A 115343-nucleotide genomic window follows, 5' to 3' on the forward strand; every position below is an offset into this window, starting at 1 on the left:
TTAATGATTTTCAGATTAAACAATTATTGATTTCTATATATCGAGATCTTTTTAAATATCCTCATATTGAGTTTATTAGAAGGAAAAACGGAAACACTTTAGATGAGGTGTTTATTAAGACAGAATATAAAAAAATACTAGATAACACTCGTTTTGTAAGCGTAGGGAATCCTGCAGAAAGTAGTGCGCATTTAATGTATAATTTTAGGAATGAAAATAAAATACCGAAATCTCTTTTTATACATGAAACCCAAATAGCAAGCTGTCCGAAACAAGTCGAAAATTTTGTATTTTTAGATGATATATGTGGTAGTGGAAATCAAATGGTAGACTATACTAAAGCTGTTATCCCTATTATTAAAAGAGAATTTCCAAAGGCAAAAATCTATTACTTTTTATTACTAGGAACTAGAGAAGGAAAAGATTTTATTAGAACTCATACTAGTATTGATATTGTAGATTCTGTATTAGAGTTAGATAATTCTTTTAAAACATTTCATTCTAATTCTCGAGTATTCAAAAATATTCCATCAGAAATTGATATTACTAAAATACATACCTTTACAGGAAGAGATGGAAAGAGATTAATGAGTTCTATATTTTTAAGACTAAATCCGTTGATGAATGCTGCTGACCTTGAATCTGTATCTGATAGAGATAAATTCGGTTACAAAGACGGACAATATTTGATAGCTTTTAATCATAATACTCCAGATAATACCTTACCAGTATTATGGTATAATGAAGATACAATTACTTGGAATTCAATTTTTAAAAGAGCACATAAGATTTATTAGCCATGAAAACACAAACAAATCCTTTTAACATTACAAAAGCTGTTGATTACAGTGATGAAGAACTAGATCGATTTTGGGTTGATTTTCCTATGGAAACAGGTTTTAAAGGAATTATTAAGCCGACATCAGATATGCCAATGATAATTTTGGGAAGTAAAGGTAGTGGTAAAACACATATTATGAAACATTTTTCATTTACTTCTCAAAACTTAAGATGGAAAAATGACATTCTTAATGGCCTAAAAATGGATGGGTATTTAGGAACTTATTTAAGATGCTCAGGGCTTAATGGGTTTAAATTTAAAGATAAAGGAGAGCAGGTTACAGAAGATTGGCAAACAATTTTTTCCTATTATTTGGAATTGTGGTTAAGTCAATTGCTTTTAAAAAATGTAATAAAAATTTTAGAAGAGGGAAGTTTAATTATTTCAAATGAACATATAATTTCATTAGAAATAATGCAGTTGCTGGATATTACAGAAGAATCACAAAATATAAAGAATCTTAGTCATTTGGTAAGATATTTTAGCGAACTGCAAAAAAATATTGATTATGCAATTAATAATAAATCATTTACTCAAAAAAAAGTTTCTGAATCAATTGAAATCCTAGCAAGTCCAGGTAGTTTGATTTTTGGAATACCAGAAGTTTTAAACAGAGAAATTAAAGAATTTCAAGATATCAAATTTCTTTATTTACTTGATGAATATGAGAATTTTACTGAAGATCAACAAAAATATTTTAATACCTTAATTAGAGAAAGAAAAAATCCCACATGCTTTAAAATAGGTGCTCGTCGATATGGGATGAGAACTCATGAAACACTTAGTGCAGGAGAAGGGATAAAGGCAGGTTCAGAGTTTGAGATATTTGATATAGATACTATTTTTAGAGAAAATAAAACAGGATATAATCAATTTATAAATGATATTTGTTTGAAAAGACTTGATTTGGCAGGAATCAAAATTGCTAAAAATGAGATGTCTGACTACTTTGAAACATTTAATATTGATGAATTCTTAAAAAAAATACAGACGGGAGACAAAGGACATTTTTTGGCTTTAGGAAAAAAATTAAATTTATCTAAATATAAATTCATAAGGGCTCGCATATTAGCTAATTTGGAATTTAATGAGAACATATTGTTGGAGAGAATTAATATAATGTTGTTTTATCGAGAATGGAAAAAAGGAGCTGATTTACTTTCTGCTTCTGAAAATATTTCGATTGCTTGTTCAAAATATTGGCTTCATAAAGTTGAAAATGAGCATTATAGAATAATTCAAAAATTTAAATATGATATTTTAGATGTATTAGCAAGAGAAAATGGAGAGAAAATACGTTCCGTTATTGGGTTTGATAATATTGTGAAAATTTCAAACGGAATTCCAAGACATGTTTTAATTATTATGAAACATATTTTTAAATGGAATGAATATTTTGAGATGAAAACATTTAAATCTAAAGACTTAAAAATTTCAGCTCAATCACAATTAAATGCGATAAAAGATACTACAAAGTGGTTTGTTGAAGATGCAAGAATTCCAGGAGATGATGGATCAATTGCTAAGGACTCAATAGAAAGACTATGTGATTATTTACGTGAATTAAGATTTTCCGATATTCCTCCAGAATGTTCGATTTCTACTTTTTCTCTTAAATCAAAACTTATTCCTGCTGAAATTTCTAGAATAATTAATTTCTTGGAGCAATATAGTTATATAATAGAAGTAGGTGAACGTCGCGATAAAAACACCAATAGTAGATACAGTACCTATCAAATAAATGGATTATTAGCTGTTGAGTGGGAATTGTCAATAAGCAGACGTGGAATAGTTGATTTAAATTCAAAAGAGCTACAAACAATATTCGCTCCTGACAGTGATAATGAATTCAAATCAATGATTCAGAGTGAAAAGAATAAATATAATGCACCATTTGCAGACAATACTAATACTAGTGCATCACCGACTTTATTTGATAAATTTTAATAATGAAATATTCTTATTTATATAAATCTAAACTTGAAGACATTACTCCATCGTTAGTTTCAAGAACATTTAATCATGATTTATTTATTTCGGCTTACAATGAATCTGAAAGAGTAAATTTTGTATTCGATAATGTTAGTAGTAAAGATAAGCATTGGATAATTTTTCCAGAGTATGAATTTAGTCCGTCTGAGATAAAAAAATTAGGGGGATTAATATTTGATTATTCTAATGAAAAAAACCTTGATGAATCAGGAATTATAATTGATTACTATAATAATGGTGCAAAAAACTTTTTTGAGCAAAAGAAACGTGTTTGTATTGATATTACAGGATTTATACGCCCTCATTTAGTTTTCTTGATCCGTCTTTTGGAAAAAGAAAAAGTAGAAAATATTGAGTTTATTTATTCGGAACCATCTAATTATGTAAAAAAAGAAAATACGGTTTTTTCAGATGATTTTATTGAGATTAGAGGAGTGATAGGTTGCTTAAACAGTCATGATCCTGATACTAATAATGATATTTTGATTATTGGTTCAGGATATGATCACCAAATGATATCTAGAATTGCAAAAGCTAAACCAGAAGCGAAAAAAATACAAGTACTTGGTTTCCCATCTTTGAAAGCTGACATGTTTCAAGAGAATGTTTTGAAAGTTTATCAATCTGAAGAGGATGTTTCTTCGGGTGATTTTTCAATTGATGATGAAAATGTTATTCTTGCTCCTGCAAATGATCCATTTGTTACAGCTCAATTGATAAGTGATTATATTAAAAAAGAGGAGAAAAAGAAACCTATTACAAATATTTATTTATGTCCATTATCTACAAAAGCGCAAACTTTAGGTATGGCTTTGTATTACGTTTGTGAGTGTCTAGGTAAACCTGCAAGTATTCTTTTTCCTTTTTCAAAGAAATATTCAAGAGAAACGACACAAGGAATATCTAATATTTTAATTTATGAGGTTCAATTTAGTTAATCTTTAAACTATAAGTAGAAATGGGAATATGCTTAAGCTTTAATTACTTCCCTTTCAACAACTTCTCCAAATACTCAACCTTATCTTTTTCAGCCTGAACCAAACGCTCATAAAGTTCCACAACTTTGTCAAGAGGATTAAAATTACAGTTATAATTAAGTCCAGCATTCACAATGCCATTATCTTGATATGTATTTCCAATAATATTTAAAACCGCTTCTTCAGAGAAATTTTTAATTCCTTCAACAGTTACGCCTAATATTTCGGCAATTGCCTGAAGTTTTTCATCATCAATTGTTTCGCTGTTTTCAATAGCAGAAACAGTCTGCTGGCTCGTGCCTAAAGCCTGCGCCAAAGCTTCCTGCTTCATATCGCGAAGTTCACGAATACGGCTTATTTTTCGCCCTATATGATTTGGTTTTGTTAGTGTGCTCATAATTCAAAGATATTTAAAATTCCTGAAAAAAGTATTGGTGCTGTAAAATACAAGTTGTTTTTGTGTGATACAATTTGCTGCGATTTCAGGACAAAACAAAAATACAATTTTTCGCACAACGAATAATTAAAATCTAAAATTATAAAAACAATCAGCGTTGGGCAAAAAGCAAAACGCACACTTAATCGTTTTTATAAGTACTTCACGGTCAAAGTAATGCATAAATATCACAAAATCAGTAGCTTTATATAGTGTTTTACGGAGTATCAACTTAAATTTAATTACTTATGAAAACATATTTACTACATTTTGCAGCTTTTGCCAGTTTGTTTTCCATAAGTGGTTTTGCTCAGCAAACCAATTATATGGTAGCAAATGCAGACTCTCGAAGAGCGCCTTTTAAATTTGACAGCAAACCAACAGATGATCGTGTTATAGAATCGTATTTGGTTGTAGAAGTAATCAATATGCCTTTCGGGAGAAGGACTACCAAATACGAAGTTTCAAAACTGGATATGGTGTATACAAATGATCTCGGCCCAAATAATACCAGAACGGTAACTCCAATCTATAAAAAACCAAAAGTAAGAACAGCGAGCACAATTTTACCGTCAAAATCAATGGCAGATGCAACAACTAAAACCATTAAACCAGTCGAAGTTGAGGTTACAGCTCCGGCTTATAGTGAGAAGTTTGTAAAAATAGATATTCTCGACACTTACGCCAATGTTTTAGACAAAGGGTACGAATCTATAGATATGCTTAAAAAAGTCGCTGACAAGTACTATTTTGAAAGTAATTTTGAAGATGCCGTTAAATATTACACGGAGTTATTTACTCTCGAAGCAAATTTAGACACCATTTATTATTTTAGATACGCGCAATGTTTAAAAGCTACAAATGAAAAAGAAAAAGGCGAAGAAATGATGAAATTGTTTGAAAGTAAGAATTTAAATTGATAGCAACGAAGTAATAAAACTCAGTTTTGTCATTTCGACGGAGGAGAAATCTCCGCGAGAAGCTCCATACAGTATGTCGCCAATCTTTGCAGAGTTACTTGCGGAGATTTCTCCTCCGTCGAAATGACAAACTTTTAGTAGAAATTGTTTGAGAGCAAAAACCTCAATCATAAAATAGGCAAGGAATAAACCATAAAGAACTTAATAAGTTTTATAAACATAGCCCACGATTTCAACCGCGGAAATGCAATTTTTGGGTAATACATTTTTTATAATTTGTATCGCGTTTCCCGTGGTTGAAACCACGGGCTATGTTTGAAATATGATTGAATTGAGAGGGAAATGATGAAATTGTTTCAGGGTAAAAATTTTAATATAATGAAACTTAAAAATAAGCAAGAAGTTAAATCAATAAAGGTTTGTACAATATAGTAAACATAGCCTGCGGTTTCAACCGTAGGAACGCAATGTTTGGCAATGTATTTATTGTGATCTGTATAACGTTTCCCGTGGTTGAAACCACGTGCTATATTTGAAATTCGATTGAATGTAGGCTCAGTTTTGTCATTTCGACTGAAAGGAGAAATCGCACTAGTAATTCGACATGCAAAATCGCCAATCTTTGTAGAGCTTCGAGTGCGATTTCTCCTTTCAGTCGAAATGACAAACTTTGAGTAGAAAAAGCTTATAAACAAAAAAAGACGATCATTTGATCGTCTTTTTTTAAGCTCCCCCTCTTGGGCTCGAACCAAGGACCCTCTGATTAACAGTCAGATGCTCTAACCAACTGAGCTAAGGAGGAATCACCTTAAAGGTAAATATGTTTGCTAAAAAAAGTTGCTCCCCCTCTTGGGCTCGAACCAAGGACCCTCTGATTAACAGTCAGATGCTCTAACCAACTGAGCTAAGGAGGAAGTTGTTGCTCTTTTTAGCGAGTGCAAATATAATTGAATTTTTAGTTTCTCAAAAATATTTTAACTCTTTTTCTCAAAATATTTTTTTACTTGATAATTGCCTTATAAATGTCGTTTCCGTTTGCGAACAAAAGCAGTGCTATAAGTAGTACAAAGCCAACCATTTGGGCGTTTTCAAGGAATTTATCGCTCGGTTTTTTACCGCTGATAATTTCATATAATAAAAACATCACATGTCCGCCATCAAGTGCCGGAATTGGCAATAAATTCATAACTCCAAGCATAATTGACAATAAAGCCGTGATTGACCAGAACGTTTCCCAGCTCCAAAAACTCGGAAAAATGTTGTAAATCGCTGCAAAACCACCCACTTGTTTGTAAGCTTTTGTTTCAGGATTAAAGATCATTTTCAATTGTTTTCCGTAACCTACTAACTGATCTTTTCCTTTTTGAATTCCAACCGGAATAGATTCAAAGAAACTATATTCTCTCGTGCTTACTTTATAATAACCTAATTTTTCTAAAGATTTAATGTCTAGACCACCTCTATAAACCCCCAATGTTCCATTTGGAGAAACCTTTAGATTTAAAGTAGTTTCTTTTAAGTCACGTAAAACAACAGCAGGAATTGTTTTTCCTTTGTTAGCTTCTAAAACAGCTTTTGCTTCATCAAAATATTTGATTTTTTTTCCGTTAAGAGAAAGAATCAAATCTTTTTGTTTTAAGTTTTGATTAGGAGAATTTTCATCAACTTTTCCAATTGCAAAAGGAGTACGGATATTTATAAGTAATCCTTTTTCATATTTAGATAGCTGGTCAACAAAATCAGTTGGCATTTTAACTGTAAGCTGTTGCCCATTTCTTTCGATCAAAACTTGTTTTGCCATAATGACATTTATATTCATGTCGCTGTCAAAATTTTCTACTTTTTTTCCGTCAATCGAAATGATTTTATCTCCTGTTTTAAATCCTGCTTTTATCATAACTGGATTGTCAATTGCAACTCCATCTTTTAAATCAGCATTTGCAATATATGTATCGCCGTAAGCAAAAGCCATTCCTATATATATAATAAACGCCAGGATAAAGTTTACCGTAACACCGCCAAGCATAATAATTAAACGCTGCCAAGCCGGTTTAGAACGAAATTCCCACGGCTGCGGCGGAAGCGCCATTTGCTCCTTGTCCATACTCTCGTCGATCATACCAGAGATTTTTACATAACCTCCAAGCGGTAACCATCCAATTCCGTATTCTGTTTCGCCAATTTTCTTTTTTAACAGCGAATATTTAACATCAAAAAATAAGTAAAATTTTTCAACTCTCGTTTTAAACAATTTGGCAGGAATAAAGTGCCCTAATTCGTGAAGAATAATAAGTAAAGATAAACTCAATAGAAATTGAGAGAGTTTGATAACTATATCCATTTTGTATTTTTAGTTCGTATTTAACGCACAAAAGTAGCGTTTCTATTTTAATTTGAAAGCGCAATATAATACATAAGGTTTTAAATGTTTGTTAATTAATGACCTTACTTTTAAATTAAGCAAAACTTATCTTATGTCTGTATAATATTAGTAACTCATTCGTGAGGAATGTTACAAATACCCTATTTTAATATTTTAAAAACTTTTAGGAGCAATGCCTTAGAAGCTTCCGTTTTAATTTCATCATTATTGAAAAAGAACTCAATTCATAAAAAGTTAACATAACCTGTTGAAGATTCTTAAAGTAATAAATGATTTATTAATTTTTTATACTGTAAACTATGTTTTTTATTAAGCAAATCGAAAGAATTAAAAGGATGCATAAATTAATTATTGCTGAAAAAACAGGTACTCCAAGTGTTTTTGCAAAAAAGCTAAGTTTGAGCAGAAGCCAACTTTATAATGAGTTGGATATGATTAAAGAATTAGACGCTCCATTAAAATATTGTAAAAAGAGAGAAAGCTATTATTATGAAACCTCTTTTGAATTGATAGTAAACTTTTCGCTAAAAACTATTAAAGACGACGAATTAAAAGAAATTTTTGGAGGTTCAAACTTCCGTCCAATTTTATTAGACGGAACTCTGATAAGTTTGCTATAACGAAAACGTTCTCGAGAAAATGATTTTGTTGAATTTATTAATTAACCATTTAAATTTTGAAATTATGGAATTAGCATTAGTGAATTTCGAAGAATTGAATTTAGTTGAGCTTAATGCTCAGGAAGTACAAGAAGTTGAAGGAGGAGGATTGTTAATCTTTCCAATTACAGGTTTCATTTGTGGATACTTGTATGAGAGATATATGGCATAAATTTTTAACTTAAAAACAAAGAAATATGAATTTAGAAGAATTAAGCTTAGTAGAGCTTACTTTAGATGAAAATCTGGAAGTAGAAGGGGGGATTATTGCACCAATGCTAGCTTTGGCTGGCGCAGCTTTCTACTTTGGCTGGGACTTAGGAAGAGAATACGCACGTAATCATTAAAATTAATCAAATGAAGCAAGAGTTAAAAAAAGAACTCTTGCTTCATTAAATAAAACTATTTTATGAAAACTATTTTATTTAAAATTGAAAAATTTGCAAGAGAGAAAAGAAATGAATTCATTACCGCCATATTAATAATAGCAGCTATTGGTTTTTATTTGGGTTTTGTTTTCGGAAGATGTTATTATTAATTAATCTCAATTGAAAAATTAAAAATCCCGCAAGAATTATTAGCAATTGAAATGAAAGAGATCTCTATTGATTCAAAAAAAGTGCAATTTTATGGGATAGTAATAAGCATTCCTATTATTTTATTTTTTCTATTGATTTTATACTTGACATGGAATGAACTTTTTGTTCAGAACTTGAAAGATATAAAAGCATCATTTCAGATTTTCGATAACAAAAAAGTAAATACTATTTTAATTTTATTAATTCCTAATTTAATTATTTTCATTGCAATAGTTGTACATGAATTTATACATGGTTTTTTATGGCACTTTTTTCAAAAAAAGGATGGAAATCAGTAAAATTTGGTTTTATAAAAAAGTACTTGATGCCCTTTGCAAATTGTACTGAACCTTTACAATCAAAAAAGATGTTAGTTATTGCACTTGCACCCTTTTTCATATTAGGATTATTACCTTCAATTTACGGATTTCTCTATAATAATTTCATTTTTTTATTTATAGGCTTTTCTATGACTTTGGGAGCGATAGGAGACTTTATTTATTCCTATCTAATATTTAAATTAGGATTAAATCATAAAATTTTAGATCATAAAAGTAAGGTTGGTTTTATGATTATTGATTAAATAAATAAAATGATAGAACAACAAAGTAGAATATCCGTCCATAAAGGAAGTAGAGAACAAGCAATAATTTTAAAAGCATTGCTGGAAAGTTTCTCTATAATGGTTTTTGAAGATTCATCATTAATGTCTGTTTTTAATCCATGGGGAGTTTTGATTGGAGATGTTAATTCCGTAAAACTAAAGGTTAAAGATGAAGACTATATTAAAGCAAAAAAAATAATCGATGATTTTAATGCTGGTTTTTACTCGATGTAATGAACATTTAACTCAAATTAAGAACCTTTAAATAATTCAATTTTTTATGGATTCAAAATTCTTAAAATACATTAGACTAATAATATTCATATCTATAACCCTTTATTTATTGGGTCATTCCGTTGGCTATCTTTTTAAATAATTTATGTTTTAACGTCAAATAATGAATTTCAGTTCAGATCCAATTAATACTCTCGAAAATCTTATTGCAAAAAATAAAACAAAGAGTTTTTCAATCTATTTGATTATAATTATTGCCATTCTGATTTTTTTTGGATTATTACCTGTAATCAAAATAGACATTAGTAGTCAGAGCCGTGGAATAATTCGAAGTAAAACAGACAATGTTCCTATTACAACAATTGTTAGCGGAAAAGTTAATTGGATAGCTTTAAAGAATAATTCTTTTGTAAAAAAAGGCGATACACTTTTAAAAATTTCTAAAGAAAATCTTGAAAATGATAAAAAAACTCAGGATACCTTATCTGTTTCTATTGTTGAATTATTAAAAGATATTTCAAATCTTTTGCAAAATAACACCACATATTTACTGACTTCTACAGCACGTGAAGATCTATTCAAATTCCAATCTGCAAAAAATGAACTGCAAAGCAAAATAGCACAAGCGCAAATAAACTATGATCGCAATAAGATCTTGTATGATAAAGATATTATTGCAAAGGCAGATTTTGAAAAGTTTGATTATGAATTACGCTTAACAAAACAGGCGCTTCAAAGTTTAATTAGTCAACAAAAATCTACATGGGAAAACCAAAAAAGGGATTTAGAAGAGCGACTAAAAAATATCAATGGAACGGTTTCTAAAATTAATATTGAAGGGAATAATTATTTTGTTTTGGCTCCGATTTCCGGAACGATAGAAAACTTTTCAGGAATTCAAAAAGGTTCTTTTATAAATGTTTCTCAATCTATCGCAACTATTTCTTCTGCAGATCATCTTGTTGTAGAATGTAATGTTTCGCCAAGTGACATTGGTTTGATAAAGAAAAATCAAAAAGTAAAATTTCAGTTAGATGCCTTCAACTACAATCAATGGGGTTTGTTAGAAGGAAAAGTAATTGATATTGATCATAATATAACAATGCAAAGCGATCAGGCTTTTTTTAAAATTCGTTGTGCTTTAGATTCGCAAACCTTACAACTAAAATCAGGTTACAAAACCAGTGTTTCAAAAGGCATGACCTTAACTACAAGATTCATAATTACCCGCAGAAGTTTATTCGATTTGTTATTTGATAAAATTGACGATTGGTTAAACCCAAAACAAATATCAAATAAAAAATAAATGGCTTCAATAAATATAAAACAACATGATATTAAAGATTGTGGTGCTGCTTGTTTGGCTTCTATCGGAAATCATTTCAGAGTTAATCTGCCCATAGCAAGAATACGACAGTATGCCAATACAGATAAACGTGGTACAAATGTCTTGGGAATTGTTGAAGCGGCTGAGAAAATGGGTTTTACTGCCAAAGGCGTAAAAGGAGGTTTAGATTCTTTAGATAAAATTCCGCTTCCTGCTATTGCACATATTATTACAAAAGAGCAATTGCATCATTATGTTGTAGTTTATAAAGTAGAAAAATCTAAAATTACGGTGATGGATCCGGGTTTTGGTAAAACGGGAGTATATACTTTTGAAGATTTCCAAAAAATATGGTCAGGAGTATTAATACTTTTTGCTCCAAATGCGGATTTTAAAACTCTCAATGAGAAAACTTCTCCTATAAAGCGATTTTGGAATTTACTTCAGCCACACAAAACGATTTTAAGTCAAGCCTTGGTTGGGGCTGTATTGCATACGGTTTTAGGATTGGCAATGTCGATTTACATACAAAAAATTACAGATTATGTTTTGGTTGATGGAAATAGAAATCTGCTCAATTTGTTAAGCATTTTTATGATGGCTATTGTTTTACTTCAGGCATATATTGGTTCACAGAAAAGCATCTTTGTGATGAAAACGGGACAGTTAATCGATGCTAAATTAATTCTTGGCTATTATAAACATTTATTGCATTTGCCTCAGCGTTTTTTTGATACGATGCAAATAGGAGAAATCACATCAAGAATAAATGATGCCGTAAAAATTCGTTCTTTTATAAATGAAGTGGCAATAGAAATGATTGTCAATGTTTTTATTGTTATTTTTTCATTTATATTAATGTTTACCTATTACTGGAAATTGGCATTAGTTATTATTCTTGTAATTCCTTTTTATGCATTGATATATTTTCTTCTAAATAAATTCAACAAAAAAGTTGAACGGAACATTATGGAGAATGCTGCTGACTTGCAAACCCAATTAGTAGAAAGTATCACTCATATTAGAACTGTAAAAGAATTTGGAATTGAAGAGTTTTCAAACTTGAAAACCGAAAATAAATTCGTAAAATTGTTGTTTTCTACTTATAAATCTGGTCTAAATGGAATTTTTGCCACAACTTCAACACAGTTTCTGGCTTCTCTATTTACCATAATTTTAATGTGGATTGGATCTGATTATGTAATAGACAGAGCTATTACTCCGGGAGAATTGTTTTCATTTTATGCTTTAATTGCATATTTCACTTCTCCTGTTGCTTCGTTGATTAATATGAATAAAACAGCACAAAATGCCCTGATTGCAGCAGACAGGCTTTTTGAAATCATGGATTTAGAAAGAGAAGAAACAGAAAACAAAATTGAATTGCAAAAGGAAAATTTAGGAGATGTAAAGTTTGAAAATGTTTCTTTTCGTTATGGTTCTCGTGTAGAGGTTTTTAAAAACTTTAATGCAGTATTCAAAAAGAATGAAATGACTGCCATAGTTGGAGAAAGCGGCAGCGGAAAGACAACATTAATTTCATTACTCCAAAATTTGTATCCAATAAAAGAAGGCAAAATTTATATTGGAGAATATGATATTCAATTTATTCATTATCAAAGTTTACGGAAAGTCGTTGGAGTTATTCCGCAGCAACTTAATTTGTTTTCTGGAAATATTATTGAAAATATCGCTTTGGGGGATTCGTTTCCAAATATTCAACGAGTTTTAGATTTATCGAAACAGTTAGGGATAACTGATTTTTTAGAAAAGTTCCCAAATGGTTTTGAAACACAGATTGGTGAAAACGGAGCTATGCTTTCTGGAGGACAAAAACAAAGAATTGCAATAGCAAGGGCATTATATAAAAATCCTGAAATTTTATTAATGGATGAAGCAACATCATCATTAGATACTAGTTCTGAAAAAATTGTAAAAGAAGTGATAGATAGTTTTAAATCACAAGGAAAAACTATAATCGTTATTGCACACCGATTAAGTACAATTGCAAACGCCGATACAATCTTAGTGATGAAAAATGGAGCAATTGTTGAATCTGGAAATCATTTGGACTTATTAGAACAAAAATCAGAATATTATAATTTGTGGAATAAACAGAATTTACTTTAAATGTTTGTTAATTAATAAACATTTCAATTTCTCGTTTTAACAAGATACAGTAACTTTACTTTTTAAACGGCTGTCAATATCTATTGGTAGTCCAAAACCATTAAAAGTTACAAACATGGCTTCACAATTATTTTCTCCCCTAACTTTAAAAAACATCACCTTAAAAAATAGAATTGTTATTTCGCCAATGTGCCAATATTCGGCAGTTGACGGGTTTGCAAACGACTGGCATCTGGTTCATTTAGGAAGCCGTGCAAGCGGAGGCGCCGGATTAATTATTCAGGAAGCCACAGCTGTTTCTCCCGAAGCAAGAATTTCTCCTGCCGATTTAGGAATCTGGAAAGACGAACATATCGAAAAACTAAAACAAATCAACGAATTTATAGTTTCTCAAAATGCTGTTCCCGGAATTCAACTGGCGCATGCCGGAAGAAAAGCAAGTGTTTCTTCTCCGTGGGAAGGAAATAAAAAATTAGATTTCGCTCAAGGCGGATGGCAGACAGTTTCTGCAAGTGCAATTCCGTATCACGACGGAGAACCTTTTCTTCCCGAAGCTTTAGACAAAGACGGAATCCAAAAAGTAATTTCTGATTTTAAAAACGCAACAAAAAGAGTTGTCAAAGCCGGATATAAAGTTTTAGAAATTCATGCCGCACACGGTTATTTACTGCATCAGTTTTTATCGCCTTTAACGAATGTAAGAACCGATGAATATGGAGGAAGCTTTGAAAACAGAATCCGTTTTACACTCGAAATTGTAGAAGCTGTTCAAACCGAATGGCCTTCAGATTTACCTTTAATCGTAAGAATTTCAGCAACAGACTGGGCAGAAAACGGATGGAATCCTGAAGAATCGGTACAGCTTTCAAAAATATTAAAAGAAAAAGGAGTAGATTTAATCGATGTTTCGTCTGGCGGATTGGTTTCGCATCAAAAAATTGCGATTGGTCCGGGTTATCAGGTTTCTTTCGCAGAAAAAGTGAAAAAAGAAGCCAATATTTTGACAGGAGCAGTTGGTTTAATCACCGAAGCCAAACAAGCCGAAGAAATTTTGAAAAACAATCAGGCCGATTTAATTTTGTTTGCCAGAGAATCTTTAAGAAATCCAAATTTACCGTTAGATTTCGCCAAAGAATTAGACAGCGATATTCAATGGCCAAAACAATACGAACGAGCAAAGCTTTAAATTTTTATTAGCCACAGATTGTACAGATTAAAGTGATTTTTTTAGTTTTGGTTGCCACGAATTTCACGAATTATCACGAATTTTAAAGCTTTTCTATACGCACCGATTTGTGTAAATTAGTGAAATTCGCGGCAAAAAAGAAAAATCCTTTTTAATCACATTAATCTGTGGCAAAAAAACATACAAAATGAAAAAAATAAAAACAGCACTATTATCATACGGAATGTCGGGAAAGGTTTTTCACGCACCTTTTTTAGATATCCATCCGGGTTTTGAATTATTAGGATCTTGGGAAAGAAGCAAAAAACTAATTCAGGAAGATTATCCATACGTAAAAAGTTATCCTTCAATCGACGATTTATTAGCCGATGATGTTGACTTGGTAATTGTAAACACACCAGTAGGAACGCATTATGAATATGCTAAAAAAGTACTTCTGGCAGGAAAACATGCCGTTGTTGAAAAAGCTTTCACAACAACTGTAGCCGAGGCTGAAGAATTAGCCAAAATCGCTCACGAAAAAGGATTAAAATTAGCCGTTTTTCAAAACAGAAGATGGGACAGTGATTTTAAAACCATTCAAAAAATAATCAATGAAGGTGTTCTGGGAGATTTAGTAGAAGCCGAATTTCACTTCGACAGATACAATCCGTTATTAAGCCCAAAAGCCCATAAAGAAACTGCCAATGACGGAGCCGGAGTTTTAAAAGATTTAGGTCCGCATATTATAGATCAGGCTATTTGTTTATTCGGCTCGCCAAAATCGGTTTTTGGTGATGTGAGAATCACAAGAGAAAACTCTTTAGTTGATGACTGGTTCGATTTATTATTGATTTATGATGATTTTAGAGTACGATTAAAAGCAGGTTTCTTTGTTAGAGAAGCAAATCCCGCGTATACCATTCACGGGAAAAAAGGCTCTTTTTTAAAACCTCGCGGAGACATTCAGGAAGACGAATTAAAAATTGGTAAAAAACCAAACTTAGAATCTTGGGGAAAAGAACCGGATGATTTAAAAGGAATTCTACACACAGAAATTGACGGAAAAGTAATCCGCGAAAAAGTACTGACAATTCAAGGAAATTATTTCACTTTTTTTGATGGCGTTTTTAATTCCATAACAAACAATGTTGCAGAACCAGTTACCGCTCAAGACGGCGTAAAAGTAATGCAGATCATCGAAGCTGCAATTGCCAGCAGTGCGCAGCGTACTGTAATTAATTTATAGTCCACGGGTTTTACGGATTAAACGGGTTTACGCGGAGTTTAATTTTTATAATTTGAATACAAACATATATCGTAGAGACGCACAGCATGAACTGCCCCCAAAAAGTTAGACACTATTTGGGGGCATTTTTTATGCGTGAAAATAAAATAACATCTGTGTAAACCCGTTTAATCCGTAAAATCCGTGGGCAAATTCGTAGAAATCTGTGGGCAAAACCCCGCTATTTATAAACAATAACGTTGTAAATAATTCAACAATTTGTACCTTTAAGTAAATACAAAGGTTTTTTGTACATTTATAATATAATCCCAAAACGCATACATTTTGATAAATTTTAATCCATTACAACTTTTTCAGACTAAAGGAAAAATCAAGAAAGTTTTTAGAGAAGCAAAAGCATCTTATCTAAACAGAATTCGTTTTGCCGTTGGAATGTTTTATTTCGGAATGGGATTAAGTTTTGCAACCTGGGCGAGTCGAATTCCGGATATCAAAACAGCCCTTCATTTAACCGAAGGCGATTTAGGTTCTATACTTTTCTCCCTGCCAATGGGACAATTAATTATCATGCCTTTTTCGGGAAAAATGGTCACCAAATTCGGGAGCCATCGTATTTTAGTTTTTTCCCTAATAATGTATGTTTTGTGTTTGGCCAATTTAGGTTTAGCTACAACAGGTTTGCAGTTATTGGTAGGATTATTTTTATTTGGCTTATTCGGAAATTTAGCCAACATAGCCGTAAATACACAAGGTGTTTATACCGAAGTACTTTTCAAAAAAACAATCATGTCCTCTTTTCACGGAATGTGGAGTTTCGCCGGATTTACAGGTGCATTGGTTGGTTTAGGAATGTTGGCTTTAAACTTAACGCCATTACATCATTTCCTGATTGTTGGCGGTGTTGTGTTATTAATGGTAGCTTTTAATTTTAAATTTTTAATTCGTGCCAAAGAAAAAATCAAACATAATACAGAGAAAAGAAAAATCTTTGTAAAACCAGACAGCGCCTTAATTTGGCTTGGTGTAATTGGTTTTTGCAGCATGGCGAGCGAAGGTGTAATGTTTGACTGGAGCGGAGTTTATTTTAAAGATGTAGTAAAAGCACCGGGGCCATTAGTAATTTTAGGATATACTTCTTTTATGATTATGATGGCCGGCGGAAGATTTTTAGGTGACGGATTAATCAATAAATTTGGCCGCGAGCGTGTCATGCAGATAAGCGGCGTTATGATTTCTGCCGGACTTTTTACAGCAGTTTTCCTTCCCTATATTGTTCCGTGTACCATTGCTTTTATGGCAGTTGGTTTAGGAGTTGCTACTATTGTTCCAACCGTTTATAGTATGGCTGGAAAAAATCCAACAGTTCCGCCGGGAGAAGCTTTAACAATAGTTTCGAGCGTAAGCTTTTTAGGCTTTTTAATGGGACCTCCGGTAATTGGTCATATCGCTCAAAACTTCGGATTAGAGTTTTCTTTTGCCTTTATTGGAGTTTTTGGTGTTTTAATTGCCTTTATGGTTTCTAAAATTAGAACAACCACTTAATTTTTATTGCCCACAGATTTAATGGATTAGGGTGATTGCGCCGTGTTTTTTTAACTTCTTTATGAAATAAATTATTTTTGTAAGAATTTATTTCTTTTTTAATTGTTTTTATATCTACATTTGATCCCAGAGTTTGTTTGTCTTACAAGCAAGACTCTTTCCAAAAACCAATTTATCTTTTGAATAGGATTAATATCCGAAAACAATTTTCAAAGTAAATTGGAATTTTAATGGTAAAAAAATACGCGCTCTTTTTTGTTTTATTGTCTTTTAGTTTTGCCTTTGCACAGGAAACAGTTTTTAGAGGAATTGTTGTCGATGCCAAAACGCAAAATCCTCTGGAGAATGTTGTAGTAAGTATTCAAAATTCTTCTATCACAAAACTTACTTCTAAAAGAGGCAAATTTGAATTGAGTTCTCCTATAGAAGGAGAACAGCTTCTTTTAATTCACAGTCAGGACTGCAAAGATTTACTACTCAAAATTCATTCTAATTTTGGTCAGATTATATATCTCGGAGTATTGCAATTAGAAGATATTTATTCTGATGAAGTTCCGGCTGCACTAATCACATTATTAGAAAGTGATTTGTCTGATGATAATAGTTCATCCGAAATGACTTCGGGACTTTTACAATCTTCTAAAGATGCTTTTATGCAGGCATCCGCATTTAATTGGGGTCAAGCCCGATTCAGGATTCGTGGTTTAGACAGCGAAAACGGAACCATGATGCTCAACGGAATGACCATGAATAAAATATACGACGGCAGACCGCAATGGAACAATTGGGGTGGACTAAATAATGTGCTTCGTAATCAGGAATTTTCGGTTGGAACGGCTGCTTCAAATTATACTTTTGGCGGTGTTTTAGGAACACAGCAAATTTTTACACGGGCTTCTTTATATCGAAAAGGAGCACAGTTAACCTTTTCCGGGAGTAACACAACCTACAGTTTGCGTGGGATTGGAACTTATGCTTCAGGAATGGATATTGACGGCTGGGCTTATGTAGTTTCTGCAGGAAAAAGATGGGCAGATGAAGGTTATTTTGAAGGAACAAATTTCAATGCCGATTCTTTTTTTATTAGCGTTGAGAAGAAATTCAATAATAAACATTCACTCAATTTCACCGGATTTTACACACCCAATTCCCGCGGAAAAAATTCTCCAAATACTAATGAAGTAACCAGTTTAATGGGTGAAAAATACAATTCGTATTGGGGATTTCAGAATAACAAAAAGCGAAATGCAAGAGTAAAAAATGTTGAAGAACCGCTATTCATGCTGAATCATTATTTTAAAATTGATGAAAAAACAAACCTGAATTCGAGTGTAATGTATCAATTTGGGAAAGTTGGAAACAGCAATATTGATTATCAAAATGGCGACAGTCCAGATCCGGTTTATTATAGAAAAATGCCAAGTTATTTCAGTTCGCTTTATGCAAAAGACAAAGGTGAATTTTCGGGAGCATTTACGCCGGATTATGAAAATGCCGAAAAAAGCAGACTCACCTTTCTGGCAAATTCACAAATTGATTGGAATGCCCTGTATTCTGCAAATCAAAAAGCAGGTGAAAATGGTTATGAACCTGCAAAAAGCCATTATGTTTTATATGAAGACAGAACTGACGACAAAACTTTTGCAGTCAATTCAAATTTAAACACGCAGTTAACTCCAAATATTTCTTTTGATGGAGGAGTTACTTATCAGAATTTAAAATCACATAATTTTCAATATTTACTAGATCTTCTTGGCGGGAAATATTTTGAAGATATTGACCCTTTTTACAAAGGCGATCTTTCGCAGTCTGATTTGCAAAATCCAAACAGACAAGTTGTAAAAGGAGATATTTATGGATACAACTATAATTTTTTAGCCAATACAATCAATGCTTTTGCACAGTTTAAATTCTCATACAATAAAACCGAATTTTATTTGGCACAATCCTATTCAGTTTCTAATTATCAAAGAGAAGGATTGTACCAAAACGGAATTTACCCAACCACTTCTTTAGGGAAAAGTGAAAAAATAAATTTCGAAAACTTTGGTTTCAAAGGCGGTTTCACCTATAAAATTTCAGGAAAACAATGGCTGTTTTTTAATGGAGCGCATTTAACCAGAGCGCCTTCACTTCGAAACACATTTTCAAATTCAAGATTAAATAATAATATAGTTGATGGAATTGAAAGTGAAAATATTACAAGTGCCGAAGCTAATTATGTTTATCGTGCACCAAACTTGAAATTACGTTTAACAGCTTTTTATACGCTAATAAAAAACACATCCAAAACTTCTTTTTTCTATGCCGAAGGAATCTTTGATAACGGAGCCGGTTATGACACGACAGATGCTTTTGTGAGTCAGACTTTAACTCAGCTGGATAAGAAAAATACAGGAGCAGAATTGAGTTTTGAATATCAGATTTCCTCAACTTTTAAAACAACTTTATCAGCGGCTTACGGAAATTATATTTACAACAGCAATCCAAATGTATCGATTACAAACGATGCAAACGCAGCAAAAGACGGGGCGCAGACTACTTTTGATTTTGGTAAAGCCTATCTTAAAAATTACAAACAAGCAGGAACGCCTCAAAATGCACTTTCATTAGGTTTGGAATACCGAGATCCTAAATATTGGTGGATTGGAGCCAATATTAATTATTTAACTGATAACTATATTGATGTTTCACCCATTTCTAGGACATCACAATTTTACATTAATCCCGCAAATGGATTTCCTTTTCCCGAAGCAACATCTGAAAGAGGAAATGAATTATTACAACAAGAAAAATTTGATCCCATAACCTTATTAAATATCAACGGAGGAAAATCCTGGCGAGTTCATAAAAAGTATATCGGACTATTTGCCAGTGTTAATAATGCATTGGGTTTAGTTTATAAAACTGGAGGTTTTGAACAGGCCAGAAATGCGAATTTTAGAGCCCTGAATCAGGATGTATCCAGCGGAACACCATCATTTGGTCCAAAATATTATTACGGTTACGGAAGAACTTATTTTTTAAATCTCACAATCGGTTTATAACTGAAATTACTTATCATGAAAAACATAATTTTAAATACATTTTTAGCTTCATCATTATTATTTATCTGCAGCTGCAGTACAGAAATAGCAAACCCAAAGTTAGAGTGTACTCAACCTGATTTTAAGGTAAACAAAACGGTCGAAAAAGTTTATGAACTTTCAAGTAATACGGCTAAGCAATATCTATATGATGATATTATAGAAGCCTATGTTGTTTCGAGTGACGAAGGCGGAAATTTTTTTAAATCTATTTCACTCCAGACAAAAGCCACTGAAAAAATTCCTGCAATAGGTTTTAGTATCCCAATTGATGCGTCAAACACTTACATTGATTATCGACTTGGGAATAAAGTATATGTAAAACTTAAAAATCAATTTACAGATTTGTATTATGGAGGATTACGGATTGGCAGTTTATATGTCAACAACGCCGGGGATCCAACAATTGGCAGGATTTCTCAAAATGAATATAAAAACGTTTTAAACGCTTCGTGTACGATTATTGATGAAAATGAGCTGGTTGAATCACTTTCTATAGAACAGGCATTATCAGATAGTAAATTAAATACATTGATTGAACTTAATGATGTTGAATTTACAGAAGCTGCATTGGGACGTCATTATTTTGAAGAATCGAATAATATTGGAGGATCAACAAACTGGAACCTGCGTGATAAAACCGGAAATCAAATTATTTTTAGAACAAGTAGTTATGCAAAATTTGCAGATCATTTTGTGCCGGAAGAAAGCGGGAAAGTTAGAGGAATTTTAACCAAGTTTGGTACAGATTATCAATTAATGGTTCGTTCAGAAGAAGATGTGGTTATGAACGGAAAAAGAAGCGTTCCATTTTTTGCAGAGGATTTTCAATCGGTTAAAAACAATGTCAATTTTGCACTTCCAGGCTGGAGTAACATTGTAGAAAAAGCAACAAAATTATGGAAAAGCATGGTGTATGCAGGAAATGGTTATGCAGAATTTAATACCACAAGTACAACAGCGGCCGAAAATATTGCCTGGCTGGTTTCTCCCAAAATTAATTTGACAGGTTATAAAAATGCGGTTTTTTCTTTTAGAAGCGCACAGCATGATTTAAAAGTCGATTCGCCATTAAATACATTAGAAGTTTATGTCTCCACAAACTTTGACGGCTCAAGTGTGACCAAGGCAAAATGGACAAAATTAGAAGCGAAAGTTCCTACACTTTCAACTCCTACTCGTGAGTTTATAAGTTCTGGCGGAATAGATTTATCTGCCTATACAGGAAATATAAATATTGCCTTTAGGTACGTGGGTTCAGGAAAAGATAAAACATTAAATGGCGCATTTATGGTAGATGATGTGAAGATTTTTGGTGAGAAATAAGAATTGTATTTGTGTAAGTTGTTGATTTGTAATTTTCTAAAATTGATTTTCTGTTTTTTTAAATTTTAAATTGCCAAATTTTGGCAGAATTTTGTATTTTGGTCATCCCAAATCAATACAAAAACAAAATGAAAACCTACTTTATTGCCATCCTGATGATGGTGTTTCCATTCTTGATGCAGAGTCAGGAAAACGTTAGATTGAAGCAGATCAATATTGTAAAAACAAATTACCAAAATTCTAAAGACGGTGAAATTGTAAATAAAACAATGGTCTTTAAAGAAGGTAAACTTCAAACCATTACAACTTCAGACGTTATTCAGAACTTTTTTTACAACAAAAAGGGCTTATTGGATATGTCTGTTAAAGATAAAGTGGGAAGCGACTGGAAAGAAGTTATCAATTACACTTATGATGCTGATAACAACATTACAAAATTTGTAAAAAAATATCAGGAAGGACCGGATTATATTACAAAAGTTGTCTCTTTTGTTTATGAAGGTGCAAGAGTAAAAGTAACGACTAAAAAAAGTACAAATCACCAAAATTTAGTTGAAGATATTGAATATATCATTGAAAACGGTACTATCGTTAGACGTACATCACGCGATAGAAACAAAGCAATTATCGGAAAAATCGAATACGTTTATGTAAACGATAACGTATCGAAACATAAAGGATTAGTTGGAGATAAAATCTCTAAAACGTATACTTACGATGATAAAAAATCGGTAGATCAGTTAATCGTTCAAAGTCTTTTTGGAGATAATTATAAAGTAATTGTACCAATGATTTCATACCATGAAGACGAATTTACTTTTGAGTCGATTTCATACAATAACGAAATGAACTTTAGCCCTTCGTCTACAGCTTTAGTTGCAGTAAGTCGAAAATACAAATACAACAAATTAAACTTTCCAATTTCATGTTCTCAAATTGAAGAAAACGGAATTGTAAAAACAGAGAAAACTTTTATCTACGAATAAAAAGTTTTCGAATCTTTTTTAAGCCATTTAAAAATCAAGTTTTATTAAAGAAATACTTTTGTAAAACATGATTTTTAGATGGTTTATCATTTTAAATAATATTTAAAAACGCAATTCTATAATTGTAGTAGTATACAAATGATTAAATTTGTAGCTTATTTTAAGATATGTTAGAGAAAGAAGTTATAAATTTTGAGAAAACAGCCATTGTTGGTATCATAACTCAAAATCAAAGTGAGGAAAAACTTAATGAATATTTAGACGAATTAGAGTTTTTAACTTTTACCGCAGGTGGTGAAGTTATTAAACGCTTTTCGCAAAAAATGGAACGTCCGAATCCTAAGACTTTTGTGGGTACGGGTAAAATAGATGAAATCAATCTTTTTGTAAAAGAAAACGGAATATCGACTTTAATTTTTGATGATGAATTATCGCCATCACAACAAAAAAATATTTCCCGAATTATAGATTGTAAAATCCTTGACAGAACCAATTTGATTTTGGATATTTTTGCGCAAAGAGCTGAAACTTCGTACGCAAGAACTCAGGTGGAATTAGCACAGTGTATTTATTTACTGCCAAGACTTTCTGGTTTATGGACACACCTTGAGCGTCAAAAAGGGGGAATTGGTATGCGTGGTCCAGGTGAAACGGAGATCGAAACAGACAGACGTATTGTACGTGATAGAATTTCATTATTGAAAGATAAAATCAAGACAATCGACAAACAAATGAGTATTCAACGAAGCAATCGCGGCGCAATGGTTCGTGTGGCGCTTGTTGGATATACAAACGTTGGAAAGTCGACTTTGATGAATGCTATCGGAAAAAGTGATGTTTTTGTTGAGAATAAATTATTCGCAACATTAGATACAACAGTTCGAAAAGTGGTGATTAAAAACCTTCCATTTTTACTTTCAGATACAGTTGGTTTCATTCGAAAACTGCCAACTCAATTAGTAGATTCTTTCAAGAGTACACTTGATGAGGTTCGTGAAGCCGATTTACTTTTGCACGTTGTTGATATTTCGCATCCTGACTTTGAAGATCATATTGAATCTGTAAATCAGACTTTGCAGGAAATTAAAAGCAACGATAAACCAACTATTATGGTTTTCAATAAAATCGATGCATACAAACATCTAACAATTGACGAAGATGATTTAATTACCGAAAGAACCAGAAAACACTGGACTCTTGAAGAATGGAAACAAACATGGATGAGTAATGTAGGAGAAGATAACGCCTTGTTTATTTCGGCAACTCAAAAAGAAAATTTCGAAGAATTTAGAGAAACGGTTTATGAAGCTGTTCGTCAGATTCACATAACAAGATTTCCATATAATAAGTTTTTATATCCTGATTATAAGGACGCAGTTGAAAAGGAAGAAGAATAAAAATAGAAACGGCTTTTGAAATAAATCAAAAGCCGTTTTTTTATATAATGAATAAACAGGAAGGTTATAAAACTTTATTAAATATCTCTAAAATAAGATTTAGTAAAAATTGATATTTCATATCTTTGTTTAAATGAGTAAGAATTTATACATAATTTCAGGATGCAATGGAGCTGGTAAAACTACGGCTTCTTTTACAATACTTCCTGAAATTTTAAACTGTAAAGAATTTGTAAATGCAGATGAAATTGCTAAAGGTCTCTCTCCATTTCAACCTGAAAAAGTAGCTTTTGAGGCTGGTAGAATAATGCTTCATAGAATAAATGAATTATTAGATACTAATACAATATTTGCTTTTGAAACCACACTAGCGACTAAAAGTTATAAATCTAAAGTTGCGTTAGCGCAAAAAAAAGGTTATAAAGTGATTCTTTTATTTTTCTGGTTACAGGATGTTGAGCTTGCGATTGAAAGAGTAAAAACTAGAGTTACAGAAGGTGGACATAATATAGAAACAGCTGTTATTAAGCGAAGATACATTAATGGAATATTAAACTTATTTAATATATATTTGCCAATAGCTGATGAAGTTATGATCTTTGATAATTCATTTGGGAAACCTGAATTATTGGCAGAAAAAATGCTTGAAAGTGAGATTGATATAATCAATGAAATTAAGTACGATAAACTAAAAGGAATTTATAATGAAAACATATAAAAGATCGGCAACTCAAACTAAAATTTTAGATGCGATGGATTTGGTTTATGATAAATTAATTGAGTTCAAAAAGAAATCAAATACTGAATTGGTGATTATGAAAGACGATAAAATCGTTCGAATAAAACCAAAATCATTTAACAAGTAAATAAAAATAGAAACGGCTTTTGAAATAAATCAAAAGCCGTTTTTTATTGTATTATATTTTATAAGAATCTTTTCGCTGTGTTGCGGATTATTAAAATCCAAAATTAACTCCTAAACCAAATACTTCTCTGGTTTGAAGACCTTGAAAAGCATTATCGTCATAAATAGCCTGGAATGCCAGATTTGCTGATAAGAATTTATTAACCTTCATTATAATATTCAAAGAATAATTGATATCTACGTTTTGAGGATCTTCCAGATAATTAGAATAAAGATTCAGTGTGTTTTCTGCAGTAACGTTAGTCATAATGGCTAATTTGTAATAAACAGAAGCATAAAAACCTAACTCGTAACGCATGGTTTTGCCTTCGTCAACTCCAAAATAATCGCCATCTACATAAGGCAGACCAGTAAATCTATCAATTCCACTAGTATAAGCGTTGTCTACAAAAGTGAATTTTGAAGTTAGAGGAGCAAAGTTTATTTTTAAGTTTTCATCTTTAGACCAGTAAATACCAGGTCCAGTAGTAAGATACCCAGGCGACATAAATTTAGTCTGCTCGGTTCTAATTTCTTTTCCGTTGGCATCCTGACCGTAAATATAACCGGTTGTAAATTGAGTTCTAAAGTTTAAAAAGAAAGAGTAATACCATTCACCAAAAGCTCTTTTACCAACAATTGAATTAAATTCTAAACGGTCATCAGTCTTTTTTCCGAAATCGGTGTTTTTAGTTTGTAAAAGCCCGTATGAAGCAAGGATTTTATTGTCCCAGGTTACATCGTCTTTTTTATAATTGAAGTCATAGTTTATTCCTAAAGTCCCAGAGAAACTATCTTCACCACCTGCGATCCAATTGTTAAAACTAGATTGGTTTAATAAAAGAGACACTGTTCCTTTTGCTTTCCATCCTTCGTCTTCAATTGTATCGTTTATTTTTTTAACCGCTTTTTCGGTATTCTGAATTAATTCTTTTTCTGAATTTTGGGCCTGAACAAAAGTAAAGTTCGCTAAGATAAATAGTAATAACGTCAGCTTTCTCATAGTTGTTTAGTTTAAGTGTATATTAACAAATATACTAAAAACCAACTGAAGGTTAAGGGAATATTACTTTAAAATGAAGGTTATTTCTTAGATTCTTTGTATAAAGGCACAGCAGAACATGCTTCGCCATACATAATACTGCGGGCAAAAGGCTGTAAATAAGTTGTAGCTAAAATATAAGCACGCATAGGAACCGGTTTTTTAGAACATCCTTTTACAATTACAGGTTTATTTTGGTACGCAGAATAATCAATCTTACTTAAGATTTCTTCGTATAAACTTGAATCTAGATCCTCGATGGTTCCGTTTACTACTTTTTTAGCAAAAGGAGCTAAATGAACGCTCACTAAAATTAGTGCCCAAGCGGGAACTATTGCATCTGTACTGCAATGTACAGCGACATATTGATCTTGGTATTGTGACCAATCATGATTTTTAAGATGCTCTCTAAAGTCTTTTTCTTTCAATAGAAATCCTTCCAAAAGCCATTGCGAAATGTCAATTTGCACACGCATTCCTTTTGGATAATAATCCTCCAAATCAAAAACTTCTAAAGCACTATTGGCAACTTTATTGATAATTTCTTCCATTCTTTTTAGTTTTCAGTCGCAGTCTCAGTCGCAGTTAAAAACTGAAACTGAAACTGTAAACTGTATACATTTTAAGTGTTTTTTTTAGTCACATTTAATACTGAAAACTGCGACTGAAAACTGAACACTTTTTTAAAGCATTCCTAATTCTAATTTTGCTTCTTCGCTCATTAAATCTTTGCTCCAAGGCGGATCAAAAGTAATCTCTACTTCAACATCTTTAATGTGTTCGATTGTTTTTACTTTTTCTTCAACTTCTCTTGGTAAGCTTTCTGCAACCGGGCAGTTTGGAGATGTTAATGTCATCAGGATTTTTACTTCGTAATCTGTATTTACCATTACGTCATAAATTAATCCTAACTCATAAATATCTACAGGGATCTCAGGATCGTAAATTCCTTTTAAAACTTTTACGATTGATTCTCCTAATTCGTTTGTGTCTATTTCTTGTTCCATTTTGTTATTTGTTTTTTCGCCACGAATTTCACAAATTTCCCGAATTTAAAAATTAGTGTTAATTCGTGAAATTCGTGGCAGAAAGAAATTTAATTTTTATTTTTTGCATCAAAAGCCAAAGCGTACATTTTGATGTTTTTTATCATCGAAACCAAACCGTTTGCACGAGTTGCAGATAAATGTTCTTTTAATCCAATTTCGTCTATAAATTCAGTGTCAGCATTTATAATGTCTTCTGCTTTTTGATTAGAAAAAGCGCGAATTAAAATTGCAATTATTCCTTTAGTCAAAATAGCGTCACTATCTGCGGTGAAAACAATTTTATCATCGTTTTGTTCGCCTTGAAGCCAGACTTTTGACTGACAGCCTTTGATTAAATTCTCGTCGGTTTTGTATTCTTCTTTAATTAACGGAAGACTTTTTCCCAGTTCGATAATGTATTCATAACGCTGCATCCAGTCGTCGAACATTGAAAATTCGTCTATTATTTCGTTTTGTATCTCTTTAATTGTCATAATTATTCTTTAGCAAAATCAACCAGTAAATTTACCAGTTTTTCAATTTCCTTTGGAGGAAAACCGTTGTCGAAACCTGCAGTTTCGTATGTTTTTTGATCTTGAGTTATTTTTAAATTTCCAATCGCGGCACCGTCATAAAAACGTTTTTCAGTTGGTGCTTTTAATGTCGAAAGTTTGTTTAAATCTACTTTTGAAAATTCAGCAACAATTTTATTCCATTTCGCATCATCAATTTTAGTTTCAATCGGCTGTTGATCTCTGCCGTTTGTAACATAAACAGTCTGGTTTTGAACCACAATCTTTTTGAAATACCCTCTTGACATTGCAGAATATTCAATTTGAGTTGTAGCCATGTTTGTCTTTTTTTGACTGCAGCAGCCGGTAGCAATAAAAACCGTTAAAAGCAATAAAGATAGTATTCTCATAAAAATAGATGTTAGCTTAGCATTGTTTGTGCCTTTTTAACGGCGTCGACCATTTGGTCAATTTCTTCTTTTGTATTATAGAATGAAAAAGAAGCACGAATCGTTCCCGGAATGCAAAAGAAATTCATAATTGGCTGTGCACAATGATGTCCGGTTCTAACTGCAATTCCTAATTTATCGATAATAGAACCAATATCGTATGGATGAATTCCATCAATATTAAACGAGATTACAGAAGCTTTATTTTTTCCTGTTCCGTAGATTCTTAAACCTTCAATTTCAGATAAACGTTTTGTAGCATAATCTAAAAGTTCAGTTTCATATTCGTGGATATTTTCAAAACCAACACTGTTTAAATAATCAATTGCAGTTCCTAAAACAATTCCGCCGGCAATATTTGGTGTTCCGGCTTCAAATTTATGTGGAAGATCTGCGTAAGTTGTTTTTTCGAAAGTAACTTCTTTAATCATTTCACCACCACCTTGATAAGGAGGAAGTTTGTTCAGCCATTCTTCTTTTCCGTACAAAATTCCGGTTCCGGTTGGACCACACATTTTATGACCTGAAAAAGCATAAAAATCACAATTTAATTCCTGAACATCTGGTTTTAAATGCGGAACTGCCTGCGCGCCGTCAATTAAAACTGCAGCGCCAACAGCGTGTGCTTTATCAATGATATATTTTATCGGATTAATAATTCCGAGTGCGTTTGAAATATGATTAACCGTAACCACTTTTGTTTTTTCTGAAAGAAGAGCATCAAATTCTTCCAGAATTAATTCTCCGTTTTGATTAATCGGAATAACTTTTAAAGTTGCTCCCGTTCTTTCGCATAACATCTGCCACGGCACAATATTACTGTGATGCTCTAATGAAGAAACAAGTACTTCGTCACCTGGTTTTAAAATAGAAGCAAAACCATTTGTAACTAAGTTGATTCCGTGCGTAGTTCCCGAAGTAAAAAGAACTTCGTGAGCATGTTTTGCATTGATATGATCTTTTACCTTGCCACGAGAAATCTCGTAAGCATCAGTAGCTAACTGGCTTAAAGTGTGAACGCCGCGGTGAATATTGGCATTAATTTCCTGATAATATTTTACTTCTGCATCGATCACAATTTGTGGTTTTTGCGAAGTAGCTCCGTTGTCGAAATATACTAAGGGTTTTCCGTTTACAGTTTGTGAAAGTATCGGAAAATCAGCTCTTATTTTTTGAATATCTAGCATGTCTTATTTAGAAAAAATCTATTTACAAAAGTACTAAAACTAAATTTGTTTATACAGCAATTCTATAATTTCCTTTTATGGTGTCATTGTTACAAGGCGTTAATGCTGATTCTGTAAAAATAGATTCGGTTTTCTGAATTATCCGAATCAGATTTATAATTTGACTTCTAAAATCGTGAACATAAATTATTTATATTGCAATAAAAATACTGACATCATCATGAAAAAATTTCTTAAAGTACTTTTGCTTCTAGTCGTTCTTGGGTTTTTGTATTTCGGGTTTACAACTTATCCAAAACTGGATTTAATTTCTGGCTTCTCTGCCAAAAGTGTCGCTTCAGGACATTTTATTGATAATCGTTCGCTGGATTTAATTCAAAAAACAGACAATGATATCAATTTGGTTGATTTGGCTAAAAATTCAATTGATGATGCTGGAAAATTTGCTATTTCAAATGTTTATGGTTTAAAGGAACGAAAAGCAATTTATCGTGAAGGTTTAGGAGCAGTTTTGATAAATGATGATTTTGATGTTTCAAAACCATATTTGCTTCCAAAGAGAACAAAATTGGTAAATAATCTTCCTTTTCCTTACGGAAATAATGAACCAAAAGATTCTGCTTTCGCGAATGTTGATTATACAAAATTAAAAAATGCAGTTGAAAATGCTTTTGATAAAAATGGCGGAAGAACAAAAAGAACCCGCGCCGTTGTCGTTTTATACAAAGACAAATTAATTGCTGAAAAATACGATACAGGTTTCAATAAAGACAGTAAAATTTTAGGATGGTCGATGACCAAAAGTATCACAAGTTCGGCTTTTGGAGTTTTGGCCAAACAAGGAAAAATAGATATTTATAAACCAGCGCCAATTAAAGAATGGCAAAATGATGAACGTAAAAATATTACGGTTAACGATTTGCTTCATATGAATTCTGGTTTAGAATGGGAAGAAAACTACAGCACAATCTGCGACGCAACTCAAATGCTTTTCCAATCTGAAGATATGGGAAAAGTGCAAATGGACAAACCAGCGAAATTTAAGCCAAACACGCATTGGTATTATTCATCCGGAACAACCAATTTATTATCCCGAATTTTAAGAAGCCAATTTAAAACACAACAAGAATATCTTGATTTTTGGTACAGCGCCGTAATCGACAAAATTGGAATGAACTCGATGATTGTCGAACAAGATATGTCGGGAACTTTCGTAGGTTCATCTTACGGATGGGCAACACCAAGAGACTGGTCAAAATTTGGATTGTTGTATTTGCATAAAGGAAACTGGAACGGAGAACAAATTTTAGATGAAAGCTGGGTAAAATATACGGCAACACCAACTAATACTTCTGAAGGAAAATATGGAGCACAATTTTGGTTAAACGCGGGAGGAAAATTCCCAGACGTTCCTCGTGATATGTTTTATTGCAGTGGATATCAAGGTCAAATGGTGGCGATTATTCCATCTCTGGATATGGTAATTGTGAGAATGGGAGTGAGAGAAGGAGATAAAAGTTTTGATTTTAATGGGTTTTTGAAGGGGATAATTGATAGTGTGAAGAAATAGGTTGTCTTTCCTGCAAGGTTTCCAAAACCTTGTAGGTATTATGTTTATGTTTCTATACCTACAAGGTTTTGGAAACCTTGCAGGAGTAGCAAATAAAAAAACCGATAAACTTTTTAAAGCTTATCGGTTTTCATTTTTATTAAATAGAATTTTTTACAAATCAAATCCTAAATTCACGCCCAGTTTCATGGCAATGATTTTAGTAATTCTTTGTTTTAATTCTGGTATTTTAATGCTTTCGATTACTGCATTTGAGAATGCATACATCAATAAAGCTTTAGCTTCTTTTTGTGGAATACCACGAGACTGCATGTAAAACATTGCTGTTTCATCAAGCTGTCCAACTGTACAACCGTGCGAACATTTTACGTCATCAGCAAAAATCTCTAATTGTGGTTTCGCATTGATAGTTGCTTTATCGCTCAATAAAATGTTGTTGCTTTTTTGAAAGGCATTTGTTTTTTGAGCTTCTTTATTTACTAAAATTTTTCCGTTGAAAACTCCTGTCGAACGATCAGAGAAAATTCCTTTATAATCCTGGAAGCTCTCGCAGTTTGGTTGTGCGTGGTTTACTAAAGTATAATGATCAACATGTTGTTTATCATTTAGAATTGAAATTCCGTTTAACGTACTTGTCAATCTTTCTCCAAAGTGGTAAAAGTTTAAGTTGTTACGAGTTAAATTTCCTCCAAATGAAAAAGTGTGTACGTAAGCATGACTTTCTTGTTGTTGAGAAACATAAGTATTGTCAACTAAGTTTGCTTCGCTATTATCGTTTTGGATTTTGTAATAATCAACAATCGCACGTTTTTGAGCAAAAATCTCAGTAACAGAGTTTGTTAAAACAGGATTTTCATTCAAACTTTGGTGACGCTCGATAATTTGAACATGTGAATTTTCACCCACAATAACCAAATTTCTTGGCTGAACCATTAATGCAGCTTCGTTTCCAGTTGAGAAATACATAATCTCAATTGGTTTGTCGGCTACTTTTTTCTTCGGAATATTGATAAAAGCTCCTTCCATTGCAAATGCAGTATTTAATGACGTTAAACTGTCATCTTTACTTGCAATTTGATTAAAGTATGTATCAATAACCATTTTATATTTTGGTTTGGTCAATGCTGATGACATTAAGCAAACATCAATTCCGTCGTGCGTTGTAGAAGACAAATGCGAACTAAAAACACCATCAACAAATACTAATTTATAAGTATCTATTTCGTGTAAAAAGTATTTTTTTACCTGATTAAATTCGATTGCATTTTCTTCCTTTGGAAAAACCGTAAAGTCATTTTTTAAGATGGCATTTAGCGATGTATATTTCCAAGCTTCTTCTTTTTTGGTTGGGAAACCTTTATTTTCGAAGTTTTTTAAAGCATTTGTGCGTATGTCATGTAAATCTGAATGTACATCGACACGCTCTTCAAAAGCCATAAAAGACGATACTAATTTTTCTTTTAAATCCATTGTTCTTTTTTAGTCTTAAAGTCGAATGTCTTAAAGTCTTAAAGTCTGAAACTTGTGTGGTTCTTACTTTTGATCTTTAAACTTTACGACTAGATTCCAAATATTTTATGAAACCACTTAATAATTTCGATATTTCAGTTACCGAATTTAAAAGCATTTCAAATTCTTCTTTTATAATATATTCTAAATCAAAAGCTAAATATAATTGAGATCTAACTTCTCCTGCAGATGCTTTGGCTACATATAAAAAATAAACAAACTCTTTATCTGTATTTCTTTCAAAGCCTTCTGCTATATTTGATGATATAGAAAGTGATGCGCGTCTTATTTGTCTAACGAAATCAAAGTCTTTTTTAAAATTAGAATTTTCAGTTGCCAGATATATTTTCTTGTTGAAGATTCTAGATTTCTGCCAGGAATTTATTTCTTCGAAAGAATTAAATTTACCCATAATTTTCTTTTGACTTTATGACTTTTGACTTTAAGACTATTTTTTAGTTCTCTGCCTTGATCCAGTCGTATCCTTTTTCTTCTAATTCGTAAGCTAATTCTTTTCCACCAGATTTTACGATTTTTCCGTTGTAAAGAACGTGAACGAAATCAGGAACGATATAATCTAATAAACGTTGGTAGTGTGTGATCACAATAATTGCGTTTTTGTCGCTTTTTAATTTGTTTACACCATTTGCAACGATTCTTAAAGCGTCGATATCAAGACCAGAATCTGTTTCATCAAGGATGGCTAATTTTGGCTCTAACATTGCCATTTGAAAAATTTCGTTTCTTTTTTTCTCTCCTCCAGAAAAACCTTCGTTTAAAGAACGAGATAAAAATTTACGGTCAATTTCTAATAATTCAGATTTTTCACGAATTACTTTCAACATTTCGTTTGCCGGCATTTCTTCTTGTCCGTTTGCTTTACGAGTTTCGTTGATTGCAGTTTTCATGAAGTTAGTAACGCTAACTCCAGGAATTTCTACAGGATATTGAAACGAAAGAAAAACACCTTTATGTGCTCTCTCTTCAGGAGCTAAATCAGCAAGATCTTCTCCGTCAAGAATAACTTCTCCGTCTGTAACTTCATAGTTTTCGTTTCCTGCAATAACTGCAGAAAGTGTACTTTTTCCAGAACCGTTTGGTCCCATGATAGCGTGTACTTCGCCAGCTTTAACTTCTATATTAATTCCTTTCAGGATTTCTTTATCACCAATTGAGGCGTGAAGGTTTTTTATTGATAACATTGTTTTTTTTATTTTATATAAATGTCAATTCTATTTTTGTTTGTTGGTTTAGGATGTTGGCATTAAAATGGGCGTGTCCTAAATATTCCATGCCTAAATAATCGGCAGTTTTTTTAAACGGAATGTAGAAACTTTCTTCGATTTCATTATCGTGTGAATTTGATATCACACCAATTTTCTTTCCTCTAAGTTTTCTTCCGGTTTCTTTTTCAATTCGGATTAAATCTGAAAACCGATCAAAAAAGACCTTCATGATTCCGCTCATATTATACCAATAAATGGGCGTTGCAAAAATGAAAGTGTCATGATTTTCGATAATTCTTTTAATCAAAGGCAAAAAATCATCTTCAATATTTTTGCTTTCGTAATCATAATACGAAATAGTATAATCACTTAGATTTACTACATCAATATTGTATTCTTTTGCAATTTCATCTACAATTCTTGTTGTATTTCCGTTTTTTCTGGAAGAACCTAAAATGATGACTTTTTTATTTTCCATCTTCCAATTATCCTACAGAACCTTCTAAAGAAATCTCTAATAATTTTTGAGCTTCAACAGCAAATTCCATTGGAAGTTTGTTCAATACATCTTTACTGAAACCGTTTACAATTAAGGCAATCGCTTTTTCAGTTGGGATACCTCTTTGGTTGCAATAGAAAACCTGATCTTCTCCAATTTTACTTGTCGTTGCTTCGTGCTCAATTTTAGCAGACGGATTTTTACTTTCGATATAAGGGAAAGTATGTGCTCCACAATTGTTCCCCATTAAAAGAGAATCACATTGAGAAAAGTTTCTTGCATTCTCAGCTCTTGGACTAATTTGCACTAAACCACGGTAACTGTTTTGTGATTTACCAGCCGAGATACCTTTAGAAATAATAGTCGATTTAGTGTTTTTACCTAAATGGATCATTTTAGTTCCTGTATCAGCTTGTTGGTAATTATTGGTAACGGCGATTGAATAAAATTCTCCTACCGAATTATCTCCTTTAAGTACGCAAGAAGGATATTTCCAAGTTACGGCAGAACCAGTTTCAACCTGTGTCCAAGAAATTTTAGCGTTTGTTTCGCATAGACCTCTTTTGGTTACGAAGTTGTAAACTCCACCTTTTCCTTCTTTGTTTCCAGGAAACCAGTTTTGAACTGTAGAATATTTAATTTCAGCATCGTCAAGAGCGATTAATTCAACTACAGCAGCGTGTAATTGGTTTTCGTCACGACTAGGAGCTGTACATCCTTCAAGGTAAGAAACATAACTTCCAGCATCAGCAATAACAAGAGTTCTTTCGAATTGTCCTGTTCCTGCCTGATTGATTCTGAAATAAGTTGAAAGTTCCATTGGGCAACGAACGCCTTTTGGAATATAACAGAAACTTCCGTCAGAGAAAACCGCTGAGTTTAATGCTGCGTAGAAGTTATCTTTTTGAGGTACAACTGTTCCTAAATATTTTTTTACTAATTCTGGATGTTCTTTAATAGCCTCAGAAATTGGACAGAAAATAATTCCTTTTTCGGCCAATGTTTTCTTGAAAGTTGTTGCTACAGAAACAGAATCGACAACAATATCCATAGCGACATTGTTCATCATTTTTTGCTCATCAACAGAAATTCCAAGTTTTTTGTACATCTCTAAAAGTTCCGGATCAACATCATCCAGAGTTTTGTTAGGATCTACTTGTTTTGGAGCTGAATAATAAGAAATTGCCTGAAAATCTGGTTTTTCGTAACGTACGTTTGCCCATTCTGGCTCAATCATTTCTTTCCACGCGCGAAAAGCCTCGATGCGCCATTCGGTCATCCATTCAGGTTCTTCTTTTTTTAGCGAAATAGCTCTTACAATTTCTTCGTTTAAGCCAATAGGGAAAGTTTCAGATTCTATATTAGTATAAAATCCGTATTCATATTCTTTGGTTTCGAGTTCGATTTTTAAATCGTCTTCTGTGTATTTGCTCATTATTTTTTATTGTCTAATAGTTTTAAAGTCCAAAGTTTGAAGTCAATTTAGTCTTTATGACTTTACGACTTTCGGCTTTTGACTAAAGAGAGAATGATTCGCCGCAGCCACAAGTTCTGCTTGCATTTGGATTATTGAAAACGAATCCTTTTCCGTTTAATCCGCCAGAGAATTCTAAAATTGTTCCGGCTAAATATAGAAATGATTTTTTTTCAACTGCAATTTGTATATCATTGTCTACGAATATTTTGTCATCTTCGCCCTTTGTTTTGTCAAACTTTAAGTCATAAGACAAACCAGAGCATCCACCACTTTTTACGCCTACTCTTACGTAGTCGCTTGCGGCGTCAAAACCATCATCTGTCATCAAATCGATGATTTTCTTTTTGGCTGTATCAGAAACCTTTATCATTGTTTATGGTATTTGTTTTTAAAAGATCATTTTAATCTGCATTTAAATAGTAATCAATTTATTACATAAAATTTAAATGCCAATTTCAACGTTCAAATGAAATTGTCTGCAAAGATACGACTTAAAAACCTTTTTCCATAACGGTTCACATTATTATAACAAATGTTAAAATAGAGAGAAGTTATTTTTGCCTAAAAGTCCTTTGTTGAGTGACTTTTAGTTTACAAAGAATTTTGTTTTTGAACGAAAAGTCAGATGATTCTGTAAAATACTGGTTTACTGCGCTTTAAGTTATTGTAAATAAGCTAAAAAACCGTATTTCTACTTGTTTAGTCGAATAAAATAATGGTATTTTTGCAATAAATTGTGATGAATGATGAAGAAAAACCACACAAACGAATGGATCAGGGCACTTTTAGCAATATTCTTTATTTTTGGAATAGGTGCTACTTTTTATATATTTAGTAAAGAACTAAAAGATGAGGCAGACAAGGAGGAAGCAAGCAATAAAAAAATTAAACTTGTCAATAACAATAAGGAGTACATTGCTCAAAAAAGTATTCTTGATTCTTTAAATGTTTTGAAATTAGAATATGATGTCGCAATTTTAGAAAAAACGGCCCTTTCGCAGCAATTGGCATTTGAAAAGAAGAATGTCGAAAATTTAATGGAAATTATAAAAGCATCTGAGAATCCTTCAAATACTCAAATTCAAATTTTTAGAAAACAGCTTTCAGATATGCAGACAGCATTAGCCTTTAAAATTGCAGAAATAAAAAGTCTTAAATCTCAAAATAAAAGCCTGCTTACTGAAATTGAATCTCAGAATGTTGTTATGTACAAACAAAAGGCAGAAAATGATACTTTAATTTTAAAGCAGAAAAAGTTAGAATCAACCATAAAAGATGCTTCAAAAATAGTTCTAAATAATTTTAAAGTGATTGCGCTTCGTGAAAAAAAATCGGGAAAAGAGCAGGAAACAGACAAAGCAAAAAGTACTAATAAACTAAAAGTAAGTTTTTCGGTTAACGGAAATGCGGTTGCTAAAACAGGAAAAAGAGTATTTTATATTCAGGTTCTGGACCAAAAAAATACTGTTTTGGGCGAAAATAAATTAATAGAATTTGGCAACGATAAAGCTTTAGTTTACAGTTTTATTGTAGCAGCAGATTTTCAGGGAAAGGCTTTAAATCTATATGGAATTTTAAATTCTGACGAAAATCCGTTTAAAAAAGGAACATACTTTGTCAACTTCTTCGACAAACAAGAAATAATGGGAAGCGCTTCAATTACTTTGGAATAAAAGTATTTTTTTAGACCACTGATTTAACTGATCTAACAGGTTTACACAGAATCATTTAATTAGCTGCGTAGCTAAAAATAAAAACACAATGGAAATCCGTTACATCGGTTAAATCGGTGGGCAATGTATATTTGTGAGAGAAACATTATTTTGAGAATGCCTAGCAAAAGGAATTTGGATTTCCTAGCTTTGTTTTCTTATTAGAAATTTAAGCTCATGAAACTTTACCCTATAGAATCCGGAAATTTTAAATTGGATGGCGGCGCTATGTTTGGCGTTGTTCCAAAAACTATTTGGAATAAAACCAATCCGGCGGACGAAAATAACCTTATTGATATCGCGGCGCGCTGTTTACTTATTGAAGATGGAAACCGCCTGATTTTGATTGATACCGGAATGGGAGACAAACAATCGGAGAAATTCTTTGGTTATTATTCACTTTGGGGATCACATTCTATTGATAAATCATTGGCAAAATATGGTTTTCACCGAGATGATATTACCGATGTTTTTATGACACATTTACATTTTGATCATTGCGGCGGAAGTATTCAATGGAATTCTGAAAAGACTTTTTATGAACCGGCTTTTAAAAATGCAAAATTCTGGACAAATGAAAATCACTGGAATTGGGCAACAAAACCAAATGCAAGGGAAAAAGCATCTTTCTTAACAGAAAATATTATCCCAATGCAGGAAAGCGGGCAATTGAATTTTATTGAAAGACCAGAAAGTGATTTTGGTTTCTCTAAAGAATTAGGTTTCGGAATTTTCTATGCAGATGGCCATACCGAAAAACAAATGATTCCGCATATTCAATATCAGGATAAAACAATAGTTTTTTGTGCTGATTTATTGGCAACGGCGGGACATCTTCCGCTTCCGTATGTTATGGGTTACGACACAAGACCTTTATTAACAATGCCGGAAAAAGCTAAATTTTTAAATGCTGCAGCAGATAATAATTATTATTTGTTTTTGGAACACGATGCTCACAATCAAATTATAACAGTCGAACATACAGAAAAAGGCGTGAGACTAAAAGAGGTTTTTACTTGCGAGGATATCTTCTAAAAAACATAAAAAAATCCCATTTTCAACTTAATGAAAATGGGATTTTTTAATTGAACTAAATTGTATTGTTTATTCCAGGATTATTTTTTTTGCAGAAGCGGCATCGCCATTTATTAAGTATACATAATACACACCTCTAGGCAAACCAGATAAGTTTATGGTATTATTGTTTTCGCCATTGCTGAAAGTGAACGATTTTACTAACTGGCCTAATGAATTGTAAACGTTTGCTTTTTCTAAAATAATGTTGTTAATGTGAACCTCACCTTTAGTCGGATTTGGATAAACTAAAGCTTTATCGAAAACAGATTCTTCGATTCCTAATGAGGAACAATTTGAAGAATAAACTGCTGTCACATCTTTTTTATCTAACCAATTTGTATTTGAATAATTTTCATCATCTACGTTAATACAAGTTAGAGTATTGTTTGTGAAATTAGAATAAGTCATATCAAAATTTTTGTTATTCCCATTTTTCAAATTCAAATATCGCAAATTATTATATTGACAATCAAATTTGTTTAACATAACATTTTTAGTTAAATCTAAAAAAGATAGTTTATTATTATTACAATTAAAAGTCTCTAATGCCACGTATCTATTCACGTCTAAATTTTCTAGATTATTATTACTGCAAGTAAAAGTCACTAACGAGTTTTTACTCACATTTAAAGTTCTCAGTAAATTGTTATCACAGTTTAAAGTGGTTAAAGCTGGATTATTAGTTATGTTTAAAGTCGTCAATTTATTATAGGAACAATTTAAATTTGTTAAAGCAGTATTAAAAAACACATTTAGATCTTGAGAATCGTTAGAAATAGAATTATTACTTACATTTAGATAAGTTAGGTCTAAAAGGTAATATACATTGAGTGCTTTTAATCGATTTGTGTTACAATCTAAATAAGTCAAGAATGTATTTTTGTAAAGATTCAAACCTTCCAGATCATTTTTGGGACAAAACAAAGTAGTTAAAACAGTATTTTCCGTTAAATCAATATTGGAGATTTTATTTGAACCGCAATCTAAGTAAGTTAAAGATGTAAAGTCTTCAATTCCTGTTAAATTTGTAATATTGCTCGAAGACACATCTAATGATTTTAGTGAAGCTATATTGGTTGTAATTACTTTTCCATTTTTACCATCAGTATCAATTCCCATATCTATCAATTTTTGCTCAAAAGCTGGATCAGGGACAAGAGTATAAGGAGTATTTTCACCACTGCAGTTTGAGTTGTAAAAAGCTTTTGGATCTTTATTAGGTCCCCAACTCGAAGTGCTGAAAGCGTCAACATTAATGCATGTCAAATTTGGATTGTCGATAAAGTTACGTTTACTCAATCTAAGGTTATTACCATTTTTTACATTCAGGTTAAACAGATTGTTAGAGTTGCAATAAAAAGTAGTTAGAGAACCATTATTTGAAACATCAAGATTCAATAACTTATTATTGGAGCAATCAAAGTAAGTTAACTTAATATTCTTCGAAACATCTAACTGTACCAATCGATTATTAGAACAATCAAGATAATTAAAATCAGGATTATGAGGAATTTCTAAACTAGTCAAAGCATTATAACTACAAGTTAGTTGAGTCAGCTTTAAATTATTTTTTAGGTTTAAATCTCTTATTTTTAGGCTATGGCAACTTAGGATTTTTAAATTAATATTTTTAGAAACATCAAGAAAATCTATTGTATAATTATATGAACAATTTAATGTCGTTAAAGCAATATTTTTTGAAATATCTATTGAAGACAACTTATTTTTACTACAATCTAAGGAAGTTAATTCAGTAAAATCCTCAATTCCTGTAAGATCTGTGATGTTTTTAGAAGATAAATCAAGAGTTTTCAGGGAAGAAATGTTTGCTGTTAGTACTTTTCCAGAAAAATTACCTGAATCTAGTCCGAGATTTATTAGTTCTAGTCGAAATCTTGGATCAGGAATAGCGGTGTACCGCCCATCACAAGCTAAGGCATAAGTAGCTCCAGATTCTTTGTTTCCCGTCCAATTTTTATTTGAATAGACTATGTCATCTACAGTGATACATTTCAAATCTTTATTTCCAGAAAAGCTTAAATGATAAATAGAATTCCAGTAAAAAGCGTTATTATTTCCATTTTTTACATTTACACTTGTTAGGGAGTTGTCTGTACAATATAAAGATGTCAAAGCTATGTTTTTTGAAGCATCCAGACTTGTTAGTAAATTCGCTGAACAATCTAAAGTGACTAAAGCAATGTTTTTTGAAATATCAAGACTTGTTAGTGAGTTCTTGTCGAAAAGTAGCGTGATTAAGGCAGTATTTTTTGACACATCCAGACTTGTTAATTTATTAGATGTACATTGTAAATTGGTCAAGGCTAATTTTTCAGAAACATCGAGATTTGTTAGTTTATTATTATTGCAAATAATAGTAGTTAAAGCTGAGTTTTTAGAAATATCCAAGTTTGTCAGCAAGTTGTTTTGGCAATTTAAAGTAAGTAAAGCAGTATTTTTAGTCAGATCTAAAGTTGTCAATTGTTGGCCTTGACAATTTAGTAATGTTAATGCTGTGAAATCTTGGATTCCCGTCAAATCTTTAACTAAACCAACCCCATTACTATTAGCAGTAATGTTTAAAGAAGTTAATGTAGAAATATTAGCGGTTAGCACTTTCCCGTCTGTTGGGCCAGAGTCGTGACCAAGAGCAATCAAGTTTTTTTCAAAACTCAAATCTGGAATAAGAGTATATTGCTCGGTTCCTTTAGCATAGATCTGTACATGATCTATAGTGGCATTAAACCCGATATTATCAAGAGTATTTAAAGAAATACTCAAATCGTAAGATAAATTTTGATCTGGTGTAAAAGTAGTTTCAACAGCTGTCCAGTTGTTGTTTGCGGCAAAATAACTGCTAGAAAGAGTTGTCGCACTTCCGTTTTTGCTAATGTTTAATACAATTGGGTGAGAGCCGTTATAATTGCTGCTTAAATATTTGTATTTAAATTTTACTACATAGGTAACTCCTTCATTTAAAGGAACTTGTGTTGTAATTTTCGGAGTCAAGGCACTATTTGTAAAAGATAGCGTTGCGCTGTTAAATCCTTCCCAATAATCTGCCGTATTTTGAGCAACATTGTTTTGAGTTGTCCAATCGGACAATGCTGTTTTGCTCGTCCACTTTTCGAATCCTCCGTTTGGGACTAAATTTGTCTGTGCATAAATAGAAAAATTTGCTAAAAATAGCAATAAGAGTAGTTTTGTTTTCATAGGCTGATTAATTATTGGAATACAAGGGTATAAAATATTAACGAGATTTCTTTACGTCTTTCCGTAAAAACACTATATTTCTTAATGAAATAAAATCCCATTTTCAACTTAATGAAAATGGGATTTTTTAGTATAATGGAAGTATTATTTTATTCGATGATTACTTTTTTAGCCGAAGCTGCATCTTGATTGATTAAATACACGTAGTAAACTCCTTTTGGCAAACCGCTTAAATTGATTGAATGATTTACATCGGCAGAATTTAAAGTAAATGACTTAACTAATTGCCCTAATGAATTGTAAACATTCGCTTTTTCTAAGCTTACATTTTTAATATTCAATTGGCCTTTTGTCGGATTTGGATAAATTGCCGCTTTGTTAAATACAGAATCTTCAAGTCCTAATGTACAAGTTTCAGAATAAACGGTGGTGCTTTCCTTAATCTTAGACCAATTTGCATTTGCGTATGCAGCATTGTCAACTTTTATACAACCAAGTTTGCTATTTTGCAAGAAGCTTGTATAAAGACCAGCAGCAGCTTTTTTACCATTTTCTGAAGGCAGAACAAAGTTTTCATTATTGCCATTTTGAACATTCAAGGACGTCAATGGGTTTAGTACTAAATAAATGATAGTTAAATTTGGGTTTTTAGATAAATCCAAAGTTGTTAACTGATTTGATGAGGAATTTAAAGTTTTTAGTAAAACATTATTACTTAGATCCAAAGTCGTTATTTTATTGTTGCTACAATCTAAATATGTAAGTAAAGTAAATTTTTCAATTCCTGTTAAATCAAAAATATTACTGTTAGAAAGATCTAAATTAGTAATTGAAATGATGTTTAACGTTTCAATTTTTCCATTAAAACCATCCGTATCAATCTTCAAATCAATTAGTTTTTTCTCGAAATTCGAATCAGGAATTAAAGTATAAGCAGCACAATTTGTGTTGTAAGCCGCTGATGAGTCTTTAAGATTTGACCAATTATCTGTTGAAAAAATGGCATCATCAACCTGAATGCAGGTTAAGTTTGGATTAACTCTAAAATTTGATTGTGAGAAAGAACGATTATTTCCATTTTTCAAATTCAGAAATTCTAATTGATTTCCTGAACAATCTAAAGTAATTAAGGCAGGATTTTTAGAAATATCCAAGTTTTTCAAATCATTTTTATAACAAATTAAAGAGGTAAGTGATGTGCATTTTGAGACATCTATAACTGCTAATTTATTTCCTCTACAGTCTACGGTTTGAAGTTTGGTATTTTTTGACAAATCTAAATTTCTTAAAACGTTCGAACTGCAATCTAAAGTTGTCAGGAAAATGTTCTTGGAAAGATCTAAATATGATAGCTGGGTTGAATTACAATCTAATGAAATTAAAGCGGTATTTGCTGTAAAATCTATTTGATTCAAAGCATAATTGTTTTTGATTGTCAGCGATGTCAATTTGATGTTTTTAGAAAGGTCAATTGTGCTCAATTTATTTGATGAACAATTCAAAGATTCTAAATTTGTAAAATCTTGAATACCGGTTAGGTCAGAAATAGAACTAGAAGAAACATTTAATGAAATTAGGCTATCTATACTTGAAGTAAGTACTTTTCCATTTATTCCATCAGTATCAATTCCTAAATTAATTAGTTTTTTTTCAAAATTAACATCAGGGATTAATGTATAAGCTTTCTCACAAGGAATTTCGCTGTAAACTGCAGTATTATCTTTGCTTGTTTTCCAGTTATAACTTGAAAATATGGCATTATCAACAAGTATGCAAGTTAAATTTGGGTTTAACGTAAAATTAGTATCGTATAAAGAAATGTTGTTTCCATTTTTTAAATTTAGATTTTCAAGCTTATTAGAGTTGCAATATAAAGTACCAAATTCTTTATTTTTGGTTATATCCAAATCTTTTAACTGATTGTTATCACAGCGTAAATGTTTCAAAGCTGTATTGTTAGAAATATCTAAACTTGTTAATTGATTTTGACTGCAAAGAAGCTCGGTTAGTAAAGTATTTTTTGAAACATCCAGATTTGTCAATTGGTTTTTCCCACAGTAAAGAGAAGTTAATAACAGGTTTTTAGAAACATCTAGGCTTGTTAGATTGTTGTCTTCACAATTTAAAGATTCAAGATTTTTAAAATCCTGTATACCAGTTAAGTCAGAAATAGAACTCGAAAAAATATGTAAAAAAGTAATTGATGCAATACTTTTGGTTAGTACTTTTCCATTTTTCCCATCAGTATCAATCTCATTTTTTATTAGTATATCTTCAAAATTAGAATCAGGAATCAAGGTAAAAGCAGTATCACAAAAAGTGTCAGAATAAGTTGCTTGTGTGTCTTTGCTCCATGAGGTATAATTAGCATACGAGTACGCAGCATTATCCACCAGAATGCAATAAAGATTAGGATTATATGCAAAGTAAGCTCTCAATAAACTTTTATTACTTCCGTTTTTTGCATTTACAGATTCCAGATCATTAGTGTTGCATTCTAGAATTGTCAGAGCGCTATTTTTAGTAACATCTAAGTTTTTTAATTTATTATTAGAACAGATTAATTGTTTTAAGTTAAGATTCTCAGAGACATTTAGTATCTCAATTTTGTTAAACTTGCACAGAAACCATGTTAATGAGTAATTTTTTGAAATATCAAGGCTTGTAAGTTGATTTGTTGAACAGTCTAAATTAACCAAAGCAGTGTTTTGACTAACATCTAAGGCTGTTAATTGATTTTGAGAGCAATTTAGATAAGTTAATAGACTATTTTTTGATACATTTAAATTTGTTATCTTATTTCTGTCACAAGATAAAATCTGTAACGTCGCATTTGAAGAAAAATCAAGATTTGTAAAAAGATTAGAATAGCAAGTTACATTTGTTAAACCTGTGTTTTTTGAAAGATCAATATTTGTCAGCTTATTCATTGGCATGCTCAATTCTTTTAAATTGGTGTTTTTTGACAAATCTAAAGTTGTTAGATTATTGCCTCCACAATTTAAAATTTCTAAATCTTTAAAACTTTGAATTCCTGTTAAATCAGCTATTGAGCTACTTGCCACATTTAAAGAAGTTACACCTAAGACACTTGATATGGCGATTTGACCATTTTTGCCATCTTTATCAATACCTAGTCTAATTAATTTGTCTTCAAAATAAGCATCAGGAATTAAAATTGAACAAGTAACTTCATTATAACTAGCAATATCCTCTTTTGCACTAGCCCAATTTGTATCAGAATAAGAAGCGTTGTCGACTAAAATACAAGTCAGTTTTGGATTGTTTTTGAAATCGGGTTCGATTAAAAGATTGTTTTTCCCATTTTTCAAATTCAGATATTCAAGTTTATTCCTACTACAATTTAAATTGATAAGAGTAGTATTTTTTGAAAAATCCAAAAATGCGAATTGATTTGCTCCACAATCTAAAGTTGTTAAGGCAGTATTTTTAGAAATATCTAGTGTTTTTAATTGATTTCCATTAAAATTAAAACTAACTAGTTTTGTGTTTTTTGATACATCAATCGTAAGAAGTTGATTGCTTGCACAATTGAAGTTAACAAGATTAATGTTGTTAGAAATATTTATAGAAGATAAATTATTATTGCTTACAATTAAATCTGTTAATAAAGTGTTTTTAGAAAGATTTAGTATCGTTAAAGCATTTTTATCGGCATCTAAATATGTCAGATCATAATTTTGTGAAAGATTTAAGCTGGTTATTCTGTTTTCGAAACATATTAGCTCTTTTAGCGAGGTAAAATTTTCAATTCCCCTTAAATCTGTGATTGAACTTGCAGATACATCCAAAGTAGTTATTGCGCTAATGTTTGCGGTTAACACTTTTCCATCGATATTGCCGGAATCAATTCCAAGAGCAATTAATTTAGATTCAAATTTATTATCAGGAATTAAAGTATAAACATCACAAGTTGAATGGTTAAAGCTTGCCGAAGCATCTTTTTTAGTTGCCCAGTTTGTGTCAGAATAGGCTTTATTATCTACTAAAATACAGCTTAAAGATGGATTTGTTCTTAAATCAAGAGTGGTTAAAATGTCATTATTGTTATTTTTTAAATTTAAACTCGTCAGGTTATTATTTGAACAGTTTAAACTTTTTAAAGAAGAATTTAAGCTAAAATCTAATTGTGTTATCTGATTAAAAGCACTCGAAAAATTAGCCAATGCTAAATTTTTTGACGTATCAAGCCCTGTCAATTGGTTAGAATCAACTTTTAGATCAGTCAGAGCAGTATTATTTTTAATATTTAGATTTGTTAATTTATTTGATGACACATCTACATTAAACAACTTTAAATTTTTAGAAAGATCTATATTTGTTAATTGATTAGATGGACAATATAAAATTTTTAAATTAACAAAACCTTCAATTCCTGTTAAATCGGTAATAAAGCTAGACGCTATATTAAGTTGTGCAACTCTGGAAATATTAAATGTAAGTACTTTTCCGTTTTTTCCATCTTTGTCAAAGCCCTCAGCAATTAGTTTATCTTCAAAATTTGGATCTGGAATCAAAGTATAACCATAACAATTATTACTGAAAACAGAGGTTGCATCTTTTAAACTTAACCAATAACGATCAGAATATTCTGGATCATCTACCTGAACACATTTAAGACCATCATTTCTTTTAATATTGAAAACAGTAAAATTGATATTATTACCGTTTTTTAAATTTAAGGAATTCAGAGAACCATCATTACATTTGAACGAGGTTAATTTTGGGCAATTTGAAATGTCTAGACTTTTGATGCCTGAACCGGAACAATCTAAACTAAGCAATTCCGTGTTTTTAGAAAGATCTAAAACGGTTAATGCACCGTTTGAACAGCTTAAGCTTTTCAATTTTGTATTATTCCTTACATCTAAAGTTGTTATTGGATTAAAAGTGCTGTAAAAATCGATTAATAAAACATTTTTAGAAATATCTATACTTGCAAGTTTATTAAAACCGCAATAAAAGGTTTTTAACGCGGTATTGTTTGTAACATCTAAACTAACCAATTCATTTCTTTGAATATCTAACAAATCTAATTTAATATTCTTTGAGAGATCAATTGTTGTTAATTTGTTATTGGAAAGACCCAAAAAAGTCAAAGCTGTTAATTTTGTAATATCTAATGTCGTAATATAATTATCACTGCATATAAGTTTTTCTAAACTAACAAAGTCTTGAATTCCAGTTAAATCATTGATTGAACTGCCTCCTACATCTAAAACAGTTAATTTGGAAATTTTAGATGTAAGAACTCGTCCGTCAATGACACCAGAATCTATTCCTGATGCAATTAATTTTTTTTCAAAATTAATATCAGGAATTGAAGTGTATTGTGCATAAATTGAAAAATTGATTAAAAAAAATAGTAAAAGTAGTTTTGTTTTCATTGGCAGAGCTAAATGTTTTGACGGCACAATAATACGATAATCATTTCAGATTTTATTACGGGAAGCCGTATTAAAAAAAATATTGAATGAGTAATAAATATCTTATCAGAAGGAAATTAATTTTTTTTAAAAACAGACATAATTTCATAACACAGTGTTAACAGTTAGCTTTTTGTAACAAAAAAGCATAATTTAGACCCCACTTTTAACTTTTACAATTATATTCTAGATACATGAGTCATATAAAACCTCTCAAATTATCTGCTTTTGCATTACTTGTTTTAGCAGGTTGCAGCGCGACTTTACAAGCGCAAGTTTCAACTTCTAAAGAATTTATTACAGCGCCTTTATCAGTTGTAAAAAAAGCTCCGGTCAGCGAAAATGAATTAAAAAGATGGAGTCATCTTGATTTAATAAAAGATTCTATTCCGGGAATGAGTGTTGATAAGGCTTACGCCGAATTACTTCAGGGTAAAACAGGAAAAAAAGTTATTGTAGGAATTGTAGATTCTGGTGTTGATATTGAGCACGAAGATCTTAAAGGAATGATTTGGACTAATCCAAAAGAAATTCCAGGAAACGGAATCGACGATGATAAAAACGGATTCATTGATGATGTTCACGGATGGAACTTCCTTGGAAATGCTGTTGCCGAAAATCTTGAAATGACCCGTATCATTAAAAAGAAAGACGACGGTTCTGCAGAATACAAACAAGCTTTAGAACAATATACTAAAAAATATGAAGAAGCTTTAAAAGACAAAGAACAAGTAGATTTTTTATTGGATGTTCATGCAACAATCAAAAAAGAGCTTAATAAAACAACATATAAAGTTGAAGATTTAGCAGCAATTACTTCTACAGATCCAAAAGTAGCAAGAAGTAAAATGATCATGACTCAAATTTTCACAAACGCAGGACCAACTTTTGATCCTGAAGCTGATTTTGAAGAATACAGAGAACAAGTTTACGATCAGTTGAACTACAATTTAAATAAAGAGTTTGACGGAAGAAAAGTGGTAGGCGATAATCCTGAAGATATTAAAAACAACCATTATGGAAATAATATTGTTTTTGGTCCGGATAAAGAAAAAGCACTTCACGGAACTCACGTTGCCGGAATCATTGCACAAGTTCGCGGTAATAATCTAGGCGGCGACGGAGTAGCAAACAATGTTGAAATCTTAACAGTTAGAGCAGTTCCAGACGGAGACGAATATGATAAAGATATCGCTCTTGCAATTCGTTATGCCGTTGATAATGGTGCAAAAGTAATTAACGGAAGTTTCGGAAAAAGCTTTTCTCCGCACAAACAATGGGTTTACGATGCTATTAAATATGCAGCAAAAAAAGACGTTTTAATTGTTCACGCAGCAGGTAACGATGGTTACAATATTGACGAAACAAAAAACATTAATTATCCAAACGATTCTCAGGACAATATCAAGGAATTTGCTGATAACGTAATCACAATTGGAGCAATTAACAAACAATATGGAGAAACTGTTGTGGCAGGGTTTTCAAACTTCGGAAAAATAAATGTAGACGTTTTTGCTCCGGGTGAAGAAATCTATGCAACAGTTCCAAACAACAAATACAAATACTTGCAGGGAACTTCAATGGCATCTCCAAATGCAGCAGGTGTTGCAGCATTGATTCGTTCTTATTATCCAAAACTAAAAGCTTCTCAGGTTAAGAAAATTTTAATGGATTCTGGAGTTGCTCTTCCAGCAAAAGTGGTTCTTGGCGCAAGCGAAAATCCAAATGAAAAACCAGTTGCAGTTTCTTCTGCAGAATCATCAAAAACAGCAAAAATGGTAAATGCTTACAACGCTTTATTAATGGCTGAAAAAATGTCGAAGAAATAAACAATATATAGAATACTAATCCAATGGAAGAGCCGCAGCTCTTCCATTTTCATTATTAAATTAACATGCGAAAAATTATTTTACTTTCTTTTTTGAGCTTAGGTTTAAACGCTTCTTTTGCCCAAAGTACCCCATATTGGCAGCAACATGCCGACTATAAAATGGAGGTTTCAATGGATGTAAAAAACTATCAGTATAAAGGGAAACAAGAATTGGTTTATACCAATAATTCTCCTGATACATTAAGAAAAGTGTTTTATCATTTATTCCCAAATGCTTTTCAGCCGGGAAGTGAAATGGACGCTCGTCTTCATTTTATCAAAGATCCTGACGGAAGAATGGTAAATAAAGTTAAAACTGCCGATGGAAAAGAAGTAAAACAAAGTCGTATTGAATCTTTGAAACCTAATGAGATAGGATATTTAAAAATTTCTGATTTCAAACAAGACGGAATTTCAGCGCAGACAAGAGTTTCAGGAACTATTTTAGAAGTGATTTTGCCTAAACCAATTTTGCCAAATTCAAAAACTACTTTTACTTTAGGTTTTGATGGTCAGGTTCCGGTACAAATTCGTCGTTCAGGAAGAAATAATTCTGAAGGAGTTGAACTTTCAATGTCACAATGGTACCCAAAATTAGCCGAATTTGATTTTGAAGGATGGCACGCAGATCCATACATCGCAAGAGAATTTCACGGTGTTTGGGGTAATTTTGATGTAAAAATTACAATCGACAAAGACTATACAATTGGAGGTTCTGGATATTTACAAGACAAAAACACAATTGGTCACGGTTATGAAGATGCTGATGTAACAGTTGTTTATCCGAAAAAAGCAAAAACATTAACATGGCATTTTATTGCGCCAAACGTTCACGATTTTACCTGGGCAGCTGATAAAGAATATACACATGATATTGTAAAAGGGCCAAACGGTGTTAATTTGCATTTCTTCTACAAAAACAATGAAAAAACAACTGCAAACTGGAAACAGTTAGAACCATTAATGGTAAAAGTAATGGATTATTACAACCATAGAGTTGGAGCATATCCATACAAACAATACTCTTTTATTCAGGGCGGTGACGGCGGAATGGAATATGCAATGTGTACTTTGATGTTAGGAAACGGAACTCTTGAAGGAATTCTTGGAACTGCAACACACGAATTAGGGCACTCTTGGTTCCAGCATATTTTAGCTTCAAACGAATCAAAACACCCTTGGATGGACGAAGGATTTACAACTTACATCGAAGACAGTGCTTTGAATGAATTAAAAGGAGATAAAAAAGAAGCAAATCCGTTTAAAGGAACTTATGCTGCTTATTACAGTTTAGTTAATTCTGGAAAAGAACAGCCACAGACAACACATGGAGATCGTTACGATGAAAATCGTCCATACAGTATTTCATCTTATGTAAAAGGATGTATCTTTTTAGCACAATTAGAATATGTAATTGGGAAAGAAAGCCTGGACGCTACTTTAAAAAGATATTTCAATGATTTTAAATTCAAACATCCAACTCCAAACGATATCAAAAGAACTGCAGAAAGAGTTTCTGGAGCAGAATTAGATTGGTATTTAATCGATTGGGCACAAACTGCTAATACAATTGATTACGGAATTAAAGACGTTGCTGATAATTCAGGAAAAACAACAATTTCTTTAGAAAGAATTGGAAGAATGCCAATGCCAATCGATTTAAAAGTAGATTATACAGACGGAACTTCTGAAAACTTCTACATTCCGTTAAGAATGATGAATTTCATTAAACCGAATCCAAATCCAAACGAAAAAAGAACAGTTTTAGAAGATTGGGCTTGGGCAATGTCAAACTACAGTTTTACAATTGACAAGAACAAAACAGCAATCAAAAAAATCACAATTGATCCAAGCGGATTAATGGCTGATGTAAAACCTGCAAATAATGTTTTTGAAGTGAAATAATTTACTTTATAAAATAATAAAAGCCCTTAAAATTAATTTTTTAAGGGCTTCTTTATTTAATTCAAACCATGTGTTAAACGGAAACAAAACAGAATCAATAATATTTGAAACATAAAAGCTTCAGAATATTTTTTACTCAATACTTGTATGAAAAATTGTATTTTTGTTATTGCGAATAAAATACAGATCATAAAGAAACTCTTTAAAATTGTTTCTTACCGAAACAATGTGTTTTTTACCAAAAACTATTTTGCAAAAAGAATTTTAAATATCTTTGAATTATGAGCACACTAACAAAACCAAATCATATAGGGCGAAAAATAAGCCGTATTCGTGAACTTCGCGATATGAAGCAGGAAGCTTTGGCACAAGCTTTAGGCACGAGCCAGCAGACTGTTTCAGCTATTGAAAACAGCGAAACAATTGATGATGAAAAACTTCAGGCAATTGCCGAAATATTAGGCGTAACTGTTGAAGGAATTAAAAATTTCTCTGAAGAAGCGGTTTTAAATATTATTGGAAATACATTAAATGACGGAAGTGTTATTAATGGAAATGCATATCACTGCAATTTTAATCCTCTTGATAAAGTTGTGGAACTTTATGAGCGTTTGGTTCAGTCTGAAAAAGAAAAAGTTGAATATTTAGAGAAATTATTGAAGGGAAAATAATTCACGAAATTAAAATCAGAAGAGGATATGTTTTTGCATATCCTCTTTTTTTTCAAATTTATACTGTTTTTACTTCCGAAATAATATCAGATTGCTTTTTCTTAAACGGAAACATCTTTCTGTAACTTAAAACTCTCCACAACCATTCAACTGGGCCATAATTAAATTTTGAAAGCCACCATTTGCTTATAAACAATTGAATTGTAAAAACAAAAATCGCTAAGAAAAAGTAAAACCAATATGGCAGCGTATTATAAATTTTGAAACCAATTCCAGAGAAAAGAAAACATGCAATAATATTTTGCACTAAATAATTGGTCAGCGTCATTTTACCGCTCACTCTAAAATAACTGAAAATTGTTTTCAGTTTTCCGTTAGTATACAGCAAACAAATTCCAGACGCGATACATATCATTGTATTTATTATGATCCAAAAAACGGGATGAAAAACAGGGAAAGTTACTTTCTGCTTAATTGCAATTTCAAAAAGAACACCTGCAATTATTGCTAAAATCAATGTTATCAAAAAAGTTCTTTTTAATAGTTTTTTAAATTCAGGCAAACGATTAAAAAAGTTAATTTTTTGAGCGTAAAAACCCAAAAGCATAAGCGCAAACATTACAACATGAACCGTAACGGCATACACGAGATTAATCATTTCCTGATAATAAGTTCCCAGTAAATTAAATTGAAATACATCAAGCCAATTATCAGAATAAAATAATTTTAAATATTTAGCAGTAGATTGTACATCTGGCAATGTTTGTTTTATCGAATTAATATAAGCAGTAAGAAACGGAACAGATAAAAGAAGAATTCCAGACGTTATTAAAATTGTTCTCGGCGAACTTCTGTAAAATAACAAAAGCAATAAGCCTAAAAAAGCATAATCTTTTAAAATATCGCCCAGCCAAAAAGCAGAATTTATAAAAGCAAAAATGAACAGGATAAACATTCTCCAGCAAAAAAAGGAAACAGGATTTTTGCCTTTTTCAGCAACATTATTAATAAGAATAGCAAATCCGTAACCAAATAAAATGCTTAACAAAGTCCAGGATTTAGCAGAAAAAAAGTAGAGATTGAAATAGCTGATAATCTCAGAAAAAATTCCTTTTTTCATGATAAAACGCTCTAATCCGATGTAGCGGAAGTCGACATAATTTCCTATTGCAACTCCTAATAAAGCCCATCCCCGTAAAATATCTACAATAGCGATTCTTTTATCTTCTTGAATGGGCTGAAATGAATTTGTCATAAATTAAAATGGTTTTTTGGGGTATAAATGTTTTTGGTTAATGTATTCAAATGTAAGAAAATAATCTAGAAATCAATTTTTATAACATTATGTGAAATCAAAATAAGACATAAAAAAAATCTCGTTTAAAATTCATTTCTGAAAATTAAACGAGACTTATTTTATTTTTATTTTTGGACTTAACTCAAATGTTCAATCATATCTTTTGTCATTGATTCCAAATCAAATTTATGATTCCATTTCCAGTCTTCTCTTGCAGAAGAATCATCAATACTTGCCGGCCAGCTGTCTGCTATTTTTTGACGGAAATCTGGATTATAAGTAATTTCAAATTCCGGAATATGTTTCTTGATTTCAGCAGCAATTTCAGTTGGAGTAAAACTCATTGCAGCTAAATTGTATGAAGAATGGATTTTAATTTCTTCTGCCGGAGCTTTCATGATATTGATGGTTGCTTCAATCGCATCATCCATATACATCATCGGCATTTTTGTTTCAGATGATAAAAAGCACTCGTATTTTTTATCGGCAATAGCCTTATAAAAAATATCAACCGCATAATCTGTAGTTCCGCCGCCCGGAGGAGTAGACCAGCTTATTAAACCCGGATAACGAATACTGCGAACATCAACACCGTAAATATTATGATAGTATTCGCACCATCTTTCTCCCGCTTGTTTGCTAATTCCGTAAACCGTTGAAGGTTCCATAATAGTATATTGCGGTGTATTTTCTTTTGGAGTTGTCGGTCCAAAAACAGCAATACTTGAAGGCCAGAAAATCTTTTGGATTTTTTTAGCTTTAGCCAGATTCAAAACATGAAAAAGCGAATTCATATTCAAATCCCACGCAAAAGCCGGATTCTTTTCTGCCGTTGCAGACAAAAGCGCAGCCATTAAATAAACATCAGTAATTTTATGAACTTCTACCAAATGTTCTATTTGATTAAAATCTAAAGCATTAACCACTTCAAAAGGTCCTGAATTAACAACATCAGTATTTAATTTTCGAATATCAGAAGCGATCACATTTTCGGTTCCGTATAATTTACGCAGTTTTTGCGTCAGTTCAGTTCCAATCTGACCGCAGGCGCCAATGATTAATATTTTTGGATTCATTTGTTTAGATTTAGTGTTGCAAATATAACGTTTTCGCAAATATCAACGTTTTTTCAAACATTAAATTATAAAATTAACAATGATAAAGATCGTTTTTTAGATTATTCTCTATTCAAAACTTTGTGCAAAAGGATTTTTTGCCACAGATTTCACAGATTTAATGGATTATTTTCTCAAAACTTAATTTAAAAAATTATTTTAATCTGTGACACGAGCGATAGCGAACTGGCGAAGCAAATCTGTGGCAAAAAAATAACCTTGATTTATAGAATCTTTAGTAAAAAACACAATTCGTAATTGTAAATTTACTTCGTAACTTTGCACCCTAACATTTTATCAAATGAAATATAAAATAGCGCTGTTTTTACTCTTGATTTTTGTACTTCAATCATGTCAAAATGAGAATGAAAAGCGTCTTGCCGAAAATGCGAAAGAAGCTAAAAAGAATGAAAAAATCTTTAACAATATCAATAAAGCCTGGATTTTTATAGACGAACCAATAAATGATGTTTCAGAACAAAATGTAAAAGGCTGGACAGAGTGGCGTGATTTCCTAAAAGAAATAGGAGACAAGCCGAGAAAAACTATAGGCGCTTTTCAAAAAAAATCAACAGCGATTTCTAAAAAGGCGATAGCTTTAAACAATAATATTCCGTCACAATTTAATCAGCCGCAAATAAAAGCGAGAATTGCTATTTTGATTACCAAAGTCAAAATGATGGATTTGTTTATTCATTTAAATCAAATTCCAGATGATAAAGTTGCTTTTTTAATTGGCGAAATAAATAAGGAGTTAGTTTCGTTAGAAAGACAAATGGATAAAATTGTCGAAAAAGCAAAAATTCCAAAAGAAGAAGGAGAAGCTGATTTCCTTAAAATGTTAGACACAACCCGCGCAATCCCGAATTCTGCGCCTCCCATAGATCAAAATTTACCAAGAGTTGAGTAAAAACGCCTTATATACGATATACGACAATTTGCCAAAAGCACAGCAAATTGCAGCCAATTTATTAGAAGGAAATCAGATAAAAATGCACCTTCAAGGTTTGTTGGGATCTGCAGTTTCCTTTTTAATACGCTCTGTTTTTAAGAAAACAGAACTGCCTTTTTTGATTGTTTTAGACAACAAAGAAGAAGCGGCGTATTACCTAAACGATCTGGAACAGATGATTGGCGAGCAGGATGTTTTGTTTTATCCTGCTTCATTTCGTCGTCCGTATCAAGTTGATGAAACAGACAATGCCAATGTTTTGCTTCGTGCTGAGGTTTTAAACCGAATCAATTCACGAAAAAAACCAGCCATAATTGTTACGTATCCCGAAGCACTTTTTGAGAAAGTTGTTACACGTCAGCAATTAGATAAAAACACTTTAAAAGTGGCGCTGAAGGACAAAATTTCGATTGATTTTATCAATGAAGTTTTGTTTGAATACGAGTTTAAAAGAGTTGATTTTATTACAGAACCCGGAGAATTTTCGGTTCGTGGAGGAATTGTCGATGTATTTTCTTTTTCAAACGATCATCCGTACAGAATTGAGTTTTTTGGAAATGAAGTAGACAGTATCAGAAGTTTTGATGTAGAAACACAGTTATCTGTCGAAACTCAAAAAAAAATCACGATTATCCCGAATGTTGAAAACAAGATATTTCAGGAAAACCGCGAAAGCTTTTTAGATTATATTGCCGAGAAAACAGTACTATTTATTCAAAATACTGACGGACTTTTTAGTCAGTTAGACAAACAATTTGTAAGGGCAGAAGAAGCTTTTGGTAAACTTTCGAAAGAAATAAAACATGCCGAACCGGAGCAATTATTTTTAAATCAAAGTTCGTTTATAAAACGCGCCTTAGATTTTTCGATTGTTGAATTGGCTTCAAAACCAATTTTCAAAACCACTAAAAAATTCGAATTTCATATTCAGCCTCAGCCATCTTTCAACAAACAATTTGATTTGTTATTGAATAATTTGAGCGACAATCATTTTAACGGATATAAAAATTATTTGTTCTGTTCGAATGAAACGCAGGCAAAACGTTTTCATGATATTTTTGAATCTTTAGATGAAGCTAATTCAGAGAATATCAGAAAACAGTATAATACCATTGTATTGCCTTTGTACCAAGGTTTTATTGATGAAGAAAATCAAATAACAGCTTATACAGATCACCAGATTTTTGAGCGTTATCATAAATTCAACATCAAAAACGGCTATTCTAAAAAGCAGAATATTACCTTAAAAGAATTAACCGCACTTTCGGTTGGTGATTATGTAACGCATATCGATCACGGAATTGGAAAGTTTGGCGGATTACAGAAAATTCAGGTAGAAGGCAAAACGCAGGAAGCTATTAAATTAGTTTATGCTGATAATGATATTGTTTATGTAAGCATTCACTCGCTTCATAAAATCTCTAAATACAACGGAAAAGACGGAACACCGCCGAAAATTTATAAATTAGGATCGAACGCCTGGAAGGTTTTAAAACAAAAAACCAAAGCGCGTGTCAAACATATTGCATTCAATTTAATTCAGTTGTATGCAAAACGTCGTTTGGAAAAAGGTTTCCAATTTGCGCCTGATAGTTATCTTCAAAACGAATTAGAAAGTTCGTTTATTTATGAAGATACGCCAGATCAAACTAAATCAACACAAGAAGTAAAAGCAGATATGGAAAGCGATCGCCCAATGGATCGTTTGGTTTGTGGTGACGTTGGTTTCGGAAAAACGGAAGTTGCGATTCGTGCTGCTTTTAAGGCAGTTGATAACAGTAAGCAAGTTGCAGTTTTAGTTCCCACAACTATTTTGGCATATCAGCATTACAGAACTTTTTCGGAACGTTTAAAAGATATGCCGGTAACAATTGGTTACTTAAACCGATTTAGAACTGCAAAACAAAAAACGCAGACTTTAAAAGATTTAGCCGAAGGTAAACTCGATATCGTAATTGGAACGCATCAATTAGTAAATAAAAATGTAGTTTTTAAGGACTTAGGTTTATTGATTGTTGATGAAGAACAAAAGTTTGGTGTTAACGTAAAAGATAAATTAAAAACCATTGCGGCAAATGTTGATACGTTGACATTAACGGCAACACCAATTCCGAGAACGCTTCAGTTTTCATTAATGGCGGCGCGGGATTTGTCTGTAATTACAACGCCTCCGCCAAACCGATATCCGATTGAAACGAATGTGGTTGGCTTTAATGAAGAGATAATTCGTGATGCGATTTCGTATGAAATTCAGCGAAACGGGCAGGTTTTCTTTATCAATAATAGAATCGAAAATATAAAAGAAGTGGCCGGAATGATTCAGCGTTTGGTTCCAAATGCAAGAGTTGGAATTGGTCACGGACAAATGGACGGCGCAAAACTGGAGGATTTGATGTTAGGTTTCATGAACGGAGATTTTGACGTTTTGGTTGCTACAACGATTATTGAAAGTGGTCTTGATGTGCCAAATGCCAATACGATTTTCATTAATAATGCGAATAATTTCGGATTGTCTGATTTGCATCAAATGCGTGGACGTGTTGGTAGAAGCAACAAAAAAGCATTCTGTTATTTCATCTGTCCGCCGTATTCTTCAATGACCGAAGATGCCAGAAAACGTATTCAGGCTTTAGAACAATTCAGCGAATTGGGAAGCGGTTTTAACATTGCGATGAAAGATCTTGAAATTCGTGGTGCTGGAGATTTATTAGGAGGAGAACAAAGCGGTTTCATCAATGAAATTGGTTTTGATACGTATCAAAAAATCATGAACGAAGCTATCGAGGAATTAAAAGAAAACGAATTCAAGGATTTATATCCGGAAGAAAATAATATCGATACGAAAGAATATGTAAAAGACATTCAAATCGATGCCGATTTTGAGCTTTTATTCCCAGATGAATATATCAACAACGTTTCTGAACGTTTGGTTTTATACAATGAATTAGGCGCGATAAAAGACGAAGCGGGTTTACAGGAATTCGAAAGAAAACTAATTGACCGTTTCGGACCTTTGCCAAAACAAGCGACGGCATTGCTAAACAGCATTAGAATAAAATGGATTGCAACGAAAGTCGGAATCGAGAAATTAGTTTTGAAACAAGGCAAAATGATTGGTTATTTCGTTTCAGATCAGCAATCAGATTATTACCAATCAGTAAAGTTTAGAAATGTTTTAAATTTTGTTCAGAAGCATAGTAATCTTTGCAAAATGAAAGAAAAACAAACTGTGAATGGATTACGTTTGTTATTGACTTTTGAAAATGTGAAGTCTATAAAACGAGCTTTGGAGTTGATGGAGTTGTTTGAGGAGTAAAGTTTGCCACGAATTCCACGAATTAGCACGAATTTATTTTAAAAATTATTGCCACAGATTAAAAGGATTATGAAGATTAAAAAATCATTTAAATCCTTTTAATCTGTGGCAAAAAAGAATTTGTGCTAATTTGTGAAATTCGTGGCGAAAAAAAATAAAAATAAAAAAGGCGTATGAAAATCTCATACGCCTTTTAATTTTTGATCCAAAAAGAATTATTTAACGATCAGTTTTTTAGTTACTTTGAAATCTTTAGAAACAATATTTACAATATAAATTCCCGAAGCTAAACGATGATCGATCTTTCCTGATGTTGAAAGTCTTTCTGTTAAAACCGTTCTTCCGTTCATATCTGAAACAGAAATTGCAGCAGAATCTCCGCTTTCTAATTCAGGCAATAAAACATGAAATTCATTATTCGTTGCCGGATTTGGATAAATACCAATTACTTTTTCGGTTTCTGAAACTTCATTAATTGTTACAGCAGATTTTCCTGTTCCAACAGTTGTTGGCTCTAACTGCCATTGTGCGCTGTACCAGCCGTCTTGCGAATTTCCATATTGTGCAGAACCCGTTTGATTTTCAACATGAATAATGTTTCCAGTCTGCCATCTGTTTCTTAGACGAACCCAAGTTCCGTCGATATAATCACTAGACCATTGCGCGCTCCAGAAAGTAGTATCTGTTATATTAGATTGAACAGTTCCGGTTTGACTTTCAATATTTATTAATTCACCAGTTGCTACATTTTTAAGAACGAAATAAGTGGCATCTATTGCAATTTTCTGCCATTTGTAGCTGTTACCAGAAACTGTAGTTCCGTATCCAACATTTGCTCCGGAATCAGATAAATAAGCGCCAGTCCATCTGTTTTTGATAGTATAATAATTTCCTCCCGTTGAAGTTGAAACCGTTACGGCGCATGTACTTGTTTTACTTCCGTCAACTGTTGTAACTGTAATTGTTGCTGTTCCGTTTGCAACAGCAGTAATCAAACCTGAACCATTTACAGTTGCCACAGCTGTATTGCTTGAACTATAATTTACAGATTTGTTTGTTGCATTTGCAGGAAGGACAGTTGGCGTTAATTGCTGTGTTCCACCAACCGATAATGATGTAGAACTTGGACTCAAACTTACACTTGTAACGGCAACATTTGATGCATTTACAGTTACTGCACAAGTCGCCGTTTTTGCACCATCCTGAGTTGTAACGGTGATTGTTGCAGAACCCGCAGCAACAGCAGTTATTAATCCTGAACTATTTACTGTTGCAACAGCTGTATTACTTGAACTATAAGTTACCGCTTTATTCGTCGCATTTGAAGGATTAACAGTTGGAGTTAATTGCTGTGTTGCGCCAACCAATAATGTTGAAGTTGTTGGAGACAAAGTTACACTTGTAACGGCAACAACAGTTCCCGGATTTGAATCGTACCAAGTTGTATTCATGTACCAGCCTGTTTTGTTTCGGCTTAAATCGGCAGTTTGGTTTGTTCCGTCGTTAAAAATTAAATTAGTTGACGTTACATTTGTAAATGTGTAGCTGTACCATCCATTTCCGGCATCGGTCATGTTTACGCCCGGCCAGTTTACAGCTGCTAAAACTCCTGTTGGAAGAGCATTCCAGTAATAAATTTTAATTCCTGTTCCCCAGTTTGATGGTTTATAGAAATACACCGTAAAGTTAGTATTTGGATTTACGGTAATCGTTGCCGAAGCTGTTTTATTTTCGTCTTGGGTAGTGGCTGTAATTGTTGCTGTTCCTGCAGAAACTGCTGTTACAAGTCCGCTTGAATTTACAGTTGCAATTCCAGTATTACTTGAAGACCAAGTTACATTTTTGTTAGTTGCATTTGCTGGCGAAATTGTCGCTGAAAGCTGTTGCGTATTTCCTGCATATAAACTTGACGTAGTTGGCGAAACGGCTACAGAAGAAACAGGAATCGCAGCGACAGTTACAGCGGAAGTTGCTGTTTTGTTTCCATCAACCGTTTTTACAGTAATTGTTGTTATTCCTGCTGCAACAGCTGTAACTAAACCTGACGCATTTACAGTTGCAACAGCCGTATTGCTTGATGTCCATGTTACGTTTTGGTTTGTTGCATTTGCCGGAGCAATTGCAGCATTTAATTGTTGCGTAGATCCTAAACCAACAGTTACCGTAGTTGGGCTTACAGAAACTCCTGTAACGGCTACAACCGGTGTATTTGTATTGGTTAAAACCAAATATTCGTAAGCAGCAAATGTTCTTGTAGCGCCTGTTGTTAAAGTTACCGAAGCGTTGTTATTATATGGGTTTACATAAGTTCCTGCTAAAGCTGCCGGAATTACATACGATTTTGAGGCATTTCTCAAATTCGACATTACAATAACTTTTTCTGTACCTAATGTTTTAGTGAAAATACTGATGTCATCATTCGCATACGTGGTTAAATCACCGCGTCTGATAGCTGCGCTTGTTGTTCTGAAATTTAAGATTTTTGCGAAATCTGCTGCTGCAGTTGGATTTTGAGACCAGTTGAATTTAAAGTTCGTCCAAGGCCAGTCTGTTTTTGGTTCGTAGTCGATTTCTTGTCCGCTCATTAAAAAAGGAACACCTTTCATATAAGCTGAAACTAAGAAGTTAGCAACAACTCCGTTGTGGCTTTTGAATACAATAATTGGTCTTCTTACGCCATCATCATTTGTATAAGTATCATGATTTCCAGTGTATCTAACGATTTGCTGATTTCCAGTCGCTTTAGCATACTCATATGTAGACTGGTCCTGAAGCCTTTGAGAAACAGGGCCTCCATTAGCAATGTCATATAAACCGCTGTGAAACCATCTGTCGCCATAATTCATGTCGAAACCAACTTGAAAGTTCTCTTGTCTGTCTCCTTCGGCTAACATTAATAAATTATGAGAAGAAATTCCTCTAAGATTTGAATTCACTTCAGACCAAAAATCTAAAGGTGGATTATTAGCATAATCGCAACGGTATCCGTCAACATTTGCAGCGAAAATCCAATAGCGCATTGCATCTTTGATAGCTGCTCGTGTAGCTGAATTATTAAGATCAAGTGCTGCAATATCAGAGAAGTTTCCTAATTGCTGAATCGTTGTTCCGGTTCGTTTATAATATTCCGGATGTGAAACTGTCCAAACATTGTCCCATGAAGTTCCGTTGATGGCAATATCCAAAATAACGGCCATTCCGCGGCTGTGAGCGCCATCGACTAAAGTTCTTAAATCCGCAAGCGAACCATATTCGGATCCTACCGCTTTAAAATCTTTAATACAATAAGGCGAAGCCGAACTTCGGGAATCTGTACCGTGCGGATAAATGGGCATTAAATAAATAACATTAGTGCCAAGTGCTTTTATATTATCTAGTCGGGCAGTTACTCCGGCTAAATTTCCGTTGGCACTAAACGGACGTATGTGAACCTGATACATGTTTACATCTCGTGTATCGGGTACGCCTGCAAATGGCGTTCCGTATTGAGGCGGATCTTGTGCATAAACTGAACTTGCAAATAATAATAGAAAACAGACTAGTGTTTTCGTAATATGAAATAATCTAGTGGTAATTTTGATTTTCATAATAGTAGTTTTTTTGCATGCTTGTCAGCATTTCTTAACTAAAATTCATTCTCACTCGCATTGTTTTTAAATTTGACAAACATTTTGTGGTTAATAGTTTTTAAGTAGTAAAGTTGTTTTTTACTCAGAAATGAGCATAAGTTTTTTCGCCACGAATTGCACGAATTAACACAAATTTTAATCTGCGTTCTTAATTCGTGATAATTCGTGCAATTCGTGGCAAAAAAAACTCAGTAATCTATAACTTTTTCAATCCCTTTAATTCTTCAGCATTTGCTTCTTTTATGCTGATGGCAGTACCTCCGCCCGGAGCTAGATACTGCTTTAATTTGCTTTTTGAGTTTACAACAACTTTGGTAACGGTATATTTCTGCGGATTTTGATTCCAATTAGCTTCTTTGGCATCAGCATAAATAGTGGCAATAAAACTTTTTCCGGCAGGTAAATAATCAAATGAAATGTTTGCTGTTCTTGCATTTTCATCTGTAATTCCGCCAATAAACCATTCACTTTTACCTTTTGCTTTACGTGCAATTGTAATGTAATCTCCAGGTTCAGCTTCAAGAATATAACTGTTGTCCCAATCTACAGCAACATCTTTAATGAACTGAAATGCATCTGGAAAACGCTCATAATTCCCCGGAATATCAGCAGCCATTTGCAGCGGACTGTACATGGTTACATAATAAGCCAATTGTTTTACTAAAGTAGTATTTACTCGTTGTGAACTTCCGGTTCCGTAATACGAAAGATCGGTTTGGAAAATTCCCGGTGTATAATCCATTGGACCGCCCATTAAACGTGTAAAAGGTAAAATTGTAGTGTGATCCGGAGCTAATCCTCCCATAGATTCAAACTCGGTGCCGCGCGCTGACTCCTGAGCGATCCAGTTTGGAAAAGTTCTGTTTAAACCAGTTGGGCGAACTGCTTCGTGGCTGTCAATCATAATTTTATAATCGGCGGCACGTTTCGCAACGTTAATGTAATGGTTCACCATCCATTGTCCGTCATGATGTTCGCCACGCGGAATAATTTTCCCTACATAACCTGTTTTTACAGCGTCATAACCATTGTCGTTCATAAATTGAAAAGCACGATCTAAACGACGTTCGTAATTGGTTGCAGATCCTGATGTTTCGTGGTGCATGATAATTTTTACCCCTTTTGAAGCCGCATATTCATGAACCGCTTTTACATCAAAATCCGGATATGCTGTTACATAATCAAAAACTTCTTCTTTCCAGTTGTTGATCCAGTCTTCCCAGCCAATGTTCCAGCCTTCGATAAGAATCGCATCAAAACCATTTTTAGATGCAAAATCAATATATTCTTTTGCGCGTTCTGTTGTGGCTCCGTGTTTTCCGTTTGGAGTAAGTTTTGTAAAATCATCTGTTAATTTCACATTGTTTTCTTTTCCAAAAGCCCAGGTACTTCTTCCGGCTACAAAATATTCCCACCAAATTCCGATGAATTTTACGGGTTTAATCCACGATACATCTTTATAACTTGTTGGCTCGTTAAGATTTAAAATTAATTTTGAAGCTAAAATATCTGTTGCTTTATCGCTTACTACAATGGTTCTCCAAGGCGATTGTGCATCAGTCTGCATATACCCTTTTGCTCCAACTGCATCTGGCGCTAAATGACTAATCATTTTGTTGTTTACAGCATCAACTTCAAGATACATTGCCGGATAATTGATTAATCCTGCTTCGTGAATGTTGATGTATAAACCATCATCTGATTTCATCATTGACGGCGTTTGTACTGCTAATTCTTTTATTGGCCACTGCGAATTGATTTCGATAGTAGCTTTTTTCATCAGTGAAGGAATCTCTGAAATTTTTGATGTTGTATAAGCATATTCGTTGGTATCATAATCTCCCGGAATCCAGAAAATTTTATGATTTCCAGCCAAATTAAACTGTGAACGTTCTTCTTTTATTACAAAATAGCTTAGATCATTTTGTTTTGGAAATTCATATCTAAACCCCAATCCGTCGTTGAATAAACGGAAACGAATACGAATAAATCTATTGTTATTTTTTGCTTGAGCTAATGTGACAACCAATTCGTTGTAATGATTACGAATTGTTTTTTCTTCGCCTAAAACCGGATTCCAATTTTCATCAACAGAAGATTGTGCTGTATTTGTAATGGTAAAACCATCCAAAAACGAAGGCATATTTTGAAGTTCTAAACCCAAAGAACTTGGTTTTATAACTGCTTTTTGTTTGTATGATAATTGGTAAGACGGAATTCCGCCTTCTTTTAATTCAAATTTTAAAGAAAGATTTTTGTCTGGCGAAGTTATTTCTTGTGCCTGAAGCCATAATGTACTGACGATTGCAAAAAATAAAAGCGCTGTTTTTTTGCTCAAACGAATTTGAAGCAATGATTTTTGGGATTGAAAATTCATGTTATTTAGTTTTTGGCAAATCTAATTTTATTTAAAGATGCTTTTTCGAATTAATTTTTCAATACTATATATTGAAAAGGCTGTAATGTTATTTCTGCACCAACAGTAACTGCTGCTCCGGTAAAAGCGTCTTTCCAGTTTCCTTTTAAAGTCGACGGAACAAGATGTTTTACTGTTGCATCTGTTAAATTAGAAAGTACAAAAACTTTTTCCGAATCTTTTATCATTGTAAATGCACTTACTGAATTGGTGCTGTATCCTGTAAAAGTTCCTGTTTTAATGGCGTTGCTTGTATTTCTAAAGGCAATGATTTTTTTGTATTCAGCAAGCATTTCATTATCTGCGGTTGACCAGTCAATTGGCGTTTTTGCGAAATAATTCAATCTTTGCGCGTATCCAATTTCTTGTCCGTTATAAATCATTGGAACAGATTTTAAATAAGCAGCGACAACAAAAGCAGCAATTGATCCTTTTTTACCTCCAAAAAGTTCCAACGGAGTTCCGTCGGTAAGGTTAACGTCGTGATTGCTTGTGTATCTAACAACTCTGTTTTCTGGATTATAATTGTTTGCATATTCTGTTGCATTCGAATCCTGAATTGTAGTTGCTGGTTTGTTTTCTTTGAAAAGTTTTTCTAAAGTACTGAAGAAATTAAATCCAAATGTATAATCAAAACCAGAAGCAAAGTGATTGTATTTTGAACCTTCAGCAAGCATTAAAATAGATTGGTTTTTCTTGATTTTTCTCAATTTTGTAATGGCATCTGCCCAGAAATTATTCGGTACAAAATCAGCATAATCACATCTAAAACCGTCTATATTTGCGTTGTAAACCCAATAAGACATAGCATCAATCATTGCATCTTTCATCTCCGTATTGTCGAAATTTAACTGCGCTACATCATTATAATTTGTTCCCGGCGGAATTATAATGTTTCCGGCAGCATCTTGCTGATACCAGTTTTTATGCTGTGTAATCCATGCATTGTCCCAAGCAGTATGATTGGCAACCCAGTCTAAAACAACAGCCATGTTTTTTTTGTGTGCTTCTTCAACTAATGTTTGAAGATCTTGTAAAGTTCCAAAATCCGGATTTACGGCTTTATAGTCTTTTACAGCGTAAGGAGAACCTAATTCTCCAGAAGCTCTTTCTTTTCCAACAGGGAAAACAGGCATTAAATAAATAACATTTGCGCCCAATTCCTGAATTTGGGAAAGTCTGTCCTGAACTCCTTTTAGTGTTCCGACCTGGCTAAAAGCACGAATGTTTACCTGATAAATTATTGCATCTTCTTTTTTTGGCATTTTTTCAAATGGAGCGCCATATTGTGTATATGGAGATTCGGGAGTTTTATCTGAATCATCATCAGAAGAACTGCACGAAACAAATGCTACCGCCAACAATAATGCGTAAACAAATTTTATATTAAATTTCATAATTTTTATATTTTAAATGATTGAGAAGTAACCTGCCTTTCGAAGTAAAAAGACAGGTAAACTCAAACCAAACTAAACTTAATTTTTGTTATTTTTTAACGATAGAAGTTATTGCAGTTGCTGGATAACCGGTAGTTGCCGGATCTGTTTCAACAATTTTAAACGTTACTTCATAAGTTCCTGCTTCGCCAATGGTGTAAGCGCCGCCATTATCAAGATTAACGATGTTTGTTGAAGCATCTGCTGGTCCGTAATTCACAGTCCATGCATCATTCAATCTGAATTTTAAAGCACCAGCCAATAAATTTGCCGTTATTTTCCATGTTTTTGTTACATGATCATAAGACATTGGTACAGAATGATTCCATCCATAATTAGGATCTCCAGCTGTTTGTTCTGCTGTTGCAGATGCCGGTCCAACAATTCCCCAGGCATACGGAGTCTGAGACCATTTTAAAGTATTTGTGTTTACTTTAATTTGATATGAACCTGCACCCGGAAGCACAAAATCAGTATCGCTCATGTTTTTCAAATCATTATTTGAAGCTCCTGCACCGTAGAATTGCGCCCAGTTTCTTCCTTTATTTAATTTAAATCCAGGACCTGCACCTTCTGCTACAGTCATGTAACCTTGATAAACTCCTAATTGAATTTCGGTTAATGCTGCTGCTGTTCCTACATCCCATCCCTGATAACTTCCCGGCATATAGATTTCTCCAAACACAACGGTTTTCAAGTAAGGTGTTACCGTTATTGTAACAGGATTTGAATACGTTCTGTGATCCATTGAAGCTTCTACACGAATTACTATTTCTCCCGGAACGTCAGGTTTTAATCCTAAGTCTAAGGCGATTTTATTTAATTCTAATCCGGTAAATGATTTGCTTAAAACATCTTCTCCGGCTTCAACTCGTTTCGCTTTTGACCAAGCCTCGCTTCCTTTGATGTCTGTAGGCAAATCTAATTGTATGGCATAGCTTACAGGTGCAGCAATAGGGAAGGTTACTTTTGGATAGGAAACCAGTAAAGCAGGGTCATCTGAAGTCTCTTCTTTAAGTACTATTGTATTAGATGATACCTCAATTCCAGAAGGAAAATTTACTGATTTTAGTGTCGTTACGGTTCCTTCAGGTTCACAGGAAGCGGCTAAAAAAACCAAACTTCCAAGTAAGAATAATTTATTGATATATTTTTTCATGATAGTTTTGTTTTTAGTAACCTGGGTTTTGTTTAAGTCCGCGATTCGCATCTAAAGCAGATGTTGGAATTGGGAACAATTTTCTATAAGCAGGTGATGCAGGTCTAAATTCGTTTGCCAATAAAAATTTGTCGAAACGAATCATGTCTTGTCTTCTGTGGCCTTCCCAGCTTAATTCGAACCCTCTTTCATTATAAATATCATCAAGAGTTGGATTGTGGTCTAAACCATCTAAGCCTGCACGTTGTCTGATTTGATCTACATAAGGTTTAGCTGCAGCTGCATTCCCTAAACGAGCATTACATTCTGCCATCATTAAAATTACGTCAGCATATCTGAAAATAGGAAAATCATTTGAAGCTCCTCCGCCTGATTTTACTCCTGCAGGATAAAATTTCACATTACGAACTCCTGCCTGAGGAAGCGCTCCGGGATTATCTAAAGAACCAACTTCAAGAGTGTAATTGAATCCTCCAGGCTGTTCACCCACTAAAAACTGTTTTCTACGAATATCATTTACATCGTATTTCAGGAAGAAATCTTTAGGAACAATAGTTCCGTTCCAACCGCTTAATCCAAATAAATTTACACCCTGCGGACCGTATACACTACGAACTGCATAAACATTACGGGAAACGACATCCAGAGTTGCGTAAATAGGCAAAATAGTTTCATCATCTGGAAGTACGTCTCCAAATAACTCAAAATATTTATTTCCTAAAGGATTTGCAACATCTGCTGCGCCGGAATGAAGTGTAAATCCTCCTTCAGAAACTTTATTACAAGCAGCTAAACATTCTGTCCATTTTGGAGTTCCGGTATAAACTTCAGCGTTTAAATACACTTTTGCAAGCAGTGTATAACCAGCCCATTTGTTGAACCTTCCATAATAATTTCCGCCTTTTGTTACAGAAAGAAGTTCTACGTTTTCGGTTAATTCTTTAACGATAAAATCAAAAACTTCTTTACGGCTTGACTGCGGGATTTTATCAACGGTAATATTGTTGTTGGTATAAAAAGGAACATCACCAAAATCATCAATCAATAAGTAATAAAAGAAAGCACGTAATACTTTTGCTTCGGCAATTTTTGAAGGGTCAGCACCTGATTTTTCTAATAATTCAACTGCTAAATTTGCATTGAAAATAGACTTGTATAACCAGTTCCAAGTATTGTTAATAATGAATTCAGAAGGAAGCCATTCGTGTTTGTGCAAACGGGCAAAATCCTGCTGCCAGTTACCATCTGTTCTATGCGGAATTACCTGCTCATCTGATGACATACAGTTCATGTCGTACCAGCCATTATCAGCCCCTGCATAACCTACACCAGGTACGCCTTTACGTTCAAAATCTCCCGGAATTTCTGCATAAACACTGGCAAGAGCAATATTTGCTCCTTCCGGAGTTCCATAAAAGGTATCCGGTTGATATTTGTCGTATATATTTTCGTTGATGTCTGTACAGCTAAAAAGTGTTAGAAAACAAACGCTTGCTGCTACTATATTTTTAATTTTCATCTCTTTTTACTATTTAAATTTTACAGTCAAACCAAATGCAATACTTCTGGTACGAGGATAAATTCCTTTATCGCCTCCAAAATTATCATTAGGGTCACCACTTCCGCTTACATTCAATTCAGGATCAACACCTGTGTAATCTGTAATTAGCAGTAAATTGCTTCCTGTAAGAGAAAGTCGAACAGAGTCTACATATTTATCAGTAAAACGGAAAGTATATCCTGCTGTAACGTTCTCTAAACGAATGAATGAACCATCTTCTAACCATGCATCAGATCCGTATGGAGAAGAAAAAATTCCTTTATCACGAGCGCTTTCCAAAACATTTGAGCTACCAGTGTTTTCCAGCATACTTAGCCTTTGATTAAGATTGTTGTAAATTTTGTTTCCTCCAGAACCTCTCCACAACATAGAAGCATCAAAGTTTTTGTATCTGTAAGATGGGTTAAATGCAAAAGTGTAAGTTGGTAATGCTGAACCTGCATAGTAGCGATCCGGACTTGTAGCTCCCTGATCAATTTTACCATCTCCATTTTGATCTTTTACTGTTTCAACACCATTTGAATTTGTACCCGTACTTTCTAAAATATAGAATGAACCAATTGGTTTTCCTTTTACTAATAATGAGTTTGGTGCTCCCCAATTTACAAAGTCCGTATTTAAAGGAATACCATTAATGCTGCCGCTTAAATTAAGTACTTCGTTTTTCATAAAAGAAACGTTTCCTGCTAATGTCAGTGTGCTGTTGTTTGTTCTGATAACATCATATGCAAGTGCGGCTTCTAAACCTTTGTTAGAAATGCTTCCAACGTTTGCTTTAATTTTATTGTAAGGATAAGGAGGCTGAGGTACAGTATAATCAAATAAAAGATTATCTGTTGTAGAATCATAAACATCTACACTACCTCTTAGTCTGTTATCTAAAAGAGCGAAATCAAGTCCAATATTAGTTTGTCTTTTAGTTTCCCATTTCAAATCAGCATTTGCATTTTGAGCAATACCAAAATTGGTAATAATAGATCCTCCAAAATAAATATTTCCTGCACTGTCTACTAATGGTAATGATGTTTGCGGATAAAGACCTTGCTGATTACCAGTTTCACCATAACCTACACGTAATTTTAATTCGCTAAATAGATTTTGGTTTAACATGAATGATTCTTTGTTGATTTGCCAAGCCACAGATGCTGAAGGGAAATTTCCCCATTTATTGTTTGCACCAAATACAGATGAACCATCACGTCTGATACTTGCTGTAAGTAAATAACGGTCTAATAAAGAGTAGTTTAATCTTCCTAAATAAGAAACTAATGATCTGTCATTTTTATAAGATCTGATGTCTCCGGCTCTTACTTTAGACAAATCACCAAACTGAAGTGCATTGTAAGTAGCTTCATCACTAATAAAACCTCTTGCCTGAGTATAGTTACCCTGATAAGTCTGACTTTGCCATTCATATAAAGCCAATGCATTAAAAGTGTGGATTCCTAACGTTTTTTTATAGCTAAGACTAACATTGGTTAATTTTTCATTTTGTCTGGCATTGTCAATATTTGCAAAACCGTGCTGCTCCACTGCATACGCTTCTGTAGATTCTGCGGGCATGTAATATCCTATAGTTCTATTGGTTTTTCTCCAGCTTCCAAACCAGTTTGCTGTAAAACCTTTGCCTAACTCTAAATCAGCTTTTAAACTTCCAAATAAATTATCATCCTGTCTTTCATTTGTAACTGTTTGTGCAGCAGCATAAGGATTTAAATAATGAAAAACAGTTCCATCTGTAAAATAAGTTCCATCAGTATTATAAACAGGATCTGTTGGTCTTGCCAATAATGCATTTGTAATTAAGTTTGATGTATAAGCAACTGTACCAATACTCCCAATACTGCTAGTTGTATTATTTATTCCTGAGTTTAAGTTAAAAGTCAATTTTAATTTGTCATCAAGAGCCAATTGTGTTGCCTGAATGCGTCCAATATATTTTTGGTTGCTAGAATTAATTACAACTCCATCCTGCATAATAGCCGTTATAGAAGCTCTGTAATTGAATTTATCCGTTCCTCCGCCAAATGATAATGTATGAGTCTGTGTAATTCCAGTTTCAGTCAAAAGACCATACCAATTCGTATTTGAACCGTGATTTGAAGATGCCGGAACGCCATACTTTTGAGCAGTTTCCCACCATTGGTTAGCATCAAGCATGTCTAATTTTTTCGGAATAAAATCAACAGATGTTGACCCGATGTATTCAATCGTAGTTTTTCCTGCTTTGTTTTTCTTAGTTGTTACAATGATAACACCAGGTGCTCCTCTCGAACCATAAACAGCCGTAGCCGAAGCATCTTTTAAAACATCAATACTTTCGATTTCACTTGGAGGAACTTGATTTAATAAATCCATGTTTCCCTGAATTCCATCCACAACAACCAAAGGATCATTTCCTCCAATTAAAGAAGAAATTCCACGAATACGAACACTTGGTCCAGAACCTGGTTCGCTACCAATTTGAGTGATATTTACCCCCGCAGCTTTTCCTGCAATTAATTGTAAAGGATTTACAATTGCACCTTGATTCATGTCTTTTGCAGCAATTGAAGAAACTGCTCCGGTTACATCTTTTTTTATAGCTGTTCCGTAACCAACTACAACAATTTCCTGTAAGTCTGTAGCATCCGGAAAAAGCTGAATGTTTATTACGTTTTGATTTGCCGTTACTTTTTTCTCTTTATATCCTACAAATGATACAATTATTACAGATTGAGTGCTTTCGACAGTAATTTTATATTTACCGTCAAAATCAGTTACCATTCCGTTTTTTGTGCCTTCTTCAAGAACAGAGGCTCCGGGTAAAGGCAGGCCATTTTCATCGGTAATTACACCCGAAACAGTTTGCTTTTGAAATTCGATTACCTGTGTTCTAAGTTCTGGTTTTTTAAGGATAATCTGCGTATCTCTGATTTTAAATTCAGTTGGAGTTCCTTTAAAAATTTTGTCTAAAACCACATATATCGATTGATCTTTTACAGAAATAGAAACCGTACGATCTAAGTCGATATCGTTCAGTTTATAAATAAATCTGAAATCTGTTTTTTGTTCAATGGTCTCAATAACCTTCTCGATTGTTGAATTGTTTAATTCAAGGGTAACTTTTGTTTTTTGGGCATAAGTATTCCCTCTAATATTAAACATGGCGACCAAAATAAGTAGTGTAGTTAGTTTCAATTTTAGGTCATTTTGGAACAATGAGTATAGGAACCCATTATTCTTAGATTTTTTTTTCATAATTTTGTTAATTGATTGTAGTTAATTCGTTATATTCAATCACTTAGTTAATCGGAAATTGTTCGCAGCTCTTTCCGATTTTTTTATTCCTGTAATTTTAGTTCTTCATAAATTTTCATTGGTTTTAGTGGTTATTTAATTAGTATTTGATCGTTTTTTATGGTGTAATTGATACCGTGAATGTCGTTGAAATAACTCATCACTTTATCAATTGATTCGTCGCTGAAACTTGCATTGAATTTTTCGTTAGCCAGTTTTTCATTTTTATTTACAATAGTAACATTGTAGCGTCTTTCCAGTTTTGTAATAATATTTTTGAATGTCATGTTTCTAAACGTCAGTCCGCCGTTTATCCATGAAGTATAGATATCTGTAATAACCGCTTTAGTCGAAATTTTAGCATTTTCTTTATTGAAACTTCCTTTGAAGCCAGGTTTTAAAATGGTGTTTTTTAAAGCATCAAATTTTTCGTTTGACTGATACATTCCAACAGAACCTTCAACCAAAACAACATCTGTTGCAGCGTCTTCAGGATAATTAGAAACGTTGAAATGCGTTCCCAGAACTCGAACATTCAATTCGTCAGCATTTACAATGAAAGGGTGTTTTTTATCTTTTGCAACATCAAAAAAAGCTTCTCCATCCAGAAATACTTGTCTGCTTTCTCCAGCGATAAATTTTACAGGATATTTTAAAGTCGTTCCTGCATTTAAGTGAACCATAGTTCCATCTGATAATTGAAGGCGGAATTTTTTACCGTATGGAATTTTAATCGTGTTGTAAACTAATCTTTCAGGATCTAAACTGTTTTCGTATGCAATTTTATCTCCGCTTTGATTTCCAACAATATTTCCTTTAGCATCTTTTATTTGTGCCGAATTGTGTTCAGATAAAATCTGCGTTTCGCCATTTTCTAACTGCAGTACAATATCAGAACTTTTAAAATCGAATTTTGGTTCAGCAGGTTTGTCTGAAAGATTTTGTTTATAGAAGAAACCAATTCCCAGTAAAACAATTACAGAAGCAGCAATCGAAATATATTTTCTGAAATTTGATCTTCTCTCTGGCATTTCAATCACAGATTCTTCTTCTTTTGATGCTGATAGGATATTCATGAAAATATCATCAGCAGTTTGTTTGTCCATTTTCGGCATTTCGCCAAGAAGATTTTGAATATCTTCTACCGTTGGAAAATCCTCCGTAAGTTGATTTTTTTTATAATAAGCAACTACCTCGTTTATTTCTTCGGGCGTGCATTGGTTTAAAACAAACTTTTGTAAAAGACTTTTTATTTCAGAATTTGAATTCATTACGAATTGTTTTTAGGTCGGGTTCTGAATATAATACAGCCGAAAACGATTTCAGTACTACTCAAACGTTGTAAATTTTTAAATTTTAACATTTAAAATGATGAAATTTATCGTAAGATGTTGATTTGTAGATGATTTCAAAAAGAAGTTTTTTTGTAAAAATTAAATGGAATGCGGTTTTTGCCCACGGGTTTTACGGATGAAACGGGTTTACACAGGTTTTTTATTTAAAATATAGCCCGTGCTTTCAACCACGGGAAACGTATCGTGATTATGTAATGCTATATATTGCGTCCCCGCGGTTGAAACCACGGGCAATGTTTAAAATTCAGTGTTATAAAAGAATATTGAGTTGAATGGAAAAAAACAAAAAACCTGCGAAAATCCGTTTCATCCGTAAAATCCGTGGGCAATTTCATTAAAACAAAAAAATCACCCGGAAAGAGTGATTTAGTTGGTTAAAAATTGGTTTTGGTTAGATAATCTCGTCGTGAATCTGAAAAAAGACTCGCATTGATTCTAATGCTTTGCTCATTTGATTCCTGACAGTATTTATAGAGATGCCGAGTTCCTGACTAATTTCTTCGTAACTCATGCCTTTCTTTCGTGACATTTTAAAAATTTGTTTCCGCTTTGGCGGTAATTGTTTCATGGCTTGTTTTTGCAGTTTTTTACAGTCTTCTTCCCGAATGGAGTAATCTCCATATTCATGTGATTTTTGACTTTCATAAAAAATAGCTTCTTTCAAAACCAAATCATTTGCGGCTTTATTCAAGGTATTAAAAGCCTGATTTCTCGCAATGGTAAAAATATAAGCCTTAAAAGATTGTTCTAAGTTTAGGTTTTCGCGATGCTGCCAGACTTTCATAAAAACATCCTGTACATTTTCTTCGGCAGCCTCTTTTGATTTTAAAAGACTTATGCTGTAGCCATAAATATCCTGGTAATACAAATCAAAAAGGGAACGAAAAGCTTTTTCGCTGCCATTTTTTAATTCGCTTACCAATAATTTGTCGCTATAGTCTTTGGCTTCCAACATTAAATTAATTAGTTTGTATTTAAATCTAATTATATTACGATACTATCAAAATCGATACTCTAATGTGTTGAGTGGTTAGCAAATATATAAAAATATTATTCGCAGCAAATAATGGTAAAATAAACTTAATTCGGTTTTTTGTGATTTATTTTCAATAAAATCTCAGTAAATACGGTAGTAAAACCCTTTTTATCAAGTTGATAACTTTTTGGCTAAAATTTTAAAAATTAACTATAATGAGCTGTGTTTTTTGAGAATATTCTTATTTGGAATAAAAGTGCTTGAAAAAATAAAAACACTAATTTGTAAAAAAATCCTTTTATCTTTTTTTGAGAAAGACAAAAGGATTATTGAAAATTGAATTTATTTAAGATGTAAAAATTAAATTTTGTGTGATTAGTTTTTCAAATCTTTAATTACTTTAAAAGCAACATCAACCTGATCTTCTCCAACAAGAATTGTAAATTCGTTTGAAGTCGAAATTACCTCATTAATAATAATTCCTTCCCAAGCTAAACGCTGGAAAATGAAATAGTAAATACCAGGAACAACGATGTTTTCTTTAGGTAATTTTACTGTAATAGAAGCAAGGTTGTCTAATTTCTGAATTAGTTTTTCTCTCATAAAGTGTTTCTCCACTAAATGATTTACACTGCTGCTTACTACAATATTAGTTTCGTTTACACCACGGGATGAGGTATAGAAAATATCAGATAAAGCATTGATATCAGAAATTAAATCGGCTTGTTTGTTTAACACAGTTTCAGAAGCTGCAAAAGTGTAATCCGTCAACTCAGATCTAACTGTGATTTCGCCAATATTCTTGATTACCTTATTGATTTTATGGTTTAATTTAAAATCTAATTCTTCAGTCAATCGCTTCAGCGACATTACAACAGCGCCTTGTTTTACTTCTTTGCCAAATTCATTTTCTAACTCAGTCATAATGTTCCGAGAAAGAGAAGTCAGGTTAATAATCCCAAGAGATAAAGCGTTTAAGAGAAATGGTTTCGTTTTGATGTAATTTTCGACGATGGAAGAAACGGTTTTCATAATTTTTTTTTCTTTTTTTTTTGTAACTTAATTGGTGTGGTTTAGTTAATTTGATGTTATAAATCTATGCAAATATAAATAAAAAAACAATTTGTTACAATTATAACAAGAAAAAATTATGTTAAAAATGATAAAATGCATCAGTAAGATGTTCAATTGCAAATGATTCCCTGTTTTTATGGATCGCAACGATGTCAAAACGGATATTTAAATTATCATTAAAATCCTTTTCCCTATAGTTTATGTAGGCATTTACTGCTTTTATTAGAAGTTGAATTTTTTTTGGCTTCACAAAATCCTGCGGAGAACCAAAATCTAAACTCGATCTTGTCTTCACTTCGACGATTGCCAAAACATCATTTTTTTGAGCGATAATATCTATTTCTGCTTTTTGAAAAACCCAGTTTCGGTCTAAAATTTCATAACCATTTTGCTCAAGATATTCCACGGCAAGTTCTTCTCCCTTTTTACCGAGTTCATTGTGTTCCGCCATGTTTTTTTGTTTCAGGTTTGAATTTTAATGATAAAGTTTTTTGCACGCAAAGACGCGAAGTCGCAAAGTAAATTCAAACTTTGCGACTTCGCGTCTTTGCGAGATTTTTTATGTGTGGTATTTTTTTCTTGGCTTAAGAAATAATATTATTTCTGAAAAGTAACCGTACTTCCAGATGCATTCACATCAATAGAAATAGTACTTCCCATAACTAAAGCGCGATTATCCTGAATATGTCCGGCCGGGAAATTAAAGATTACCGGAATGTTGTATTTTTTAGTAACATCATCAATAATTTCTAATGCATTTTTCCCCCACGGAACTTCATTGTCTTTCATTTTGGTCATTCCGCCAATGATAATTCCTTTAAGGTTTTCGATACAGCCGTTACGTCTTAAATTCATCATCATACGATCAATATGATATAGATATTCATCTAAATCTTCAATAAACAAGATTTTATTTTTACAATCAATTGCCGAAGGAGAACCCAATAAACTGTATAATATAGAAAGATTTCCACCCACTAATTCACCAGTTGCTTTGCCAAAACGGTTCATGCTGCTTGGTTCAATAGAATAGGAAAGAGGCTCCCCAAATAAACTCGATTTCATTGAACTAATCGCTGCCGGAGTAGCACGTGGAATCGTAACCGGCATAACACCATGAATTGATTTATAACCCATCGTGTTTAAGTGATTGTGTAAAACCGTAACATCGCTAAAGCCGATAACCCATTTTGGATGTTGTTTGAATTTTGTAAAATCTAATAGATCCAGCATTCTGACAGTTCCGTAACCGCCACGAACACACCAAATTGCTTTTATATTCGGATTATCTAATTGCTTTTGAAAATCGGCAGCGCGTTGTTCATCTGTTCCGGCTAATTGGTGATAATCTAATCCAATTGAACTTCCAACAACAGCTTCCAGACCCCAGCTTTTAAGTAAATCTATAGTTGGTTTTAAATTGTCGTCGATATTTTTTCTGGCAGTTGCTAAAAGTGCTACAGTATCTCCTTTTTGTAAATAAGGTGGTGTTATCATGATTTGTTGGGATTGACAGGTAAATGATTGTAAAGCAAAAATAAGAAATGCCAGTTTAGCACCATTAAAATATTTTGTGATAGTAAGGAAGCTTTTCATAGTTTCTTTTGCTTATTTGAATGTTGAGATTAACAAATATAAATTATTTACTCAATTAAACTATTGAAAATTCTTACAATTTATTTAAATTGAGCTCTTAAATTTTTAAAGTTATGCAAATTATTAAATTTCACTTTTGTTTACTCGCCTTTTTTATAATTTCTCTTTCAAATGCACAATCTAAAAGATATGTAATTCACACCGCAGCCTTTTACAATTTCGAAAATCTCTTTGATATTAACGACGATCCAAGCATAAATGATGACGAATGGACTCCAAATGGTGCTCAGCATTGGACAAAAGAAAAATACGAACAAAAACTAAAAAATCTTTCAAGAGTTATTTCTGAAATTGGAACTCCTGAAAATTCTAATGCGCCTACTTTAATTGGCTGTTCTGAAGTTGAAAACCGCGGTGTTCTTGAAGATTTAATTAAACAGGAAAAAATAGCACCTTACGATTACGGAATTATCCATTTTGATTCTCCCGATCAACGCGGAATCGATGTAGCGCTTCTGTATCAAAAGAAATATTTCAGGCCGACTTCTTATGCTAATATTCCGTTGTTGATTTATAAAAACAAACCAATTCTTCAGGAAGATAAAAACGAAGATTTAGGTGATGTTGAAATCAAAATAGATACTAAAAACCGAGTTTTTACCAGAGATCAGCTTTTAGTAACAGGTTTTTTAGACAATGAAGAAATTCACATTATTGTCAATCACTGGCCATCGAGATCTGGCGGAGAAAAAGCAAGCAGTCCGTTTCGTGAAGCAGCAGGAAGATTAAATCGAAAAATTATAGATTCCCTTCAACAGATAAATCCAATGGCAAAAGTAATTACTATGGGAGATTTAAACGACGGACCTTTTAATAAAAGTATAAAAACCGAATTAGGAGCAAAAGCAAAAAAAGCAGAAGTTCCTGAATTTGGTGTTTATAATCCATTCGAAGAAATGGCAGAAAGAGGAATGGGAACTTTAGCGTTTAGAGATTCCTGGGATATTTTTGACCAAATCATAATGACCAAATCTTTTATTGAACCTGATTTTTCAAGTTTTAAATTCTGGAAAGCAGGAATCTTTAATCGACCTTATTTAATTCAAACTTCCGGAAAATATAAAGGATATCCGTTAAGAAATACTTTAACCGAAGCAGGTTTTAGTGATCATTTTCCGGTTTATGTTTATTTAATACGAGAGATAAAATAAATCACAGTTTTCAGTCTCAGTTTTCAGTCTGAATACTGAGACTGCGACTGTTTACTGAATACTTTTCACTACCTTAGCTTTTCATAAATTCTGAAAAAAAATGGCTATAGCAAAACCATTCAATCTAACAAAATGGATTGAAGATAACCGACACTTACTAAAACCACCAGTTGGAAATAAAAATCTATATGTTGATTCAGGCGATTATATTGTAATGATTGTTGCCGGACCAAATGCACGAAAAGATTATCATTATAACGAAACCGAAGAACTTTTTTATCAATTAGAAGGAAGTATAAAAGTTGTAATTCAGGAAGACGGTGAACGTAAAGAAATGGAATTAAATGCGGGAGATATGTATTTACATCCTGCTAAAATTCCACATTCTCCAGTTCGTTCAGAAGGTTCAATAGGATTGGTAATTGAACGAAAACGCGCCGGAAAAGGATATACTGACGGTTTACTTTGGCATTGTGATAATTGCAATCACAAACTTTATGAAGTGTATTTTGAACTGCATAATATCGAAAAAGACTTTCTTCCTCATTTCGAACATTTCTACAATTCAGAAGAATTAAGAACTTGCGATAATTGCGGAACCATAATGGAAACTGATCCGAGGTTTACGGCTAAGAAATAGTTTTTTTATCCTAACAGGTTTTTAAAACCTGTTAGGTATTATTCCAACAAAATAAATATTAATAAGATTATGAAAGATTTAAGAAAAGAAGAAGATTTCAATCCCAATATAGATAATACTTCAGAAGAGGATTTCTTGTCACACTTAAAAGCAGAAATTAAACGAGGAAAAGAAGATTTAAAAAATGGTAATTTTATTACTCATGAAGAGATGTTATTGGAATTGAAAAGAAAAAAAATCATTTGATCTACAACCCAATTTTTCTCCCTTGTTCAGGATAAATAATCTTCAATCCTAAATCATTTTGGGTTTTCAACTGCTCTTTAATTTTAGTAATATTTTTAGCTGGCGGTTTTAAATGTGTAATAATGATTTTGAAATTATTCAAAGAATCTTTTCCGGCTAATTCTTCCAAAACATGAAGTTCAGTCATTAAATGATTTGGCGTTAAGTGACCAAATAAAAACTTGTCCGGCTGTTCATTTGGGAAAGAAACTTCAATTAAAATACCTTTCAATTGTTTGTTTTGAACCAAAGGTGCAACTGCAGTCCACAAAGCTTTTAATTTATCGCTTTTTTCTACAGAATCAGGGCCTGTGTCTCCTAAATACAAAACATAATTATCTTCATTTTTAATTAAAAAAGCAGTGCTTTCAAATGGATTTACATGACTTAAAGGAAAAGCTTTAACCGTCATTTTTGTATTTGAAAGAGCAGTTTCTTCATTTATATTTAAAGTTTGAAAGTGATATTTTTTCAACGGAAAACCAACGCCTTTGTCTCCAAAATTAGCCCACGTTTGATCATTGAAATAATGATTTTCCATCATTTCCATACATTTTTCAGTCGCATAAACCGTTTTAGAAGAATCGGCAGGAGAATTTATAATTAATCCCGAAACATGATCTAAATGCGCATGCGAAATCAAATATCCTTTTATATATTTTCGTAAAACTTCGCTGGTCGAAACTTTGAAGACTTTGTTTTCAATTGCTTTTTCAATTCCGGCATTTACTGTTCCGGCATCCAGACAAACAAAATCTTTTGTGTTTGCTGGCGCTATTAAATAAGCCGAAAGATTTTTCTCGTCGATTCCGCCTTTTATTCCTAAAGGAACAACCTGAAAAGAAGATTTCTGTTCTTTTTGAGAAAAAGCATTAAATGAAACTAAGACAAAACAAAGCAAAAGCCGACTGAAACTGGTCATATTTATAATTTTAGAAATGCAAATTTCATCAAATTTACCGAATAAATCAGGATCGCTTTGCGTTAATACTTGTAAAATAACTCTAAATTTACTTTGTGTTTAATAGTTCAATATCATTTGAAATTAATTCTAAAATAATATCTTTACATAAAAAAAATATAACAATTTTAACTAAAAAAGTTACAATGACAACAATAGCATCACAATTTGGCATGAATGAAGCTTTGGAAAAACTAGGAATTAAACTGGTTAACGAAGGAACTTCAACTGGAGTAGAGAACTTTTCATCGGGAGAAATTTTAGATAGTTTTTCACCTGTTGATGGAAAATTAATTGCATCTGTAAAAACTTCAACACTTGAAGATTATGAAAAAGTAATGCGTTCTGCAACTGAGGCATTCAAAACTTTTAGATTAATTCCTGCACCGCAGCGTGGAGAAATCGTGCGTCAGTTTGGAGAAAAATTACGTCAAAATAAAGAAGCTCTTGGTAAATTGGTTTCTTATGAAATGGGAAAATCATTGCAGGAAGGTTACGGAGAAGTTCAGGAAATGATCGATATCTGTGATTTTGCTGTTGGATTATCGCGTCAGTTACACGGATTGACAATGCATTCTGAAAGACCAGGACACAGAATGTATGAACAATATCATTCATTAGGAGTTGTTGGAATTATTTCTGCGTTTAACTTCCCGGTTGCAGTTTGGTCTTGGAATACTGCTTTAGCTTGGATTTCCGGAGATGTATGCGTTTGGAAACCTTCTGAAAAAACACCTCTTTGCGGAATTGCCTGCCAAAATATTATTGCTCAGGTTATCAAAGAAAATAATCTTCCGGAAGGAATTTCTTGCTTGATAAACGGCGATTATAAAATAGGAGAGCTGTTGACAAAAGATACTCGTATTCCGCTAATTTCTGCAACAGGTTCTACCAGAATGGGAAAAATTGTTGCACAAACCGTTGCCGGAAGATTAGGTAAATCGTTATTAGAATTAGGAGGAAATAATTCCATTATTGTAACTCCGGATGCTGATATTAAAATGACAGTTATTGGAGCTGTTTTTGGAGCTGTAGGAACTGCAGGTCAGCGTTGTACATCAACTAGAAGATTGATTATTCACGAAAGTATTTATGATAAAGTAAAAGATGCTTTAGTTGCGGCTTACAAACAATTAAGAATCGGAAATCCGCTTGACGAAAATAATCATGTTGGACCGCTTATCGATACACATGCTGTTGAACAATATGCTGTAGCTTTAAATAAAGTAGTTGCTGAAGGTGGAAAAATTCTGGTTGAAGGCGGAGTTCTTTCTGGAGAAGGTTATGAAAGCGGCTGTTATGTAAAACCTGCAATTGCTGAAGCTGAAAATTCTTTTGCTATTGTACAGCACGAAACTTTTGCTCCGGTTTTATATTTGATTAAATATTCTGGTGATGTTGATAATGCTATTGAGCTTCAAAATGGAGTGGCACAAGGATTATCTTCTGCAATTATGACCAACAATTTACGCGAAGCTGAAAGATTTTTATCTGTAACAGGTTCTGACTGTGGAATTGCCAATGTAAACATCGGAACTTCGGGAGCTGAAATTGGCGGTGCTTTTGGTGGTGAAAAAGAAACCGGAGGCGGACGTGAATCTGGTTCTGATGCCTGGAAAATCTACATGAGACGCCAAACGAACACGATTAATTATACAACGAATCTTCCTTTGGCACAAGGAATTAAATTTGATTTGTAATTAAATCTCTTTTAAATATTAGAAAAAAGGCTTCCAAATTTTGGAAGCCTTTTGTTTTTATAAATTATAATATTATAAAGTTTTACTTTTTAATAATAGTTTGATTAAATGAATCTTCGGCAGTATAAATTTTCGCTAAGTAAGTTCCTGTTGAAAGCTGACTGATATCAACACTTTCATTTCCTTTTTGAATAATTTTTACTAGTATACCCGAGATATTATAGATTAAAACCTTTTCTACTTGACTTGGATCTGATACGTATAAAATATCTGAAGCTGGATTAGGATAAATAAATACTTTTTCAATTTCTGTATCAGCAGGAGCTTCTGTTTTTGCCATACGAAGCGTTCCGCCACTGTAAACTGTACTTATATAAAATAAGTTCGAAGTGTCTTTTTTCGTAATTGTATGAGTTCCTGCCGCCAATGAAACTGTTACAATTCCGTTAGAAGCTGCTTTATCAACATTGTCAACTTTTATTGTTGCCGAAGCTTCTACAAAAACAAGCGTTAAAGTACTCGCCTGATTTGTTGTGAATGAAATATTGGTAGAAGATTCAATTTTTAAACATTGCGTCAAAGTCAAACCATTATACGTAACAGTACCTTTAGTAGTCGAAAGATTTCCTGTAATTGCATAAAATGTGCTTGTTTTTCCAGAAGTTGTAAAATTGTGAATTTCGCTTCCAGACGTACCTGTATTTACCGTTATTGTTCCAGATCCCGTTGCTGCAGTTCCTGTTCCTGTAGTTGTAATTGAATATGAAACTGTTGCAGTTGGAGTTCCCGAAATAGTTATTGTTTTTGTCGAACTATTTTTTACAAAACTAATTCCAGAACTTGGTAATCCGGTTACGGTTGCATCAGTTGCGGTTCCTCCCCATGTAAATACAATTGAGTTAATGGCAGTTCCGCTAGTTACCGTTTGACTGTTATTATTTGTTGATGTCAAAGTTTGAGAACCTGCTGTGTTAACAGTAATTGTTCCAGACCCAGTTGCAGGAGTTCCAGCTGTTCCTGTTGTAGCAATTGAATAATTTACAGTTGCAGTTGGAGTTCCAGAAATTGTGATTGTTTTAGCCGAAGTATTTTTTGTAAAAGTCAATCCCGAAGCCGGTAAACCAGTAACGGAAGCATCCGTTGCGTCTCCTCCCCAGGTAAAAACAATAGTGCCGATAGCAGTTCCGCTAGTAACGGTTTGATTGTTATTAGAGGTTGAAGTTAAAGTTTGATTTCCAGCTGGAGGATTTGTTCCGTCCTGAACATAAACCAAATTAGTGTGATAATTTGTCAAAGCCGATTTTAATGCTGTATTTACCGCATCGGCAGTATCGTCAACGGCATTGTTAAATGTCCATTGTAAATCACCACCAGATACACGCCCTGCATATTGCATAACATTTGTTCTTGCAGTTTCCGGACTGTCAGGCGTATAAGAATACATTACACTTGAGTTGGTATCAAAATTATTATACGTTTTAGCGCCTTTTTTTGATGTAATACTGCTACTGATAGTTTCGTTTCTGGTCGATGCTACATAAGCATCAAATTCAACTGGATAGGTTGAAGAATTGTACCCTACAAAACGAGTTTGTCCGCTCATTGTATTGTTAAAAGCTTTAATGGTTCCGCCGTCTTCGCTTGAAAAAGTTCCTTCGGCACCATTGTAAACATCAGTTCCCTGCATTGAAGTCAGCATTGGATATTTACAATTTCTAAAATAATTAGCTTCTACAAAAACAGAGGAACCTAAAGTTGATCCAACACCATATTTTGAATTTCCATCATAATAGTTGTTATAAACGTGAGCAGAATAATAACGTACACGAGGATGACGTGAATCAGAGTGATCATACCAGTTGTGGTGGTATGTAATATATAAACCGGCAGTAGTTCCTTCGCTTAAACCTAAAAGATTACTTTTTCCTGAATCCCAAAAGTGATTGTATGAAAAGGTAATGTAAGTAGATTTTTTACAGTCTAAAGCTCCGTCACCTTTAACCTGATCGGCATCACTTCCGGCATTTCCGTAAAAGAAATCACAGTTGTGAACCCAAACGTAATCATTATCTTGCTGTAAGCCAATATTGTCGCCTTCGCCGCTGTCGCAGTTCATTGTTCCAATATTTCGAATTTCAATGTTTGATGCATTTTTAACTCTTATTCCCCAGCCATCTGCAACAGCATCATTTCCTATTCCTTCCAGAGTAAGATAAGCCGAAGCATTTTTGCTGTTTTCAATAACAATATCACCGCTCATCATATAAGATAAATCGGTAATTTGTCCAACCAAACGAATAATTACAGGTCTTAACTCTTTACCTTTTTTGTAACCGTCAAGAATAGTTTGCAAACCAACGCAAGGATTTGTTGTCGCACCAGTTACATTAAGAGAAACAGTGTTTTTAGTCTGTTCTGTTACGTAAATAATTACCGCATTATTTTTTGGAGTTCCGTCTGCATTATAGGCACCGGGAACGCGGGAATTAGCAAAAGCAAATCCAGATCGATCGTGTGCTTTAACTGTCAATGAACTTGTTGTGGTACCAGTTCCTTCAACACCAGAAATAACTGGTTTGATTTTTACAGTATAAGATCCGGCTTTTAAACCCGGAATATCGGCACGAAAATAACTTCCATAGCTTCTAATAAGCTGAGTGTCAATTTTTCGATCGACAACTCCTTCACCTGTATAATATACATTATACGTTTGAGCGTTGCTTACGGGCTGCCATTTTACAAAAGCAGATTCAAGCCATGCGCTGGCTTCAGTAATTTGCTGTGACCAGGTTTGCACAGCAATAAAAAACATAGCTAAAAAAAGTAGGTTTTTTTTCATAATTGTTTAAGTTAGACATTAATAAAAGTTTTTTGTGGTTTTTGTGGTTCTCGACTAAAATTAAGATTGTAATCGATTACACGAAATTATACAAAATTTTGATATTCTTATTTATTTTGTCTTAAAAAAACATATACGTAAAATTAATCACTAATATTTTAGTTAAAATGTAATTTATTGCACTAATTGTAATTTATCACATGTTAAAATATTTCTAGCGAAAGCCTAATTTTATTGACGTTTTAAAGAGGTAAAAAGGGATATGTTTTTAGAATTTATATTTTTATAACTTTTAAACCTGTTTTTGTTAAAATGTATTTTTTGTAGGAAAAAGAATCTTTTTAGTAGGTTTGTATTTTGAATATGTAAACTAATTATTAGAATATGAAGCATAAAAAAAGCCTTTTTGAATTTCAAAAAGGCTTTTTTTTATGTGTAAAGAAAATTTTAATTCTTACTTGACAATTTAGATAATAATCTTAAAAATTCGATATACAACCAAACTAATGTGATCATTAATCCCATTGCACCATACCATTCCATGAATTTTGGCATTCTTTCCTGAACACCTTTTTCAATTAGGTCAAAATCTAAGAATAGGTTTAAAGCAGCAATTATAATTACAAAAACGCTAATTCCAATACTCATCATTCCATTTCCGTAATGAACCGGAGTAAAATTAAAAATTAAAGAAGCAATCCATGAAATTAGATAATAAGTTGCAATAGCAAGAGTAGCAGCAATTACAACTGATTTGAATTGTTCTGTAACTTTTACGATTTTAAATTTGTATAAACCTAAACAAACTAAGAAAGTAACCAATGTAGCTCCAACTGCGTTTATTACAATTCCAGGATACATAGCTTCAAAAATAGCCGAGATTCCTCCAATGAATAATCCTTCAAATAAGGCATAACCCGGAGCAAGATACGGTGATAATTGTGGTTTAAATGCAGAAATTAAAACAAGAACAAATCCAACAATTGCACCTCCAATAGCAGGCAGCATAATGTTCAGTCCGTTAAAAGCCATCCACCATGTTACCATAGCAGCGCCGCATAATATTAAAAATAAAATAGCTGATTTATTAATCGTACCAGACAAAGTCATTTCCTGATTGTAATCAATAATCTTTGCTTCGTGTACTTCTTCAGCTCTTGAAACAGCATTTGATGAAAAACGCTTGTTACTTAAAAAAGGATTTTTTGAATTGAAGGCCATAGTTTTTATGCTTTTAGTGAACCCAAATATATGGAGTTTTTTTGAAGTCTGTAATTTAACTTTAAATTTTTAACATGAAATTTTCTTTTGAAAACTGCTGTAAAACAAAAAATCCACCAAAAGAAACTTTTGATGGATTTGTATATTTTTTAATCTGAATTTTTAATTCAATAGATCTAAAACTAATGAAGGGAATAAACCTAAAGCAATATTTAAACCAATAGAAATAATTGCAACGGCATAAATAAGGAATGGTTTTCCTGTACGCTCTTCATTTGGTTCTTTAGAATACATGGCCAAAATTAATTTGAAATAATAACCAACACTTATAATAGAGTTGATTACTGCAACAATTACAATAGCAACATAACCAGCATGAAGTGCCTGATCAAATAAGAATAATTTTGCAAAGAATCCTGAGAAAATCGGAATACCGGCCATAGACAATAATGAACCAGTCAAGATTGCAGCTAATAATGGATTCGTTTTTCCTAAACCGTGAAAGTTTACGATATCTTCGTTATCCTGATTTTTACATACATATAAAATAACGCTGAATGCAGCAATACCAGCTAAAGCGTAAGCAGCAGTATAATACAATAAAACTCCTGCAGAAGTTGCAATAGTTAAGAATGTAATTAACATGAAACCTGCGTGAGAGATTCCAGAGAATGCCAGCATACGTTTTACATTTACCTGACGTAACGCCATTATATTTCCAACGGTCATAGAAGCAATTGAAATTACAAGAATAATATTTTCAAATGTTCCTAAAAGATCCTGATTTTCCAAAGAAGGAATTAAATTCAATCCTGAAACTAATTTAAATAATGTTGCAATCGCTATTACTTTTGCTAACGTACTCATTAAAGCAGTTGTTAAAGCTGGAGAACCTTCGTAAACGTCTGGTGCCCAAAAGTGAAAAGGTACTGCTGCAATTTTAAAGAACATTCCAATTGTCATTAAAATCATTCCGATAGGAAACCAGATTGGTAACTCAGCAGATAAAGAACTTTCGTGAATTTCTGCAATATCAAAAGTTCCCATAGCTCCGTAAATCAAACAAATTCCGAATAAGATAATTCCAGATGCGAAAGATCCCATTAAGAAATATTTCATACCTGCTTCATTACTTTTAATGTTCAAACGATCGCTCGCTGCAAGAACATATAATGCGATAGATAAAATTTCGATTCCAAGGAAAAACATCGATAAGTTTCCAAAAGAAACCATAGCAACTCCTCCGGCTAATAAAAATACTTTTATAGCGATATAATCGGAGATTTTTGTCTGATGATTTTCGTAAAAATTATGGCTTAATGCTACAAGGAAAATAGTTAAAATAATAAACAATGATGAAAAAGCAGTCGAGAATTTACTCACCGTAATCATGTTATTGTAATAACTTGCTGTTGTTCCAAATTCGTAAAAGTTTAGTGCCAAAACTCCCAATAAACCTAAAATGGTAAACGGAACAATGCCTTTTCTAAAATTTAGAATTTCAAACAATAGGCAGAAAATACCCAATCCTGTTATAGCTATTAATGTATTCATTTTTGTTTTTTTGATTTAGGAAATCTAAAACGCCCTAATTTATTTTATTTAAAATATTAATTTTTATTGATAACGTTTAAAATCGTTTCTAAACTTGGAGTAATCAAATCTGTAATTGGTTTTGGATAAAATCCAAAGAATATTAAAACAGCAATAATCGCAACTAAAGAAATTCCTTCGTTAACAGAAACATCAGCAAAAGTTTTTGAATTTGTTTCGCCCAACATTACGTTTTGGAACATTTTCAACATATAGTAAGCTCCTAAAATAATCGTTGTTCCGCCTAAAACAGCAAACCAAATGTTTATTTGAGAAAGGCTGTATAGTACAGTAAACTCTCCAACAAAGTTAAATGTAGTTGGTAAAGCAACAGATGCCAAAACCAAAATTAAAAACATTGAAGTGAATTTTGGAGATTGTGTACGGATTCCGCCTAACTCGCTAATATTTCTAGTTTCAAATCTTCTGTAGATAATTTCTGCAGCATAGAATAATCCAACAACCACAAAACCGTGAGCGATCATTTGTAAAACGGCACCTCGGAAACCATCAAGAGTTAAAGTGTAAGATCCCGCAGCAATTAATCCAACGTGAGCAAGAGATGAATAAGCTAATAATTTCTTTAAATCTTTTTGTCTTAAAGCTACGATTGAACCGTAGATAACGCCTGCAATTCCTAAAGCAATAAAAATATTCATGTATTCTTTTGCAGCAAGAGGTGCAATTGGCAACTGCCAGCGAATAACACTGTATAATCCCATTTTAAGCATGATACCAGATAAAAGCATTGTTCCGACAGTTGGTGCTTTTTGGTACACATTTGCCTGCCATGTATGGAAAGGAATAATAGGAATTTTGATCGCATAAGCTAAGAAGAAAGCAAGGAAAATCCAAAGCTGTTCGCAAGCAGATAATTGTACTTTATATAAATCTTCAATTAAGAAAGAACCTGCTTTTTGGTATAAATAGATAAAAGCAGTCAACATAAACAACGAACCTGCAAGTGTGTAAATAAAGAATTTAACCACTGCTTTTCTGCGTTCTTCAGCATCACCGTTACCCCAAATAAGAGCAATAAAGTAAATAGGAATAAGAGCTAACTCCCAGAAAATATAATATAAAAGACCATCTGCAGCAAGGAAAGTTCCTGTCATAGCAAATGCCATAAATAAAATCAGAGCATAAAAAGCTTTTGAGTTTTTATATTCATTCCCGAAAGAAGAGAATATAATAATTGGAGTTAAAGCCGTTGTCAATAAAAGCATGGCAAGACCTAACCCGTCAGCATTTAGCGCAAAAGAAATTTTAGGCTGATTGATCCACGCATTGATAAGACTGATATTTTCTCCAGCATTAAAATGGTTTAACAATACAACCGAACAGCCTAAAGCTGCCAAACTAAAGAACAAAGCTACTTTTGAAGCGAGTTTGTCACCAGCAAAATAGGTGATAAATGCACCAACTAAAAGAATAATTAATATAAGAGAAACGTTCATAGTTATAAAATTATTGAGCTAAAAATATATAAGAAACAATCGCGCAAAGACCTAAAACGAAAGCAAAAAGATATAATCCAATACTTCCTGTCTGTAGTTTTTTACCCTGAAACGCCAATTCGTTTGCTGCTTTTCCTAATCCAAAAACAACTGCCGATAATCCCGTTTCAATATAGTCTCTAAAGAATCTTGATAATGCATTTACAGAACGAACAAAAATCGCATCGTAAGCTTCATCTACATAATATTTGTTATACAACACTTTTGTTAAGCCTGTAATATTTTCGTCAGCTTCAGGAACATTGTCTTGTTTGAAGTATTTGATATAAGCAATTAAAATTCCTAACAATCCGCCTAAAACAGCAACTCCCATTAAAGTATATTCTGTTGCGCCCAAATGATGTTCTTCGCCAGCCACTTTTGTGAAAAGAGGTGCTAAATATTCATTTAACCAGCTGTTTCCAGGTAAACTAATTAATCCTCCAAAAGTTACTAAAAGAGCTAAAATCATTAAAGGGAAAGTAATTAAACCGTCACTTTCATGTAAATGATGTTTTTGTTCTTCAGTTCCTCTAAAATCTTTAAAGAAAGTTAAGAACATCAATCTGAACATATAGAAAGCTGTCATGATTGAAGCAATAGATCCAACAACATATAATGGAATACTGTGGTGGAAAGCAGTCAATAAAATTTCATCTTTTGAGAAGAAACCTGAGAAAAACGGAACTCCAGAAATAGCCAATGAAGAAACCAACATTGTCCAGAAAGTGATTGGCATTGCTTTACGCAATCCTCCCATTTTACGCATATCCTGCTCACCGTGTAAACCGTGAATTACAGAACCAGATCCTAAGAATAAACAAGCTTTAAAGAAAGCGTGTGTGATTACGTGGAAAACTGCTACTTCATAAGCCCCAAATCCTAATGCCAAGAACATTAATCCTAATTGAGAAACTGTAGAATAAGCTAATACTTTTTTAATATCAGTTTGTACTAAACCAATTGTAGCAGCAACTAATGAAGTTATCGCTCCAACAATTGCAATTACAGTCTGCACATCTGTTGCAAGATCAAAAACAAAGTTCAATCTCGTTACCATAAAAATACCAGCTGTTACCATCGTAGCAGCGTGGATTAATGCAGAAACAGGAGTTGGTCCTGCCATCGCATCTGGTAACCAAGTGTACAACGGAATTTGAGCAGATTTACCACAAGCTCCAATAAACAGACATAAAGCGGCTAAAGAAAGTAATGGTAAATTTAAGTTTGTCGCTCCTGCGATTGCAGTTTTTAAAGTGGCATAATCTAAAGTTGAGAACATTGAACCAATAATGAACATACCAATTAAAAGACCTAAATCTCCAATTCTGTTCATGATAAAAGCCTTTTTTGCAGCATCGTTATAATCCTGGTTTTTATGCCAGAACCCGATAAGTAAATAAGAGCAAAGTCCAACACCTTCCCAACCAATAAATAATACTAATAAGTTGCTTCCAATTACAAGTGTAATCATAAAGAATACGAACAGATTTAAATACGCAAAAAACTTGTGCATATTTTCATCATCATGCATGTAACTGATAGAGTATAAATGAATCAAAGATCCAATTCCGGTTACGAATAATAACCACAGAACAGATAACTGATCTAATAAAAATCCAAGATTGATTTTTAGATTACTAATTTGAATCCAGTCAAATAAAGTAACTTCAATTCCTTTTCCGGTTGAAGTTATTTGATTAAAAAGAACTAGAGTAACTATAAAAGAAACAGCCACGGCAGCAGTTCCGATGATTCCCGAAACTGTTTTCCCCAAGCTTTTTCCAAAGAAAACATTGATTAAAAATCCTAAAAAAGGAGCTAAAACTAAAACTAAAGCTAAATTGGTATCCATTTCTATTTTATCCTTTTAAATTTTTTAAATTATCGATACTAATTGAACCGATGTTTCTGAAAATAGAAACTAAAATCGCCAATCCTACCGCAACTTCAGCAGCAGCAACCGCCATCGAAAAGAATACAAAAACTTGTCCTTGTGCATCCTGATGGTAAGTTGAAAAAGCCACAAATAAAAGGTTTACTGCATTTAGCATGATCTCGATAGACATGAAAACGATAATTGAATTTCGTCTGTACAATACACCAAAAACACCAATACAAAAAAGTACAACACTTAAAAAGATGTAATTTTCAATACCTATTTGATTTAATATATTACCCATTATTTATTTAATTTTTCTTTTTTAGACAATAATACAGTTCCAATCATCGCAACCAAAAGTAAAATCGAAGCAAATTCAAAAGGTACCATATATTCGTTCAACAATATTTTACCCAATACTTTAATAGATTGGAAATCTTCTCCGGTTGAATCATAATCTCCAACAATTGGTTTAGAATTGATGAAAATTGCAATTAAAACAATAACAATTAAACAGAAAGAAACAATCGCTCCTAAACGTGTAATCCTTGGGCGGTGTACATCTTTTTGTTCGTTAAGATTCATCAACATAATCGTAAACAGGAACAAAATCATAATCGCTCCAGAATAAACAATTATATGTACAACAGCTAAAAATTGAGAGTTCAATAATAAATAATGACCAGCGATAGAGAAAAAACAAATCACTAAGTAAATAGCAGAGTGAATAGGGTTTCGGCTAAAAATGGTTAAAAAGGCAGTTATTACTGTAATAAACGCTAAAATACAAAATATAACACCTACAGGAGTTGCGTTTGCGAAATCAGGAATATGTATCATTTAGTTAGCGTTATTAAGTTGTGAATTTTTAATAGCCATTTCTAAAGGCATCACTAATTTGTCTTTTCCAAAAATGAAATCTTCTCTTTCATAACTTGCAGGAACTAAAACCTTAGAAGTTGTCAAATAAATAGCATCTTTTGGACAAGCCTCTTCACATAAACCACAGAAAATACAACGAAGCATATTTATTTCATAAATCGAAGCATATTTTTCTTCTCTGTATAAATGTTTCTCGTCTGGCTTACGTTCAGCAGCTTTCATTGTAATAGCTTCTGCAGGGCATGATAAAGCACATAATCCGCATGCAGTACAATTTTCACGACCTTGCTCATCACGTTTCAACATGTGCTGACCACGATAAACCGGGCTCATTTCACGAACTTGCTCCGGATAATGAATCGTAATTTTTTTTCTAAAAAGGTGCTTAAGCGTAATCGCCAAACCTTTTACAATCGCCACAAGATACAATCGTTCAATAAAAGTCATCTCTTTATTAGAGACCACTTTTTTTCTACCCGATAATGATATAGTTTCTATTGACATTTTTTAATCTATGATTTATGATTTACAATTTGAGTTCAGTCAAATTCAAAATCTATTTTTATTTTTATTTGAAGCTAATCCTGCTATCCGCTGTATCTTTAATTTTTCTAAAGAAAAAAATTAAAGGATGCCGCTTCTATCAGGGCTAGGGCATTACGGTTCTTAGAATCCTAAAGCGGCTGCGATATCGTGTCTTAAAATAACAGCGCCCGTAATCATAATATTAATAATCGAAAGCGGAATCAAAATTCTCCAGCCTAAGTTCATTAATTGGTCGTATCTAAATCTTGGAATTGTCCAGCGTACCCACATGTAAAAGAATATGAAGAAACATATTTTTACAAACAATACAGCAATTCCTAAAAGATTAGCGGTATTTACTCCAACATTTTCTACCATCCACTGCATTCCAGGATAGTTATAACCTCCAAAGAATAATACAGAAATAATAGTAGCAGAGATAAACATACTTGCATATTCAGCAAATAAATAGAATCCCATTTTCATTGACGAATATTCTGTGTGGTAACCTCCAATTAATTCGTTTTCACATTCTGCTAAATCGAACGGAGTTCTGTTAGTTTCTGCAAATGAACAAATTAAGAATATTAAAAACGAAACTGGCTGATAAAAAACATTCCAGTTCATTCCTTGCTGCTGTAATGAAATTTCTTTTAAACTCATTGTTCCGGTCATCATCAACAGTGCAATCATTGATAATCCCATAGCAACTTCATAAGAAACCATTTGAGAAGCTGCACGAACAGCCCCCATTAATGAGAATTTATTGTTAGAAGCCCATCCACCAATCATGATACCGTAAACTCCAACAGAAAGAACTCCAAAAATGTATAATAAAGCAATATTTACATCTGTTGCCTGAAGAATAATATCTCTTCCAAAAAGATGAAGTCTGTCTCCCCATGGAATTACAGCACTTGTCATCAAAGCTGTACTCATGGCAATTGCCGGACCTACAACGAATAAAAATCTGTTTGGCGTGTTTGGGAAAAATTCTTCTTTAGAGAATAATTTCATACCATCGGCAAGCGGCTGTAATAAACCTCCCCAACCTGCACGGTTTGGTCCAACACGATCCTGAAGAAAAGCAGCAACTTTACGTTCTGCCCAGGTAGAATACATTGCCATAATCATTGTTACCGCAAAAACGACAACAATAACAACACTTTTTTCTATAATAAATGCACTTTCCATTTCTTAAGAATTTTTTTCATTAGTAGTTAATGGAATTGCAGCCATACTAATTTTTTTACGGTCGATATCGCGGCCTAAAAGAATATTCTTTTCAGTATCGATTTCAACTTTCTCTAATTTTTGAGTGTAGTTATTTTGATTGATAACAGAATCTTTTTCAAATTCTCTAGGTCCTTCAATAACCCAGTCATTTACATCTTTGTGATCAAAACGACAGCTGTTGCAAATGAATTCTTCTACTTCATGGTACTCATCTTTACGACCAGTCACACGTTGAATTTCTCCACCAAACATCCAAACTGTAGTTTTACCGCAGCATCCAGGAGTAGTACATTCTCTGTGTGCGTTATAAGGTTTATTAAACCAAACTCTTGATTTAAAACGGAAAGTTTTGTCAGTTAAAGCTCCAACCGGACAAACGTCAATCATGTTTCCAGAAAACTCATTGTCGATTGCTTTAGAAATTCCGGTTGAAATATTAGCGTGGTCACCACGATCTAATACTCCGTGAACTCTGTTGTCTGTCAATTGATCTGCAACTTGTACACATCTTTGGCATAAAATACAACGGTTCATATGCAGTTGAATATTTGGACCAATATCTTCTGGTTCAAATGTTCTTTTTTCTTCAATAAAACGTGATTTTGGGTTTCCGTGCTCAAAACTTAAATTTTGAAGATCACATTCACCAGCCTGATCACAAATAGGGCAGTCTAATGGGTGGTTGATCAATAAAAATTCTGTTACAGATTTACGCGCCTCGGTAACTCTGGCAGAAGATTTACTGTTTACTTCCATTCCGTCCATACATCCTGTTACACAAGATGCCATTAATTTTGGCATGGGTCTAGGGTCAGCTTCACTACCTTTAGAAACTTCAACTAAACAACAACGACATTTACCGCCGCTGCCTTTTAATTTTGAGTAATAGCACATGGCTGGCGGCACCAAATCTCCACCAATCATACGTGCAGCCTGCAGGATCGTTGTTCCTGGCTCTACGTCTATACTTTGACCGTCTATGGTTACTTTCATCTCTTTATGATTTGAATGTTGAAAGTCGGAATATTTTAAAGAATTGCTGTCCTTTTAATATTATGAACTTTATAACTTTCTGCTTTTTATTTTTATACGATTACTTTACCGCCTACTAAATGCTTTACTTGCGAAAAAGGTTCAGCAACAAAGTGATCTCTATTTTTGATTTTTTCAGGGAAACGAACGTGATATTCAAATTCATCTCTAAAGTGACGAATCGCTGCTGCTACTGGCCAAGAAGCGGCGTCACCAAGCGGACAAATTGTGTTTCCTTCAATTTTACTTTGAATGCTCCAAAGTAATTCGATATCTTCTTCACGGCCTTGACCGTTTTCAATTCTCCATAAGATTTTTTCTAACCATCCAGTTCCTTCACGGCAAGGTGTACATTGTCCGCAAGATTCGTGGTGATAGAAACGAGCGAAATTCCAAGTGTTTCTTACAACACAAGCAGTATCATTGTAAACAATAAATCCTCCGGAACCTAACATAGATCCGGTAGCAAAACCACCATCACTTAAAGATTCGTAAGTCATTAAACGATCTTCACCGTTTGCTGTTTTGAAAATCAATTCAGCTGGTAAAATCGGCACAGAAGAACCTCCCGGTACAAATGCTTTTAATGGACGGCTTGAAGACATTCCTCCTAAATATTCATCAGAATTCATGAATTCGTCAACACTTAAACCTAATTCAATTTCGTAAACTCCAGGATTTTTGATGTGTCCGGAAGCAGAAATTAATTTAGTTCCAGTAGAACGTCCAATTCCAATTTTAGCATAATCGTCACCAGAATTGTTTACAATCCACGGCACCGTTGCAATAGTTTCAACGTTATTTACCACAGTTGGATTTGCCCAAAGTCCTGAAACCGCAGGGAATGGTGGTTTAATACGAGGATTTCCTCTTTTACCTTCCAAAGATTCTATAAGTGCAGTTTCTTCTCCGCAGATATAAGCTCCAGCTCCACAGTGAACGTGTAACTCTAAATCGTAACCCGTACCTAATATATTTTTTCCTAACCATCCGGCAGCCTTAGCTTCGGCGATTGCTCTTTCTAAAATTTTGAAAACCCACATATATTCTCCACGAATGTAGATATACGAAAGGTTAGCACCTAATGCGTAACTAGAAGTAATCATTCCTTCGATCAATAAGTGAGGAATAAATTCCATCAAATAACGATCTTTGAAAGTTCCCGGCTCTGATTCGTCAGCGTTACAAACTAAGTGTCTTGGTTTTCCTGATTTTTTATCAATAAAGCTCCATTTCATTCCGGCAGGGAAACCCGCGCCGCCACGACCACGAAGACCTGATTTTTTTACTTCTTCGGTAACTTCATCCGGTGTAAGTGTTTTTAAAGCTTTTTCTACAGAAGCATAACCACCATTTTGGCGATATACTTCGTAGGTTTTAATTCCAGGAATATTGATTTTATCTAATAATATTTTTTGTGACATCTTATTTATCGTGTAATATTATTTTATCATCTTTACAATCAGCGATTAACTGATCGATTTTTTCTTCTGTCAATTTCTCTTTGTAGAAATCGCCTAATTGCATCATCGGAGCGTATCCGCATGCACCTAAACATTCTACACCGGCAATGGTAAACATTCCATCGGCAGTTGTTTCACCCATTTTAATGCCTAATTTTTCAGAAGTATAATCCATTAAATTTTCGGCACCGCTTAAACAACAACAAGACGTCTGGCAAAATTCAAACATGTATTTTCCAATTGGTTTTTGGTTGAACATGGTATAAAAAGTAACCACTTCATAAACCTCAATTGGTTTTATCTGAAGAATTTCGGCAACCTTGTCCTGCAGTTCAATGCTAAGCCAGTTGTTATGCGCATCCTGCACTTCGTGCAAAACAGGCAGTAAAGCCGATTTTTGTTTGCCTTCCGGATAATGACTAATCAATTCATTGATACGAGCGATCAATGCCTCAGTCATATTTATTTCTTGTTTGTAATGTTTACGTTCCATTTTTTATTTTGGATTTTAGATTTTAGATTTTAGATTTTTTCAATCTGGATCTATAATCGGCATTCTTTTTAAATTTTAGATTTCTGATTTTAAATTTTAGATCTTCCAATCTGCAATCTAAATTCTAAAATCTGCAATCTTTTTACGCGTCTAATTCTCCTGCAATTACGTTTAAACTCGAAAGGATAACAATTGCATCAGAAAGTAACGCACCTTTAATCATTTCAGGATATGCCTGGTAGTAAATAAAACAAGGTCTTCTGAAATGTAATCTATATGGAGTTCTGCTTCCGTCTGTAACTAAATAAAAACCTATCTCTCCGTTTCCTCCTTCAACAGGGTGGTAAATTTCGGCAACCGGAACAGGAACTTCTCCCATTACGATTTTAAAGTGATAGATTAATGATTCCATCGAATTATATACATCTTCTTTTGGAGGAAGATAATAATCAGGAACCTGAGCATGGTATTCGTTTCCTTCTGGCATTTTTTCCAAAGCCTGACGAATAATGCTTAAACTTTCCCAAACTTCAGCGTTACGAACACAGAAACGATCGTAAGTGTCACCTGATTTTCCAACAGGAACAATAAAATCAAAATCTTCGTAAGATGAGTAAGGCTGGGCCACACGAACGTCGTAATCAACTCCGGCAGCACGTAAGTTTGGACCTGTAAATCCGTAAGCCATTGCTTGTTCAGCAGAGATTGCACCTACGTTTACAGTTCTGTCAAGGAAAATTCTGTTTCTTTCGAATAAGTTTTCGAATTCTTTCCATGCAACTGGAAATTCTTCAAGGAATTTATCTAGTTTTTTGAAAGCTTCTGGAGACCAGTCTCTTTCAAAACCACCAATTCTTCCCATATTTGTAGTCAAACGAGCTCCACAAATTTCTTCGTAGATTTCGTAGATTTTTTCTCTAAATTGAAAAACGTATAAGAAACCAGTATACGCACCAGTATCAACCCCAAGAATCGAGTTACAGATTAAGTGGTCTGTAATACGAGCCAGCTCCATTACAATAACTCTTAAGTATTGTGCTCTTTTTGGAACTTCAACACCTAATAGCTTTTCTAATGTCATCCACCATCCCATATTATTAATAGGAGAGGAGCAATAGTTCATACGGTCTGTAAGAGGAGTAATTTGGTAAAACGGACGATTTTCGGCAATTTTTTCGAAAGCTCTGTGGATGTAACCAATAGTTGGTTCAGCTTCCAGAATTCTTTCACCATCCATTAATAGGATATTTTGAAAAATACCGTGAGTCGCAGGGTGGGTAGGACCTAAATTCAGTACTGAAAGCTCGCTTCCGTCTTCGTTTAGTTTCTCCTTAATTATTTTAGCATAACGATGCTCTGGTGGTAATAATAGTTCTGACATTTTATAATGTTGAATTATTTATTTTTTAGCAATTTGTTGTTGTTCTTCCAAAGAATCTGTCGTCTTTATCAGTTCTTCCGCTGTCTTCCATTGGGAATTCTTTTCTCATTGGGAAAGACACCATTTCGTCCATATTCAAAATACGTTTCAATTGCGGATGGCCAATAAAATTGATTCCGTAGAAATCGTATGTTTCTCTTTCCATCCAGTTTGAACTTAAAAAGATATTTGAAACAGTTTTGATTTCTGGTTTTTCGCCATTCAGATAAACTTTAATTCTCAAACGTTTGTTTTCGTACCAGTTGTGCAAATGATATACGATAGCAAACTGACGTTCTGAATCGTTGTCTGGGTAATGAACCCCGCATAAATCTGTTAAAAAGTGAAAACGTAGTTCAGAATCGTTTTTAAGGAATAAAATCAACGCTGTAATTTTATCAGCTGAAGCTTCTAAAGAAAAAATATCTCTTTCTTGCTGAAAGTTAAAAACATCGTTATTAAATGTTTCTGTAAGTTTATCTTGAATCAGGGTATTTTCTAAAGCCATCTTATGAGATATTATATGAAGCTAATAATTCTTGGTATTCTGGTGAACTTCTGCGTCTAACAGATTCGCTTTTTACCAATTCTTGTAATCTCATTACACCGTCAACAATCTGCTCTGGTCTTGGCGGGCATCCAGGAACGTAAACGTCAACCGGGATTACTTTATCAATTCCTTGTAAAACTGAGTAAGTATCGAAAATACCTCCTGATGAAGCGCAAGCTCCAACAGCAATTACCCAGCGCGGCTCAGACATTTGTTCGTAAACTTGTCTTAAAATTGGAGCCATTTTTTTAGAAATAGTTCCCATTACTAATAACATATCTGCCTGACGAGGAGAAAAACTCACACGCTCAGATCCAAATCGTGCTAAATCGTAATGTGAAGCCATTGTTGCCATAAACTCAATTCCGCAGCAAGATGTTGCGAATGGTAAAGGCCAAAGAGAATTCGCGCGTGCCAAACCAACAACGTCATTTAGTTTTGTAGCGAAGAAACCTTCTCCTACAACTCCTTCCGGTGGCGCAACCATATTTACATTTGAATCGCTCATTTTATTTTAGATTTCTGATTTTAGATTTTAGATTTGTTGAAATCATAAAAAGTAAAATCAATTTTTTTAAATCAGTATATTAATTCAAAGGAGTTTAAATTTTAAATTTTAATTCAAGACATAATCTAAAATCAGAAATCTAAAATCTAAAATCACATTTATTCCCAGTCTAAAGCTCTTTTTTTGATGATGTAGAAAAAACCAACTAAAAGTAAAGCCATAAAAACGACCATTTTAAGCATTCCTTCTATACCAAGATCTTTAAAGTTTACTGCCCACGGATAAAGGAAAATTACCTCTACGTCAAACAATACGAACAAAATTGCTACCAGAAAATATTTTACAGAAAAAGGAATACGGGCATTACCAACAGATTCGATACCGCACTCGAAGTTTTTATCTTTTACTTCAGAGGTTCTTTTTGGGCCTAATTTTCCAGAAATAATGATTGTTCCTACCACAAAACCAACAGCCAGAATGAACTGCATTAAGATAGGAATGTAACTGTATTGATCAGATTGCATAAGCTTAGCTTTTTTACTTAAAGAATAAGCCACAAAGATAACTTTCAACTATGTAAATCACAAACTAAAGGGAGATATAAGTACACCATGAAAGCGCGTTTATATGTAATTTTTATTGATTATAAATAACACATGCTTTTTTTAATATTTTTTTAAGAAATGGACAAAAAAAAACGTCTCGAAATAAATCGAAACGTTTTTAAAACCATTCAGAGGCAAAAAAAATAAATTGCTATATTTTTCTTAGATTACTGCTACTTTAGCAGCAACTTTCCCTTTTCTTCCTTCTTCTTCTTCATAGCTTACACGGTCTCCTTCGCGTAATTCTTCCGCGTTAATTCCTGAAGCGTGAACGAAGATGTCCTTTCCTGTTTCTTCGTCTGTAATGAATCCATAACCTTTAGATTCATTGAAAAATTTTACTGTACCTGTACGCATTGTAATTGTAATAATAATTTATAATAAAGCAAATGTAATATATAAATTCATACAAAAGACATCTACCTGTTAATTTTTTGTAAAAATTATTGATTTCCAGTGTTTTTACGTAGTTTATTGCATCAAATTATATATGAAATACCATAATTTGAGAATCGTTAATTGTAAGAATATTAAAAAGATGAACTTGTAGGAATTTAATATTTGAATAAGTGTAAATCAGCCCATTATTTTTTGTGACTTTATTACATAAAAAAACAGCTGAATTTTCAGCTGTTTTTAAATATTTAAATTTCTATTAATTATATAGAATCAATTTTAATGTGTAATTCTTTCAATTGAGATTCATCAATTGTTGATGGAGCATCGATCATCACATCGCGTCCTGAATTGTTTTTAGGGAAAGCGATAAAATCTCTAATAGTTTCCTGACCGCCTAAAATGGCAACCAATCTATCTAAACCAAAAGCTAAACCACCGTGAGGAGGCGCTCCAAATTGAAAAGCATCCATTAAGAAACCAAACTGTGCTTTTGCTTCTTCTTCAGTAAATCCTAAATACTTGAACATTAACTGCTGTGTTGCTTTATCATGAATACGAATTGATCCGCCGCCAATTTCGTTTCCGTTTAAAACCATATCGTAAGCATTGGCACGAACTTTTCCCGGTTCTGTTTCTAACAAGGCCATGTCTTCTGGTTTTGGAGAAGTAAACGGGTGGTGCATTGCGTGGTAACGACCGCTTTCTTCGTCAAGTTCCAATAATGGGAAATCAACAACCCATAATGGAGCAAATTCTTCAGGATTACGCAATCCTAAACGAGTTGCTAATTCCATACGAAGTGCAGAAAGCTGCGCACGTGTTTTGTTAGCAGGACCAGAAAGTACAAAAATCATGTCTCCAGGATTTGCTTCTGTAGCTTTTGCCCAGTTTGCTAAATCATCATTATCGTAGAATTTATCTACAGATGATTTGAAAGTTCCATCTTCATTGCATTTTACATAAACCATTCCAGATGCTCCAACTTGCGGACGTTTTACCCAGTCAATTAATCCGTCAATTTCTTTACGGGTATAATTTCCTGCTCCCGGAACAGCGATTCCCACCACTAATTCAGCTGAATTGAAAACAGGGAATTCTTTATGCTGTGCAAATTCGTTTAACTCACCAAATTTCATCCCGAAACGGATGTCCGGTTTGTCATTTCCGTATGTTTTCATAGCATAGTCGTAAGTAATTCTTGGGAATTTTTCTACTTCTATACCTTTAATTTCTTTTAATAAATGTCTTGTCAAACCTTCAAAAACATTTAAAATGTCTTCTTGTTCAACAAACGCCATTTCGCAGTCGATTTGTGTAAACTCCGGCTGACGGTCTGCACGTAAATCTTCATCACGGAAACATTTCACAATTTGGAAATATTTATCCATTCCACCCACCATCAATAATTGTTTGAAAGTTTGTGGGGATTGTGGCAATGCATAAAACTGTCCTTCGTTCATACGGCTTGGTACAACGAAATCTCTTGCTCCTTCTGGAGTTGATTTGATTAAATAAGGAGTTTCAACTTCGCAGAAATCTAAATCAGATAGATATTTACGAACTTCCATTGCTACTTTATGACGGAACAATAAACTGTTTTTTACCGGATTTCTACGAATATCTAAATAACGGTATTTCATTCTGATATCTTCACCACCGTCAGTTTCATCTTCAATTGTGAAAGGAGGCGTTAAAGCAGCATTTAAAATCGTTAATTCAGAAACTAAAATTTCGATTTCACCAGTCGGAATGTTTTTGTTTTTAGCTTCACGCTCAATAACAGTTCCTTTTACCTGAATTACAAATTCACGACCAAGAGTTTTGGCTAATTCAAAAACGGTTTTATCGGTACGACTTTCGTCGAAAATAAGCTGTGTAATTCCATAACGGTCGCGTAAATCGACCCAGTTCATAAATCCTTTATCACGTGATTTTTGAACCCAGCCCGCAAGTGTAACTTCGGTATTAATATTTGAAGCGTTTAATTCGCCGCAATTATGACTTCTATACATAATCTCAATTTTAGACTGCAAAAGTAAACACAAAATTCAAATTAATATAACAAAGTGTGCAACTAGATGATTATTAATTTAAAATATTTTGTTAATTCTGAAATTTTGAACTTGTAATTTCTTTAGATTTGATGTACTAAAACAAACTTTAATACTATGAAGAAACTTCTTATTGCAGGTTTAGTGCTTTTCAGTGCTTTGAATATCAGTGCACAATCTAAAAAGTATGTAACTTTTGAAGCAAATATCGCCAACAGAAATACTGACATTATAAAGATTATTAATGAAGGCAGAGTAATCAAAACCATCTATGTCGATAAGAATGGTATTTTTAAAGATACTCTGGTTGTTGATGGAGGCAGAAGCCGATTATATGATGGTGTAGAATCGACAGAATTGTTTCTAAAAAACGGTTACGATATAAAACTGAAAATGGATGCCAAACAATTTGATGAATCTATTGTTTACACTGGTAAAGGAAGTGCAGAAAACAACATTTTAGCGCAGCGTATTTTAGCCGATGAAAAACTTTATGACAATAGTGTTGCTTCTCTGGACGATGCTGCTTTTAATAAGTTGGTCGATGCAAAAAAAGCCGGCGATGCTGCTCGTTTAAAAGATAAAAATCTAGATCCGGAATTTGTAAAAATTGAAACAGAAAATGGAGCTAACGCAATTGCAGAAATCTCTCAATATCGTAAAGAAGCTCAGGATATTGCAAAAATGAACAATAAACCTTCTCCAGGTTTTGATTATGAAAACCATAAAGGAGGTAAAACCAAACTTTCTGATTTAAAAGGTAAATATGTTTATATTGATCTTTGGGCAACGTGGTGCGGACCTTGTAGAGGAGAAATTCCATATTTGCAAAAAGTGGAAGAAAAATATCATGGAAAAAATATTGAGTTCGTAAGTATTTCGATAGATACACCAAAAGATCATGATAAATGGCAAAAGTTTGTAACCGATAAACAACTAGGAGGGATTCAGTTATTTTCTGATAATGAATGGAAATCGGAGTTTGTAACAAGTTATAATGTAACCGGAATTCCGAGATTCATTTTAATTGACCCAAAAGGTAATGTTGTCGATGCAAATGCATCAAGACCCTCTTCTCCAGACCTTGAAAAGCAGTTAGATTCATTATTGAACTAATTTATGCATTAAATTTATAACGTTATCGTAGTTTTAGTTTTTTGCTAAAACACCAGTAAAACCAATGCCTCAGCGTTGGTTTTTTTGTTTTTTGGAAATTTCCAATGTTAAGTTTTTATTCAATGTTACCAAATTGTTAAGTAAAAGTTTTTTTAATGTAAACAATTAACTATATTTGATAATGATTTCTTAACATTAATACCTAAAGATATGAAAAAGAGTGTAATTTTAGCAGCGTTGTTGTTCTCTGGAATATTAGCTGCACAAGAAGTGAATCCTGAATTAGAAGCTGTTGGAAACAAAGTAAAAGCTACTTATTATTATGATAATGGCAGAGTACAGCAAGAAGGCTTCTTTAAGGATGGTAAATTAGATGGTGTTTGGGTATCTTATGATGAAAGAGGAAATAAAAAAGCCATTGGAGAATACACAGACGGAGTTAAAACTGGAAAATGGATTTATTTTAATGACAACAATAACTTAAGTGAAGTTGCTTATGTTGACAATAAAGTAGCCTCAGTTAAAAACTTACAGAAAAATGCTTTAGCAAACAGAAACTAATTAAGTTTCGACAATTTATAAGAAAGAGGCTGTCTCGATTTTTGAGATAGCCTCTTTGTTATTTTTATATGTTTCCTTGTTCTGTAGGAACATTTCATTGGTAGAAAATTATATTATTATAATGGATTACGTTCCGTAGGAATGTTTGATTTATACATTTTTAATAATCAGACCTATCAAACGTTCCTACGGAACGCAAATGGGTTGGCCTTTTTTTTCTACCTACGAAACATTCCTATGGAATGATAATTAGGAGATCAACAAATAATTATAGTAAAAGAGCTGTTTGACTTTTAAGACAGCTTTTTTATGCCCGTTTTTTAGATTTTTTTCTTCTTCCAAACCAAATTATAAAACCGGTTACAGGTAAAGCCGAAGCTATTAAGCTTACTGTAAAAGCAATAATTTTTCCGGGTAAATCTAAAATTTGTCCTGTGTGGATTCCGTAATTCATTTCGACAACCTGAAGGCCTAAACTTTTTGATTGATACGGGTCACTTTGAATTAATTTTCCGTCTTGCGGATGAAAATAATAATTACTTTGATGATCGTATCGTAAGGCATGAGGATATGCTCCGGTGTTGATCATATCACCTTTTTGCTGCGGATATATAACAAAAAGCATTTCAGCTTTTGGTTGCAATTTCATGGTTTCAATAAAAGCCCGATCGACAGCTGTTATAGAATTAGAATCGAATTTTGTTGTGTCGATTACTGGCGCTTTTGTTTCTGCAGTTTTGTCTCCACCAAAATTGAATGTTTTGTAAATTCCGTCGCCAACCCATTCGTAGGTAAAAGTTAATCCGGTTATGGCAAGAATAAGTGCAATCAACGAAATGTAAAAACCAGAAGTATTGTGCCAGTCATAATTAACACGACGCCATCTTGCGGACCATTTTACGGTGAAACTTCTTTTAACATCGCTTCTTCGTTTTGGCCACCATTGTATAATTCCTGAAATCAATAAAATAATAAAAATTAGGGTTGAAACGCCAATAATATGTTTTCCGATATAATCCGGCAGAAGCAAATACAAATGAATATATTCAACAATGATGAAAAAATCGGTTTTGGGATTTTCAGTTTTTAGATATTCTCCAGTGTATGGATTAAAATAGAGATATAAATTTTCGGTATCCGAATAGGTGAAAACAATTGCAGAACGATTTTTTCCATAATAGGAAACCATCGACTGTTTGTTCTTTGGAAGAATTTCTTTTGCTTTTTCCTGTAAAACAGATGGCATTAAAAAAGGTTTGTTTTGAGGTTCAACCAAACGCCATTCTTTTCGGGTAATGTCTTTTATTTCATCATGAAAACAGAATATGCAGCCCGTAATACAGACTATAAAAACAATAAGCCCGGAAATTAATCCGAGCCATTTATGTAGAAAACGTATTTGCGTTTTAAATCCCATTTTTTGATTAAAAGCGTAAAAGTAGACGCAAAATCAATAGAGGGCAAATAATTTATGCTAATTTTAAGCTATTGCTCAAAAAGTAAAAAAAGTTAGCCACGAATTTCACAAATTTCCACAAATTTAATTCGTGCAAATTCGTGCAAATTCGTGGCGGAAAAATTTAAATTTTTGTTTCTGCAACAACTTCTTTTTTAGGCTTTAAATGATATGCAGTATAAAGTGATATGGAAGCCAAAGCAATCCAGAAAACATCAATAAAGAAAATCTGAATTTTGTGTTCCATAAACGAAGTCCAAAACCAATCTCCGGAAACAATTCCGTTTGTGATTGGAATTAGGAAACCTAAAATACTTCCAGAAATTAAGCAAAACTTATTCGTAAAATCATCATTCTTTTTAATGATAAACAATACAGTTAATATAAGCCATCCACCAAAATATAAACTAAACAAGTTAGACTGACTTAAAGGGTAAAATATTTTTGAACCGATAAAAGCCAAAGCGGTAATAGGGTACATACTCAAACAAATTGCCAGATAAATACGAACAACTGCAGCATTGAAACGTCTTTTCTTTTCAGGTAAATTATTTTTTTGTCTTGCCACTAACCAAATCATAACACCGGAAATGATAACAAAACAAGTTATAATTCCCAAAATGAAACTGACAATTTTTAGAGCATATCCGCCGTAATCACCAAAGTGAATTCTATATAAAACATTTTTTACAACATCAATATAGCCATTTTGAGTAATCGGGTTTTTGCGGGCGACTTCTTTTCCGTCAGCAATACGGTATACTACTTTTCCAATTCCGGTAAATTTTTTGTCGCTCAATAATTCGCCTTCAACTAAAACGTGCATGTTGGCATCGCCATAATTTTGAATAAAAACTCGGGTAATTTCAAAATCAGACCAATTGCTTTTTGCTTTGGAAACTAACTGATTGATATTAAAAGGCGTCGCTAATTTTTTGTTGTCAAATTTAAAATCAGGATCGTTGTATTCTAATTCTTTATATAATTTGTTTTCGTCACCTTTATAAAAAGCCATCACAGCGGGCGCAACGATTAAAAGTTTAATCATGAAAAATGCTCCGGTTACAGCATAAACAAACTGAAACGGAAGTCCAATCATTCCTAATGCTGTGTGCGCATCTGTCCACAATGTTTTTAATTTTTCCTTTGGACGGAAAACATAAAAGTTAGAAACGATTTTTTTCCAATGCAATAAAAGTCCGGTTACAATGGCAAATAAGAAAAACAAAGCCGTAAATCCTGAAAGATAATAGCCAACCGGATACGGAATCTGAGCCAGGAAGTGCAGACGATATAAAAACTCACCTAAAGAATAAGATTCTTCGTAAGTGTAGGATTTGAATTTTTTGTTGTCCAGATAAAAGAAAGTACCTTCTTTTTGTTTGGCTGGAGCCAAAGTATCTTTGGTACCTTCCATATAAACGGCAACTCTATTTTCTGTAGAAGGTTTAGAGATCGTTATATTTCTTCCGTGTAGAACGTATTCTTTATCAAGATTTTTTAAAGCTTTATTGTAATCTAATTCAATTTCTTTTGTAATGGCGGTAGATTCGCTTCTTTCCCAGTTGATGATTTCATCTCTAAAAAAAGAAAAAGACCCTGCAAAAAAGATCACAAAAAGTACAACACTAATTACAATTCCGCTAACGGTATGTGTATGAAAATAAATATTATAATGGCGATTATTCATAAGGATTACGCAACGGGATTATAAGTTTGACCAAGATAAATAAGAGCAGAAAAAACTAAAGTAAGAAGAAGGTAAATTCCCCAAATTTTCAATCCGCTTTTGGCTAAGAAAGCCAAGACCATCAAAACAACCCAAAGTATAAATCCGCTAAAAGCCATTGTCATTAAAACTTCCGGACGATTAAACCAGGAAGCTAAAGCTAAATGGAAAGTGACAGAAACAAAGTAACCACCTAAAATTGCTGCGGTAATTTTGGCAAAACGAGGCCAAAAGGCAGGAGTTAAATATTTTGAATTTGCTGGCATTGGTCAAAAAAGATTAATTGTAATAAAGTTCTAATAAAGCAACAAGAATCAGGATTGTTAAAAGTGCTTTACTGTTTACTTTTTTTAATGGTCTAAGAATGATAATTAAACTCCCAATTGCCATTAACTGAATAAAAAACATTAAAGTTCCGCCTCCTAAAGACTGTGTAAAAAGCCAGATGGCATAAGCTGTTACAAGAAGTATTAAACCAGTAATTTTAGTTTGTTTTGGATTTTTCTGCATCCATTTTTCAAAACCAAAATCATACGATAATGCGGCTCTTTTTGAAGTGTAGTAAAGTGTATAAAAAGCTAAAAAAACGATAAGGCTTGCTATTGTTATCATGATTTTACAGATTGAATTAAATTATCGCTTAGTTTATAAAAGGGATAATTTTAAATTGTTTTTGATTCTGCAAATCTAAGTCATGAATGCCAACAATGCAAGCTATTTTTATTTATTCTAAATTAAATTTTAAAAATAAAGTGATTTAATTCGGTACTATAAATAAAAAAACCTGCTCAAATAAATGAACAGGTTCTGTATATAATTGAAAAATTATTCTGATTACAATTCTAAAGCACGTTTAGCATCGCCATTCATTAATAATTCTAATTAAAGATAACTATAAATATTTCTTTAAAATTTCTTCTTTTAGTTTTGGTATCTCAGCAATTTTATTTTCCAAAACTTTAATTTTTCCCTCTATTTTTTCAATTTCCAAAACTATTTTTTGTTGTTCCGAAATTGGCGGAACAGCTATTTTGATCCCTTGAATTCTATCAATTGAAGCTCTTTTTGTTCTAGAAAATTCAAATGCTTTGCCTTCTTTTTCTAAAATAAATGCTAAATATTTTTCATTAACAGAGCCATCTTTTACTCTCAAAACACCACAATGATCAGTTGGATAAAATGGATAATCTTTTGGAAGATGATTTACCATCCAATCACCATCAATTCCCCATAAAACGGATGGTTTGCTAAAATCTTCTATTAACAATTTATCAATGCTTCCAAATGGCTCTATGACATTGGCACTATAAACAGGAATTTTACCATTTTCTACAAACTCGTTTTTTAGCACTCTTTTTCCAATAGAAACTTGAAAAATATTTTCGTCGCTCAACCTAATTATTTTATCTGCTTTTGATTCTGCTTGATTAAATAAGTTTAGAATAGTTTTTTTATATTTTTCAATTTCCTCTTTTGTTTTTTCTCCTTTTGTTTCAAAAACTTCAATTTCCGAAACTATCTTTTTTTGAATATCTAAAGGAGGAAGAGGGATTTTGAAGTTCAATAAATCATCTTTCGATAAATTATATTGGATACTTCCAAAACCTAACTGCTTCAATTGTTCTCTTGTAGTTATTGATTTTAATATACAATTTAAATAGATCGGATTTATTTTTGCTAAATCAAACTTAATAAACTTACCAACTCTTTGGTTTAAAAGATATACTTTATCAGTTTTATTATTAAAAATAGTAGGGATTGCAAGTAAATTTAATTCATTGTTCATGTCAGTCATAGCAATCACTACATCACCATTTTTTAAAATATAATCTTCATATTTATTTCTAAAATCATCAGGTAAATAAGTTTTCTTATGCTCTAAATCAAGAATTCCTTCTAACCTAATATTAGCCTGTCTAAAGTTTAAAGTATTAGATTTTTGAATATAATCAGAGCTTTTAAACGCAAAACCATTCTGTAAATCTACGAAAGAACCTATACGAACTATATCCCATTTACTATCGACATTAACTTTTTTTTTAATAGTTGTAGAAATTGCATTCTCAAATTCTGTTCGATCAAAATTCAACATATCAACTAAATCTTGTTTAAATACATTCTTTTGAATCGAATTTTCAATGTCAAAATTAAAATTACCTTGTAAAGCTTTGTAAATATATGTGCTAGCTTTTGTGTAATCTTCTAAATCATTTGAATTGTATAATTTAGTACAATTGTCAATACTTTTTCCTTTTTGAATTGGATGCATTCCTTCAGATCCTCTTCTTGAACTAAATTCATAGCCTAAAAACCTTTTTTCATCATCTTTTTTTCCAGTCTTAACTATAACGACTTTCTGTTTTACAGTTATAATAAAATACAATAACTTTGTCTTTTCAAGAGAAATTAAAGTTTCCCAAAAATCTTTATCTTCCTTGAATTTTATCTTACTTCTGTATTCATTATAAAGTTCATGTTTTTGGATTATATCGTTAGGTGATTTTCTTAATAATGTAATATAATCATTAAAAGAAATTTCACCCCAAACATGATTAATGTATTTTGAAACTGGATTAATTATTCCGTTAATAGTTATATCTTGTAAAACATCGAAAAATGTATCTAATGATTTAATCCAATCAAAAATCAAATTATTATTTCGCCTTCTTAGAAATAAAATAACCGTCTCTGTTGGAGTGGCCATGAATGTACTTTTACCTAACTCTGTTATCGCTACAATATCAAAATAATATAAAATTATTTCTCTAGTTTTAGATTGAATCCCTTTAGTGTTCAGAATTGAACTAGGTAATACAATAGCAGCGATACCATCGTCTTTCAATAAATGTTTTGTTCTTTCAATAAACAAACACTCAATATCATCACTATTATCTGAAAGATAGGGATATAAAGCAAATTCATTTTGTGCGCCAATATATTCTAAATCATCTTTACAATCATTTACAGAATATGGTGGATTTGATAGAACTAATGAAAATTTAGCTTTTGTAGAATCTTCCAGATTTGTGTTGTCTTTTAATAAGCCTTTATAAGTTTTAGAAGTTTGAAAACTATCAAGACCATCACCGTGAATAATTTGTGCCACACCATCACCATAAAAATAGCATCCTACTTTTGCTACTTTAACTAAACGGTAGTCTTTTTCTATTCCATAAACATATTTTGCCGCCCATTCATAAGGATCAGCCTGCCAAGATTTTACTTGTTTTATTGCTTTTGGAAAGAAATTTTTCATTTCATTCTCCTTGAAAGCATTTATAATATCTTGATATTCTTCCATTGCTTCTGTAATGAAATGCCCGCTTCCTGCTGCATAATCAATTATTGCAGGTAATTCAGGTGCCTCTTTGTTTACTTCTTTTTCTATCATTTGTTTAATAGGTAAAGAGCGAACAATGAATTTAGTAATTGGGGGCGGTGTAAAATACTGACCTACTTCTTGTTTCAATCCTGTGGTCAGTAATTTTTCGAAGAAATCAGACAAATGTTGTTGCTTTCTTGGGTAACGAATTTGATATTTTTCTAAAAGTTTTACAACATCTTTTAATACACGTTGATTTTCATCAAAACTAGCGTCGTCTAAGACTTCTTTTATTGCTAATATATTATTGAATTTTAAAACTTTTTTCTTTTTTTCAAGAAGTTCCTCAGGCGAATTCGCTTTGAAATCTTTTCTCGTCGATTCCTTCAATTTCTTTTTGAAGAAAAGCAAATAAACCATCTTTATGTAAATTAATCAAACGAACTTGAAAATCAACAGCATTATCATCTTCTCTCCAATGGAATTCTAATTCGTCATTTTCTCTCTTAGCTTCATCATATAATTTTGCTAAAAAAAGATTAAAGATTTTATTAAACGCATTTGGCTTATCTGATACTGAATGTTTACGAAGTATGGAAGCAAATTCATGGAATATTTTTGTGCTTTCTGTTTCGTTTAATTCTTTTAAATCAGCTTTTGTAAATTTTTTGCTTTTAAAATCATAAGGTTCGTTTTCCCAAACACCTTGATGCTTAGTATTCTTGTTCCAAAGAGTATGGAAATCTTTTACAGTTGGAGCAATCCTGTGTTCTTCTTCGATTTTTACAATTTCATTTTTGTAAACAAGTTTATCTTTTTCAAGTTTAGAAGTGTAAAGCATTAGAATTTCAGCACTTTTATCTTGCTGAAAATAAGAAAAAAGTTGACCTCCATCTTTTTTCATTTTTTTTAATTCATCATCAAACTCTTTTCCAAAAGTTTTACACTCTATCATGAGATAAGCTTTATCATCCTTTTTTACAAGAATATCAAGCCTTCCTTTTTCTTGACGACCAAGTTTCCATTTTGGTTCTAAAACAAGGTTTTCGGGTTTGTAGCCTTTTTCAAGTAGACGATTAACGCATTCCAAAACTACCCAATCTTCGGGTTTTGTGATGTTTTGTGAATCTTTGCCGTGCACTTTTATTTTACCGCCGAAATAAAAAGTCTGTCTATCAAAATCTATTTCAATAATATAACCGTCTTGATATTTTTTAATAAAAATATCTGTTGCGTTTTCTTTAGGTTGAAAACCAATTACTTCCGCCAAATTTTTCATGTTATATTTAATTATAATTAGTAAAGGCAAAAATATAATAAAAAAAAATTAATTTTCACACATGAGTTGTAAAAATATACAACACATATTAACTAAAAAATCCCGTTTGATTTTTCAAACGGGATTCTTATCATTTAAATAAAAAAATTACAATTCTAAAGCACGTTTAGCATCGCCATTCATCAATAATTCTAATGGGTTTTCTAAAGCTTCTTTCACAGCAACTAAGAAACCAACAGACTCACGTCCGTCGATAATTCTGTGGTCGTAAGAAAGTGCAACATACATCATTGGGTGAATTTCAACCTTTCCGTTTACAGCAATTGGACGCTCAATAATATTGTGCATTCCTAAAATTCCTGATTGAGGAGGGTTGATGATTGGAGTACTTAACATACTTCCAAAAACACCACCATTTGTAATTGTGAAAGTTCCACCTGTCATATCATCAACAGTAATTTGACCATCACGAGCTCTTAAAGCTAATCTTTTGATTTCAGCTTCAATTCCACGGAAAGTTAATAACTCAGCATTACGAACAACAGGAACCATTAATCCTTTTGGTCCAGAAACTGCGATTGAGATATCAGCAAAATCGTAAGCGATTTTGTAATCACCATCCATCATTGAGTTAACATCTGGGTATAATTGTAAAGCTCTTGTAACTGCTTTTGTAAAGAATGACATGAAACCTAAACCTAAACCACCATGTTTAGCTTTGAAAGCGTCTTTGTATTCATTACGAATTTGGTTAATTGGCGTCATGTTTACTTCGTTGAAAGTAGTAAGCATAGCCGTTTCGTTTTTAGCCGAAACTAATCTTTCTGCTACTTTACGACGTAACATTGATAATTTTGTACGCTCAGTTCCACGGCTTCCACCAGTTGGAGTTCCCATAGAAGGTACTGCATTTACAGCATCATCTTTAGTGATTCTTCCACCTTTACCAGTTCCTGAAACTGTAGCCGGAGCAATATTTTTTTCGTCTAATATTTTTCTTGCTGCAGGAGATGGAGTTCCAGCTGCATAACTTGTAGCTGCCGGAGCTTGAACCGGAGCTGTTTTTGGAGCCTCAGCTTTTACTTCTGCTTTTGGAGCTTCTGCCTTTGGTGCCTCAGCTTTAGGTGCTTCTGCTGCCGGAGCGCCGCCTGCAGGTTTTGCTGCATCAGTATCAATTAAACAAACTACAGCGCCTACAGCTACTGTATCACCTTCTTCAGCTTTAAGTGTAATAACACCGCTCATTTCAGCAGGTAATTCAAGAGTAGCTTTATCTGAATCAACTTCAGCAATAGCCTGATCTTTTTCTACATAATCTCCGTCTTTTACTAACCAAGTTGCAATTTCAACTTCTTTTATTGATTCCCCTGGTGATGGGACTTTCATTTCTAAAATCATCTTTGTTTTTGTTTAAGGTTTTTATGGTTTCAATCCCGATAGCTATCGGGACTGAAACTTGAAACATTTTCTTTTTATCTGAATAAATTTTTATCGAATACCATTCTAATTGCATCTGCGTGACGACGTTTTGCACGTGTGTAACTTCCAGATGCCGGAGCAGCGTATGCTTTTAATGAAGCCAATCTCCATTTTACAAGATCAAAGTTCATCAACATAAAGCTGTAAGCTCCCATGTTTTTAGGTTCTTCCTGAGCCCAAACATAATCATCAGCGTTTGGATATTGTGCGATAATTGCTTTTAACTGCTCAACTGGTAAAGGGAATAATTGCTCGATACGAACAACTGCAACATCAGTTCTTCCGTTGTTTTCTCTTTCTGCAACAATGTCATAGTAGAATTTACCAGTAACAAAAACTAATGTTTTTACTTTCTTTTTATCTACTGTATTGTCATCAATTGTTTCCTGAAAACTTCCTGTCGCTAATTCTTCAACTGTAGATACGCATCTTGGATCACGTAATAAACTTTTTGGAGAGAAAACTACTAAAGGTTTACGGAAATTCGTTTTCATTTGTCTTCTTAACAAGTGGAAGAAGTTGGCTGGCGTTGTACAATCGGCAACATACATGTTTTGTCTTGCACAAAGTTGTAAGTAACGCTCCATTCTTGCAGAAGAGTGTTCTGCACCTTGTCCTTCATATCCGTGAGGCAATAATAAAACAATACCGTTTTGGTTGTTCCATTTGTCTTCACCACATGAAATATATTGGTCAATCATAATTTGAGCTCCGTTAGAGAAATCTCCAAATTGTGCTTCCCAAATTGTTAACGCTTTTGGATTTGCTAATGCATATCCGTAATCAAAACCTAGAACACCGTATTCAGATAAAAGTGAATTGAATACGCCGAATTTTCCTTTTTTGTTTTCGATTCCGTCTAATAAAATTACTTCTTCTTCAGAATCTTCCACTTTTACTACAGCGTGACGGTGAGAGAAAGTTCCTCTTTCAACATCCTGACCAGAAATACGAACGTCAAATCCTTCTGTTAAAAGTGAACCGTAAGCTAATGCTTCAGCAGTTCCCCAATCAACAGTATTGTTATCGTATCCAGTTTTTCTGTCCGTAACAATTTTAGTTATTTTACTGATGAATTTTTTATCAGCTGGTAAAGTTGAGATTGTATTGATGATAGAATCCAATCCTTTTTTGTCAAAAGTAGTATCTACTTTTTGAAGCATTTGCGTATCTGTTACCTGAACAAATCCGTCCCATTCGTTTTTCATGAATGGAGTTATGATTGTTAAATCTTTTTTACGAGAAGCTTCTAAATTTTCCTCTAAAGCAGATTTGTATTCTTTTTCTAAAGCATTTACATAAGATGCATCGATTACGCCGTCTGACAATAATTTCTCTGCATAAATATCTCTTGGATTTTTATGTTTTGCGATGATTTTATATAAAACCGGCTGCGTGAAACGAGGTTCGTCACCTTCGTTATGACCGTATTTTCTGTATCCTAATAAATCGATAAATACGTCACGTCCAAATTGCATTCTGTAATCTAATGCAAAAGATACTGCGTGTACAACTGCCTCTGCATCATCAGCATTAACATGTAATACCGGAGATAAAGTTACTTTAGCAACATCTGTACAATAAGTAGAAGAACGAGCATCTAAATAGTTAGTTGTAAAACCAACCTGATTGTTAATTACAATATGAATTGTTCCTCCAGTTTTGTAGCCGTCAAGCTGCGCCATCTGAATAATTTCATATAAAATACCCTGACCTGCAATTGCAGCATCTCCGTGTACCGCGATTGGTAATACTTTAGAGAAATCTTCTGGGAAATATTTATCTTGTTTTGCTCTTGTAATACCTTCAATTACAGCTCCAACCGTTTCTAAGTGAGAAGGGTTTGGTGCTAAATTGATGTTGATGCTTTTTCCAGATCTTGTTTTTTTGTCGGCAGTAAGACCTAAGTGATATTTTACGTCACCGTCAAAATATTCCTGATCGTAATCTTTACCGTCAAACTCACCAAAAATATCCTGAGTAGATTTATTAAAGATGTTTGCCAAAACGTTCAAACGACCACGGTGCGCCATTCCCATTACGAATTGTTCAACACCTTTTTCGGCAGCCTGCTCGATCAAAGCATCTAAAGCTGGGATAATAGATTCTCCACCTTCTAGTGAAAAACGTTTTTGTCCAACATATTTAGTGTGAAGGAAGTTCTCGAAAGAAACAGCTTCGTTTAATTTATTTAAGATTGTTTTCTTTTCTTCTGTAGAGAAATTTGGCTGGTTCACATTAACCGCCAGTTTTTCCTGAATCCATTTTACAACGCCAGGATTCCTGATGTACATATATTCAATACCAATATGCTGGCAGTAAATAGCTTTAAGACGATTTACGATAGCTTCTAATGAAGAAGGCGGGATTCCGATTGTCTGCGCAGCATCAAAAACAGTTGGAAGGTCAGCAGCTGATAATCCGAAATTCTCAATATCTAAAGTAGGAGAAGAAGTTCTACGGTCACGGACAGGGTTTGTTTTTGTAAACAAGTGTCCGCGCGTACGGTATCCATCAATTAATTTTAAAACATTAAATTCTTTTTGCAGTTTGTCTGAAACCTGACTGTAATCTGTGTTTGGGCTAGTCACATACTCAACAATAGTCTGCACTGGATTTTCGTCATTATAAGTCGTTTGTCCAAAGTCAAAACCTTGAAAGAAACTTCTCCAGCTTGGCTCAACGCTGTCTGGGTTAACTAAATATTGATCGTATAATTGTGCAAAGAACTCGGTATGCGCTGCATTTAAAAATGAAAACCTATCCATAATATTAGTGAATATACTTTTTGTTAAATAGAAAGGCAAAAGTACAACAATCGACTTTATTTAAACCTTTTTTTTACGTACTTTTACGTAAAAATTTGTTAAAATAAACGTTAACTATGAAGAAAAAACATTTTTCAATCGATTGCAGATCTTTTTTTGTGATTTTGACAGTCTTATTCTCATGTTACGCAAATGCGCAGCAAACGTATGTTATTGATAACAAAAACCATTTCTGGGATAAAGTGCAGTTTGGAGGCGGACTCGGTTTAGGAATTGGTTCTGGTTATACAGACATCTCAGTAATGCCAAGCGCGATTTACAATGTTAACGAAATTGTTTCCTTTGGTCTT

Annotated in this window: 92 protein-coding genes and 2 tRNA genes (2 of these 94 running past the window's edge); 36 read left to right on the forward strand and 58 right to left on the reverse strand. The window is 33.0% G+C overall.

The annotated features are described in order from the left end of the window. The 3 genes in view from FLAPXU55_RS07025 to FLAPXU55_RS07035 are tightly spaced (at most 2 nt apart) and all read left to right on the forward strand, a layout consistent with a single transcriptional unit that may run on beyond the window. Positions 1–797: the 3' portion of a phosphoribosyltransferase-like protein gene (locus FLAPXU55_RS07025; protein WP_180857107.1), read on the forward strand. It extends 157 nt beyond the left edge of the window; the window shows 797 of its 954 coding nt (coding positions 158–954); its start codon lies beyond the left edge, outside the window; it ends in the stop codon at positions 795–797. A 2-nt stretch (positions 798–799) separates the two neighbouring features. After that, positions 800–2788: an ORC-CDC6 family AAA ATPase gene (locus FLAPXU55_RS07030; RefSeq protein ID WP_180857108.1), complete on the forward strand. Its 1989-nt coding sequence runs from the start codon at positions 800–802 to the stop codon at positions 2786–2788. A 2-nt stretch (positions 2789–2790) separates the two neighbouring features. Then, entirely contained in the window at positions 2791–3771 is a 981-nt protein-coding gene (locus FLAPXU55_RS07035) for a hypothetical protein (protein ID WP_180857109.1), read from the forward strand. A gap of 43 nt (positions 3772–3814) precedes the next feature. Here FLAPXU55_RS07035 and FLAPXU55_RS07040 read toward each other — a convergent pair whose 3' ends face one another. Next, complete coding sequence (locus FLAPXU55_RS07040) at positions 3815–4207, reverse strand: helix-turn-helix domain-containing protein (RefSeq protein ID WP_180857110.1); 393 nt, start codon at positions 4205–4207, stop codon at positions 3815–3817. Between the two features lie 287 nt (positions 4208–4494). Between FLAPXU55_RS07040 and FLAPXU55_RS07045 the strand changes: the two genes are divergently transcribed. Then, complete coding sequence (locus FLAPXU55_RS07045) at positions 4495–5166, forward strand: hypothetical protein (protein WP_180857111.1); 672 nt, start codon at positions 4495–4497, stop codon at positions 5164–5166. 728 nt (positions 5167–5894) lie between these two features. On the opposite strand, the gene FLAPXU55_RS07050 is transcribed toward FLAPXU55_RS07045, so the two are convergent. The 3 genes from FLAPXU55_RS07050 to rseP all read right to left on the reverse strand — a co-directional run bounded on the left by FLAPXU55_RS07050 (position 5895) and on the right by rseP (position 7507). Further along, positions 5895–5968 (reverse strand) — tRNA-Asn (locus tag FLAPXU55_RS07050). Positions 5969–6006: 38 nt separating this feature from the next. Then, positions 6007–6080: transfer RNA gene (locus tag FLAPXU55_RS07055), tRNA-Asn, on the reverse strand. A gap of 86 nt (positions 6081–6166) precedes the next feature. Beyond that, on the reverse strand, positions 6167–7507 hold the full coding sequence (gene rseP, locus FLAPXU55_RS07060) for an RIP metalloprotease RseP (RefSeq protein ID WP_053472881.1): 1341 nt from the start codon (positions 7505–7507) through the stop codon (positions 6167–6169). A gap of 377 nt (positions 7508–7884) precedes the next feature. Here rseP and FLAPXU55_RS07065 point away from each other — a divergent pair, with 377 nt between their 5' ends. From FLAPXU55_RS07065 to FLAPXU55_RS07140, 17 genes are all read left to right on the forward strand, one after another. After that, positions 7885–8169, forward strand: a complete 285-nt coding sequence (locus FLAPXU55_RS07065) for a hypothetical protein (protein WP_235991999.1) — start codon at positions 7885–7887, stop codon at positions 8167–8169. A gap of 64 nt (positions 8170–8233) precedes the next feature. Then, a complete protein-coding gene (locus FLAPXU55_RS07070; RefSeq protein WP_180857323.1) occupies positions 8234–8380 on the forward strand; it encodes a hypothetical protein in 147 nt (48 codons plus the stop codon). Positions 8381–8405: 25 nt separating this feature from the next. Next, a complete protein-coding gene (locus tag FLAPXU55_RS07075; RefSeq protein ID WP_180857113.1) occupies positions 8406–8555 on the forward strand; it encodes a class IIb bacteriocin, lactobin A/cerein 7B family in 150 nt (49 codons plus the stop codon). 62 nt (positions 8556–8617) lie between these two features. Beyond that, positions 8618–8746: a hypothetical protein gene (locus tag FLAPXU55_RS24165; RefSeq protein WP_262890989.1), complete on the forward strand. Its 129-nt coding sequence runs from the start codon at positions 8618–8620 to the stop codon at positions 8744–8746. A gap of 302 nt (positions 8747–9048) precedes the next feature. After that, positions 9049–9369 carry a DUF3267 domain-containing protein gene (locus FLAPXU55_RS07080; protein ID WP_180857114.1) on the forward strand — a complete coding sequence of 107 codons (321 nt, stop codon included), beginning with the start codon at positions 9049–9051 and terminating at the stop codon, positions 9367–9369. Between the two features lie 9 nt (positions 9370–9378). After that, positions 9379–9624 carry a hypothetical protein gene (locus tag FLAPXU55_RS07085; RefSeq protein WP_180857115.1) on the forward strand — a complete coding sequence of 82 codons (246 nt, stop codon included), beginning with the start codon at positions 9379–9381 and terminating at the stop codon, positions 9622–9624. Positions 9625–9787: 163 nt separating this feature from the next. Continuing rightward, positions 9788–10930 carry an HlyD family secretion protein gene (locus tag FLAPXU55_RS07090; RefSeq protein WP_180857116.1) on the forward strand — a complete coding sequence of 381 codons (1143 nt, stop codon included), beginning with the start codon at positions 9788–9790 and terminating at the stop codon, positions 10928–10930. Beyond that, positions 10931–13081 (forward strand): peptidase domain-containing ABC transporter, encoded by a 2151-nt coding sequence (locus FLAPXU55_RS07095; RefSeq protein WP_180857117.1) that lies wholly within the window; start codon positions 10931–10933, stop codon positions 13079–13081. It begins immediately after the preceding gene. A gap of 115 nt (positions 13082–13196) precedes the next feature. Then, the gene (locus FLAPXU55_RS07100) at positions 13197–14267 is read left to right on the forward strand and encodes an NADH:flavin oxidoreductase/NADH oxidase (protein ID WP_180857118.1); all 1071 of its coding nucleotides are present in this window, start codon (positions 13197–13199) and stop codon (positions 14265–14267) included. A 187-nt stretch (positions 14268–14454) separates the two neighbouring features. Beyond that, entirely contained in the window at positions 14455–15495 is a 1041-nt protein-coding gene (locus FLAPXU55_RS07105) for a Gfo/Idh/MocA family oxidoreductase (RefSeq protein ID WP_180857119.1), read from the forward strand. 324 nt (positions 15496–15819) lie between these two features. Continuing rightward, positions 15820–17037: an MFS transporter gene (locus FLAPXU55_RS07110; RefSeq protein WP_180857120.1), complete on the forward strand. Its 1218-nt coding sequence runs from the start codon at positions 15820–15822 to the stop codon at positions 17035–17037. A 230-nt stretch (positions 17038–17267) separates the two neighbouring features. Then, complete coding sequence (locus FLAPXU55_RS07115; protein WP_180857121.1) at positions 17268–20084, forward strand: peptidase associated domain and porin domain-containing protein; 2817 nt, start codon at positions 17268–17270, stop codon at positions 20082–20084. 15 nt (positions 20085–20099) lie between these two features. After that, positions 20100–21449, forward strand: coding sequence for a DUF5689 domain-containing protein (locus tag FLAPXU55_RS07120; protein WP_180857122.1), 1350 nt, complete (start codon positions 20100–20102; stop codon positions 21447–21449). A 128-nt stretch (positions 21450–21577) separates the two neighbouring features. Beyond that, positions 21578–22435 carry a hypothetical protein gene (locus FLAPXU55_RS07125; RefSeq protein ID WP_180857123.1) on the forward strand — a complete coding sequence of 286 codons (858 nt, stop codon included), beginning with the start codon at positions 21578–21580 and terminating at the stop codon, positions 22433–22435. 167 nt (positions 22436–22602) lie between these two features. Then, positions 22603–23832: a GTPase HflX gene (gene hflX / locus FLAPXU55_RS07130; RefSeq protein WP_073483849.1), complete on the forward strand. Its 1230-nt coding sequence runs from the start codon at positions 22603–22605 to the stop codon at positions 23830–23832. 133 nt (positions 23833–23965) lie between these two features. After that, entirely contained in the window at positions 23966–24550 is a 585-nt protein-coding gene (locus tag FLAPXU55_RS07135) for a zeta toxin family protein (protein WP_056206940.1), read from the forward strand. Then, the gene (locus FLAPXU55_RS07140; protein WP_165590695.1) at positions 24537–24698 is read left to right on the forward strand and encodes a hypothetical protein; all 162 of its coding nucleotides are present in this window, start codon (positions 24537–24539) and stop codon (positions 24696–24698) included. The genes FLAPXU55_RS07135 and FLAPXU55_RS07140 overlap by 14 nt, the downstream gene beginning before the upstream one ends. Before the next feature lie 90 nt (positions 24699–24788). On the opposite strand, the gene FLAPXU55_RS07145 is transcribed toward FLAPXU55_RS07140, so the two are convergent. From FLAPXU55_RS07145 to FLAPXU55_RS07170, 6 genes are all read right to left on the reverse strand, one after another. Continuing rightward, positions 24789–25739, reverse strand: a complete 951-nt coding sequence (locus tag FLAPXU55_RS07145; RefSeq protein ID WP_053472867.1) for a DUF3078 domain-containing protein — start codon at positions 25737–25739, stop codon at positions 24789–24791. Between the two features lie 80 nt (positions 25740–25819). Then, positions 25820–26329, reverse strand: coding sequence for a DUF2480 family protein (locus tag FLAPXU55_RS07150; protein WP_180857124.1), 510 nt, complete (start codon positions 26327–26329; stop codon positions 25820–25822). Between the two features lie 132 nt (positions 26330–26461). Next, on the reverse strand, positions 26462–26785 hold the full coding sequence (locus FLAPXU55_RS07155) for an SUF system Fe-S cluster assembly protein (protein ID WP_180857125.1): 324 nt from the start codon (positions 26783–26785) through the stop codon (positions 26462–26464). An 89-nt stretch (positions 26786–26874) separates the two neighbouring features. Beyond that, the gene (locus FLAPXU55_RS07160) at positions 26875–27300 is read right to left on the reverse strand and encodes a SufE family protein (RefSeq protein WP_053472864.1); all 426 of its coding nucleotides are present in this window, start codon (positions 27298–27300) and stop codon (positions 26875–26877) included. A 2-nt stretch (positions 27301–27302) separates the two neighbouring features. Next, the gene (locus tag FLAPXU55_RS07165; protein ID WP_180857126.1) at positions 27303–27728 is read right to left on the reverse strand and encodes a hypothetical protein; all 426 of its coding nucleotides are present in this window, start codon (positions 27726–27728) and stop codon (positions 27303–27305) included. An 11-nt stretch (positions 27729–27739) separates the two neighbouring features. After that, positions 27740–28954 carry an aminotransferase class V-fold PLP-dependent enzyme gene (locus FLAPXU55_RS07170; RefSeq protein WP_180857127.1) on the reverse strand — a complete coding sequence of 405 codons (1215 nt, stop codon included), beginning with the start codon at positions 28952–28954 and terminating at the stop codon, positions 27740–27742. 220 nt (positions 28955–29174) lie between these two features. Here FLAPXU55_RS07170 and FLAPXU55_RS07175 point away from each other — a divergent pair, with 220 nt between their 5' ends. Then, positions 29175–30524 (forward strand): serine hydrolase domain-containing protein, encoded by a 1350-nt coding sequence (locus FLAPXU55_RS07175; RefSeq protein WP_180857128.1) that lies wholly within the window; start codon positions 29175–29177, stop codon positions 30522–30524. A gap of 153 nt (positions 30525–30677) precedes the next feature. Here FLAPXU55_RS07175 and sufD read toward each other — a convergent pair whose 3' ends face one another. From sufD to FLAPXU55_RS07205, 6 genes are all read right to left on the reverse strand, one after another. Next, complete coding sequence (sufD, locus tag FLAPXU55_RS07180) at positions 30678–31994, reverse strand: Fe-S cluster assembly protein SufD (protein ID WP_053472859.1); 1317 nt, start codon at positions 31992–31994, stop codon at positions 30678–30680. A gap of 76 nt (positions 31995–32070) precedes the next feature. Next, a complete protein-coding gene (locus FLAPXU55_RS07185; RefSeq protein ID WP_180857129.1) occupies positions 32071–32445 on the reverse strand; it encodes a four helix bundle protein in 375 nt (124 codons plus the stop codon). 43 nt (positions 32446–32488) lie between these two features. Beyond that, a complete protein-coding gene (gene sufC / locus FLAPXU55_RS07190) occupies positions 32489–33235 on the reverse strand; it encodes a Fe-S cluster assembly ATPase SufC (RefSeq protein ID WP_053472857.1) in 747 nt (248 codons plus the stop codon). A gap of 13 nt (positions 33236–33248) precedes the next feature. Further along, positions 33249–33737 (reverse strand): flavodoxin family protein, encoded by a 489-nt coding sequence (locus tag FLAPXU55_RS07195; RefSeq protein WP_053472856.1) that lies wholly within the window; start codon positions 33735–33737, stop codon positions 33249–33251. 7 nt (positions 33738–33744) lie between these two features. After that, on the reverse strand, positions 33745–35193 hold the full coding sequence (gene sufB, locus FLAPXU55_RS07200; protein ID WP_129052787.1) for a Fe-S cluster assembly protein SufB: 1449 nt from the start codon (positions 35191–35193) through the stop codon (positions 33745–33747). 82 nt (positions 35194–35275) lie between these two features. Further along, a complete protein-coding gene (locus FLAPXU55_RS07205; protein WP_012023267.1) occupies positions 35276–35605 on the reverse strand; it encodes a HesB/IscA family protein in 330 nt (109 codons plus the stop codon). Positions 35606–35978: 373 nt separating this feature from the next. Between FLAPXU55_RS07205 and FLAPXU55_RS07210 the strand changes: the two genes are divergently transcribed. Next, positions 35979–36908 carry a hypothetical protein gene (locus FLAPXU55_RS07210; RefSeq protein WP_235992000.1) on the forward strand — a complete coding sequence of 310 codons (930 nt, stop codon included), beginning with the start codon at positions 35979–35981 and terminating at the stop codon, positions 36906–36908. 216 nt (positions 36909–37124) lie between these two features. Then, a complete protein-coding gene (locus tag FLAPXU55_RS07215) occupies positions 37125–37982 on the forward strand; it encodes an MBL fold metallo-hydrolase (RefSeq protein ID WP_180857130.1) in 858 nt (285 codons plus the stop codon). A 69-nt stretch (positions 37983–38051) separates the two neighbouring features. Here the strand turns inward: FLAPXU55_RS07215 and FLAPXU55_RS07220 are convergent, their stop codons facing one another. Both FLAPXU55_RS07220 and FLAPXU55_RS07225 read right to left on the reverse strand, forming a co-directional pair. Then, positions 38052–41237 carry a T9SS type A sorting domain-containing protein gene (locus FLAPXU55_RS07220; RefSeq protein WP_053472852.1) on the reverse strand — a complete coding sequence of 1062 codons (3186 nt, stop codon included), beginning with the start codon at positions 41235–41237 and terminating at the stop codon, positions 38052–38054. Between the two features lie 149 nt (positions 41238–41386). Then, positions 41387–46645: a T9SS type A sorting domain-containing protein gene (locus tag FLAPXU55_RS07225; protein WP_180857131.1), complete on the reverse strand. Its 5259-nt coding sequence runs from the start codon at positions 46643–46645 to the stop codon at positions 41387–41389. Positions 46646–46878: 233 nt separating this feature from the next. On the opposite strand from FLAPXU55_RS07225, the gene FLAPXU55_RS07230 reads away from it, so the two are divergent. From FLAPXU55_RS07230 to FLAPXU55_RS07240, 3 genes are all read left to right on the forward strand, one after another. Next, complete coding sequence (locus FLAPXU55_RS07230; RefSeq protein WP_180857132.1) at positions 46879–48513, forward strand: S8 family peptidase; 1635 nt, start codon at positions 46879–46881, stop codon at positions 48511–48513. Between the two features lie 65 nt (positions 48514–48578). After that, entirely contained in the window at positions 48579–50459 is a 1881-nt protein-coding gene (locus FLAPXU55_RS07235; RefSeq protein ID WP_180857133.1) for a M1 family metallopeptidase, read from the forward strand. Positions 50460–50740: 281 nt separating this feature from the next. Further along, complete coding sequence (locus FLAPXU55_RS07240; RefSeq protein ID WP_180857134.1) at positions 50741–51130, forward strand: helix-turn-helix domain-containing protein; 390 nt, start codon at positions 50741–50743, stop codon at positions 51128–51130. Positions 51131–51188: 58 nt separating this feature from the next. Here FLAPXU55_RS07240 and FLAPXU55_RS07245 read toward each other — a convergent pair whose 3' ends face one another. Both FLAPXU55_RS07245 and FLAPXU55_RS07250 read right to left on the reverse strand, forming a co-directional pair. Beyond that, positions 51189–52385 (reverse strand): DUF418 domain-containing protein, encoded by a 1197-nt coding sequence (locus FLAPXU55_RS07245; protein ID WP_180857135.1) that lies wholly within the window; start codon positions 52383–52385, stop codon positions 51189–51191. Between the two features lie 179 nt (positions 52386–52564). Beyond that, entirely contained in the window at positions 52565–53503 is a 939-nt protein-coding gene (locus tag FLAPXU55_RS07250) for an L-threonine 3-dehydrogenase (RefSeq protein WP_053472846.1), read from the reverse strand. 340 nt (positions 53504–53843) lie between these two features. Here FLAPXU55_RS07250 and FLAPXU55_RS07255 point away from each other — a divergent pair, with 340 nt between their 5' ends. After that, positions 53844–54452: a hypothetical protein gene (locus FLAPXU55_RS07255; protein WP_180857136.1), complete on the forward strand. Its 609-nt coding sequence runs from the start codon at positions 53844–53846 to the stop codon at positions 54450–54452. Then, positions 54445–57810 (forward strand): transcription-repair coupling factor, encoded by a 3366-nt coding sequence (gene mfd / locus FLAPXU55_RS07260; protein ID WP_180857137.1) that lies wholly within the window; start codon positions 54445–54447, stop codon positions 57808–57810. The genes FLAPXU55_RS07255 and mfd overlap by 8 nt, the downstream gene beginning before the upstream one ends. Before the next feature lie 215 nt (positions 57811–58025). Here the strand turns inward: mfd and FLAPXU55_RS24080 are convergent, their stop codons facing one another. From FLAPXU55_RS24080 to FLAPXU55_RS07320, 11 genes are all read right to left on the reverse strand, one after another. Continuing rightward, positions 58026–61397, reverse strand: a complete 3372-nt coding sequence (locus tag FLAPXU55_RS24080) for an Ig-like domain-containing protein (RefSeq protein ID WP_235992001.1) — start codon at positions 61395–61397, stop codon at positions 58026–58028. 238 nt (positions 61398–61635) lie between these two features. Next, positions 61636–63816 carry a glycoside hydrolase family 97 protein gene (locus FLAPXU55_RS07275; RefSeq protein ID WP_235992002.1) on the reverse strand — a complete coding sequence of 727 codons (2181 nt, stop codon included), beginning with the start codon at positions 63814–63816 and terminating at the stop codon, positions 61636–61638. A 50-nt stretch (positions 63817–63866) separates the two neighbouring features. Beyond that, positions 63867–65252 carry an alpha-amylase family glycosyl hydrolase gene (locus FLAPXU55_RS07280; protein WP_180857138.1) on the reverse strand — a complete coding sequence of 462 codons (1386 nt, stop codon included), beginning with the start codon at positions 65250–65252 and terminating at the stop codon, positions 63867–63869. A gap of 88 nt (positions 65253–65340) precedes the next feature. Further along, entirely contained in the window at positions 65341–66450 is a 1110-nt protein-coding gene (locus FLAPXU55_RS07285) for a SusE domain-containing protein (RefSeq protein WP_180857139.1), read from the reverse strand. Between the two features lie 13 nt (positions 66451–66463). Beyond that, positions 66464–67969 carry a RagB/SusD family nutrient uptake outer membrane protein gene (locus FLAPXU55_RS07290; RefSeq protein WP_180857140.1) on the reverse strand — a complete coding sequence of 502 codons (1506 nt, stop codon included), beginning with the start codon at positions 67967–67969 and terminating at the stop codon, positions 66464–66466. 9 nt (positions 67970–67978) lie between these two features. Then, positions 67979–71191: a TonB-dependent receptor gene (locus tag FLAPXU55_RS07295; RefSeq protein WP_235992003.1), complete on the reverse strand. Its 3213-nt coding sequence runs from the start codon at positions 71189–71191 to the stop codon at positions 67979–67981. Positions 71192–71382: 191 nt separating this feature from the next. Further along, entirely contained in the window at positions 71383–72561 is a 1179-nt protein-coding gene (locus FLAPXU55_RS07300; protein WP_180857142.1) for a FecR family protein, read from the reverse strand. 475 nt (positions 72562–73036) lie between these two features. After that, the gene (locus tag FLAPXU55_RS07305) at positions 73037–73600 is read right to left on the reverse strand and encodes an RNA polymerase sigma factor (protein ID WP_180857143.1); all 564 of its coding nucleotides are present in this window, start codon (positions 73598–73600) and stop codon (positions 73037–73039) included. Positions 73601–73996: 396 nt separating this feature from the next. After that, positions 73997–74653: a hypothetical protein gene (locus FLAPXU55_RS07310; RefSeq protein ID WP_012023298.1), complete on the reverse strand. Its 657-nt coding sequence runs from the start codon at positions 74651–74653 to the stop codon at positions 73997–73999. Positions 74654–74774: 121 nt separating this feature from the next. Continuing rightward, on the reverse strand, positions 74775–75146 hold the full coding sequence (locus FLAPXU55_RS07315) for a YraN family protein (protein WP_180857144.1): 372 nt from the start codon (positions 75144–75146) through the stop codon (positions 74775–74777). Positions 75147–75292: 146 nt separating this feature from the next. Then, positions 75293–76192 (reverse strand): S66 peptidase family protein, encoded by a 900-nt coding sequence (locus FLAPXU55_RS07320; RefSeq protein WP_180857320.1) that lies wholly within the window; start codon positions 76190–76192, stop codon positions 75293–75295. A 212-nt stretch (positions 76193–76404) separates the two neighbouring features. On the opposite strand from FLAPXU55_RS07320, the gene FLAPXU55_RS07325 reads away from it, so the two are divergent. From FLAPXU55_RS07325 to FLAPXU55_RS07335, 3 genes are all read left to right on the forward strand, one after another. Further along, the gene (locus tag FLAPXU55_RS07325) at positions 76405–77502 is read left to right on the forward strand and encodes an endonuclease/exonuclease/phosphatase family protein (protein WP_180857145.1); all 1098 of its coding nucleotides are present in this window, start codon (positions 76405–76407) and stop codon (positions 77500–77502) included. A gap of 100 nt (positions 77503–77602) precedes the next feature. Further along, complete coding sequence (locus FLAPXU55_RS07330; RefSeq protein WP_180857146.1) at positions 77603–78142, forward strand: 3-hydroxyanthranilate 3,4-dioxygenase; 540 nt, start codon at positions 77603–77605, stop codon at positions 78140–78142. Between the two features lie 69 nt (positions 78143–78211). Continuing rightward, positions 78212–78388: a hypothetical protein gene (locus tag FLAPXU55_RS07335; protein ID WP_180857147.1), complete on the forward strand. Its 177-nt coding sequence runs from the start codon at positions 78212–78214 to the stop codon at positions 78386–78388. 1 nt (position 78389) lies between these two features. Here FLAPXU55_RS07335 and FLAPXU55_RS07340 read toward each other — a convergent pair whose 3' ends face one another. Next, positions 78390–79349 carry an MBL fold metallo-hydrolase gene (locus FLAPXU55_RS07340; protein WP_180857148.1) on the reverse strand — a complete coding sequence of 320 codons (960 nt, stop codon included), beginning with the start codon at positions 79347–79349 and terminating at the stop codon, positions 78390–78392. Between the two features lie 185 nt (positions 79350–79534). On the opposite strand from FLAPXU55_RS07340, the gene amaB reads away from it, so the two are divergent. After that, positions 79535–81088 carry an L-piperidine-6-carboxylate dehydrogenase gene (gene amaB / locus FLAPXU55_RS07345; RefSeq protein ID WP_180857149.1) on the forward strand — a complete coding sequence of 518 codons (1554 nt, stop codon included), beginning with the start codon at positions 79535–79537 and terminating at the stop codon, positions 81086–81088. A gap of 82 nt (positions 81089–81170) precedes the next feature. Here amaB and FLAPXU55_RS07350 read toward each other — a convergent pair whose 3' ends face one another. From FLAPXU55_RS07350 to aspS, 18 genes are all read right to left on the reverse strand, one after another. After that, positions 81171–83927: a pectate lyase family protein gene (locus FLAPXU55_RS07350; RefSeq protein ID WP_180857150.1), complete on the reverse strand. Its 2757-nt coding sequence runs from the start codon at positions 83925–83927 to the stop codon at positions 81171–81173. A gap of 447 nt (positions 83928–84374) precedes the next feature. After that, a complete protein-coding gene (locus FLAPXU55_RS07355) occupies positions 84375–85148 on the reverse strand; it encodes a Bax inhibitor-1/YccA family protein (RefSeq protein WP_053471556.1) in 774 nt (257 codons plus the stop codon). A gap of 162 nt (positions 85149–85310) precedes the next feature. After that, positions 85311–86702, reverse strand: a complete 1392-nt coding sequence (locus FLAPXU55_RS07360) for an NADH-quinone oxidoreductase subunit N (protein ID WP_053471555.1) — start codon at positions 86700–86702, stop codon at positions 85311–85313. A gap of 56 nt (positions 86703–86758) precedes the next feature. Next, complete coding sequence (locus tag FLAPXU55_RS07365) at positions 86759–88198, reverse strand: complex I subunit 4 family protein (RefSeq protein WP_180857151.1); 1440 nt, start codon at positions 88196–88198, stop codon at positions 86759–86761. A 10-nt stretch (positions 88199–88208) separates the two neighbouring features. Further along, entirely contained in the window at positions 88209–90092 is a 1884-nt protein-coding gene (gene nuoL / locus FLAPXU55_RS07370; RefSeq protein WP_180857152.1) for an NADH-quinone oxidoreductase subunit L, read from the reverse strand. 7 nt (positions 90093–90099) lie between these two features. Further along, positions 90100–90420 (reverse strand): NADH-quinone oxidoreductase subunit NuoK, encoded by a 321-nt coding sequence (gene nuoK, locus FLAPXU55_RS07375; protein WP_012023318.1) that lies wholly within the window; start codon positions 90418–90420, stop codon positions 90100–90102. After that, entirely contained in the window at positions 90420–90959 is a 540-nt protein-coding gene (locus tag FLAPXU55_RS07380; RefSeq protein ID WP_053471552.1) for an NADH-quinone oxidoreductase subunit J family protein, read from the reverse strand. The genes nuoK and FLAPXU55_RS07380 overlap by 1 nt, the downstream gene beginning before the upstream one ends. Continuing rightward, a complete protein-coding gene (locus FLAPXU55_RS07385; RefSeq protein ID WP_053471551.1) occupies positions 90960–91505 on the reverse strand; it encodes a NuoI/complex I 23 kDa subunit family protein in 546 nt (181 codons plus the stop codon). 162 nt (positions 91506–91667) lie between these two features. Continuing rightward, the gene (nuoH, locus tag FLAPXU55_RS07390; RefSeq protein WP_073483760.1) at positions 91668–92720 is read right to left on the reverse strand and encodes an NADH-quinone oxidoreductase subunit NuoH; all 1053 of its coding nucleotides are present in this window, start codon (positions 92718–92720) and stop codon (positions 91668–91670) included. 3 nt (positions 92721–92723) lie between these two features. Then, complete coding sequence (locus tag FLAPXU55_RS07395) at positions 92724–93755, reverse strand: 2Fe-2S iron-sulfur cluster-binding protein (RefSeq protein WP_053471549.1); 1032 nt, start codon at positions 93753–93755, stop codon at positions 92724–92726. A gap of 92 nt (positions 93756–93847) precedes the next feature. After that, complete coding sequence (gene nuoF / locus FLAPXU55_RS07400) at positions 93848–95218, reverse strand: NADH-quinone oxidoreductase subunit NuoF (RefSeq protein ID WP_072955480.1); 1371 nt, start codon at positions 95216–95218, stop codon at positions 93848–93850. Position 95219: 1 nt separating this feature from the next. After that, positions 95220–95750, reverse strand: a complete 531-nt coding sequence (locus FLAPXU55_RS07405) for a complex I 24 kDa subunit family protein (protein ID WP_035646225.1) — start codon at positions 95748–95750, stop codon at positions 95220–95222. A 142-nt stretch (positions 95751–95892) separates the two neighbouring features. After that, complete coding sequence (locus FLAPXU55_RS07410; RefSeq protein ID WP_053471547.1) at positions 95893–97131, reverse strand: NADH-quinone oxidoreductase subunit D; 1239 nt, start codon at positions 97129–97131, stop codon at positions 95893–95895. A 25-nt stretch (positions 97132–97156) separates the two neighbouring features. Further along, positions 97157–97678 carry an NADH-quinone oxidoreductase subunit C gene (locus FLAPXU55_RS07415; RefSeq protein ID WP_053471546.1) on the reverse strand — a complete coding sequence of 174 codons (522 nt, stop codon included), beginning with the start codon at positions 97676–97678 and terminating at the stop codon, positions 97157–97159. Between the two features lies 1 nt (position 97679). Further along, positions 97680–98228 (reverse strand): NADH-quinone oxidoreductase subunit B, encoded by a 549-nt coding sequence (locus FLAPXU55_RS07420; protein ID WP_053471545.1) that lies wholly within the window; start codon positions 98226–98228, stop codon positions 97680–97682. Between the two features lie 158 nt (positions 98229–98386). Then, a complete protein-coding gene (locus FLAPXU55_RS07425) occupies positions 98387–98752 on the reverse strand; it encodes an NADH-quinone oxidoreductase subunit A (protein ID WP_053471573.1) in 366 nt (121 codons plus the stop codon). A 243-nt stretch (positions 98753–98995) separates the two neighbouring features. Beyond that, on the reverse strand, positions 98996–99190 hold the full coding sequence (locus FLAPXU55_RS07430) for a cold-shock protein (protein ID WP_007137066.1): 195 nt from the start codon (positions 99188–99190) through the stop codon (positions 98996–98998). A 302-nt stretch (positions 99191–99492) separates the two neighbouring features. Next, complete coding sequence (gene aspS, locus FLAPXU55_RS07435) at positions 99493–101244, reverse strand: aspartate--tRNA ligase (protein WP_180857153.1); 1752 nt, start codon at positions 101242–101244, stop codon at positions 99493–99495. Positions 101245–101400: 156 nt separating this feature from the next. Here aspS and FLAPXU55_RS07440 point away from each other — a divergent pair, with 156 nt between their 5' ends. Both FLAPXU55_RS07440 and FLAPXU55_RS07445 read left to right on the forward strand, forming a co-directional pair. Then, positions 101401–102399, forward strand: coding sequence for a TlpA family protein disulfide reductase (locus tag FLAPXU55_RS07440; protein WP_180857154.1), 999 nt, complete (start codon positions 101401–101403; stop codon positions 102397–102399). Between the two features lie 210 nt (positions 102400–102609). Next, positions 102610–102960, forward strand: a complete 351-nt coding sequence (locus FLAPXU55_RS07445; RefSeq protein WP_180857155.1) for a toxin-antitoxin system YwqK family antitoxin — start codon at positions 102610–102612, stop codon at positions 102958–102960. Positions 102961–103267: 307 nt separating this feature from the next. Here FLAPXU55_RS07445 and FLAPXU55_RS07450 read toward each other — a convergent pair whose 3' ends face one another. From FLAPXU55_RS07450 to FLAPXU55_RS07485, 8 genes are all read right to left on the reverse strand, one after another. Continuing rightward, entirely contained in the window at positions 103268–104377 is a 1110-nt protein-coding gene (locus tag FLAPXU55_RS07450; RefSeq protein WP_180857156.1) for a PepSY-associated TM helix domain-containing protein, read from the reverse strand. 163 nt (positions 104378–104540) lie between these two features. Further along, positions 104541–106106: a PepSY-associated TM helix domain-containing protein gene (locus FLAPXU55_RS07455; RefSeq protein ID WP_180857157.1), complete on the reverse strand. Its 1566-nt coding sequence runs from the start codon at positions 106104–106106 to the stop codon at positions 104541–104543. A gap of 5 nt (positions 106107–106111) precedes the next feature. Further along, positions 106112–106411 carry a hypothetical protein gene (locus FLAPXU55_RS07460; RefSeq protein WP_053471539.1) on the reverse strand — a complete coding sequence of 100 codons (300 nt, stop codon included), beginning with the start codon at positions 106409–106411 and terminating at the stop codon, positions 106112–106114. Between the two features lie 13 nt (positions 106412–106424). Then, positions 106425–106757 (reverse strand): hypothetical protein, encoded by a 333-nt coding sequence (locus tag FLAPXU55_RS07465; protein WP_180857158.1) that lies wholly within the window; start codon positions 106755–106757, stop codon positions 106425–106427. Between the two features lie 280 nt (positions 106758–107037). Continuing rightward, on the reverse strand, positions 107038–109857 hold the full coding sequence (locus FLAPXU55_RS07470; protein WP_180857159.1) for a restriction endonuclease subunit S: 2820 nt from the start codon (positions 109855–109857) through the stop codon (positions 107038–107040). Beyond that, positions 109814–110746 carry a type I restriction enzyme HsdR N-terminal domain-containing protein gene (locus FLAPXU55_RS07475; RefSeq protein WP_180857160.1) on the reverse strand — a complete coding sequence of 311 codons (933 nt, stop codon included), beginning with the start codon at positions 110744–110746 and terminating at the stop codon, positions 109814–109816. Before FLAPXU55_RS07475 ends, FLAPXU55_RS07470 begins: the two co-directional genes overlap by 44 nt. A 147-nt stretch (positions 110747–110893) precedes the next feature. After that, positions 110894–112144 (reverse strand): 2-oxoglutarate dehydrogenase complex dihydrolipoyllysine-residue succinyltransferase, encoded by a 1251-nt coding sequence (gene odhB / locus FLAPXU55_RS07480; RefSeq protein ID WP_180857161.1) that lies wholly within the window; start codon positions 112142–112144, stop codon positions 110894–110896. 74 nt (positions 112145–112218) lie between these two features. Next, entirely contained in the window at positions 112219–114993 is a 2775-nt protein-coding gene (locus FLAPXU55_RS07485) for a 2-oxoglutarate dehydrogenase E1 component (RefSeq protein ID WP_180857162.1), read from the reverse strand. Positions 114994–115109: 116 nt separating this feature from the next. Here FLAPXU55_RS07485 and FLAPXU55_RS07490 point away from each other — a divergent pair, with 116 nt between their 5' ends. Further along, positions 115110–115343, forward strand: the start of a protein-coding gene (locus FLAPXU55_RS07490; RefSeq protein WP_180857163.1) for a hypothetical protein. It continues 318 nt past the right edge of the window; 234 of the gene's 552 nt are visible here — the first part of the coding sequence; its start codon is at positions 115110–115112; the stop codon falls past the right edge of the window.

Source organism: Flavobacterium panici, from assembly GCF_903819335.1.
In the GTDB taxonomy this organism is placed as follows: Bacteria; Bacteroidota; Bacteroidia; order Flavobacteriales; family Flavobacteriaceae; genus Flavobacterium; species Flavobacterium panici.

Excerpts from the sequence above, each read along its gene's own strand:
- FLAPXU55_RS07030 (WP_180857108.1), top strand. The coding sequence starts at position 800 with ATGAAAACACAAACAAATCCTTTTAACATTACAAAAGCTGTTGATTAC.
- sufD (WP_053472859.1), bottom strand. The coding sequence starts at position 31,994 with ATGGATTTAAAAGAAAAATTAGTATCGTCTTTTATGGCTTTTGAAGAG.
- FLAPXU55_RS07150 (WP_180857124.1), bottom strand. The coding sequence starts at position 26,329 with ATGGAAGAAATTATCAATAAAGTTGCCAATAGTGCTTTAGAAGTTTTT.
- FLAPXU55_RS07135 (WP_056206940.1), top strand. The coding sequence starts at position 23,966 with ATGAGTAAGAATTTATACATAATTTCAGGATGCAATGGAGCTGGTAAA.
- nuoH (WP_073483760.1), bottom strand. The coding sequence starts at position 92,720 with ATGGAAAGTGCATTTATTATAGAAAAAAGTGTTGTTATTGTTGTCGTT.
- FLAPXU55_RS07360 (WP_053471555.1), bottom strand. The coding sequence starts at position 86,702 with ATGAATACATTAATAGCTATAACAGGATTGGGTATTTTCTGCCTATTG.
- FLAPXU55_RS07165 (WP_180857126.1), bottom strand. The coding sequence starts at position 27,728 with ATGAGAATACTATCTTTATTGCTTTTAACGGTTTTTATTGCTACCGGC.
- FLAPXU55_RS07210 (WP_235992000.1), top strand. The coding sequence starts at position 35,979 with ATGATGAAGAAAAACCACACAAACGAATGGATCAGGGCACTTTTAGCA.
- FLAPXU55_RS07115 (WP_180857121.1), top strand. The coding sequence starts at position 17,268 with ATGGTAAAAAAATACGCGCTCTTTTTTGTTTTATTGTCTTTTAGTTTT.
- FLAPXU55_RS07305 (WP_180857143.1), bottom strand. The coding sequence starts at position 73,600 with ATGTTGGAAGCCAAAGACTATAGCGACAAATTATTGGTAAGCGAATTA.
- FLAPXU55_RS07475 (WP_180857160.1), bottom strand. The coding sequence starts at position 110,746 with ATGAAAAATTTGGCGGAAGTAATTGGTTTTCAACCTAAAGAAAACGCA.
- FLAPXU55_RS07235 (WP_180857133.1), top strand. The coding sequence starts at position 48,579 with ATGCGAAAAATTATTTTACTTTCTTTTTTGAGCTTAGGTTTAAACGCT.
- FLAPXU55_RS07145 (WP_053472867.1), bottom strand. The coding sequence starts at position 25,739 with ATGAGAAAGCTGACGTTATTACTATTTATCTTAGCGAACTTTACTTTT.
- FLAPXU55_RS07140 (WP_165590695.1), top strand. The coding sequence starts at position 24,537 with ATGAAAACATATAAAAGATCGGCAACTCAAACTAAAATTTTAGATGCG.
- odhB (WP_180857161.1), bottom strand. The coding sequence starts at position 112,144 with ATGATTTTAGAAATGAAAGTCCCATCACCAGGGGAATCAATAAAAGAA.
- FLAPXU55_RS07075 (WP_180857113.1), top strand. The coding sequence starts at position 8,406 with ATGAATTTAGAAGAATTAAGCTTAGTAGAGCTTACTTTAGATGAAAAT.
- FLAPXU55_RS07440 (WP_180857154.1), top strand. The coding sequence starts at position 101,401 with ATGAAGAAACTTCTTATTGCAGGTTTAGTGCTTTTCAGTGCTTTGAAT.
- FLAPXU55_RS07455 (WP_180857157.1), bottom strand. The coding sequence starts at position 106,106 with ATGAATAATCGCCATTATAATATTTATTTTCATACACATACCGTTAGC.
- FLAPXU55_RS07415 (WP_053471546.1), bottom strand. The coding sequence starts at position 97,678 with ATGGCTTTAGAAAATACCCTGATTCAAGATAAACTTACAGAAACATTT.
- hflX (WP_073483849.1), top strand. The coding sequence starts at position 22,603 with ATGTTAGAGAAAGAAGTTATAAATTTTGAGAAAACAGCCATTGTTGGT.
- FLAPXU55_RS07125 (WP_180857123.1), top strand. The coding sequence starts at position 21,578 with ATGAAAACCTACTTTATTGCCATCCTGATGATGGTGTTTCCATTCTTG.
- FLAPXU55_RS07070 (WP_180857323.1), top strand. The coding sequence starts at position 8,234 with ATGGAATTAGCATTAGTGAATTTCGAAGAATTGAATTTAGTTGAGCTT.
- sufB (WP_129052787.1), bottom strand. The coding sequence starts at position 35,193 with ATGAGCAAATACACAGAAGACGATTTAAAAATCGAACTCGAAACCAAA.
- FLAPXU55_RS07385 (WP_053471551.1), bottom strand. The coding sequence starts at position 91,505 with ATGTCAATAGAAACTATATCATTATCGGGTAGAAAAAAAGTGGTCTCT.
- FLAPXU55_RS07155 (WP_180857125.1), bottom strand. The coding sequence starts at position 26,785 with ATGGAACAAGAAATAGACACAAACGAATTAGGAGAATCAATCGTAAAA.
- rseP (WP_053472881.1), bottom strand. The coding sequence starts at position 7,507 with ATGGATATAGTTATCAAACTCTCTCAATTTCTATTGAGTTTATCTTTA.
- FLAPXU55_RS07085 (WP_180857115.1), top strand. The coding sequence starts at position 9,379 with ATGATAGAACAACAAAGTAGAATATCCGTCCATAAAGGAAGTAGAGAA.
- FLAPXU55_RS07380 (WP_053471552.1), bottom strand. The coding sequence starts at position 90,959 with ATGATACATATTCCTGATTTCGCAAACGCAACTCCTGTAGGTGTTATA.
- nuoL (WP_180857152.1), bottom strand. The coding sequence starts at position 90,092 with ATGGATACCAATTTAGCTTTAGTTTTAGTTTTAGCTCCTTTTTTAGGA.
- FLAPXU55_RS07035 (WP_180857109.1), top strand. The coding sequence starts at position 2,791 with ATGAAATATTCTTATTTATATAAATCTAAACTTGAAGACATTACTCCA.
- FLAPXU55_RS07230 (WP_180857132.1), top strand. The coding sequence starts at position 46,879 with ATGAGTCATATAAAACCTCTCAAATTATCTGCTTTTGCATTACTTGTT.
- FLAPXU55_RS07175 (WP_180857128.1), top strand. The coding sequence starts at position 29,175 with ATGAAAAAATTTCTTAAAGTACTTTTGCTTCTAGTCGTTCTTGGGTTT.
- FLAPXU55_RS07315 (WP_180857144.1), bottom strand. The coding sequence starts at position 75,146 with ATGGCGGAACACAATGAACTCGGTAAAAAGGGAGAAGAACTTGCCGTG.
- FLAPXU55_RS07080 (WP_180857114.1), top strand. The coding sequence starts at position 9,049 with ATGGCACTTTTTTCAAAAAAAGGATGGAAATCAGTAAAATTTGGTTTT.
- nuoK (WP_012023318.1), bottom strand. The coding sequence starts at position 90,420 with ATGGGTAATATATTAAATCAAATAGGTATTGAAAATTACATCTTTTTA.
- FLAPXU55_RS07330 (WP_180857146.1), top strand. The coding sequence starts at position 77,603 with ATGGCTATAGCAAAACCATTCAATCTAACAAAATGGATTGAAGATAAC.
- nuoF (WP_072955480.1), bottom strand. The coding sequence starts at position 95,218 with ATGTCACAAAAAATATTATTAGATAAAATCAATATTCCTGGAATTAAA.
- FLAPXU55_RS07220 (WP_053472852.1), bottom strand. The coding sequence starts at position 41,237 with ATGAAAACAAAACTACTCTTATTGCTATTTTTAGCAAATTTTTCTATT.
- FLAPXU55_RS07350 (WP_180857150.1), bottom strand. The coding sequence starts at position 83,927 with ATGAAAAAAAACCTACTTTTTTTAGCTATGTTTTTTATTGCTGTGCAA.
- FLAPXU55_RS07395 (WP_053471549.1), bottom strand. The coding sequence starts at position 93,755 with ATGAAAGTAACCATAGACGGTCAAAGTATAGACGTAGAGCCAGGAACA.
- amaB (WP_180857149.1), top strand. The coding sequence starts at position 79,535 with ATGACAACAATAGCATCACAATTTGGCATGAATGAAGCTTTGGAAAAA.
- FLAPXU55_RS07340 (WP_180857148.1), bottom strand. The coding sequence starts at position 79,349 with ATGACCAGTTTCAGTCGGCTTTTGCTTTGTTTTGTCTTAGTTTCATTT.
- FLAPXU55_RS24165 (WP_262890989.1), top strand. The coding sequence starts at position 8,618 with ATGAAAACTATTTTATTTAAAATTGAAAAATTTGCAAGAGAGAAAAGA.
- FLAPXU55_RS07280 (WP_180857138.1), bottom strand. The coding sequence starts at position 65,252 with ATGAAATTTAATATAAAATTTGTTTACGCATTATTGTTGGCGGTAGCA.
- FLAPXU55_RS07205 (WP_012023267.1), bottom strand. The coding sequence starts at position 35,605 with ATGATAAAGGTTTCTGATACAGCCAAAAAGAAAATCATCGATTTGATG.
- FLAPXU55_RS07170 (WP_180857127.1), bottom strand. The coding sequence starts at position 28,954 with ATGCTAGATATTCAAAAAATAAGAGCTGATTTTCCGATACTTTCACAA.
- FLAPXU55_RS07100 (WP_180857118.1), top strand. The coding sequence starts at position 13,197 with ATGGCTTCACAATTATTTTCTCCCCTAACTTTAAAAAACATCACCTTA.
- FLAPXU55_RS24080 (WP_235992001.1), bottom strand. The coding sequence starts at position 61,397 with ATGAAAATCAAAATTACCACTAGATTATTTCATATTACGAAAACACTA.
- FLAPXU55_RS07320 (WP_180857320.1), bottom strand. The coding sequence starts at position 76,192 with ATGATAACACCACCTTATTTACAAAAAGGAGATACTGTAGCACTTTTA.
- FLAPXU55_RS07355 (WP_053471556.1), bottom strand. The coding sequence starts at position 85,148 with ATGGCCTTCAATTCAAAAAATCCTTTTTTAAGTAACAAGCGTTTTTCA.
- FLAPXU55_RS07420 (WP_053471545.1), bottom strand. The coding sequence starts at position 98,228 with ATGAGCGATTCAAATGTAAATATGGTTGCGCCACCGGAAGGAGTTGTA.
- FLAPXU55_RS07405 (WP_035646225.1), bottom strand. The coding sequence starts at position 95,750 with ATGGAACGTAAACATTACAAACAAGAAATAAATATGACTGAGGCATTG.
- FLAPXU55_RS07215 (WP_180857130.1), top strand. The coding sequence starts at position 37,125 with ATGAAACTTTACCCTATAGAATCCGGAAATTTTAAATTGGATGGCGGC.
- FLAPXU55_RS07365 (WP_180857151.1), bottom strand. The coding sequence starts at position 88,198 with ATGAACGTTTCTCTTATATTAATTATTCTTTTAGTTGGTGCATTTATC.
- FLAPXU55_RS07290 (WP_180857140.1), bottom strand. The coding sequence starts at position 67,969 with ATGAAAATTAAAAATATAGTAGCAGCAAGCGTTTGTTTTCTAACACTT.
- FLAPXU55_RS07485 (WP_180857162.1), bottom strand. The coding sequence starts at position 114,993 with ATGGATAGGTTTTCATTTTTAAATGCAGCGCATACCGAGTTCTTTGCA.
- FLAPXU55_RS07225 (WP_180857131.1), bottom strand. The coding sequence starts at position 46,645 with ATGAAAACAAAACTACTTTTACTATTTTTTTTAATCAATTTTTCAATT.
- FLAPXU55_RS07195 (WP_053472856.1), bottom strand. The coding sequence starts at position 33,737 with ATGGAAAATAAAAAAGTCATCATTTTAGGTTCTTCCAGAAAAAACGGA.
- FLAPXU55_RS07445 (WP_180857155.1), top strand. The coding sequence starts at position 102,610 with ATGAAAAAGAGTGTAATTTTAGCAGCGTTGTTGTTCTCTGGAATATTA.
- FLAPXU55_RS07460 (WP_053471539.1), bottom strand. The coding sequence starts at position 106,411 with ATGCCAGCAAATTCAAAATATTTAACTCCTGCCTTTTGGCCTCGTTTT.
- FLAPXU55_RS07310 (WP_012023298.1), bottom strand. The coding sequence starts at position 74,653 with ATGAAAACCGTTTCTTCCATCGTCGAAAATTACATCAAAACGAAACCA.
- aspS (WP_180857153.1), bottom strand. The coding sequence starts at position 101,244 with ATGTATAGAAGTCATAATTGCGGCGAATTAAACGCTTCAAATATTAAT.
- FLAPXU55_RS07250 (WP_053472846.1), bottom strand. The coding sequence starts at position 53,503 with ATGAATCCAAAAATATTAATCATTGGCGCCTGCGGTCAGATTGGAACT.
- FLAPXU55_RS07240 (WP_180857134.1), top strand. The coding sequence starts at position 50,741 with ATGAGCACACTAACAAAACCAAATCATATAGGGCGAAAAATAAGCCGT.
- FLAPXU55_RS07095 (WP_180857117.1), top strand. The coding sequence starts at position 10,931 with ATGGCTTCAATAAATATAAAACAACATGATATTAAAGATTGTGGTGCT.
- FLAPXU55_RS07430 (WP_007137066.1), bottom strand. The coding sequence starts at position 99,190 with ATGCGTACAGGTACAGTAAAATTTTTCAATGAATCTAAAGGTTATGGA.
- FLAPXU55_RS07465 (WP_180857158.1), bottom strand. The coding sequence starts at position 106,757 with ATGATAACAATAGCAAGCCTTATCGTTTTTTTAGCTTTTTATACACTT.
- FLAPXU55_RS07045 (WP_180857111.1), top strand. The coding sequence starts at position 4,495 with ATGAAAACATATTTACTACATTTTGCAGCTTTTGCCAGTTTGTTTTCC.
- FLAPXU55_RS07065 (WP_235991999.1), top strand. The coding sequence starts at position 7,885 with ATGCATAAATTAATTATTGCTGAAAAAACAGGTACTCCAAGTGTTTTT.
- FLAPXU55_RS07120 (WP_180857122.1), top strand. The coding sequence starts at position 20,100 with ATGAAAAACATAATTTTAAATACATTTTTAGCTTCATCATTATTATTT.
- FLAPXU55_RS07105 (WP_180857119.1), top strand. The coding sequence starts at position 14,455 with ATGAAAAAAATAAAAACAGCACTATTATCATACGGAATGTCGGGAAAG.
- FLAPXU55_RS07300 (WP_180857142.1), bottom strand. The coding sequence starts at position 72,561 with ATGAATTCAAATTCTGAAATAAAAAGTCTTTTACAAAAGTTTGTTTTA.
- FLAPXU55_RS07160 (WP_053472864.1), bottom strand. The coding sequence starts at position 27,300 with ATGACAATTAAAGAGATACAAAACGAAATAATAGACGAATTTTCAATG.
- FLAPXU55_RS07410 (WP_053471547.1), bottom strand. The coding sequence starts at position 97,131 with ATGTCAGAACTATTATTACCACCAGAGCATCGTTATGCTAAAATAATT.
- FLAPXU55_RS07090 (WP_180857116.1), top strand. The coding sequence starts at position 9,788 with ATGAATTTCAGTTCAGATCCAATTAATACTCTCGAAAATCTTATTGCA.
- FLAPXU55_RS07040 (WP_180857110.1), bottom strand. The coding sequence starts at position 4,207 with ATGAGCACACTAACAAAACCAAATCATATAGGGCGAAAAATAAGCCGT.
- FLAPXU55_RS07275 (WP_235992002.1), bottom strand. The coding sequence starts at position 63,816 with ATGAATTTTCAATCCCAAAAATCATTGCTTCAAATTCGTTTGAGCAAA.
- FLAPXU55_RS07335 (WP_180857147.1), top strand. The coding sequence starts at position 78,212 with ATGAAAGATTTAAGAAAAGAAGAAGATTTCAATCCCAATATAGATAAT.
- FLAPXU55_RS07255 (WP_180857136.1), top strand. The coding sequence starts at position 53,844 with ATGAAATATAAAATAGCGCTGTTTTTACTCTTGATTTTTGTACTTCAA.
- sufC (WP_053472857.1), bottom strand. The coding sequence starts at position 33,235 with ATGTTATCAATAAAAAACCTTCACGCCTCAATTGGTGATAAAGAAATC.
- FLAPXU55_RS07285 (WP_180857139.1), bottom strand. The coding sequence starts at position 66,450 with ATGAAAAAATATATCAATAAATTATTCTTACTTGGAAGTTTGGTTTTT.
- FLAPXU55_RS07450 (WP_180857156.1), bottom strand. The coding sequence starts at position 104,377 with ATGGGATTTAAAACGCAAATACGTTTTCTACATAAATGGCTCGGATTA.
- FLAPXU55_RS07245 (WP_180857135.1), bottom strand. The coding sequence starts at position 52,385 with ATGACAAATTCATTTCAGCCCATTCAAGAAGATAAAAGAATCGCTATT.
- FLAPXU55_RS07185 (WP_180857129.1), bottom strand. The coding sequence starts at position 32,445 with ATGGGTAAATTTAATTCTTTCGAAGAAATAAATTCCTGGCAGAAATCT.
- FLAPXU55_RS07325 (WP_180857145.1), top strand. The coding sequence starts at position 76,405 with ATGCAAATTATTAAATTTCACTTTTGTTTACTCGCCTTTTTTATAATT.
- FLAPXU55_RS07425 (WP_053471573.1), bottom strand. The coding sequence starts at position 98,752 with ATGCAATCTGATCAATACAGTTACATTCCTATCTTAATGCAGTTCATT.